Raw genomic sequence first — 110,812 nt, forward strand, 5'->3', positions numbered from 1 at the left:
CCTTCCGCGCCCAGCGAGCCGAAGACCTCGTCGGTCGAGATGTGGTGGAAGCGGAAGCCTTKCTTTCGAGCCTCCGGCAGCGCCCGGTAATGCCGCAGCGCCTCCTGCAGCAGCGTGAAAGTGCCGACGACATTCGTCTCGATGAAGGCCGCCGGCCCGTCGATCGAGCGGTCGACATGGCTCTCCGCCGCCAGATGCATCACGATGTCCGGCTGGAAATCGGCGAAGATCGCCTGCATCCGCTCACCGTCGCCGATATCCGCGTGCTCGAAACGATAGCGGTTGCTGCCCGCAACAGGAGCCAGCGAGGCCAGATTGCCGGCATAGGTCAGCTTGTCGACGACGCAGACCTCATGCCCGGTCTCACCGATCAGCTTCCGCACAACCGCCGAACCAATGAACCCGGCGCCGCCGGTGACGAGATAACGCAAGGGCACGCCGCAGAACTCCGAGAGGAAAAGCGATCAAGTTCCAAGTCGAGGCGGCAAAAAGCAGCCTCCTCTTAAGGAGTCAAGCGACCGGTTCCTTGCTGCCATCGTCGTGAAGGCGGGGCAGCGGCGTCACGATACGCTTTCATTTTTCGCCGTGGTCTTTCAAGCGTGGGATCTAGTCCAGGCAGCCTGAGGAGGCGCAGGACCGAGCCGTCCGGCTAACCCGTCGCGCAACCCCGCCCAGATCGGCGGCAGGCCTCCCGGAGCGCCTTTGAGCGCCATCAGTCCGATCTGCATCGCCAGCGCTGCGCAAGACTTGATCCGCCAAGAAAGCGGCACATGCGAGAGCCGGGCAACGGCGATCACGTTGCGCGCGTAGTAGTAATTTCGGATCGGAGCATGGCGCAGGATCTGGGCCTTGCCGAGTTCGTCTTCACTCACCGCCTCGCCCCAGCGATGCGGCATCGCGAGATCTCTGGCGATGTAGGATGCCCAGCCCTTGCTCCAGGCGCGAAAACCCCATTCGACGTCGATGCCGGCGATGAAGAAATCGTCCCGGAAGGGGCCGATATCCCGATAGGCCTCGACGCTGATCAGCGAACCCGAGGTCGGTGCAAAATCGACGCCCGCAAGACCGTCGCCTCTTGGCTGGCCGCGCCATTCATAACGGATCGGCTTGTAGAAACCCTCTCCCGGCGGAACGAGGCGGGGAGCCAGCACGGCGACCCTCTCTCCGGCCCGCTCCAGTTCCTGCATCCGGCCGGCGAGCGCTGCCAGTATCGCCGAGGTGGGCTCGCTATCCTGATCGAGCAGCAAGACATGCGTGAAGCCTTCTTCGGACGCGGCCTCCATCACGGCGTTGAGGCCTCGCCCCAGCCCGACATTGTCGGGGCTCGCGATCAGGCGCAAATCCGCCGGGGTCAGTGCAGCGGCAGCGTCGGGCTCCAAGGAACCGTTGGCAAAGGCGATGAAACGTGTCCCGCGCAGGCCATCGACCTGTAGGGCGAGCAACGCCGAAACCGGCCGGTACAACACCACGGCAGCACAACAGCGCCTGTCGGACGTTTGTGCTTTCGGCACTGCCATCATGTCATGCTCTCAGCTTTCCCGGTGGCTTTAGCGCTGCTTGCCGAGCTGATCAACCAATCCGAGGAAGACTCACGATGCCATCCGGTGCTGATCGTCGCTCTGCTCGCTCCTTGTTCCGGAACGGCTCAGGCCGGCGCCGTAGCCGGATTTGAGAAGCCTTGAAGGTTGGGCGTTTGCCGCGACCCTTTCGATGCCTCTGAAGTCATCTTTCCGGGAAAAATGTTGGCTCGTGATGCTACCGCCGCACGAGCCAATCGCATGCAATTCATGCCCGCCCGCTGCCGAGAACGGGCGGCCGAGCATCTTTTTATGTGGTGATCAGGCCACGTCGAAGCGATCGAGGTTCATCACCTTGGTCCAGGCCGCGACGAAGTCCTTCACGAACTTCTCCTTGGCATCGGCGCTGGCGTAGACCTCCGCCAGCGCGCGCAGGATCGAGTTCGAGCCGAAGACGAGGTCGGCGCGCGTGCCGGTCCACTTTGCTGCGCCGGTCTTGCGATCGGTGCCTTCGAACAAATCCTTGGCGTCAGAGATCGCCTTCCACTGCGTGCCCATGTCGAGCAGGTTGACGAAGAAGTCGTTCGTCAGCGCGCCCGGCCGATGGGTGAGAACGCCATGCGTGCCGCCATCGGCGTTGACGTTGATCGCTCGCAGGCCGCCGACCAGCACGGTGAGTTCCGGCGCGGTCAGGGTCAGCAACTGCGCCTTGTCGATCAGTGCCGCCTCAGCCGCCACCTTCGCACCTGCCTTCTGGTAGTTGCGGAAGCCGTCGGCCGCCGGCTCCATCACGTCGAAGGCATGGATATCGGTCTGCTCCTGCTTGGCATCGGTGCGGCCCGGCGTGAACGGCACCGTGATGTTGTGGCCGGCAGCCTTCGCCGCCTGCTCGACGCCGACATTGCCGGCGAGCACGATGAGGTCGGCCAGCGAGACCTTCTGGTCGCCGTCGGCTTCCTTGTTGAACTGGCGCCGGATACCGTCGAGGACCTCGACCACCTTGGCGAGCTGGGCCGGACGGTTGATCTCCCAGTCCTTCTGGGGGCTGAGGCGAACGCGCGCGCCGTTGGCGCCGCCGCGCTTGTCCCCGCCGCGGAAGGTCGAGGCCGAGGCCCAGGCGGTGCCGACCAGCTCGGAGACGGTGAGGCCCGAAGCCAGGATCTTCTCCTTGAGGGTGGCAATGTCCGCCTGGCCGACAAGCGGGTGATCGACGGCCGGCACGACGTCCTGCCAGATCAGCTCTTCCTTCGGCACTTCCGGGCCGAGATAGCGCGAGCGCGGGCCGAGATCGCGGTGGGTCAGCTTGAACCAGGCGCGGGCGAAAGCCTCGGCGAAGGCCTGCGGATTCTCCAGGAAGCGGCGCGAGATCTTCTCGTAGGCCGGGTCGAAGCGCAGCGACAGATCGGTCGTCAGCATCGTCGGCTTGTGCTTCTTCGACGGGTCATGGGCGTCTGGGATGACCGCCTCGGCGTCCTTCGCCTCCCACTGGATGGCGCCGGCCGGGCTGCGGGTCTGCACCCATTCGAACTTGAACAGGTTCTCGAAGAAGTGGTTGCTCCACTGCGCCGGCGTCTGCGTCCAGGTAACCTCGATGCCGCTGCCGATCGCGTCCGCGCCGTGGCCGGTGCCGTAGCTGCTGGCCCAGCCCAGCCCCTGCGCCTCGAGCTCCGCAGCCTCCGGCTCCGGCCCCTTGTAGGACTCCGCGGCGGCGCCGTGGGTCTTGCCGAAGGTGTGGCCGCCGCCGATCAGCGCCACGGTCTCCTCGTCGTTCATCGCCATCCGGGCGAAGGTCTCGCGGATGAAGTGGGCCGCGGAAATCGGATCGCCATTCGCGCCCGGGCCTTCCGGGTTGACATAGATCAGGCCCATTTCGGTGGCGCTGAGCGGCGCATCGAACTTGTCGAGCGGACGATGGGTCAGCCACGCCGTCTCGGCGCCCCAGTTCACGTCACGATCCGGCTCCCAGGTGTCCTCGCGGCCCGCGGCGAAGCCGAACGTGCGGAAGCCCATGGTCTCCAGCGCGACGTTGCCGGTCAGGATCATCAGGTCGGCCCAGGAGATCAGCTGGCCGTATTTCTGCTTGATCGGCCACAGCAGGCGCCGTGACTTGTCGATGTTCACATTGTCCGGCCAGCTATTGAGCGGAGCGAAGCGCTGCTGGCCACGGCCGCCGCCGCCACGGCCGTCGGCGAGGCGATAGGTGCCGGCGGCATGCCAGGACATGCGGACGAATTGCGGGCCATAGTTGCCGAAATCGGCGGGCCACCAGTCCTGCGAATCGGTCATCAGCTTGCGCAGGTCGTTCTTCAGCGCCTGGTAGTCGAGCTTCTTGAACGCCTCGCGGTAGTTGAAGGCCTGGTCCAGCGGGTCGGACTTCGACGAATGCTGGTTCAGGAGGTCGACAGGCAGCTGGCTCGGCCACCAGTCGCGGTTCTGTCGGCTGGCACCGCCGCCATGGGCGACGGGGCATTTGCCCGTGCTGTCCTCGGTCTTCGCGTTCATGTCTCTCTCCAGAGCTGGGCTTGGCGGAATATGTGATTTCGTCGACAGGCGAACCGATATCCAAGCGGGAATGCGGCGCCTGCCACAGTCAGCAAAGCGAACAAATGTCAGGCGACCGGCAAGTTCTCACCGGACGGGGCCCGAAGGCCCGGCTGATGGCAGGCGCAACATCATCGACCCCTGCGGTGCGCCACGGCCTCGGCATCTGCGATCCCCCCTTCGCTACCAGCGTCTTACCAAAGACGTCTCATTATATTAATTCGGATTTTCTGATCCAGATGATAAGCTTGGATTATGATGAACCTGACTTTCAAGCAGCTTCGCTACTTCGAGGCCTTGGAACGCCATCGCCATTTCGGCCGCGCCGCCGAGGCGTGCTCGATCTCGCAGCCGGCTCTTTCCATGCAGATCAAGGCATTGGAAGAGGAGCTCGGGACCGAGCTTTTGGAGAAGGGTACACGCCAAGTCCGCTTGACGACCTTCGGTGAAGAGATCGCTCTGCGCGCGAAGGATATCCTGCGCTCCCTCGATGAACTGGAACGCTACGCAGGCGCTTCGCAGGACGGGCTGGTGACACGGCTGCGCATCGGCGTCATCCCGACGGTCGCGCCCTATCTCTTGCCGAGCCTGATCGGCGAGCTAACCGATTTGCACGGCGGCCTCGATCTCCATATCCGCGAAACGTTGACGCCGCGACTCGTCGAGGAGCTGAACGACGGGCGTCTTGACATGGCGATCGTCGCCTTGCCGGTTTCGGAACCGTCCCTGACGGAAGTGGCGCTCTTCACGGAAAGCTTCGTCTTGGTGCGACCGAAGGAGGACGAAGGAAAGCCCGTCCCCGATGCTGACGCGCTGCGCGAAATGCGGCTTCTTCTGCTGGAAGAGGGACACTGCTTCCGCGAGCAGGCCTTGTCGTTCTGCAAGATCAAGCCGCGCTCGGCCCGGCCGCGCGACATGCTCGATGCGAGCTCTTTGACGACACTGGTGCAGATGGTCGATGCAGGCCTGGGCGTGACGCTGATACCGGAGATGGCGGTGGCCCTCGAAACGCGTTCGGCGGGGGTCTCGGTGGCAAAATTCAAAACGCCTCAACCGTCCCGAACCGTTGGCATGGTCTGGCGCAAGACGAGCCCGCTCGCGAAACAACTGCTTCAGATATCCGACAAGGTTCGTCGATCAGCCGGTATGTCCAGGGCAAATCCCTCGACGCACACGCATTCCTGAGGCTTGCCGAGCCCATTGCCCCAGCGCTTTCGAGACGTCCGCCCGCCTCAAGTGCGATGGCGATGCCCGGGCCAACACCGATGGGATCAATTGGTCCACCCCGAAGACATCGCCGCGAAGCAGCGTCAGGTCGGTGGGCTGGTCTTGCAGGGGCAGTCCTGGGATAGATCCGGACGAGCCCGCGAGCGGTTCAAGCCGGCCGCGCAATCGCGACTGGTCTGCCGGGCTAACCGCCGCGGCGGGCCCCGGGTTCGCCGATCTGGCGATTGCCTGCGAGCGGGGATCTCCTGCCAATCTCTTTGCGGTTACGTTCGAGCCGTTGTCGTTGCCGGGACCGGACTCTCGGAAACGGCTCGCAAGCATCGCACAGTATGAACGGGGTCGATCCGGACGTTGTCGGGCACGCCCTGAGCGCATTCCTCAATGAAGTCTCCGCAGCGAGGGCCGAAAGCGCAGCCGACCGGCGGCGCGGCCAAATCGGGCGGCGAGCCGGGAATAGCCTTCAGGCGCTCGTCCTTGCCGAGCGTGGCATGGGCCCGGGAGGCGAGCAGTCCGCGCGTATAGGGATGGGCTGGGTTGCGGATGACGCCCCGGCACGAGCCGCTCTCGACGATGCGTCCCGCATACATCACAGCGATCCGGTCTGCGACCTCGACCGCAACTCCGATATCATGCGTCACGAAGACGATGGCGAGGCCGAACTCCCGCTGCAACTCCCGCAGCAGCAGCAGGACCTGAATCTGCACGGTCGCGTCGAGGGCCGTCGTCGGCTCGTCGGCGAGCAGCACTTTCGGCCGGCAGGCGAGGGCGAGCGCGATCATGGCGCGCTGACGCATGCCGCCCGACATCTCATGCGGGAAATTGTCGAGCCGGCGCTCCGGCGAGGGGATGCGGACGCGCTCGAACAATTCGAGCCCGCGCTTGCGGCCCTCGGCGCGCGAGACGCCCTCATGGCGCATCACCGTCTCGGCGATCTGATCACCGATGCGATAGACCGGATCGAAGGCGAGGCCGGGATCTTGGAAGATCATCGAAACCGTCTTGCCGCGATAGGCGCGCAGGGCCGAGGGCGATAGGGCGAGCACGTCCTGCCCGTCGACAGCGACCGAGCCGCCAATCTTGGCGGATTTGGGATGGAGCCGCATCAGCGCCCGCAAGGTCACGCTTTTGCCGGAACCGGATTCGCCAAGCAGCGCGACAGTCTCCCCCGGTTTGAGCGAGAGATCGACGCCGCAAACGGCGCGGATCATGCCGCGGCCGGCCGCGAAATCGACGGTAAGATCCTTCGCTTCAACGATCGGGGCTGTGCTGGTCATGCGGCCGCGAGCCTCGGATGGCCAGAGGCGGGGTCGGCGAGATGGCAGGCCGCGAAATGCTGTGAGCTGGCCTCAGTCAGCTCGGGCTCCGCATGGCTGCAGAGCGCCGAAGCCATCTTGCAGCGCGGGTGGAAGCGGCAGCCGCTTGGCGGGTTGATCGGGTTCGGCGGGTCGCCGGCCAGCGGCGCTTCCTCAGTCAGGCTGTCGGGGTCCATCGACGGCATGGAAGAGAGCAAGGCGGCCGTATAGGGATGGCCCGGCTTCTCGAAGATCAGCTCGGATGGCCCGACTTCGGCGACCTTGCCGAGATACATCACCATGATCCGGTCGGACATGAAGCGCACGACGTTGAGGTCGTGGGTAATGAACATATAGGTCAGACCGAAATCGCGCTTGAGGTCGAGCAGGAGATTGAGAACCTGCGCCTCGACCGACTTGTCGAGCGCCGAGACCGCCTCATCGAGAATGAGCAGGCGCGGGTTCAGCGAGAGCGCGCGGGCGATATTGACGCGCTGGCGCTGGCCACCGGAGATCTCGTGCGGATAGCGCCCGGCGAAGCGGCGCGGCTCCAGCCCGACGCGATGGAGCAGGTCATGCGCCTTCGCGATCGATGCGGAAGCCGAGGCGCCATGGATGCGCGGGCCGAAGGCGACCGTGTCCTCGACCGTTAGCCGGGGGTTGAGCGAGGCGTAGCTGTCCTGGAAGACCATCTGGACCTGCCGGCGGAACGCCTTCAGGTCGAGCGCGGCGGAGCCGACCTTCTCGCCGTCGAAGAGAATGTCGCCAGCATCGGGCTTGACGATCTGCATGACGAGCCGGGCCGTGGTCGATTTGCCGCAGCCGGATTCGCCGACGATGCCGAGCGTCTCGCCCTTGGCGATGCTGAAGTCGACGCCGTCGACGGCGCGGACAGTGCCGCTCGGCCTGCCGAAGAGGCTACGCTTGCCGCCGAAGTGCTTGACCAGCCCGCGCACGTCGAGGAGCGGCGTGCCTGCGCCGCCGCGGTCGCGCGGATCGTTCGCCAAGCCGCTCATTGCCGCACCTCCATCGCGCCGCGCAGGCCGTCGGAGAACAGGTTGAAGGAAATCGAGGTGATGAAGATCATCATGCCCGGCAGCGCCGCGACCAGCGGCTGGCTGTAGATCGCGGTGCGCAAGGTGTTGAGCATCAGGCCCCATTCCGGCTCGGGCGGCTTCACGCCGAGGCCGAGGAAGGAGAGGCCGGAGGAGAGGATCATCGAGACGCTGATCAGGCCGGTCGCATAGACGAAGATCGGCCCCAGCACGTTGCCGAGCACATGGACACGCACGATGGTCAGCATGCCCGCCCCGGATATGCGGGCAGCCTCGACGAAGTCGCGGTTGCGTGTCTGGGTCGTGACCGACTCCGCGACGCGCGCGATCTGCGGCACGAAGACGACGGTCAGCGACACGATCGAGTTGAGGATGCCGGCGCCGAGCGCACCCGAAAGCGCGATCGCCAGCAGCACCGAAGGGAAGGCGAAGAACACGTCGATGACGCGCATCACCAGGGTGTTGATCCAGCCGCCAACATAGGCGGCGAAGATGCCGATCGAGGAGCCGAGGATGAAGGCGAGGATAACCGGCGTGACGCCCATGAAGAGCGAGAGCCGGCCGCCATAGATCAGCCGCGAGAGCAGATCGCGGCCGAGTTCGTCCGTGCCAAGCGGATAGCCCGTTGTGCCGATGGGCCGCAGCCGCCGCACCATCGAACCGCGGAACGGGTCGGCGGGCGCGATATAGGGCGCGAAGATCGCCGCAAGTATGATGAGCAGGATCACGGTGAGCGCCAGCATCGCGACGGGATCGCGTACCAGCCGGCGTCCCACGCTTGACCAGTAGCCCTCGCTCCTGACGGGGGTCATGACGGCGAGCGCTCCGGCATCGATTGCGCTCATGCTTTCAGCCTCGCTGGATGCGCGGGTCGAGCGTGGTCTGGAGCACGTCGACGATGAGGTTGAGGCCAACGAAGAACAGCGCCAGCACGAGGATGGTGCCTTGCAGCAGCGGCAGGTCGCGCTGGAAGATCGCAGTGTTGAGCAGGAAGCCGGTGCCGGGCCAGGCGAAGACGGTCTCGATCAGGATCGAGCCGCCGAGCAGGTAGCCGAGCTGCAGGCCCATTACAGCGAGCGCCGTCGGCGCGGCATTGCGCACGACATGCTTGAAAACATCCCACTCGCCCATGCCCTTGGCGCGCAGCGCCTGGACAAAATCCTGTGAGAGGATGTCGGCGACGAGCGCGCGCACGGTGCGCGCGATGATGCCCATCGGGATGGCCGACATCGTGATCGCCGGCAGGATGATGTACCGCAGATGCTCCCAGTCGAACGTCCAGGCTGTCGAGCCGCCTGGACCGGCACCCGTCGAGGGCAGCCAGCCCAGGATGGCGGAGAAGACGATCACCATCACCATGCCCAGCCAATAATGCGGCACGCTGACGCCGAGTATCGAGACCAGCGAGGCGAGCCGGTCGAGGACGCTGCCGCGGAAATAGCCAGCGACGAAGCCGAAGAAGGTGCCGAAGCCGAAGCCGATCAGCGTCGCCAGCGAGGCAAGGATCAGCGAGTTGCCGACGGCCCGACCGACCTCCGAAACAACCGGGCGGCCGGATGCGATCGAGGCCCCGAGATCGCCATGCAGCACCTTCCAGAGCCAGAGCGCGTATTGCACCGGCAGTGGCTTGTCGAAGCCATAGGCGGCGCGCATCTCGGCCTGCTGCGCGGCAGTGGCGTCGATCGGCATGATCGCCGTCAACGGATCGCCCGGCGCCAGGTGGACGAACATGAAGCAGACGATGCTGACGCCGAAGGCGACGGGCAGCACGTAGACGAGGCGCTTCAGGGCGTAGAGAAGCAAGGATCACCTCCCGGCGACGGGCGCAGCCGCGCGAGGCGGCCGCGCCACCGCGTTCTCACTTGTCCATCGTGATCGGCGAGAAGTCCTGGAACCAGTTCTGCGCCTGGACGAAGCCCTTCACCTTGGCGGTCATGGCGCGCGGGTTCACATCGTGCGTCACCATCAGGAAGAGCGCGTCGTCGACGTATTTCTCGTGGATCTTCTGCAGGATGCCGGTCTGCTCTTTCGGGTCGAAGGTGTTGCGCACCTGGTCGAAGAGCTTGTCCATCTCCGGGTCGCAGTAATAGCCCCAGTTGGTGCCGGCGGGCGGGGCGAGGTTGCACTGGAGATGGCGGATGAAGCCGGTGAACGGATCCTGGATGAAGTAGGTGTAGTTCATGCCGGTGCCGCCGCGCGAGCTCGCATCCTTGGCGCCAGCGCGCCAGATGTTGATGAGCTGGTTCCACTCGACCACCTCGAAATCGACCTTGATGCCGATATCGGCGAGATTCTGCTGCACCAGCTCGTTCATCGACAGCGGCTGCATCTGGCCGGAACCCGAGGGAGAGATCAGGATCTTGGTGACGAGCGGCTTCTCCGGTGTGTAGCCGGCCTCCTTCATCAGCTTCTTGGCCTCGTCCGGCTTGTATTCGAGCTTGAACGTGGGCTTGCCGAACCATTGATGTCCGGGCGGGTAAAAGCCCTCGGCCGGGATCATCATGCCCGCCAGCAGTTCCTTCATGCCCTCGCGGTCGACCGCCAGATTGGCCGCCTTGCGGATGCGGATGTCGTTCCAGGGGGAACCCTCGGCGCGCGACAGGTGCCAGGTCCAGTTGTGCGGATAGGCGTTGGTGACGATCTTGAAGCCGGCCGATATCAGCGATTTCGCCGCGTCCGGCGCAGGCGCCTCGATCCAATCGACCTGACCGGAGCGCAAGGCCGCGACGCGGGCATTGGCCTCCGGCAGCGGCAGCAGGATCATTTTGTCGAGCTTCGGCACGCGCGCCTTGTCCCAGTAGTCCGGGTTCGGAACCAGCTCGGCGCGCTCGCGCGGCACGAAGCTCGCGAGTTTCCACGGGCCAGTGCCGGAAGGTGACTTGGCGACGTTGTCCCAGCTCTTGCCCTGCTTCTCCCAGTTGGCCGGCGAGGACATCAGGATCCAGGCAAGCTGATAGGGCAGGGTCGCGTCGGGCGACTTGGTGGTGATTTTCAGCGTCAACGGGTCGATGGCGCGATAGGAGGCGACGGCGGGGATGCGCGACTTGCCCTGCGCAGACTGACGCTGGTCGAATTGCGGAGCGTCGTTCTTGAGCAGCTTGTCGAGATTCCAGACCACGGATTCGGCGGTGAAGGCTGAGCCGTCATGGAATTTCACGTCGGGGCGCAGCTTGAAGAGCCACTTGGTCTTGGTCGGGTCGGTGGGATCGAGCCCCCAGCTGAGCGCCAAGCCGGGCACGAGGTCGGAGGGCTTGGTCGCGCTCGACAGGTCCCAGTTGATGAGCGCGTCATAGACCGTATAGCCCATGAAACGCATGCCCTCGCCGCCATTGTCGGTCTGGCCGGTGGTCAGGGGAATGTCCGACGCCGTCATGCCGATCCGCAGCGTGCCTTGCGCCCAGGCGACACTGTGCAGGGTGGGCAGGATGGCGAGCACGAAAGCCGTCTTCAGAACAGATAGGCGCATAGAACTCTCCCGGTGGCATCGAGCCATCCGAGCAAGCACCGTGCCATCCGACATTTCTGCGCTGGCTCGCGTCGTAACGGTTCTGCGATTCCGCAATCGGGGATGTCGCGTTTCGGTTGGGGATGCCGGTCGTCGCCCTCTCTGATCGATCTTGGCGGGCCGGGGCAGCCCCAGAAGCACATGTGGTGCGGCAGGATACTGCGGCTGACGGCCGACGGCGCGCGCCGCCGTTACCGACCGAGGACGCCGACCGGATGGTATGCGCCCGGACCGTTCACCTGGACCGTCAATCCGGACGAGATCATCGCCGCCGCCGGGCGAGGGCGCCAGGCCCTGAGCTTGGTCCGCGAGGTGCGGGTTGCCGTGTGCAGCCGCTTGATCGAACGTGAGCTTCCGAACCACGGGCGAAGGAGGAAATGCCCTTTGCCGTGGTCCGGCCAGACGAGTGGTACCGCGCCGGCGCCCGGGCTGATGCGGCCCCTATTCCATCGCGGAAGTGAAACCCACACAAAGCCGCCGTAGTGCGACAACGTAGGGGTTGCGCGCCAAAAAGCTGGCTTCGCCAAAATAGATGGGAATTTCGGGCAGTTCCGGCAATTCGATCGCAGTGATCGTGGTCTCGTTGCCATCCATGCACCAGGCGGGAATGATCGCGTAGCCGAGACCGGCCTCGACGCAGCGTTTCACGCTTGAGCTGCCCGATGTCGAGATCGCGATCTCCATCTCGATGTCGTCCTGCTGCAGATAATCGATGGCGAGGTTGCGCAGAAGCTGGCCGGGCTCATAGGTGACGAAGGGGCGTCCCTGGACCCACTGCCTGATCTCCCCTCGCGGTGGCGTCCCCCATTCGCGCGGCAGAACGAGCGCCGGCCGATAAGTGCAGACAAGGTGCTGCGGCACATTGGGATCGCCGAAATAGCGCTCGGTAATGCACAGATCGAGGCTGCCGTCCCGGATCATCTCCGGCAGGGCGGTATCGCGCTCGAAGGCGATGATCTCGACCTGCGGGAAAAGCGCACGGAACTGCGCCAGGATCGGCGGCATCAGATAGAAGAAGATGGCCTGCGGCAGGCCAATCCGCAGCACCGGCCGCTCCTTCTGGAGCGTGCGGTCGAGCCGGGTCAGCACGGTATCGAGCTCCGGCAGCAACAGCTTGTAGAGGCTGCGCCCACGCGGCGTCAGGGTCACTGTCTTGGCGCCCTGCTCGGAGACGACGAGCCGTTCCGCCAGCAATTGCTCCAGCCGCCGCACATGGTTGGCGGCCGACTGGTAGCTCATGCCGAGCTTGCGCGCCGCGGCGGAATAGGAGCCGTCGCGCGCAACGATGAAGAATGTCTGGATGAGCGTCAGATTGGCTTCGCGCATGATCCCTTCCGGCGGACGGCCCGTCATTCCTTCCTACAACAGCGCGCCTTCCGCCACTTGCAAACAATGAGGCAAGTCGAAGCAGATCATTTGCATCGACCCGATGGGTGAAGCCGACGAGGTTCTCGGCATCGCATTACGGGACGAACCGCGCCGGCATGGCCTCCTCTTCATCCATTCATGTTGCCGTGGTCGGCGCCGGGATCGTGGGCGCAGCCGCCGCCCATTTCCTGGCCGCCACGGGCGCACGGGTGACACTGCTCGATGCTTCCGGGCCGTCGGCAGGAGCAACCGGCGCCTCGGATGGGGCGGTTTCGGTCGCCAGCAAACGTCCCGGCCCGATGATGGATCTCGCACGCCACGCCCGGGCCTTCTACGTCCGCAGCGAGCGGGATGGCCTGTTTCGCGGCCTGTTCCATTGCCGCTCGACTTTCCTCGTTGCACGAACGGCGATCGAGGCAGAGCTCGTCGCCGAACATGGCGCCGACCTCGCGGCGGCGGGCGAGCGCGTCGTCGAGATCAGCCGCCCGGTCCTGCTGAATCGCATTCCGGGCTTGGGGGGCAGCGTCTGCGCAGCGCTCGAAATTCCCGATGACGGGCATGCGCTGGGCTACGAGATCACCGAACGGCTCCTGCACAAGAGCCGCGTCAGCATCCGCCGCAATGCGCCAGTGTCCGAGATCGTCATGCGGGCCGGGCGCGTCGGCGGCGTCGCGATCCGGGACGAGCTGCTTGCAGCCGATGCGGTGCTCGTCGCCGCAGGCATCGGCTCGGCTCCGCTGCTCGGCCTCGGCGAGATTCTGATCCCGCGCAAGGGGCAGATGGTCGTCACCGACCGGGCCAGCGCGGCAGGCCCTGCGATCGATGGTCATCTGATGGCGGCTTCCTATCTCGCCGCGAAGCGCGGCATCGTTCGCGACAACGCCCATATCGGCTTGGTGATCGACCCGCTGATGACGGGCCAGTTCCTGATCGGCGGCAGCCGCGAAGACCATCGCAGCGACCACGCCACCGATGCGGTGACCATCGCGGCGATCCTGCGCGAGGCTCTGGATCTCTACCCCCCGCTCGCCGGTCGCCGCGTCCTGCGCAGCTTCGCCGGGGTGAGGACCGCTTCCCGCGACGGCTTGCCGATCGTCGGCCTACACCCGCATCGCGAAGGCGTCGTCATTGCGACTGGCTTCGAGGGCGACGGCATCTGCCTTGGGCCGTTCATGGGTGCTTGCGCTGCCCGCCTGCTGCTCGGCGAGAAGCCGGAAACCGACCTTTCCGCTCTGGCGCCGCAACGCTTCGCTCGCGTCGAGGCCCAGGCATGACCAGCCATTTCTTCTGGAACGGCGAGCCGGTGGCTTTCCAGCCGGGCGAGACGATCGCGGCAGCTCTGCTCCGGGCCGGCGTCGCCGATCTCGGCCAGTCCAACGATGCGCCCGGCGGGCGGGTGTTCTGCGGGATCGGCGCCTGCCAGGGCTGCGTCGTCGCGGTCGCGGGCGCGGCGCCGGTCGAAGCCTGCCTGACACTCGCAAGCGAAGGCCTGCGGCTCGGCGCGCTGCCCGCGATCGGAGCCGACCATGCATAAGGCCCCTATCCTCGTCGTGGGCGGCGGTCCGGCCGGCGCGAGTGCGGCTGCCACCATCGCGGAAGCCGGTCTGCCCGTCCTGCTGATCGAGCAGCGGGATCAGCTCGGCGGCGCCATCCATCGCCAGCCGGCTGCCGGCCAAGAAAGCCATGTCTGGCGGCCCGCTCGCCACCGCCGCAACTGGGCCGGGCTCATGGCGCGGCTCCAGGCCTCAGCCGGTCGCATCGAGACCCGGACGCAGACCGTCTTTCTCGGCGTCGACGGCGAAGGCCACTTTCTGTTCGACGATCGTCGTGCCGGCCGCGTTTTCGCGCGCCGCCCCCGTGGAGCGATCATCGCGGTCGGTGCCGTCGAGACGATCCGCCCGTTCCCGGGCTGGGAACTGCCCGGCGTCATGACGGCCGGCGGCGCGCAGGTGCTGCTCAAGGAAACCGGCCGTCCTCCGGAAGGCCCGATCCTGGTGGCCGGCAGCGGGCCGCTGCTGCCCGCCCTCGCAGCCCAGCTCGCCAAGGCCGGCAATCCGCCGGTCGCCGTGCTGGAGCGCGGCCGGCCGTGGCGCGCCCCTGAGGCTCTGGCCCGTCTCGCTGTGTCATGGGCGCCGATGGCCGAGGCTGCGGCCTATGCAGCGGCACTTGCCATCGGCCGTGTGCCCTATCGTTGCGGAGGCGTGGTGACACGGGCTGAGCCGGATGGCGAAGGTCTCAAGGTCGGCATCCGCGTCGGTGAGACGCAGCAAGTCCTGCGCGTGCGGCATCTGCTGATCCATGACGGCATCGAGCCGAACCGCACCGGCATTCCACTACCGGCCCCCGATGCGGCCGTGTCCATCCTGCTCGCTGGAGACGGGAGGGAAGCGCTGGGTGCGGATGCCGCGCTGCTCGACGGTCGACGCGCGGCGATGCAGGTGCTGGCCCGCCTCGGCCTCGCAGGCACAGACGCTTCGCGGGATGAGCACAGCCTGCAGCGTGCCCGGGGCTTTCAGGCCGCTCTTGCACGAGCGCTCCACAGCGAGCCGATCGCGCCTGCGCCCGAGACCGTGATCTGCCGCTGCGAAGGACGCAGCTATGCGGATCTGGCGGCCCTGCCAGACGACGCTTCGCCCCGCGAGGTCCGGCTGATGGGCCGTTTCGGGCTCGGCGCCTGCCAGGGCCGCTTCTGCGGCCCGATGATCGCGGCCCTGCGGGGCCGGCCATTGCCGGCCGCAACGCCACCGCGCTGGCCCTTGCGACCGGTTTCGGTCGCAGCGCTCGCCCGCCTGACAAACGATGAAACGGAGTGATCTGACCGTGACCATGTCCCTCGCCAAGCCCGCCCGGGCTATCGCTGCCTCCATGGTCGAGGTGACCAATCCGTTCGACGGCGGGCTCGTCGGCAGGGTCCGCCAGGCCGACGAGATCGCGGTGGCCGAGGCCCTGCGCCGGGCGCGCAAGGCGTGGTCCAGCTTCCGCTTCAGCACCCCCGCCGAACGCAAGGAGCTGCTTTATCGGCTTGCCGACCGCCTTGGGGACGAGGCCGAGGCGATGGCCCAGACGATCTGCGCGGAGGTCGGCAAGACAATCACCGAGGCGCGCAACGAGGTCCGCCGCGCCCGCAACACGCTCCGGCTGAGTGGCGACGCCGTCACCGTGCTGCATGGCGAGGTTCTGCCCACAGCCATCGTACCGGGTGCGCCGGACAAGCAGGCCGTCATCACACACGAGCCTGCCGGGGTCCTCGGTGCGATCACGCCGTTCAACTATCCACTCAACCTGCTCTGCCACAAACTCGGGCCTGCGATCGCGGCCGGGAACGCCATCGTCGCGAAACCTTCGCCGAAGGCGCCGCTCGCCGCGCAGCGTCTGGCCGAACTTGCCGAGGAAGCAGGCTTCCCTGCCGGTCTGTTCGGCATCGTCCATGGCGGCGCCGATGTCGCGGCGATGATCGCGAGCGGTGACATCGATCTGCTCAGCTTCACCGGCGGCCCCACGGCGGGCTTGGCGCTGAAGAACGCCTCCGGCCTCGTTCGCTGCCTGATGGAACTCGGCGGCAACGACCCGCTGATCGTCATGCCAGACGCCGATCTCGACCGTGCCGCCGAAGTCGCCATCGCGCACCGCTTCGAGATCGCCGGCCAGAGCTGCGCCGCGGTGAAGCGGCTCTATCTGCACGACGCCATCCGCGAGACGATGATCGAACGCATCGCGGCGCGGGTCGCGAAGGTCGCCACCGGCGATCCGGCCGATGCCGCGACCGTCATGGGCACCGTCATCGACGAGCCGGCAGCGGCCGAGGTCGAGCGGCGCGTGAAGCTTGCCGTTGCGGATGGCGCCCGGATCGTCGCCGGCGGAAGCCGCCAAGGCACATTGTTCGCGCCGACGCTGCTCGACGCCGTGTCGGCGCAGTCGGAGCTCGTCCGCTCCGAGACGTTCGGGCCGGTGCTCGCCGTGCGCCGCTTCGCCGATCCCGATGCGGTGATCGCCGAGATCAATGACGGCGCTTACGGGCTGCAGGCCGGGCTCTTCACGAACGACCATGCGCTCGTGAAGCGGGTCGCCCGCCGGCTCCGCGTCGGCGGCGTCATGATCAACGAGGGCCCGGACTTCCGCGCCGAGAATGTGCCGTTCGGCGGCATCAAGTCGAGCGGGCTGGGCCGTGAGGGCATCCACATGACCCTGCGCGAGATGAGCGAAACCAAGGTCGTCATCGACTGATGATGCAAGGAGCCAATGAGATGATCGATCCCGAACTGCGTCGCCGCCTGACCGGCGTCTTCACCGCGCTGGTCACGCCCTTCCGCGACGGAGCGCTCGATATTCCCGCGCTAGAGAAGCTCATCGCTGCGCAGATCGCGGCCGGTGTGTCCGGGCTCGTCCCGGTCGGCACCACGGGCGAGGCCGCAACGCTGAGCGAGGACGAGGCCGACACGGTCATCCGCACCACGGTGAAGGCCGCGGCCGGACGGGCCTTCGTCATGGCCGGCGCCGGCTCGAACGCGACGCGGCTTGCCGTCGACAAGGCCCGGCGCGCGGAGACGGCAGGTGCTGATGGCGTCCTGCTCGTGACGCCCTATTACAACAAGCCCTCGCAGGATGGGCTGTTCGACCACTTCTCCGCCATCGCCGGCGCCGTGAAGCTGCCGATCATGCTCTACAGCGTGCCGGGACGCACCGGCGTCGAGATCGCGCCTGCGACCGCAGCGCGGCTTGCGGCGGCTCATTCCAATGTCGTCGCCATCAAGGAGGCCGGGGGCAAGGCGGAGCGCATCACGGAGCTGCGACTGGCGCTAGGCGAGGATTTCATCATCCATTCGGGCGATGACGGCCTGACCTTGCCCTTCCTCGCGCTCGGCGCCGACGGCGTGACGAGCGTCGCGTCGAACCTGCTGCCCTCCGAAGTCGTGGCGCTGTGCAGGGCTTGGTCGGCGGGTAACCCGCGCGAGGCGCGCCGCATCCACGAGGCCTTGTTCGATCTGGTCGGCCATCTCTTCATCGAGAGCAACCCGGTCCCGATAAAAACCGCACTCGCACGGGCCGGCGCCATCGGACCGGAGTTGCGGGCGCCGCTCGCGGCTCTGCGCCCGGAAAGCCGCAAGGCGCTCGAAGCAAGCCTGCAATCGTTCGAGAGCCGAGCGAACATATAAGAAAACCGGTAGGACGACGGCTTACTCTCGCATTGTCCTCGGAAGTGCGTCGCCTAGGCTCTTGTCGTCCTAACCACCAGCGCAAGACCGAAAAACATCGGCAAGGGAACGGAGTGGAAAGCTCATGAAATCGATTATTCGCGCCATCTGCGCAGCCGGCCTGGGACTGCTGGCACTTCAAGCCTCGGCTCGGGCCGAGGACACCATCGACGCCATCCGCTCGCGCGGTGTGCTGCGCATTCCGGGGATCATCAACGAGGACCCCTACTTCAACAAGGACCCGCGGTCCGGCGAATGGCGCGGCTTCGCCATCGAGATGGCCCGCGACATCGCCAACACCCTCGGCGTCAAGCTGGAGGTCGTCGAGTCGAGCTGGCCGAACTCCATCCTCGACGTGCAGAGCGGCAAGGTCGATCTTGCGCTCGGTGTCACGGCGACCCCGCAGCGAGCCCTCTCCGTCGCCTTCTCGAACCCGACCTACTTCAACAGCTTCGTCATCGTCTCCCCGAAGCCGGAGCTGTCGAAGCTGAGCTGGGCCGAGCTCAACGATCCGAAATACACCTTCGCGGTCGACCTTGGCTCCTCGCAGGATCTGATCGCCCAGCAATATCTGCCCAAGGCCAAGATGCTGCGCTTCAAGTCCCGTGACGAGGCGATCGTGGCGGTGGTCGCCGGCAAGGCCGACGGTCTCGTCAACACCATGTTGAACGGCCTCGTCATGAGCAAGAAGGCGAGCGGCATCGGCAAGGTGATGGTGCCGTCTCCGGTTCTGTCCACACCCTCCGTGGTCGCCATGAACTGGAAGGCCGACGAGAAGTCGCGCGCCTTCATCTCGGCCTGGGCCGAATACAACCGCCGCATCGGCAACAACCAGACCTGGATCGTGAAGAGCCTCGCGCCCTTCGGCATCACGCTCGACGACATGCCCGAAGGCTTCGGCTTCGGCGGTTAAGGCAGGAGCAGCCCCCAGAGCAGGGCATTTGCGAAAACCGGCTCCGGCCTTTTCGCATCCTGCTCAGGGGCCGCTTTCACGAAAGGCTGGCATGACATGTACACGTGGAGCTTCGCCCCGATCCTGCAGGCGAGTGATCTGTTCCTCTGGGGAGCGTGGATCACCATCGTCTACACGGTGGCCTCCATCGCTATAGGGCTGGTCCTAGGGCTGCTCCTCTGCTTCGCGCGGCTGTCTGGTATCGGGCCGGTGAGCTGGCTGGCGCAGGGCTTCCAGGAGCTGTTCCGCTGCACGCCGTTGCTCGTGCAGCTCTTGTGGATCTATTACGCGCTGCCGTTGCTGCTCGGCTTCGATCTCGCCAACTGGGCGGCGGCGCTGATCACGCTCTCGCTCTATGCCGCAGCCTTCTATGCCGAAGTCTTTCGCGGCGGCATCGTCTCGATCGACAAGGGGCAGTCCGAGGCAGGCGCTGCGATCGGCATGTCGGGCTGGCAGGTGATGCGGCGCATCGTGCTGCCGCAGGCGGTCCGCCGGATGATGCCCGCCTTCATCAACCAGTCGGTGACGCAGTTCAAGAATACCTCGCTGATCTCCGTGATCTCCGTGGCCGAGCTCACCTACATGGCCAGCATCGTCAACGGGCAGACCTACCGCCCGCTGGAATCCTACACCGTCCTCGCGCTGCTCTATTTCGTGATCCTGTTCCCGATCACGAAGTTCGCCGACATCGTCGAGAGCCGGACGCGCGGCAGCCATTGAGCGAGAGCCATTCCATGAACTCCGTTCCCAAGCCTGCCGCCCGCGACACCGTCCTCGAAGCACGCGGCATCACCAAGCGCTTCGGCGCGCTCACCGTCCTTCATGGCATCGATCTCTCGCTCACCAGCGGTGAAGTCGTCTCGATCATCGGGCCCTCCGGCTCCGGCAAATCGACCTTCATTCGCTGCATGAACATGCTGGAGGTGCCGGACACCGGCGAGGTCCTGTTCCGCGGCCGCCGTGTCGGCCCGAAATTCCGCGGCACGGGCCAGCTTCTCGGCCTCGGCGAATTGCGGCGCCATGTCGGCATGGTGTTCCAGCACTTCAACCTGTTCCCGCACATGACGGTGCTGGAAAACGTGATCGAAGGCCCCATGACCGTCCAGCGCAAGCCGCGCGGCGAGGCCATCGACATCGCGATGGACTACATCGCCAAGGTCGGCCTGGCCGAGAAACGCGACGCGCGACCGGATCAGCTTTCGGGGGGACAGAAGCAGCGCGTGGCCATCGCCAGAGCGCTGGCGATGCAGCCGGACGCGCTGTTGCTCGACGAGATCACCAGCGCGCTCGATCCGGAACTCGTCGGAGAGGTTCTGGGCGTGGTGCGCAATCTTGCGGAACAGGGCATGACCATGGTCCTCGTCACGCATGAAATCTCGTTTGCGGCCGGTGTTTCCGATCGGGTCGTCTTCATGGAAGGCGGCCGCATCGCCGAGCAGGGCAGTCCCGACCGCATCCTGCACAACCCGGACAACGAGCGTCTCAAGACCTTCCTCGCGCGCTTCCATGGCTGATCGGCAGGCAAGCAACGCGCGGCCCTTCAAGGTCGTCATCGTCGGCGCCGGCCGGGTCGGCATCGCCCTGGCGCTGCTCCTGCGCGAGGCGTCGGAATTCGAGTTCGTGCTTGCTGACCCAACCGAGCCCGGCCGCGGGCGAGCCAAGGACCTTGCGCTGCCGCTGACGGAAGCGGATCCGGGCAACGCGGCGCAGCTCGACCGGGTCCTGGCCGGGGCCGACGCTGTCGTCGCGGCATTGCCCTCCTCGGCGACGCCGATGGTGGCCGCGGCCGCCCGGCGCAGCGGAAGCCACTATCTCGACCTCGGTGATGACGGAGCCGCGCTCGAAGCCGTCCAGCGCGAGGCCAGCGCCGCGGCCGGCTGCTTCGTCGCCCAATGCGGCATCTCGCCGGGGCTCGTCTCGGGCCTCGTTCTCGATCTCGCCTCGCGCTGTCCTGGCCTACCGGATATCGACGTCCGGATCGGCGCTCTGCCGCGAACGGCCACCGGGCGCCTGGGCTACGGGCTGGTCTGGGATGTCGACGCCACGCTGCGGGAATACACGCGCGCCTCGCTTGCGCTCGTCGACGGCCACGAGACCGGGCTGGCGCCGCTGTCCCGCTGCAGCCCCTTGCACCTCGGATCGCGCGACTATGAGGTCTTCGTCTCCGGAGCCATCCCGGGTACGCTTCGCGACCGCTTGGCCGGCAAGGTCGGAAATCTGATTTCACACACGATCCGCTACCCCGGGCATGCCGACCAGATGGCGTTTCTGCTCGACGAGTTGAAGCTGCGCGAGCGCGTCTATTTGCTGCGCAATCTCTTCCTCAACGCGCTGCCAGAGATCGCCGACGATCGCCTGCTGATCTCGATCACCGCGGCGTCTCGCTGCGCGGAAGGTGCACCCCACGAGCATTTTCTGCGCGAGGTCGAGCCGATGCGAATCGGCGATGTCTCGATCGGGGCCATGCGGCGCACGGCCGCCTCCCATGTCGCGGCGGTGCTCGATCTGCTGCGTCTCGGGCTGATCGGCCGCAGAGGGCTCCTCGCGCAAGAGGACATCCCTCTGGACCTCCTGCGCAAAAACCGGTTCCTCGCCTGGTTCTTCGAGACGCCTGGGGCTGCCTCCGGGCGTGTTGGGCAGGGAGTGCTTCCATGAACGGATCTGGCTTCATGCGGACGAGCGCAGTCGTGAACGATCTGAGCGTCGGGGTCCTGATGCTCGACACCCATTTCCAGCGTCTGCCGGGCGATATCGGCAACGGCCGGACCTGGCCGTTCCCCGTCCAGTTCCGCGTCGTGCGCGGCGCCGATCCGGCTGCCATCGTCCATGGTCGCCCGGAAGAGTTCCTCGAGCCCTTCATCGCAGCCGCCCTCGATCTCGTCGCTTGCGGCGTGCGCGGCATCACCACGAGCTGCGGTTTTCTGGCCTTGCTTCAAAGGGAGCTCGCCGACGCGCTGCCGGTTCCTGTCGCGACGAGCAGCCTGCTGCAGGCACCGCTGATCGAGGCGATGCTGCCCGGCGGGCAGCAGGTCGGCATCCTCACCTTCGCCGCGGAAGCCTTGACGACACGGCATCTGGCCGCCGTCGGAGTGCGCCCGGACACCCCCATCGAGGGGCTGCCTCCGGACAGCCTGTTCCGCCAGGTCTATGGCAATCGCGGCGGCGTGTCCGACATCTCACGGCTCGAGGAGGAAGTCGTGACAGCTGCCCGAGCGCTGGTCGCCCGCCATCCGAATGTCGGTGCGATCCTTTGCGAATGTACCAATCTTCCGCCGCATTCGGCGGCAATCGCCGCTGCAACAGGACGGCCGGTCTTCGACATCATCGGGTTCGTCGAATGGTTCGGGCATGCGATATCGCCGCCGAGCTTCCGATGAGATTTGGCGGGTCGCGCGGGCCAGCTCTCGGCCTCGAGTCAAGGACCTGAGCGATTGAGGCGCTCGTCGCAAGGCGGGACCAAGCATATTCCCTGGGCCAGATCAGGCCATCGATAGCGCCGCCAACGGCGTCAACCGCACTGGCGTGAACCTCCGCTTCAGACGGTGGTCCAATGTCCTGTGGCGCAAGGCGGTGCTGAGCATCGGAGTGTTGATCAATATCTCAGCGCTTTCGAGGGGCGATTAATTTTTGGGCGAATATCGCCGTATTGTATGCATGTTTCCGAGCACTAGCGGGCCGCGACCGGCTCACAGCGCGATGGATGGGCTCAGAAAGCTCGGCACGGTAACTGCATTGCCTCCTCCCGGACTGAAGCGTCCGGCGCCCAGCGGCGCCGGCTATCTCGGGAGAGCATCATGGCCATCACGCGTCGCGCCGCCATTGCCGGAGGCCTGTCAGCGCCATTCCTGATGACGGCACGTGCCAGCGCGCAATCGCCCAGCCGCAGCGAAACGCTCCTGCTGGTGCAGGAATACGGACCGAACAGCCTGGACATGCAGGGCATCGGCGCGTCGCAGCCGGTCAATGGCGTCGCGCTCAACTGCTACGACCGGCTGCTGCGCTTCAAGCCGGTGCCGATCCCCGGCGGCGGCGGCAATCAGGTCTCGATGAGCGAACTCGAAGGCGAGCTTGCGGAGAGCTGGCAGGTCGCCTCGGACGGCATGAGCTGCACCTTCAAATTGCGCGACGCCAAGTTCCACTCCGGTCGCCCCGTCACTGCCAAGGACGTGAAATGGTCGCTCGACCGCGCCGTCACCATTGGCGGCTTTGCGACCACGCAGATGAATGCCGGCTCGCTGGAGAAGCCGGAACAGTTCGTCGCGGTCGACGACAAGACCTTCCGCGTCGATTTCCTGCGCAAGGACAAGCTGACCATGCCGAACCTGGCGGTCACGATCCCCTTCGTCTTCGACTCGGAACTCGCCATCAAGAACAGCGGTGGCGACCCGCTCGCCAAGGAATGGCTGAAGAACAACGTCGCAGGCTCCGGCGCCTTCAAGGTCGAGAGCTGGAAGCCGGGCGTCGAGACGATCTATGTCCGCAACGACGACTGGGCCAGCGGCCCGCTGCCGAAGCTGCGCCGCATCATCGCGCGTGACATCGCCTCGCCATCGACCCGCCGTGCGCTGATCGAGCGCGGCGACGCCGACGTCTCCTACGGCCTGCCGCCGAAGGACTTCAAGGACCTGCTCGACGGCGGCAAGATCAATGTCGTCGGCGTGCCGATCCCCAACGGCGTCTGGGGGCTCTATCTCAACAGCCAGGTCGGCCCGTTCAAGGATGTCCGGCTGCGCCAGGCCGTCGCCTGGGTGTTGCCCTACGACAAGATGCTGCAGGCCTCGCTCTTCGGCCGCGGCGTCGACATGTCCGGCGGCCCCGAGACGCCGAAGCCGGCCTGGCCGACGCCTTTCGCCTACAAGACCAATGTCGAGAAGGCGAAGGCGCTGGTCGCGGCCGCCGGCGGCGGCTTCTCGACCACGCTGCAGTTCGACGCCGGCAACGCGACCGTGGCCGAGCCGATGTCCGTGCTGATCAAGGAGGCGCTCGGCGCCATCGGCATCGACGTGGAGATCACCAAGGTTCCGGGTGCCAACTTCCGCACCGAGATCGCCAAGAAGACCAATCCGATGACGCTGAACCGCTTCGCCGGCTGGCTCGATTACCCAGATTACTACCTGTTCTGGACGATGCACGGCAACAATTCGATCTTCAACATCGCCAACTACCAGAACCCGGAACTCGACAAGCTGATCGACGCCGCCCGCTTCACCACCGACAAGGCCGAATACGAGAAATTCGTGGTCGACTTCGTCAAGCTGGTCGAGCGGGAGGTCCCGATGATCCCGATCTCGCAGCCGACCCACGACGTCGCGATGCAGAAGTCGATCGGCGGCTACCAGTTCCAGCCCTGCCGCGAGCCGGACTTCCGCTACCTGACCAAGGGGTGAGGGGCGTTTTCACGAGCGGGTGCCATGCGCCTGCTCGTCATGCTCGGGCTCGACCCGAGCATCTCGATCAGGCGATTCTCGGGTCTGCGCTGCGCTCCGCCCGAGAATGACGCAAGCAACCTCGGGGGAACTGTACATGCTCGGCATGATCGCCGCCCGTTTGAAGACGACGATCCCTTCGGTGATCGGCGTCATCATCGTGACTTTTCTGCTGACGCGCGTGCTGCCCGGCGACACCGCCGCATATTTCGCCGGCCCGGCCGCCTCGAAGGAGGCGATCGCCGATATCCGCGGCAAGCTCGGGCTAGACCAGCCATTGCCTGTCCAGTTCGTCTCCTATGTCACGGCGCTGGTGAAGGGCGATCTCGGCACCTCGCTCACCACCGGCCAGCCGGTCACGGCCGATCTGGCGCAGCGCCTGCCGGCCTCGGCCGAGCTCACCCTGATCGGGTTGCTGATCTCGATGGCGATCGCCTTGCCGCTCGGCGTGCTGGCCGCGGTGCGGCAGGGCTCCTGGATCGACCATCTCTGCCGGATCGTCGCGACGGCTGGTGTCTCGCTGCCGGTGTTCTTCACCGGGCTGCTGCTGGTCTATGTCTTCTACTTCATCCTGGGTTGGGCGCCCGCGCCGCTCGGGCGGCTCGACGTCTTCTTCTCGGAGCCGCGGCGCGTCACCGGTTTCCTGCTGATCGACAGCCTGATCGCGCGCGATTTCGAGATCTTCCGGGCCGCTCTCTCTCAGCTTCTGCTGCCGGCGCTGACGCTCGCCATCTTCTCGCTCGCGCCGATCACCCGCATGACGCGCGCCTCGATGCTCGCCGTGCTCGTCGCCGATTTCGTGCGCACGGCCCGCGCCAGCGGCCTGTCCACGCGCAAGGTCATCGGCACCTACGCCTTCCGCAACGCCATGCTGCCGGTGGTCACCACGCTCGGCATGGTTTTCTCATTCCTGCTCGGTGCGAATGTCCTGGTCGAGAAGGTCTTCGCCTGGCCGGGCGTCGGCTCCTATGCAGTCGAGGCGCTGCTGGCCTCGGACTACGCGCCGATCCAGGGCTTCGTGCTGACCATGGCGATCCTCTACGTCGCGCTGAATCTGCTGATCGACATCCTCTATGGCGTCATCGACCCCCGTGTCCGGCTGGAGGGCTGAGTCATGAACGAGGTGAGCAAGATCGAGCCCGCCGAGCTGCGTTTCGAGGCTCCGCCCTCGACGTCGCTGCTGGCCCATGCCCGGCATATCGTCGCGGAAAACCCCGTCACCGGCTTCGCCTTCGGGCTGTTCGCGCTGATCCTGCTGGCGGCGATTTTCGGACCCTGGCTCGTGCCCTACGACCCGCTGGCCTCAAATACCAATGCGTCGCTGCAAGGGCCGAGCGCGGCGCACTGGTTCGGCACCGACCAGCTCGGCCGCGACATCTTCAGCCGTGTGGTGGCGGCGACACGGCTCGATTTCTCGATCGCAGTCGCCTCGGTCGCGCTCGTCTTTCTGCTCGGTGGGCTCGCCGGCGTCATGGCCGGTTTCTTCGGCGGCTGGGTCGACACGCTGGTCGGGCGCGTCGCCGACACGATCATGGCCTTCCCGCTCTTTGTCCTGGCTATGGGCATCGTCGCGGCGCTCGGCAACAGCGTGACCAACATCGTCATCGCCACCGCCATCATCAATTTCCCGCTTTATGCCCGCGTCGCCCGCGCCGAGGCGAATATCCGCCGCGAGGCCGGCTTCGTGCAGGCGGCCAGACTGTCCGGCAATTCGGAATGGCGCCTGCTGCTGACGCAGATCGTGCCCAACATCATGCCGATCATGGCCGTGCAGATGTCGCTCACCATGGGCTACGCCATCCTGAACGCGGCGGGGCTTTCCTTCATCGGCCTCGGTGTCCGGCCGCCGACGCCGGAATGGGGCATCATGGTCGCGGAAGGCGCGAGCTTCATCGTCTCCGGCGAGTGGTGGGTCGCCTTCTTCCCCGGGCTGGCGCTGATGACGGCGGTGTTCTGCTTCAACCTGCTCGGTGATGGCGTGCGCGATCTCGTCGATCCGCAGCGGAGGAGCTGACGATGAGCTCGCCGGCCCTTCTCGACATCCGCAACCTCACCATCGAGTTCGCCACCCGCCGCGGCACGGTCCAGGCGGTGAAGGCGATCGACATCAGCGTCGGCAAGGGCGAGACGGTCGCCATCGTCGGCGAATCCGGCTCCGGCAAATCCGTGACCTCCTACGCCGTGGTCCGCATCCTCGACCGCGCCGGCCGGGTGGCGGAGGGCTCGATTGCGTTCTCGGGGATAGACCTCGTCTCCGCGACCGAGGCGCAGATGCGCGACCTGCGCGGCCGCGAGATCTCGATGATCTTCCAGAATCCGCGCGCCGCGCTCAACCCGATCCGCAAGGTCGGCAAGCAGATCGAGGACGTGCTCCTCCAGCATGTCCAGGCGACGCGCGCGACCGCGCGGGAGAAGGCGATCGAGGCGCTGGAGAAGGTCAGGATCGCGCGCCCGGAAGAACGTTACGACGCCTATCCGTTCGAGCTCTCCGGTGGCATGTGCCAGCGCGTGGTCATCGCCTTGGCGCTGGCTTGCCAGCCGCAGCTCCTGATCGCCGATGAGCCGACGACCGGCCTCGACGTCACCACGCAGAAGGCGGTGATGGACCTGATCGTGGAACTGACGCGCGAGCGCGGCATGTCGACGATCCTGATCACCCACGATCTCGGCCTGGCCGCAGCCTATTGCGACAAGGTGGTGGTGATGGAGAAGGGCCGCGTCGTGGAGACGGCGAGCGCCGCCGACATCTTCCGCAACCCGCAGCATCCCTATACGCGCAAGCTGATGCAGGCGACGCCGCGTGTCGGAATGAGTCTGCGCGATCTCCTGCCGGACGATCAAGCCAAGCGCGCACCCTCCAGGCCGGCGGCCGCGCCGGCTGCCACGAAATCCCGGCCAACCTCGTCCGGTAAAGCGCCTCTTCTCGTCGTCGAGAACCTGATCAAGGAATATCCGCGCCCGACCAAGGGCGCCTTCCTCGCGAAGTTGATGGGCAGGGCCGAACCGGACAAGCCGGCCTTCCGCGCCGTCGATGGCATCGGCTTCGAAGTCAGGCGGGGTGAGACGCTCGGCCTTGTTGGTGAATCCGGCTGCGGGAAGTCGACGACCTCGATGATGGTCAACCGTCTGCTGGATCCGACCTCGGGGCGCATTGTCTTCGATGGGCACGATATCGGCAGTATTCCGGCGAGGCAGTTTGCCGCCTCGCCCTTCCGGCGGCGCATCCAGATGGTGTTTCAGGACCCGACGGACAGCCTGAACCCGCGCTTCACCGCCGAGCGCGCGATCGTCGATCCGATCCTGCGCATGGGCAAGATCCGCGGCCGCGCCGCCTTGCGGGCGCGCTGCGAGGAGTTGGCGCAGCTCGTGGGCCTGCCGGTCGAGCTGATCGACCGTTTTCCGCATCAGCTCTCGGGTGGGCAGAAGGCGCGCGTCGGCATCGCACGGGCGATCGCGCTCGACCCCGATCTCGTCATCCTCGACGAGCCGACCGCGGCGCTCGATGTCTCCGTGCAGGCGGTGGTGCTCAACCTGCTGGACGAGCTGAAGCAGCGGCTCGGCATGAGCTACATCTTCGTCTCGCACGATCTCAACGTCGTGCGCCTGCTCTGCGACCGGGTCATCGTGATGCGTACCGGGCAGATCGTCGAGCAGGGCACGGCTGAGGAAGTACTCGGTGCTCCCAAGGCGGAGTATACGAAGGAACTGCTCACCGCGATTCCGCATCCGCCGGCATAGACATCGCCACCAACACGTCACGTCGAAGCATCAGGGCCATGAAGATCAACGACCCCGCCGTTCTCGCCGAAGTCGAGGCTGCTTTCGCCGAATACGAGAAGGCGCTGACCACGAACGATGTCGAGGCGCTCGACCGGCTGTTCAGGAACGCTCCCGAGACCCTGCGTTATGGCGTCGGCGAGAACCTCTACGGCTACTCCGAGATCGCTGCGTTTAGGGCTGGGCGCTCGCCGGCCGGGCTGATGCGGACGCTGGAACGCACCTGGATCACCACTTATGGCGATGATTTCGCCACCGCCAACACGCTGTTCCGCCGCGAGAGCTTACCGGGCAAGGTCGGGCGCCAGAGTCAGAGCTGGGTCCGGTTTCCGGAAGGCTGGTGCGTCGTGGCTGCCCATGTCAGCGTCATTCCCGAATAGTGGCGGCTTGCTCACCCGCACCGAGAGCCTGCGCCTTCAACTTGCCGACGAGATCGTCTCCGGGTTGCTCGCGCCGGGTCAGGCGCTCGACGAGCAGGACCTGGCAGAACGTTTCGGCGTCTCGCGCACGCCGGTTCGCGAGGCGATCCGCCAGCTTTCCGCCTCCGGGCTGGTGCAGGTCCGCCCCCATCGGGGTGCGTTCGTTGCGCTGCCGACCCAGGATCAGCTTCATGACATGTTCGAGGCGATGGCCGAGCTGGAAGCGCTTTGCGCCGGGCTTTCCGCCCGCAACATGACGGCGGCCGAGCGCCATGCGCTGGAGGCGATCCACCAGGAGCTGCGCGGGCTGGTGCATCAGGGCGATCCGTTGCGTTACCACGAGTGCAACGAGACCTTTCACGGTGCGATCTACGCAGGCACCCATAACGGGTACCTGGCCGAAATGACCCTGATGACCCGCAAGCGCGTCGCGCCGTTCCGGCGAGCACAGTTCCGCACGACCGGCCGTCTGGCCGACTCGTGGCAGGAACACGACCTGATCGTCCAGGCGATCCTGCGCGGCGACAGGCAGGCTGCCGCCGAGGCGATGCGCGCCCATATCGGCTTCGTGCGCGACGCCTTCCGCAGCTATGCCGAGACGCGCTGACGACACCGCAACCTGTTCCCTCTCCCTATGCGGGAGAGGGCCAGGAGCGGGGCTCGCGACAATGGTCGTGAGCCGAACGCGAGATTGTCAGGACCTGCGCGACCCCTCATCCGGCCCTTCGGGTTGCCTTCTCCCGCAAGGGAAGAAGGAAACGGCGGCAGCCGCTCGCGGCGAAAGAGCAGCTAGCGCTTTCAAGGCACGCTCGACTGCGCCGCAACGAAGGCGCGCCAGCCGCCGAAATCGGTGACGTCCCGTGCGTCTTGCGTCGCCACCGCCTCGCACAGGAAGCCCTTGACCTGCGTGCCATCGGCCAGCGCCAGCGTGCCGATCCCGAGTGGTGCGGGAATTCCGGCGACGAAACGGCCGAACCCCTCCGGCGGCAGCGACCAGACCTCGAGGGCGATTGCCCCGCCGCCATCAGCGACGCGTACCAGACCCGGCCGCTTCGGCGGGCCGCCCGGCAAGGCGTAGAGGCGATAATCGGTGCTGGTCGCCGTCGCGCGGACGAAGCTGCCGCCCAGCGCCGTCAGCTCGCCATTCAGCGGCATGCCCGAAAGATGGGCGCCGACGACCGCGATCTCGATCTCGCCAGCTCTTGTTGAAGCTGGCCAGCCCGGCGCAATCGGCATGCGCAGGCCTGTGGCGCCGAGCGGCAGCCCGCCGGCGGCATGAAAGGCGCGCCCGAAACCGGCAAGAGCCGCATCCTTCCCTGCGGGCCCGATCAGCGTGACGCCTGCGGCCGTGCCGTCCGAAGCGAGGCTGACCGGCAATGCCAGCGCGCAAAGATCAAGCAGGTTCACGAAATTGGTGTAGCGGCCGAGCATGGAGTTCGCGCCGACCGGGTCCGCCGCCATCTCGGTCAGCGTCACCGGGCGCGGAGCGGTCGGCACCATCAGGGCGTCGACCGGCTTCATCACAGCCTTCGCCGCAAGCGTGAGCTCCGCCAGCCTGTAGCGCGCCGCGAAAGCCGCCGCGGCATCCGGCAGCGGCTTGCCGGCTATCACCTGTCGGATCACCGGCAGGATCGCTTCGGGATCGCTCTTATGGAGATCGCGGATCGCCAGCCAGCGTTCGGCCACCCAGGGGCCATCGTAGAGCAGCCGGGCGGCCTCATAGAAGGGAGCGAAGTCGATCTGGACGATCTCCGCCCCAAGCGCCGCCGCCCGTTCGAGCGCCGCGCAGTAGCTCGCCTCGGAAAGGCCATCTCCGGCGAAGTCGCGATCCGCCGGGCGTGGCACGCCGATGCGGATGGCGGGCGGAGCGGCACCGGGGCGGCCAATCGGTAGCGACCGCGAGAACGGGTCGGCCGCATCGGGCCCCGCCATGACACCGAGCACCGCCCAGGCATCCTCCACCGTCAGCGCGAAGACCGAGACGCAATCGAGCGTGCGGCAGGCCGGTACGACGCCGGCGCTCGGCACCAGCCCGACGCTCGGCTTCAGCCCGACGATGTTCTGCAATCCGGCGGGAACGCGCCCGGAGCCCGCCGTGTCCGTGCCGAGCGCAACCGGTACGATCCCTGCCGCGACCGCGCTCGCCGAACCGGAACTCGACCCGCCGGGGACGAGATCGGCGCGCAGCGCGTTGCGTGGTGTCCCATAGGGCGATCGCGTGCCGTTGAGACCGGTCGCGAACTGGTCGAGATTGGTCTTGCCGATGACGATCGCACCCTGTGCCCTCAGCCGCGCGACGGCGCTCGCATCCTGCGTCGGCGGATATGCGAAGGCCGGGCAGGCGGCTGTCGTCGGCAGGCCGGCGACGTCGATGTTGTCCTTCACCGCGATCGGGATGCCCCAGAGCTTGCGGCCGCGCGGTCCCTCCGCCTGCAGGCGCTCCGCTTCGGCTATGACCTCCGCTTCCGGACGCAGTGCGATGAACATGGCCGGATCGCCATGCGTCCGCCAGCGGGCATAGCAGCCCGCTACGGTCTCGCGAAGGCGTTGGGCTCCCGCCAGATGTGCGGCCAAAAGCTCGGTCAAGGTTTGCACGCGGCGCCCTCCCTCACGGTGCCCAAACGGCAGGCAGTTTCCACCTGCGTGTATGCAAGAGTTGTGCGCGCGACCGACGATGAGTTCCCCTGACGACCTGCAGGGGCCGAAAGCCGGCGATCATCTATGCTCGCAGCCCCGATCCCGGCGGGCATGCGCCTTGCAGAGTCTCCCGCATCTGTCGCCACGGGGAGCTGCCATGGGCCGTCTCGTCATTCCGGCTCAGCCTTCGCCCTTCGTGCTCGAAACGGCGCGAACCGCGCTGCTCATGATCGACATGCAGCGGGATTTCCTCGAACCCGGCGGCTTCGGCGAAATGCTCGGCAACGACGTCTCGCGGCTGCGCACCGCGATCGCGCCCTGCCGGGCCCTGCTCGACATCGCGCGAGAAGCCGGCCTCTTCGTCATCCACACGCGCGAGGGCCATCGCGCCGATCTCTCGGATGCGCCCTCGGCCAAGCTGGAGCGGTCGCCGCCGGACAAGCGGATTGGCGCCTGCGGCCCCATGGGCCGCATTCTGGTGCGCGGCGAGCCCGGCCACGACATCATTTCCGAACTCGCGCCGTTTCCCGGCGAACCTGTCATCGACAAACCCGGCAAAGGCGCCTTCTACCAGACCGACCTTGAGCTGATGCTGCGCAATCGCGGCGTCGCCTCCCTGATCGTCGCCGGGGTCACCACCGAGGTCTGCGTCCACACCACCATCCGCGAGGCGAACGACCGCGGCTATCGCTGCCTCGCGGCCGGCGATGCCTGCGCCTCCTATTTCCCGGAGTTCCATGAGGTTGGGCTGCGGATGATCGCGGCCCAGGGCGGCATCTTCGGCAGCGTCGCGACCCGTGCCGAGATCAGTGCGGCCTTCGTGAGCGCAGCTGATTGCAAGGAGGAAAAACCAGCATGAAGACGGGAGATACTCCACCGGGAGGCTTCGATCCCGCCCGGCACCTCGAAGTCATGGCACCGACGCTCGGCCTGACGATCAGCGAGGCGCAGAAGCCGGCTGTGCTGCAATTCCTCGCCATCGCCCACACCATGGCGCGGATCGTCGATACAGCCCCGCTGGCGGATGACAGCCTGGAGCTGGCGCCCAAATTCCGCCCCGGGCTGCCGGGAGACGGCCGATGAGCGACGCCTTCGCTCCGGCCCATGAGATCGCCCGCAGGATTCGGGGCGGGGAGGTCGCCGCCGAGGAGGTGGTGACTGCGGCGCTCGCACGCATCGCGAAGCTCGATCCGCACGTGAACGCTTTCACCGACGTCACGGCGACACGCGCCCTGGAGCAGGCGCGCGCAGCCGATCTCGCCCGCTTGCGCGGAGAGCCGCTCGGGCCGCTGGCGGGCGTGCCCTTCGCGGCCAAAAACCTGTTCGACATTGCCGGCCTGCCGACGCGCGCCGGCTCGAAGATCAACCGCGAGCGCTCTCCGGCGCAGCGTGACGCCGTGTTGGTCGAGCGCCTCGGCGCTGCCGGCGCGATCCTGCTCGGCGGCCTCAACATGGGCGAATACGCCTATGATTTCACCGGCGAGAATGCCCATGACGGCCCCTGCCGGAACCCCCATGACCTCGCCCGGATGGCTGGCGGTTCGTCTTCCGGCTCGGGCGCGGCGACAGCCGCCGGTTTCGTGCCGATCGCGCTCGGCTCCGATACCAACGGCTCGATCCGCGTTCCCGGATCGCTCTGCGGCGTGTTCGGGCTCAAGCCGACCTATGGGCGCCTGCCGCGCACGCGCTCCTTTCCCTTCTGCGACTCGCTCGACCATCTCGGGCCGTTGGCGCGGGACGCAACCGACCTCGCTCTCGCCTACGATCTGATGCAGGGTCCCGACGCAGGCGATCCTGCCTGCGCGCAGCGGCCGGTCGAGCCCGCGATGCCGCATCTGCATGATGGGGTCGCTGGACTGCGCGTCGCCGTTGCGGGCGGATACTTCGCGACCGACGGCATGCCGGACGCCGAAGCAGCTGTCGCCACGGTGGCGAAGGCGCTCGGCGCAAAGCCGGGACTCGATATCGAGGGCGCCGCGATCGCGCGCGCCGCCGCCTTCCTGATCACCAACGCGGAAAGCTCCGGTTTCCATCTGCCGCGCTTGCGAGAACGCGCCGAGGATTTCGATCCCGAGACGCGCGACCGTTTCCTGGCGGGCGCTCTGCTGCCGGCGGCGTGGTATGTTCAGGCGCAGCGCGCGCGCCGCTGGTTTCATGACGAGATGATGCGGCGCTTCGCTGACATCGATCTCATCGTCGCGCCGGCCACGCCGTGCCCCGCGCCGCTGATCGGCCAGAAGACCCTGGAGGTGAGGGGCGAAACACTTCCGCTGCGCCCGAGCCTCGGGCTGTTCACGCAACCGATCTCCTGTATCGGACTGCCTGTCGTGCTCGTGCCGGTCCAGGGCGGCGGGCTTCCGATCGGCGTCCAGCTCATCGCGCCACCTTGGCGAGAGGATATCTGCTTGAAAGCCGCCTATGCGCTCCAGGCCATGGGGGTATGCCGGGCCGCAAGCCCTGAGCATTGATGCTGCTGATGGGTATCTTCGCCATCAGAAGCCTCTTTCGGCGCGATCACCCGATTACCGGGCGCTGATCGCCGCACGGCTTGTGTCAATCACGGAGCGCTTTTCGGGTTTGGTTCAATCCTTTCCGCAAGAGCGGTCAACGGCAAGAGCAGGCGCTTGACCGAGGCGCTGCCTTGCCAGCGCGCAATCGCCGCTCGCGATTGCGCTCGTGGAAGAATGCGCTCTGCGCGCAGGGCGGCGGTCTCCAATCACCGTCACTTGTCCTCTGAAGCTGATGGCAAGACGGGCGGCGCGACACCCCTCTTGCTTCGCTCGGAGGATCGAGGAAAGGCCGGTTTTCACCGAATGGGCCTTGGTCCGGGACTTGCTAGCTGACGGAGAGCGGGCTCGAACCCGCTCCGCAAACAAGGGGACAACGACGTGAAAAAACTCATCGGCGCGGCGCTTGCCGCGGGCACCGTTCTCTGCGCGAGCGGAGCTTTCGCTCAGTCGCCTACGCTCGCTCAGGCCAAGAGCCGCGGCATCCTCCATTGCGGCTCCGGCACAGGTCTCGCGGGCTTCGGGATACCGGACGCTCAGGGCACTTGGTCCGGCCTCGATGTCGATGTCTGCCGTGCCGTCGCTTCGGCGATCTTCAACGACCCGACCAAGGTCAAGTTCATCCCGCTCTCCGCGAAGGACCGCTTCACCGCGCTGCAGTCGGGCGAGGTCGATCTGCTCTCGCGCACGACGACCTGGACAATCTCGCGCGACACCGCGCTCGGCCTGAACTTTGCCGGGGTGAACTACTATGACGGCCAGGGCTTCATGGTCCGCAAGAAGCTCGGCGTAAACTCGGCGCTGCAGCTCAGCGGCGCCTCGATCTGTACCCAGCAGGGTACCACGACCGAACTCAACCTGGCCGACTATTTCCGCGCCAATAAGATCAAATACGAGGTTGTCGCCTTCGCTAGCAACCAGGAGACGGTGAAGGCCTACGAATCCGGCCGCTGCGACGCCTTCACGACCGATGCTTCAGGCCTCTATGCCGAGCGCCTGGGCCTCGCCAATCCAGACGAGCACGTCGTTCTGCCGGACATCATCTCGAAGGAGCCGCTCGGCCCGGTCGTACGCCACGGCGACGATGTTTGGCTCGACATCGTGAAATGGACGCTATTCGCGATGGTCAACGCCGAAGAGCTCGGCATCACCAAGGCGAATGTCGACGAGATGCTGAAGTCCGAGAATCCGGAGATCAGGCGCTTCGTCGGGACCGAGGGCAAGTTCGGCGCGCCGATGGGCCTGACCGATGACTGGGCCTACCGGATCATCAAGCATGTCGGCAATTACGGCGAATCTTTCGAACGGAATGTGGGCCAGGGCTCGCTGCTCAAGATCGCCCGCGGGCAGAACGCGCTGTGGAACAAGGGCGGCCTGCAATACGCGCCGCCGATCCGATGACAATCCGGCGCTGCGCCGCAGCAAGCCGTGCAGCGCCATCGACGCCCCTATTTCTGTCGGTAAAGCAGATAACGTCCGGTGCGGCATGGCCGCCGGATCTCCCGCTCTAGCTGATGGACAGGCTCGCTGCGTGCCGGGTCCAGAGGGCCGGTGCTGCGGAGCGATCTCGCCGCGCCAGCAACTGGTCGAGAAGCCTGAGGCCGGCTGGCCAGCCGCCGTGACCGCTGGCGACGTTGATATGCCCCGCATCGCCCGCATCGATGAAGGCCGCATCCCACATGTTGGCGATGACGCGCGCGCGCTCGATGTTCATGTAGGGATCTGTCCGGCTCGCAACGACGATCGCCGGGAAGGCGAAGGGCCTGTCCGGAACCGGGCCGAAGGATGCGATGCCGCAGACCCGCGACGCGCGCTGTTCGGGATCGGCCGGAGCGGCGAGGAGCGCGCCACCGATGTCGAGCTCTGGATGGCGGGCAGCCAGATGGGCGATCAGTGTCGAGCCGAGGCTGTGACCGACCAGCACGGCGCCCGGCCGGCGTTCGACGTGGTGGCGTAGGGTCGCGAGCCAGGTTTCCAGCTCCGGCGCGTCCCAGTCGCCCTGCTGCACGCGCTCGGCGCCGTCGATTTCGCTTTCCCAGCGGCTCTGCCAATGCGCCGGCTCAGAGCCGTAGAGACCGGGGACGATGAGGACGGTCATGGGGAGTCTCCTATTCCTCCCCGATCATCCCGCCGTCCGGCTCGTTCGGTCAATGAAACGTGTTCGCAAATTTGGACTGTTTTAGAGGACGAACGACCTGTGTCTTTTCTCGTTGGAGAAGCTTGGCCCATTCTGCCGTCGTCTTAGGCAGTGGGCTCTAAATCCCGGCGCCAGCCTGGAGTTCGTCGTCCAACTGGCCGTAGACGCCACGCCAGTAAAGCAGCGCACCCTCGTCCTGGGCGTGCCTGATCGCCTTGATCCGGCCGATCAGGATGGTGTGCGAATGGCGCTCGAGCGCCTCTTCCGTCTCGCAATCGAGGACGGCGAGCGCGCCGTCGAGCGTGGGCGCGCCGGTGACGAGGCGGCCCCACCGGCCGTCCTCGAAGCGAGCTTCTCCCTTGAAGCCGCCGCGTCCCGCGAAGCGATCCGCAACGGACCGGTGGCGCGCCGCGAGGACGTTTATGGCGAAATGGCGGGAGGCCTCGATGGTCGGCCAGGCCGAAGCGCTCTTGTTCACGCAGACGATGACGGTCGGCGGCTCCGCGGACAGCGCGGTGAGGGAGGTTGCTGTCAGGCCCGCGCGCGTGCCGTGATGGGAGGCGGTCACGATACTCACCGCACCGGCCACGTTACGCATCACCGTCTTGAAGGCATCGGCCTCGATGTCATTGGCCGCGAGTGGAGCCACCTGGCGGTTCATGCGATCACCCATACGAACGCTGCGGCGGGTCGGCCGCAAAACCGTACTAGGGCAGGTTTCTAAATTTGTCTATCGACTGAGTAGACAATATCAGGCTGCGCTCGCGTCGCCCGGCTGCTCGCCGCGAGAACGGCGGACGAGGTCTGCGATGGTCGTGTTGTCGACGACGCTCGCCATCGCGTCCCGAACCTGGCTCATCACGGAGCGCACCGGGCAGACGTCGATGTCGCCGCAATCGCTGCAGGCTCTGAAGGAGGAGCGGCTGGCGCAGGAAAGCGGCGCGATTGGCCCTTCTAGAGCGCGAACCACGGCGCCGACCATGATTGCTCGTGCCGGCTTGGCCAGAGCATAGCCGCCGCCCGGACCCTTCTTGCTGCGCAGCATGCCGGCATTGCGCAGGTCGAGCAGGATCGCGTCGAGGAACTTCTTCGGGATGTTGTTCTTCTGCGCGATATCGGCGACCTGAGTCGTCTCACCGGCTTCCAGCTTGGCAAGATGCACCATGGCCTTGAGGCCGTATTTGCCCTTGTTGGTCAGCATAGGCATGCCCCGCCCAGAGAGAAGTATATTCTATCTATCAACATTGCGGCTACGCGCAAGATCGCGTTCTTCGAGCGGAAAACGAAGAAGATTTATTCTGTCGCTTTCTCATGGGCTGGGCCCGCCGCGATCATGTGCGACGGTCAGCCTTCGCTTGCGCCAGTGGGTGAACAACTCCGTTTCGGCGTGCATGGCGTGCGTTCTGGGCTGAAAGTAGGGTCGTGCCCGCACGACATGTCGACCGGTTGCCGGAGCATCGCCGGAATTCCGTCAGCCGAGACCGAAACGTTGCAACGACATCCATGAGCCCTTCAACGTTTCGGAAACTCCACGGGCCTGACCGGCACAGCGAAGGAGTACCCCGGGCTTGTGTCGCCACGCTTCACCGGCGTGGTTTGCTGCCGGTGTCGCGCAAGAATTTCCCTCTGCGGATACTGCGACGTTTCAAGCCTTTCGAGTTGGATTGCGGCAAGATAAAAATCTACTGAATTAATGGTCTAATATTGACCTCGATCAGAGATCGGCCGCAACAATGAGCTGTTGGCACTCTCGAAAGGCGAGTGCCAAGAGGCTTCACGCTTGCCCATGGAGATCGCAATGGCATTTCGGCCGCTTCACGACCGTGTCGTGATCCACCGCCTAGACGGCGAGGAGAAGACGAAGGGCGGTATCATCATTCCCGATACCGCGAAGGAAAAGCCTCGGGAGGGCGAGGTCGTCGCCGTCGGTCCCGGCGCCCGCGATGAGAGCGGCAAGCTCGTGCCGCTCGACGTCAAGAAGGGCGATCGTGTCCTGTTCGGCAAGTGGTCTGGCACCGAAGTCAAGATCGACGGCCGGGACCTCCTGATCGCCAAGGAATCCGACATCCTGGGCGTCATCGGCTGACGCTGCGCAATTCAGTTCCAAGGAGAGCAGCATGGCTGCCAAAGATGTGAAGTTTTCCGCCGATGCGCGCGAGCGCCTCCTGCGCGGTGTCGATATCCTCGCCAATGCTGTCAAGGTCACGCTGGGTCCGAAGGGCCGCAACGTCGTGATCGAGAAGTCTTTCGGCGCGCCCCGCATTACCAAGGATGGTGTGAGCGTCGCCAAGGAGATCGAGCTCGCCGACAGGTTCGAGAATCTCGGCGCGCAGCTGCTGCGCGAAGTCGCTTCGAAGACGAACGATCTGGCCGGCGACGGCACCACCACCGCGACCGTGCTTGCCCAATCGATCGTCCGCGAGGGTTCGAAGGCCGTGGCCGCCGGCTTCAACCCGCAGGATCTGAAGCGCGGCATCGACCTTGCCGTGATCGAAGCGGTCAAGGATCTGGAGAAGCGCGCCACCAAGGTCGGCAAAGCCGATGATATCGCGCAGGTCGGCACGATCTCGGCCAATGGCGACGCCTCGATTGGCGCAATCATTTCCGAAGCTGTGCAGCGTGTCGGCAAGGAGGGCGTGATCACGGTCGAGGAGGCGAAGAGCCTCGAGACGGAGCTCGATGTCGTCGAGGGGTTGCAGTTCGACCGGGGCTATCTCTCGCCCTATTTCGTGACCAATGCCGAGAAGCTGCTCGTCGAGTTCGACGACCCCTACATCCTCATCCATGAGAAGAAGCTGTCCTCGTTGCAGTCTCTGCTGCCGATCCTCGAGGCGGTGGTGCAGACCGGCAAGCCGCTGCTGATCATCGCCGAGGATATCGAGGGCGAGGCGCTGGCCACGCTCGTCGTCAACAAGCTGCGCGGAGGCCTCAAGGTCGCGGCCGTGAAGGCGCCCGGCTTCGGCGATCGCCGCAAGGCGCTGCTGGAGGATATCGCCATCCTGACGGCTGGCGAGACGATTTCGGAAGATCTCGGCATCAAGCTGGAAAACGTGACGATCGCCCAGCTCGGCCGCGCCAAGAAGGTCCGAATCGACAAGGAAAACACCACCGTCGTCGACGGCGCCGGCAAGAAGAAGGCGATCGAGGCGCGTGTCGCGCAGATCAAGGCGCAGATCGAGGAGACGACCTCCGATTACGATCGCGAGAAGCTGCAGGAGCGGCTGGCCAAGCTTGCTGGCGGCGTTGCTGTGATCCGCGTCGGCGGTGCGACCGAGATCGACGTGAAGGAGAAGAAGGATCGCGTCGACGACGCGCTCAACGCCACCCGCGCGGCCGTCGCCGAGGGAATCGTTCCGGGCGGCGGTGTGGCTCTCCTGCGCGCGAAGGCCGCCGTCGCCAAGCTGAAGAGCGATAACGACGATGTCACCGCGGGCATCCAGATCGTCCTGAAGGCTCTGGAGGCGCCGATCCGCCAGATCGTCGAGAACGCCGGCGTCGAGGGCGCCGTCGTCGTCGGCAAGCTGCTGGAAGCGAAGTCGCCGACCTATGGCTACAACGCCCAGACCGAAGAATATGTCGATCTGATCGAGGCCGGCATCGTCGACCCGGTCAAGGTGGTCCGCACGGCCCTGCAGGACGCAGCTTCCGTCGCAGGTCTGCTCGTCACCACCGAGGCCCTGATCACCGAGGCGCCCAAGGACAAGGTGCCCGCGCCGGGGCTGCCGCCGGGAGGCGGGCTCGACTTCTGAAGTCAGCCTCGGACTTCAGTCAGGCCTTGATCGGGTGACGCGCGGCCTCCGTCGCGCGTCACCTTCGCTGGCTTCGTGCCGGTCGCTTTTCAGTGATGAAGCCCGCCGCGAAGTCACGCGAGCGGCCAGTTTTCGCGAGTGCTGCATGGTTCGCAAATCGGTCGATATCGCTGTCCTGGGCCTGGGCGCCATGGGCTCCGCTGCCCTGTTCCAGCTGGCAACCCGAGGAGCGGATGTTCTCGGGATCGATCAGTTCAGCCCGCCTCATCAATTGGGTTCGAGCCACGGCGAAACGCGGATCACGCGCCTTGCCGTCGCGGAAGGGAAGGAACTGGTGCCGCTGGTGCGGCGATCCCATGAAATCTGGCAGGAGCTGGAAGCCCGTACCGGCGAGGGCCTGTTCGGCCAGGTCGGATTTCTGGCGGTTTCCGGCAGCGGGCCGGGCCAGGGTTCTGCGGACTATGTCGACCGCGTCACCGCGGTTGCGCAAGGGGAGGGGATTCACCACGAAGTCATCGACGCCGCCGAAGCGCGGCGCCGTTATCCCTGGCTCAATGCGGGCGACGGCGATCGCGTCTATTTCGAACCGGAAGGCGGCTTCTTGCGGCCCGAGCACTGTGTCTCCGCGCAACTGCGTCTCGCTTCCGCCGCCGGCGCGAAGCTGATGCTCGACACCCCTGTCCGGGCGATTGTTGCGCAAGGCGATCACATCGAGCTTCGGACTGACAACCAAACGATCCTTGCCGGCCGTGTCGTGGTGAGCGCGGGAGCCTGGGCGAGCAAGCTGTTAGGCCCGGGCTTCAACGCCCTGCTGCGCCCTACGCGGGAAATCCTGCACTGGTACGGTCTGGACTCCGCGGCATCGCCCCAATGGACGGACGCACCGGTTTTTATCTGGGCCACAGGTGCGCGGCAGGGCTTCTACGGTTTTCCGGCCATCGACGGGACGGTGAAGGTCGCGCATGGGGAGAAGAATGTCTTCGTCGACCCCGACCGTTTCGATCGTTCGAGCGACGAGGCTGAATCGCGAGATTTCTACGCCAAGGCGATCGAAGGGCGGCTGAATGGCCTGCGCGCCGATAACTCGCGTCGCAAGACCTGCCTTTATACGGTCTCGCCCGATGGTGGTTTCGTCATCGACGAATGGCCCGAAAGCGAGCGCGTCCTCGTCGTCTCTCCCTGTTCCGGGCACGGCTTCAAGCACTCGGCTGGGATCGGCGAGGCCGTGAGCCAGCGCATTCTGGATGGCGCGAGCCGCATCGACCTGTCGGCTTTCCGGCTCGGACGGTTCGAGGCCCGCAACAACGGCTTCTGACTTTTACGCCAGACACCGCTGGCTGGGGCAGCCTCAGCTTTCGAGGAAGGCGGCCACCTGCGGATGGGCCCGCAGTGCAGCGACGTCCTCCGGCGTGGGCAGGACGGGCCGGTCGCGTACGGAATCGACCAGGCACAGAAAGCCGAGCGGCGCGTCGGTCGCCGCACGGAATTGGTGCCAGGTCCAGGCGGGTATCGTGACCAGGTCCAACTCACCGATATCGTCCACCTGCGTGCCGACGAGGCAACGGCCGTGTCCGCGCAGAACCATCACGCCATGGACATGGCCGTGGCGTTCCAGCGTGGTGTGGCCGCCGGCGGCGACCTCGAAATAGCGCAGTTCGCCGGCGAGGTCCGCGTGCGAGAACAGTGTCTGCCGGGAGACGTTGAGGAACGGCGCCGTCGCATCCTGCTTGTAGGCGAGACGGTCGACCCCTTGCCAACCGAAATCGTCCTGCCAGCGACGCAGCGTGGCGGACTGGGGCGAGATCTGCTCAGGCATGGGCTTCTGCTTTGGCATGGCTGCGTACCTGATCGACGAATGCGGCCGTCGCCTGGCTGAGACGCCCGCGTTCGGCCAGAAGGTTCCCGCCGATCAGCAGCATCACCTCATCCCCGTAGAAGTCGAGGATTTCCGGCACGCGGGCAAGGCTCAATCCTCCGGCCGGCACTGGCAGTGCCGCTATGAGATCCCCAGAAGGCGCGAGGGCCGCTGCGCTGATCTGCCGGCACGTTTCGGGCGAGCACCCGAAGCGACCGCCGAAATTCGGAAAGATCACGGCATCCAACCCGACGAGCCGCCAGAGCTTCGCCAGGAAGGCTGGCGCGATGCGCGCAGCACCCGCCAGGCTGGGATGCGCCAAAAAGGCGATGTCGTCGTGGTCGCGGATGAGCTGCTGGACATTGGAAAGGCCGAGGATTGCCGGTGCGACCATCGCGGTGTCGAGCCCTTCCTCGCGCAGGATGCGCAGTTGATCGCGGACTGCATCGAGGCTGCCGGACAGGCTTGGCACATAGCGCGTCGGATGGCCTGTCGAGGCGGTAGCTCGGCGCACCGCGCCGGCGCAAGCTGCAACGCGCAGGTGAAACGGGCTGAAGTCTTGCTGGGCCAGGCCGTGGTCGTCCTTGACGTAGTCGATGCCACCCAGTGCGAAGGCGTGGGCAAGTTCCGCCAATTCCTCCGGAGGCAATCCCTGCGGCTTGAGCGCCGACGCGGTGAGTGCCCGCGCTCCGGCGTTCACGCGCGCGCGCAGTCCCGGGAGGCCGGCATGGGGGCCGTTGCCGAGCTGCCGCTTCAGTAAGGCGGGCAGGTCAGCATCCACCAATGTCAGGTCATCGTGCAGAGACGAGTTGCCGAACAGCATGTTTAAAAGCTGCCCGGCATCCGCGCCGATGGTGGCCGCCGAGAGCTGGATGCGGATGGCGTGCAGATCGGGACTCAAGGCCTCGACAGCTTCGACACGGCCGAGGATATCCGCGAGGATCCCGCTCTGGCCGACAGCCTCGGGCGGCATTTCGATGCTTTGCTCGATGGCGACCGCGCGCGCACGGGCTGCAACATCCTCAGCCTTGCCGCGCAGATGATAGGTGACTTCGATCCAGCTCATCGTCCGCTCGTCTTCTGCCGCAGTCGCGAGAGAGGAGTTTGTGGCGACGGTATGTTGCGGTCAAACAAACATTATTTTAAATGACGAAAATCAAAAGGATTAATATTCTAAAATAATACGACAGTATGAACCAAATATCTTTTGGGATTGATTAATATTGGCTTTCTCGGTTGGGGTGCGGAGGCTGATTTAGACAATCGTCATGCCGGACGGATCGGAACGGGATTGGGAAATCTCAACATCGCATGGGCAGATATTCGTCAGGACGTGGGATGAGGTCGGAAATCGCGCTGCTCCCATTGTTCTGTTCGACGGCCAGATGGACAGCGCACAGTCGTGGGGAGACTTCCCGTGGCGCTTGTCGCGCTCGACGGGGCATATGGTCGTGGCCTTCGACAGGCTGGGACCCGGGCGTTCTGGTCCCTTCCTTGAGGTCCCGTCGGCCGATTTCTGGGAGCGGGAGGTGCAGGCCGCCACCCTGCTGATCGGCGATCATCTCGGTTTCAGAAGCTTCATTGCCTGTGGTCACAATCTGGGTGGAGCGATTGCCGTCGATACGGCGGCTCGGCGCGGGAACGCGTGTCTCGGTCTGATCACGATCGGGGGTTGGGCTCACCTGAATGACGGCATCCGCCGCGGCATTCTTCAGGCCGGGAGACCCGGTCCAGAGCGGGACGAAGCGGCTGCTCCCGCTGGCCTTGATCCAGGCGGGACCGCGTACGGGAGCCTGGATGCGTGGGCTAGCTCGCCAACGTTTGATGTCTTGATCGATGAGGCGCTGTCAAAACTCCGCTGCCCAGTCCTTGCCGTGCATGGCGAGCTGGACGAGGTTTGCTCGCTTGAGCATGCGAGGCGGATCGCATTCGGGAGAGGGTGCGTCGGCGTCATCCCTGGTGCAGGCGCTTCACCGCATAAAGAAAAGGAAGGCGACGTCCTCGCCGCGATCCGGGACTTTCTGGCGCTAAGCGTGTTCCCTCTGCCGATCCATTGAAGTCGAGGATTCTTCCGCCGCGAGTAGCTGGGGGGCATCGGCAAGCTCGGGAATTTCCGAGAAACCGGAAGCTACAGCCGCGGAACCGCTTCGAGGAGGCGGCGCGTATAGGCGTGCTGCGGGGCGCTGAACACATCCTCGGCCGGGCCGGTCTCGACGATCACGCCGTCCTTCATCACCGCGATGCGGTCGCTCATGTGTCGGATCACGCCGAGGTCATGGGAGATGAAGAGCATGGCCAGCCCGAGACGGTGCTGAAGCGCGATCAGCAGATCGAGGACCTGCGCCTGCGTCGTGACGTCGAGCGCGGAAACGGGTTCGTCGCAAATCAGCAGATCGGGCTCGCTGGCCAGGGCCTGCGCGATCGAGACGCGTTGCCGCTGGCCTCCCGACAATGTCGTCGGCCGCCGGCTGAGGATATCCGGGGGAAGATTGACCAGCCTAACCAGCTCCTGCACGCGCGCGGCCCGTTCGCCCGGGCCGAGGTTGGTGTGGAGGCGCAGCGGCTGCTCGATGATCCGCTGGACTGTGTAGCGCGGGTCGAAGGAGCTCAGCGGATCCTGGACGATCGTCTGGATATGCCGGCGCAAAGGCCGCCGCAGGCGTTCGGATAGCTGGCTCCAGGGGAGACCGCGGAAGAGGACGTCGCCCTCGTCGGGGCTGCGCAGCGCGAGCGCGACCTTGCCGATCGTCGTCTTGCCGGAGCCCGACTCCCCGACGATGCCGAGGGTTTCGCCCCGGTGGACTTCAAGCGAGACGCCGTTCGCCGCGTGGGTCACGCCGCGATCCGGGCGGGCGAAGCGGACTGTAATGTCATGCATCGCAAGGGTCGGTTCCCGTCGGTCGGGCTGCGCCTTCACCGGCCGCAGGCCCTGCGTGGACAGCCAGCGGCCTCGCGTCGCTGCGCTCGGCACGGCCGACAGCAGGCGTTGCGTGTACGCATGACGCGGGTTTCGCAGCACCTCCCGCGCCGGGCCGGTTTCGACCAGCTCACCGTTCTGCATCACGGCGATCCTGTCGGCGAGCTGCGCGGCGACCGCCAGATCATGCGTGATGAGCAGGATGCCGTGTCCGGCCTTGGCGAGCCCTCCGAATACGCCGAGAATCTGCTGCTGGACGGTGACATCCAGTGCGGTGGTCGGTTCGTCGGCGATGAGCAGGCGAGGGCGGGCGGCCAGCGCCGAGGCGATGAGCGCTCGCTGCCGCAGCCCGCCGGAGAGTTCGTGAGGATATTGCGCGGCGCGCGTCGCCGGATCGGGAATGCCGACGCGGGCGAGCAGGGTTTCGACCTCCTTGCCGATCTCGCTTCGCGGGACCAGCGCGTGGGTCAGAATCGGCTCGCCGACCTCCCGGCCGACCGTGCGAAGGGGATCGAGGGAGACGAGAGCGTCCTGCAGGACGAAACCGATCTCCCGGCCTCGGATCTTCGCCCACTGCCGCTCCGAGAGATCGGCCAGCGCGACGGTTTCGCCGTCATGGCCCGAGAGGCGCAGCGTGTCGGCGCGCAGCTGCGCCCCCGGTCCCGCCAGGCCGACGAGTGCGCGCGCGGTCACCGACTTTCCCGAGCCGGATTCGCCGACGATCGCAAGGATTTCGCCCGAGCCGACGGCAAAGGAGATGCCGCGCACGACCTCCCTCGGCCCGTGCCTCCCCAGGAAGGTGATGCGCAGGCCGTGGACCTCGATGATGGGCGGTCGATAGGTCGGCGCTGCTGCGGCCAGGTCTTGCCGGCCCATGAGCTGGACGTTCATGGCAGGTCTCCCTGTGATAGCAGGAGCTGCAGGCGACGCCCGAGGATCGTGATCGCGATGACGGAGGCTGCGACGACGGTTGCCGGCAGGAAGCTGATCCAGGGCGCGGTATCGAGGAAGTTGCGGCCATCGGCCAGAAGCGCACCCCATTCGGCGGCGGGGGGCACCACGCCAAGGCCGATGAAGCTCAGGGCCGAGGCCGACAGCACGGCGTTGCCGACGCCGATGGTCGCGAGGACGACGAGCGGCCTGATGGCATTCGGAATAACATGGCGGGCGATGATCGTCGGGGTCGGTTCGCCGAGCGCCACGGCATGCTCGACATAGCCGGACTGCCAGACCCGGAGCACCTGCGAGCGCACCAGCCGCGCATAGCCTGCGATGCTGGAAAGCCCCACGGCCAGCAAGGTGTTCGTCGGACCGCGGCCGAGCACGGCGATGATCAGCAGCGCGAGCAGGATCTCGGGGAAGGCGAGCAGGATATCGATCAGCCGCACCAGCACGCGTTGCAAGCCAGGCGGCGCGAGCCCGGCCGCCGTGCCGAGCAGAACGCCTCCGGCGCAGCCGATCAGCGTCGCGCCGATGCCGATCCCCAGGGACATCGAGGTCCCGTGGACGACGCGGGTGAAGACGTCCCGGCCGAGCTGGTCGGTTCCGAACCAGTGGGCGAGGCCGGGCGGCAGCAGGATCGCGTCGGTATCGACCGCATCGGGCGCCAGCGGCGTGAACCAGTGCGGTGCGCCGGCCGCTGCCAGCAGGAGCAGGGCGAAGGCGAGCGGAATGAGCAGCCCCGGCGCACGCCACGGGTTCCCGGCACGGTTGCCGCTTCGGGTGCGCGCGACGATGTCGAGAACCTCGCTCATCGTGCCGCCCTCCGCAGCCGTGGATCGATCAGCAGGTAGAGCGCGTCGACGATGAGGTTGATCAGCACCGAGACGAGCGCCGACAGCATGACCAGTCCGAGCAGGAGGGGCATGTCGCGCGTCTTGATCGCCTGCAAGGTGATCTGGCCGATGCCGGACCGTCCGAACACGGTCTCGGTCAGGATCGAGCCGGCCAGAACGCCGGCGAAGAGCGTGCCGGTCAGCGTCGAGACCGCGAGCGCGGCATGGCGCAGCGCATGGCGCAGGCGCAGCTGCGTTTCGCTGACGCCGCGTGTCCGGACGGTCAGGGCGAAGGGCTGCAGCAGTGCTTCTTCCAGCCCGTCGCGCAGGACCTGGGTCAGCAGCGCCGCGAGCGGCAGGCTGAGGGCGATGGCGGGCAGAACCAGCGCGTGGATGCCGTCTCCGCCGATGATCGGAAACCAGCCGAGATAGAAGCTGAACACCGTCAGCAGCAGAAGGCCGACCCAATAGACCGGCGTGCTCAGCACGGCGAGCTCCAGACCGGCGAGAGCGGTTCGCAGTCCCCTGCGCCGCCCGGCCGTGGCCAGCGCGTTGACGAAGGCGAGGCCGAGAGCCAGCACCATCGCCGTCCCCGCGAGCTGGAGAGTCGGCCCGGCGGCTTCGCGGATGACATCGATGACCGGCTGCCGATACTGATAGCTCTGGCCGAAATCGCCGAGCAGGGCCTGGCCGATATAGCGCGCATATTGCACCGCCAGGGGCTGATCGAGCCCGAATTGCCGGATCAGCGCCTCCCGCTCGGCGGCATCGACGATGTTCTCGCCCCCGGTGAGAACCGCGACGGGGTCGCCGGGGATCGCCTTGACCGCGATGAAGGTGATCGTGGCCGCGCCCCAGAGCACGGCGACGATCACTCCAAGGCGCCTCAGCCCGATGGGCAGGGCCTTACGGAGCCAGCCAGGCATCGTAGAAATTCGGTTTCGCGTTGGTCGCCCAGCTGATGCCTTGCAGCTTTCTGGAGGCGCCGAGCTGATAGGCGGCGACATAGAGTGGCACGGCATAGGCCTGTCCGATGATCTCGGCCTGCGCCTGGCCGTAGAGGCGCTGGCGCTCGTCGCCGGCAGCGCCGATTGCCTTCGTCAGGATGTCGTCGAGGCTCTTCGCGCGGGCATAGTTGGCGCCGTTCGGCGGGATATAGCCGGAATGGAAGACGGTCCGCAGGATGTCCGGCTCGGCCCGCACATAATATAGAGAGGTGAGATCGTAGTCGTTTGCGCCCGTGCGGGCCGTGTAGCCGCCGGCATCGACCGGGTCGAGCTGCAGGTCGAAGCCCGCCTTCTTGACCGAGAACTGGATGGCCTGGGCCAGCGTCAGGTCCGAGGCGCCCCAGGCGGCGGCGTCATAGACGAAGCGGACGGTGAGCCGCTCCCCGCCTTTCGCGCGAATGCCTTCGGCATCCCTGGTGCTCCAGCCGGCTTCGTCGAGCAGCTTGGCTGCCTTCTGCGGATCGAAGCCCCAGCCCGCAGCGATCTTCGGATCGTAGTAGAGTGTTGAAGGACCAAGGATATTGTCGGCCGCCTTCAGGCTGCCGAAGAAGGCGGCCTTGACCGCGGACGGCGCATCCACGGCGCTCTGGAAGGCCTGGCGGACCCTGACATCGGCGAAAGGCCCGCGGCTGGTGTTGAGGAACAGGGCGCGGTTCACGCCGGGGTTCTCCCGCGTCACGACCTGGAGGCGACTATCCGCCTGGACGGTGCGGAAATTGGCTGGCGGAACCTCGTCGATCGCCTGTGCCTGCCCGCTGCTGAGCGCGCCGAGGCGAACGGAGGACTCGGGCAGATACCGGAACACCAGGGCATCGAGATGGGCCGGCCCCTGATGCGCCGCGTAGCCGGGCCCCCAATTGTAGTCGCCGCGCTTCGTCAGCCGGCTGCCGCTGCCTTTGGTAAAGCTCTCGAGCAGGAAGGGGCCGGAGCCGACGACGGTATTGGTCGTGCTCTTGGCATTGCGCAGGTAGGTCGGGGACTGGATGCCGAGATAGGGCAGGCTGAGCCCCTGCAGGAGCGGGGCGAATGACTGCTTGTAGGCAATGACGAGGGTCGCGGGATCCCGGGCGGTGATGCTGTCCACCGGTCCCAGCAGCGATTTCGCATAGCTCGACGTCGTCTTGGGGTCGAGGATGCGGTCGAAATTGAACTTCACCGCTTCGGCATCGACAGAGGTGCCGTCGCTGAAGGTCACGCCGCGCCGCAGATGGAAGGTATAGACGGTATTGTCTGCGTTCACCTCCCAGCGCTCCGCCAGCCACGGCGTGAAGCGATTGTCTTCGGCCTGGCCGACGAGGGAGTCGACGAGATTGCGGGTGATCAGCGCCGTGATGGAGTTGCCCGTGATCGAGGGGTCGATGATCGCGGTGTCGCTCGCCAGGCCGACGGTCAACGTGCCGCCAGCGGCAGGCTTGCCAGCGGGCTGGTTGTCGGCGGCGAGCACCGGGCCGCCCGCCGCGAGCAGGGCAAGGGCGGCGGCCGCCGCAAGCACCTGATGTCCGCGCCCCTGGACAACTGCATGAAGCGATGGTCGCCACATGCGACGTGCAGTGCGGATTTCGGCCTGGATCATCGTAAAGCCTTCAAATGAAAAGCGATCATCGGCGCAGGCCAGCGATGGCCGCGACGTTGAGCCCTTTACGCGTTAGAAATCGATGCTCGATCGAGCTATGCCGACGAGGTCGGCGATCTACTTCCTGCTGCGGCGCGTTTCGCCGGTGCGCGTCCAGTGCAGAAACGCAGACAGGCGCAGCAGAGCGTGAACGATGAAATTGAAGAGAACAATCATGGGCTTTCCTCAAGCAAAGGAGCCCACGGCTATGCGCGTGGTGCTTTTAGCATTGGTGACGCGGTGCAAGCTGCTCCAACAAATCCCGCGACCGTCTTGGCCTGAACCGCGACGATGTCAGTAATAATCGTGTGATGTGGCCACGACGTCAATCGAATGTCTTTTCAAATACATTCGACCATGAGCAAAAATCCGCTTTGGCAGGCCTCTCGGAAGGAGTGTTCGATCTCCGTGGCATTCCTCTTGCAGCTCCGTGGAACGGGCGGGTCTGGCCCGTTCCACAAAAGGACGTCAGGCGCTGCGGGCTATGGAAGGGGCCGCGGAAGCCGATGCCAGGGGCGGCAGTTCCAGATTGGAGCGGAAGTCGTCGCCGACATAGTCGGTGTCGATCAGTGCGCGGCGGCGCAGCTCGGGCAGAAGGCCGTTGAGCAGGAGGTCTTCCTGATCGGGATTGCCGAGACCGTGAAGGGTGAGAACATCGAGCACGCCCGCGCGGAAGCGCTCCTCGATCGCATCGGCCAGCTGCTCGGGCGTTCCAGCGACGGACCAATGGCCGGTCTCCTGCGCCTCGATGATGAGCTCGCGCAGCGTCAGGCCCTGCTTCGCGTAGCGGCTGAAGATCTCGACGCGGCCGCGGCGCCGGTTGGTGCTGGTGACCTCCGGCAGCAGGCTGTCCGGCAGGGGCTTGTCCAGCGGCAGCCCGGACAGGTCGATATCGCCGCCGAGCATGTCGGCGAGCTTGAGGCGCCCGAGCTCGTAGTCGATGCGCTCATGCTTTTCCTTCAGGCGCAGGGCGACATCCGTATCGGACTCCCCGATCACCGAATGGAACGAGTTCATGACGAAGGGCAGGTTGTCGCCGCGCCCGAAACTCTTGGCCCGACGACGCAGCTCGGTCACGAAGGCGATCGCGCCTTCCAGCTTCGGCTGCGAGGTGTAGACTACCTCGGCATAGCGCGCGCCGACGCTGATGCCTGCTTCGGATTGACCGGCCTGGAACTGCACCGGCCGCCCCTGCGGCAGCGGCGGCACGTTGAGCGGCCCCTGGACGGTGAAATGCCGGCCCCGATAGTCGACGCGATGGAATTTGGCCGGGTCGAGCGCGAGCGCGCCTGAAGCCTTGCGCGTCACGGCGTCCCTCTCATTCGCATCGTACAGCGCATTCACGACCTCGATGAATTCTGCGGCGCGGGCATAGCGCTCCTCCGGGCTGAGCAGCGCCTCGCCGAAATTCTCCTCGCCGACCGAGGAGGTCACCGCATTCCAGGCGGCGCGGCCGCCGCTGGCATGGTCGAGCGTGCCGATCAGGCGGGCCAGATTGTAGGGATGGTGAAAGGTGGTCGAAACCGTCGCGACGAGGCCGATGTGTGACGTCACCTGGCTCAGCGCCGCGAGTGCGATGAGCGGGTCCTGTGCGCCTGCGGTGCCGGCGAGGCCGGCGGGGTCGATCTGCAGCAGGTCGGCCGTGAAGAGCCCGGTGATCTTCTCGGCCTCGGCCCGGCGCGCGAATGCGGCGGCTCGCTTGGCTCCGGTTGCCGGATCGGCATCGTTCGAGGCTGCGATGACGTTGGAGGCGCCCATCAGGGTCTTGAGGCGGCGGCGCGGGGCGGAGGACATGGAAGCTTCCTTCTCTCGGATCGTTGGTTCGGCTATCGGTGGCGCCGGACGATGGCTCCCGCGGCGATGGCCCGGTTGCGCTGCTCAGGGCAGAGTGGGCACGGCGCCGAGCAGAGCGCGCGTCTAGCTGTGGGCCGGCACGGCTGCCGACAGAGCCGCTGCTTCCACTCCGCCCAGAAACGTCCTTCTCGTACGATGATGCCAACCCCTTCTGGCTGTCTCAGGCGGCGAGGGAGGTTCGGGCCGCGGCCGCGAGCAGCTGGATGGTCGTCAGGCGCCGGGCGCCTTCGGTGACGGGGCAGTCGACCATGAACTCGTCGATGCCGAACGCCCGGTGCAGCCGCTGCAGCTCGGCATGGACCTGCGCCGGCACGCCGCGCAGCAGGAGCGAGCCGCGCTCCTCGATGCGGTACTCCCGCGAGCCGGTCTGCCGGACATATTCGAGAGCCTGTTCCCGGCTGGTGACGTTGACGCCCTGGCCGTTCTCGATGTCGACGCGGAAACGGCGCGCATCGGGCGCCAGGCTCCGGGCCAGCTCCTCCGTCTCCGCGATGACGACGCCTACGGCGAGGAGCGCGGAAGTGCCGCCGGCATCGCGATAGGCCGACAAGGCTTCGCCGATGGCGGCCTCCTCGCCGTGGATATGGCCGGGATAGACGAAGCTCCAGCCGAGGCTCGCCGCGAGCCGCGCGCTTTCGATGCTCGCACCGAGCAGGAAGCGTTCGGCGGGCTCCGCCGGCGCCGGAAAGGCGGCGAGCTGGTTGCCGGCGTCGCTGCCGTCGTGATGTTCGCGAAGGAAGCGGTCGAGTTCGACCAGCTGCGCGTCGAAATCCGGCTTGCGGGCCGGGTCGTAGGCCCCCTGCAATGCATGGGTCGACAATGGCATGCCGCCCGGCGCCTTGCCGATGCCGATGTCGACGCGCCCGGGCGCCAGCGCGGCCAGCAGGTTGAAGTTCTCGGCCACCTTGTAGGCGCTGTAGTGCTGGAGCATCACCCCGCCGGAGCCGATCCTGATGCGGTTCGTGCGGGCGAGCAGGAAGCTGATCAGCACCTCTGGAGACGAGCTCGCCAGCTTCGCCGCGTTGTGATGCTCGGCCACCCAGAAGCGCGCAAAACCCAGCTCCTCCGCGGCTTTTGCGAGCGAGAGCGTCCTTGCAAGCGCGTCGCCGGCAGCCTCGTTCACTTGCAGGGGGCTCTTGTCGAGAAAGCTCAGTTTGTAGGGCATCCGTCCTCGCCAGCGGCATTGACAGTCGATGATGTTCTAATAGTCTATAGAAATAATATATTGCCTGATCAAGCGGCAGTGGGCATGGGCTCGCTGTGGCGATTTCGGAGAATGTTATGGCTGACCTTTTCGTGCGGTCGTCGCCTCTCGACCCGGCCGCGGAGCCGCTGCTGGAGGGGCTGATCTCGGAATATGACGGACGATATGGCGTGGCGAGCCGCCCCGGTGGCGCCCGCTCGGAGATCTTGCGCTACCCCGCCGAAGCTTTCGCGCCGCCGCTCGGTGCCTTTCTGCTTTTGCAGCGTGACGGCGAAACGATCGCGGGTGGGGCGTTCATGAGCCACGACGACGAGACGGCGGAGTTCAAGCGCATCTGGACGCGCCCGGATTTGCGCCGCCAGGGGCTCGCTAGACAGGTTGTGCTGGCACTTGAGGAAAGTGCCGGCGAGCTCGGCTACACGCGGGCATATCTGACCACCGGTTTCCTGCAGCCAGAAGCGTCGGCGTTGTACATCGCCCTCGGCTATCGACCGCTTTTCGATACGGCCGTCGACCCCACCCTCTACCGCTCCCTGCCTTTCGAGAAGCATATCGGCAGGAGGGCAGGGCAGGTCGGCACCTATCCGGTCCATGCGCCCGCCGCGTCATTCGAGGAAGCGACGAAGCGGGTCGCCGCGATCAAGGCCGAGCACGAGGCGAAGGTGTCCTCGCGGCTCGCGAGCTATCGGGCTTCGGCGGCCTAGGCACGCACCGGATCGGAATGTGACGATGACGCAGAAATCTCCCCTGTTGCTCGGTCTCGGATTGGATGCGGGCGGCCATCGCAACGGAGACGAACCCGATTGGCGCGACTTCTGGAGCAGCCTCGTCGCGAGGCTTGATGGCGTCGCAGCGTTCGTGACCCTGGAGGACGGCTTTGCCGATCCCGGCCAGGACGGGCTCGACGCGATCCTTCTGGCCAATTGGCTGGCGCCCCGAAGCCGCGAGATCGGTCTCATCGCCGGGGCGCCGATAAGCTTCGTCGAGCCCTTCCACGTCTCGACGGCGATTGCCACGCTCGACTATGTCAGCGGTGGCTGGGCCGGACTTCTGGCCCAGCGCCTCGACCAGAAGCGTAGCCGCGAGGCCACCCGCGCGATCGGAGAGCTGAAGGGCTTTCCAACGGTCGAACAGCGGTCTCTCGACCGCGACGCGCTGGATGCCGTCGATGTCGTCAGGCGTCTCTGGGACAGCTGGGAGGACGATGCGGTCATCCGCGACACGCAGAGCCAACGCTTCGTCGATGGCGAGAAGCTTCACTATATCGATTTCCAAGGCGCAGATTTCCGCGTGCTGGGACCGTCGATCACGCCGAGGCCTCCCCAGGGCCAGCCCATCGTCGCAGTCAGCTGGGTGGCCGAAACGGATCTGGCCTTCGCGCGCGCCGCCGATGTGGTTTTCGTGCCGGCCAACGGCGATTTTGCAGAAACGCTCGCGAAGCTTAGCGGCGGTACATCGGGGAAGGGGCCAGTCGTCATCGCCGATCTGCGTATCGGCCCGGATGGAAGTACCGCCGAGGATTTGATCGCCGCGGCCGGGATCGCCGCCGCCGATGGCGCCCCAGGTGTCCGCCTGGTCCTGTCCGATCCTCGCACGCAGATCGACCGCGTCACCGGCACGCTGGTGCCCGCTCTTCGCGCTGCAGGGCTGGTCGCGCCACCTGCGGGCGGGAACCTGCGCAGCCGCTTTGGCCTGCCGGCCGCGCGCAATCGCTACGCCGCGGCAGCCTGAGCTCGGAGGAATGCCATGACCAGGAAGCAGATCATCCTCGGGGCGCAGTTCCCCGGGGTCAATAATTTCACGGTGTGGAGCGATCCGGCCGCCGGCAGCCAAATCGAATTCTCGTCCTTCCGGCACTTCGCCGAGACGGTCGAGCGCGGCAAGTTCGACTTCATTTTTCTCGCCGAAGGGCTGAGGGTCCGGGAGCAGAAGGGGCGCTTCCACGAACTGGATGTCGTCGGCCGCCCAAACACGCTGGCTATCCTCACTGCGTTGGCTTCGATCACCGACCATGTCGGGCTGATCGGGACGCTGACCACGACATTCAACGAGCCTTATCCGCTCGCACGTCAGCTCGCGACGCTCGATATCCTGTCCGGTGGGCGGGCCGGCTGGAACGTCGTGACGTCGCCAGGTGCCTTCACCGGGGCGAACTTCCGTCGCGGCGATCATTTGCCGTTTCGCGAGCGCTACGAGCGCGCGCGGGACTTCCTTGAAACCGCGCGCTCGATCTGGAGAGGCGGCGACTTCTACGCTCGCACGCCTCACTTCGATATCGCGGGACGCACCGGCACCGGTCCGTTGCCGCAAGGCGCTCCGGTCATCGCGCAGGCCGGCGATTCCGACGAGGGCAGGGAGCTGGCTGCGGGCCATGCCGACCTCATCTATTCGCGCCACGGCACGCTTGAGGAGGGAAAGGCCTTCTATGCGGATGTGAAGCAAAGGCTCGCCAAACATGGCCGCAGCCGCGACGCCCTGAAGATACTGCCGGGTGCCAACTTCGTTCTGGGCGATACGCTGGAAGACGCTCTGGAAAAGCAGAAGACCATACGACTGCAGCAGGTGAGCCCGAAGAACGCCATCGTTTTCCTCGAGCAGGTCTGGAATCGCGACCTCTCGGCCTATGATCCGGACGGTCCTCTGCCCGACGTGGATCCCGACGTCGCGGTCGAGCAACTCGCCCAGGGGCGTGCGGCGCGCTACGATAACCGGTTGGAGACTGCGCGGGCCTGGCGTGATCTGGCCGAGCAGGAAAAGCTCAGCATCCGCGAACTCATCATCAAGGTGACCGGCCGCAAGCAATTCGTCGGGACGCCTGCCCAGGTCGCCGAGGAGATCGATCGCTACGTTCAGGAGGATGCGGCGGACGGGTTCGTGTTCGCGCCCCATCTCACGCCGGGCGGCTTCGACGAATTCGTCGAGAAGGTCATTCCGATCCTGCAGGAGCGCAAGGTCTTCCGGCGGGATTATGCCTCCTCCACGCTCCGCGGAAACCTCGCTCTTCCCGAGGCGTGGCAGCCGGTCGCCAAGGCAGTGTAGCGGGCGCCCCGCCGCTTCCGGCGCCGCTCAGAGCGGCGCCGGAACTGCCTGCGTTATCGGTTGCTCATCGCGAAGCAGCGGCAAGAGCTGCGAGCCCTGGCGCTCGATCTCGGCGAGATAGGGCGTGTCGGACAGAATGAACTTGGTGATCCCGAGATCGCGATACTTCTTCAGCGACTGGGCGACGTCCGCGGCCGAGCCGACAAGCCAGGTCGTCCCCGCGCCGCCTCCGCCGAATTTGCCCGGCGCGGTGTAGAGATTGTCGTCGAGCACCTCGCCGCGCTGATGCAGGTCGAGCAGACGTTGCTGGCCGACGGCCACCGCGCGCTGATGGTCATTCCAGCCTGCGCCCCGGCTTTTGGCCATCGCCGCGACCTTGGCCTCCGCGTCGGCCCAGGCTTGCTCCGTCGTGTCGCGGACGAGCGTCGTGATGCGCAGCCCGAACTGCAGCGGTGGAAGCTCCCGGCCGAGCCGATGGCCGACCGATTTGAGACGTCCGATCCGCAGCGCGATCTCGGCGAGCGGCTCGCCCCAGAAGAGCTGGACATCGGCATCGGTCGCGGCGACGCGCTCAGCCGCTTCCGACGCGCCGCCGAAATAGAGCTTGGGATGCGCCCTGCCTTCCCGAGGCTGCACTCTGGGTACGACGGTCGAGTTCGTGACCGAAAAATACTGCCCGCGAAAACTGACGGCTTCCTCGGTCCAGAGCTTGCGAACCAGCTGCATGAACTCCCTGGTCCGGGCGTAGCGCTGTGACTGATCGCCTTCCTCGTCTCCGTATGCGGCGAGGTCGTCCTGTCCCGATACGATATTGATCCGCACGCGACCTCCGCTCAGATGGTCGAGCGTCGCCGCGGCCGAGGCCAGATTGGCGGGCCGCCAATAACCCGGGCGGATCGCAATCAGCGGTTCGAACGTCTTCGTTCGTGCGGCCAGAGAGGTCGCGACGGTAAAGGTATCGGGCCGCCCCCAGCCCGTCCCGATAAGGGCGCCTTTCCACCCGAACCGTTCCAGCGCGAGCGCATGGCTGGTCAGGGTATCGAGGCTGTTGTGGTCGCGGGTGGCGGAATCGCCACGATGACCGGGCTTAACATCGTTTGGGATGTACCAGAGAAATTCGCAGGATTCCGTCATGGGGTCCGTCTATCGATATCTATTTCCATTCAGGCAAATCGCCTCTGTAAAAATTTTTACTCCGATAACAACAGAATTAATGTTTTGAATTGTGATAATAACGAAGAATATGTTCTCTGATATCTGGTCGTCTGTGGGTTTTTCCTCTCTTGTCGCCGCTTTTATTTTCGGAGCCATCTGCTGATGGCGGAAGGTTCATGCATCGGTCACGGGCAAGTGTCAGGGCGCCGGCCAGATTCATCTTCGAAGGGAGAGCCTGCACGAGAGCGTTCGACGGCATTGTCGCGTGACGGTGCCGCTTCTGCCTGGGCATAAGGTGGTCGTTTTGGCTGGTCGTTGCCAATAGAATTACCGATTTCATTCGGTGTAATATTGAGTGAATGTGCCACCTCTGAGGAGTGAATAAAGGTATATTTATCTCTCCGGGGCGAAGGGTACTGATATATCGTCATAAAGCTTGTCGATTTTGGCATAGATATTTGATTTTCAATACTTTTTTGAAATGCGTTTCTCTTGACCCCTTGCGCGCCGAAGCGGCATCGTCTGCCGCGGTAACTGCGGCACGGCGAGGCTGTCCGCAGGCTTTACGAGCGAGGTCCGCGATGTCCGCAAACGCCCGCCAGCTGACGCTGAATCTGTTCATCTATCCAGGCGGTCACCACGAGGCCGCCTGGCGCTATCCCGCTTCCGAGCCGAAGCGCGTGCTCGACATCACCTATTATCAGGAGCTCGCGCGCCGGGCCGAGGCCGCCAGGTTCGACGCAATTTTCTTTGCGGACGGTCCTTCGCTGCCAGAGAACGTTCGGTACTCGTCGCGGGTGCGCTTCGAACCCCTGACATGGTTGTCCGCCATCGCGGCAGTGACCGAGAGGATCGGGCTGATCGCAACCTCCTCGACGACCTATAACGAGCCCTACAATCTCGCCCGGCTCTTCGCCTCGCTCGATCATCTCTCCAACGGGCGTGCCGGCTGGAACATCGTCACGACCAGCGATGCCGGCGCCGCGCAGAATTTCGGCTTGCCCGAGCACCCGCCACATGGCGAGCGTTATGAGAAGGCGCGCGAATTCCTCGATGTCGTCAGCAAGCTCTGGGACAGCTGGGAGGATGAGGCCTTCGTCGCCGATCCAGAGAGCGGCGTCTTCGCGGATGGGGACAAGGTCCATCGGATCGATCATGTCGGCCGGCATTATCGGGTGAGGGGGCCGCTCAACGTCTCGCGGTCGCCACAGGGCCGGCCGGTCTATGTGCAGGCCGGTTCCTCGGAAGACGGTCGTTCCTTCGCTGCCCAGTTCGCCGAAGCGATCTTCACCGCGCATCAGACGCTGGCCAGCGCGCAGGAATTCTACCGGGATATCAAGGCGCGCGCCGTCGCGCTCGGCCGCCGGCCGGAGCATATCCGGGTCCTGCCCGGCATCAGCCCCTTCCTCGGCTCGACGCAGGCCGAAGCCGAGAGGCTGGAGGATGAGATCAACGAACTCATCCAGCCGGCGGCTTCGCTCGAGCAGCTCAAGCGCATGATCGGCCTCGACCTGACCGGCTTCGATCTCGACGGCCCGTTCCCGCGGCACCTCGTCGACACGAGCGGGCCGAAAGGCGTCGCCAGCCGCTTCCAGCTCATCGTCGACATCGTCGACCGCGAGAGCCCGACCATTCGCCAGCTCATTCGCCGCCTCGCCGGCGGGCGCGGGCATCGCGTGGTGGTCGGGACGCCGGACCATGTCGCCGACGAGATCCAGACATGGTTCGAGCAGGACGCCGCGGACGGCTTCAACGTGATGCCGCCCTATCTCACCGGAGGTTTCGACACGTTCGTCTCCGAGGTGGTTCCGATCCTGCGAAAACGCGGCCTGTTCCGGCAGGAGTATTCCGGCTCGACGCTGCGCGAACACTATGGCCTGCCGCGCCCGGAGAGCGTCTTCGCAGCGGATCAGCGCCAGAGCGCTTGAGCCGTCACTGCGGACCAAGGGACAAAAGGCCCGGATGCACTGGCATCCGGGCCTTGCTGTTTCTCGGATGGGTTCGCTTGGCCCGTCAGGCCGCAGGCTCCGCGCGACGAGGGGAGGGGGAAAGCCCTCAGGCGACCCGGCGCAGATCGGCATCGGTGACGCCGAGGCTGCGCAGCAGTTTCGTGCGGACCTCGGCGAAGCGCACCTCGCGGGCCGCATGCTCTTCCGGGAGCGCGATCGGCTGATCGATGATGAAGCGGCCCTGATCCAGGACGAGCACGCGCTGTGCGAGGTGGATGGCCTCGTCGACATCATGCGTGACGAGCAGCACGGCCGGGCGGTGCCTCGCGACGAGATCGAGCAGCAGGGCCTGCATGCGCAGCCGCGTCAGCGCGTCGAGCGCGCCGAAGGGCTCGTCGAGCAGCAGCAGATCCGGTGAGCGCACCAGCGAGCGGGCCAGCGCCGCGCGTTGCTGCTCGCCGCCGGAGAGCTGGGTGGGCCAGGCTTCGACCCGCTGGGTCAGCCCGACCTCTTCAAGCGCAGCCAGCGCGCGCTCGCGCGGCCGCTCGCCCTTCAGGCCGAGCTCGACATTGTCGAGGACACGTTTCCAAGGCAGCAGCCGCGCATCCTGAAAGACGACGGACACGGCGTCCGGCGTGTCGTAGGTGCCTTCGCCGGGTACGCCGTGGTCGAGACCGGCTAGCGCGCGCAGGAACGTGCTCTTGCCCGAACCGGAGCGCCCGAGAAGGGCAACGGACTCGCCGCGCCCGATGGTCAGGTCGACGCGGTCGAGGATGGTGCGCGTGCCGTAGCGGCGGGTCAGGCCGCGCACGTCGACGACGGGGCGAGCGATCAGTCCGCGAGGATCTTGCGCCACGGAAGGGCCTTTCGCGTGATAAGGCGCACGAGCCAGTCGGAGCTCAGCCCCAGGGCGGCGTAGACTGCGAGGCACAGGATAATGACCTCCGTCTGCCCATAGGTGCGCGCGAGGTTGATCATGTAGCCGAGGCCGCTCGTGGCGTTGACCTGCTCGACGACGACCAGTGCAAGCCAGGAATAGGTCACGCCGAAGCGGAGCCCGAGCAGGAAGCCGGGCAGGGCGGCGGGCAGCACGACGTGGCGCAGGAACTGCCAGTTGCTCAGGTCAAGCGTCTCTGCCAGCTCGATGTAGCGCGCATCCGTCGAGCGCAGCCCGTCATGGGTCTGGATGTAGATCGGCGCGAAGGTGATCAGCGCGATCGTCAGGATCTTCATCGGCTCGCCGATGCCGAACCAGAGCATCAGCAGCGGGATCAGGGCAAGTGCCGGAATTGCGCGCTTGATCTGGATCGGGCCGTCGACGAGGTATTCGCCGATGCGGCTCAACCCGGCTACGATACCAAGCGAAGCGCCAGCGACGATGCCCCAGAAAAGCCCCCAGAAGGAACGTTGAAACGAGGTCCAGAGGTTCTCCTGCAAGCGCCCGTCGGCGATGAGCTCATAGCCGGTCGTCACGACGGTCCAGGGCGGCGAGAGGATGCGGTCGTCGATCGCGCCGGTGGCACTCCCGGCGCTCCAGAGCACCAGCAGCAGCACGGGCCCGAGCGCGGGACCAAAGCGCCAGGCCGGCCCCGGTCCAAGCTTGCGCTTGCGCCTCGCCCCGTGGCCGGTGGAACCGGCATCGTGCGACCGACCGAGGACGCGGAAGAGCAAAGGGCGCGGCCGGGCCGAGCGGAGAGCGCTGCCTTCGATCGAGAGGTCCGCCATCGTACTACTCCCCGTCGCGGTAGGCTTTGCCGGCGACCGTCTCGAAACGGCGGTCGAACAGAGTTCCGGCCTTGAACGGCGGCTTTTTCAGCTCCTCCGCAAGCAGGTCGACGGTTTCCTGCAGGCGTTCGGTGGCGGCGACCCAGTCGAGCGGAACGTCAGGGCTGCCGTTCGACTGGACCAGGAAGCGACCGGCGTCTTCCTTGAGGCCCTGGTCCTTGACGTAGTAGCCCTTGATCCACTCGTCCGGATGCGTCTCGATCCATTTCGTCGCGCGGCCCCACGCCGCGACATAGGCGCGGATCGCCGCCGCCTTGTCGGCATCCTCCAGCGATGTCTTGGCAACGTAGAGGAAGGACGGATCGTCGCGCAGTGCATGCGCCAGAACCTTCGCGCCGTCGCGCTCATAGTTCTGGGCGAAGCGCTGCTTGTTCGCCTCGGCGATCGGCGCGGCATCGACGAGCTTGCTGGCGAGCGCGTTGACATAGGTGTCGCCGACGCTCGGCAGTTCGATCAGGTTGACGTCGCTTCGTTCGAGCTTGAGCTTCTTCAGCACGCGCAGGACGAGGGCGCCCTGGGCCTGACCGGGGCTGAAGGCAATCTTGCGGCCCTTGAGCTCCTCGAGCCTCGCGATACCGGAGCCGGGAGCGGTTGCGATGACGTAGATCGGGTTGGCCACCGGATCCAGCCTGTATTTCGTCGCCACGATCCGCGTCTCGAGCCCGGTCCAGCGGGCATGGATCGGCGGGATGTCCGCGACAGAGCCGACATCGAGCGCCTTCGCCCGGAAGGCCTCGATGGTCTGCGGGCCGCCGGAGATGTTGGCCCATTCGACTTTGAACGGCAGCTTCGCGAGTTCGCCTGACAGCGTCAGCGCGACACGCGTCTGCGGGTCGCCGATCACGAGCTTGGTTCCCGGCGCGATGGCCTCCGGAATCGGCGCATCGTCAGCGAGCGGCGCGGCGCTCGCCATCGGAGAGAAGGCGATTACGGCCAGGACGGCTGCAACGGCGCGATTGATGGGGCGCAGTGCCATGTTTCGGCTTTCGGATACGGAAATGACAGCCATGAGCATGTGCACTACGGGGGTATTAGTCTATAGAATTGATATTCTAATATGCCGGCGCATGGGAATGGTTTGGGCCGCGGCCGAGCCGCCGGAAGGAACGGCTTTCCTGCTTCCGGGGCGTCAGAAGAGCCCAGGTTAGGGAGCGGCGCCCCTTTGAGTGCGTGGGCCCTGGCAGTCAGCGCCTTCGTAGCCTGCCGGATTGTGCGAGGAGAGCGTACGGGCGTTGCGTCAATAGCGGCCGAGATTCTGGCGAAGTGTCGGGGCGGAGGCGCCCCCGACATCGAACAGGGCCGTCGCCGAGCGCAGCGCGAACTCGTCGACGATCACTTTCGTCTTGGCCGCGGTGACGGCCGCCTGATGGGAAAGCGCGGCTAGCTTCTTATCGGCCGGATCGATGGCGAGCACCGCGGCGACGGCGTCGATCGCGCCACTTACGGGGGGCGTCCGGCGCTCGAAATAATCGATCGATTTGAAAATCTTGAACGCCGTCGGAGGTTCAAGAAAGATTGTGGTAGCGGGAGAGGGACTTGAACCCCCGACACGCGGATTATGATTCCGCTGCTCTAACCAGCTGAGCTACCCCGCCACGGACATCGTAGCCGGCTGGGCCGGCTCGTCGTCGAGGCGCGGTATATGCGCCGCGACATGGTCGCGTCAAGCCTTGGATCGCGAGTTATCAGCAGAAGCGAGCTTGCGCAGGCGGACGACCTTGAAATAGCCGCGCCCGACATGGACGGTTTCGTAGCGGCCCGTCGCCTTCGCCCAGTCCGTCAGACGGCTGACCTTGAAGTCGGAACTCCAGCCGACCGCCTTCGACAGGGGAGCAACGGCGCTCCAGAACGGCGCGAGGAGGCCGCCGTCATCGACGAGGCGGCTCGAGATGATGATCTCGCCGCCCGGCTTCAGGACGCGGTCCATCTCGGTCAGCGCCTGATCGGGATCGGGCACGAGGGTGATGACGAATTGCGCGGTCACGGCATCGAAGCGCTCGTCGCCGAAGCCGAGGCGGCAGGCATCCATCACCATCAGCCCGTGGACATGCCGCAGATTCTGGCTCGCGACCTTGCGATGCGCCACCTTGAGCATGTCGAGCGAGAGATCCGCGCCGAGGACGCGCGTTTCCGGCGTGAAATACGACAGGGTGAGGCCGGTGCCGACACCGATTTCCAGGATGTCCGAACCGCAGGCACAGGCCGCGGCGACCGCCTCGCGCTGCGGGCGTGCCAGCATGCGCTGATAGATCCGGTCGTAGAACTTGGCCCAGGTCGCATAGACGCGCTTCTGGGTGTCGAGATGGTCTGTCACCGGCATGGTAGGAAATCCGAGCGGAAAGGCGGGAGCCTGTCAGGACAGGGCGAGCGCCGCGGGCGCGGCGGTGGCCGGGATGGCGAGAGGCCGGCGCAGGATGGTGCCGCCGCCGAGCACGCGAGAGCCCGGGCCGGCATTGGCGTAGATCACGCAGGCCTGGCCGGGCGACACGCCTTCCTCGTCACCGGCAAGCTCGATGCGCAGGCCCTCCGCATCGCGGAAGAGGCGGGCTTCGCGCGGCGCGCGGGTCGAGCGGACGCGCACCGCGACGTCGAGACCTTCCGGTGGCAGAGCATCGAGCGTGGTTTCGCCGAGCCAGTTGAGATCGCGCAGCCGGACCTCGCGCACGCTCAGCGCCTCGCGCGGGCCGACGATGACGCGCGCGGTGTCGGCATCGAGACGCAGCACATAGAGCGGCTCGGCCGCGCTGAGCCGCAAGCCCTTGCGCTGGCCGACGGTGTAGTGGAGCACGCCCTCATGGTGGCCGAGGACACGCCCGTCGAGGTGGACGATGTCGCCGGGCCGGGCGGCGCCGGGTTTCAGCCTCTCGATGACATCGGCATAGCGGCCGTTCGGCACGAAGCAGATGTCCTGGCTGTCGGGTTTGTCGGCGATGGCGAGGCCGAGCTCGGCGGCGAGCGCGCGGGTCTGGGTCTTGTCGATATGGCCGAGCGGGAAGCGCAGCAGGTCGAGTTGCTGCTGCGTCGTCGCGTAGAGGAAGTAGCTCTGGTCCCTGCTGGCGTCGGCGGCGCGGAACAGGCCGCGATGGCCATTGCCGAGGTCGCGGCTGACGACATAGTGGCCCGTTGCCAGCGCGTCGGCGCCGAGCTCCTTGGCGAGATCGAGCAGGTCGCGGAACTTGACGGTGCGGTTGCACTCCACGCAGGGGATCGGCGTCTCGCCAGCGAGATAGCTCTCGGCGAAGCGCTCGATGACGGCGTCGCGGAAGCGGCTTTCGTAGTCGAGGACGTAATGCGGGATGCCGATCGCCTCGGCGACGCGGCGCGCGTCATGGATGTCCTGCCCGGCGCAACAGGCGCCGGCGCGGTGGACGGCGGCGCCGTGATCGTAGAGCTGAAGCGTGACGCCGATGACGTCATAGCCCTCGCGCTTGAGCAGGGCGGCGACCACCGAGGAGTCGACGCCGCCCGACATCGCTGCGACGACGCGCGTGGCCGCGGGCGGCTTGGCGATGTCGAGAGAGTTGCGGGGTGTGGTCATCGTCTGCGGAGGCGTCCGTGGCTCGAAACTGCGATCTTTGCGCGTCTGCGGGCTCTATACCGGCTTTGGCCGCATGCTGCCAGCAGGATCGGCAAATCCTGCCGGCTTGCGGTCCCTGCATCGGCGTTTCTTGCCGTCGGCGGTTGCTATCATCGCGCTAACATATTGATTCCGAAGTACTTTGGTCTGGCGTGCAACTTGCTGGTGGCGGGCGGGTGTGTTGTTGCCCACACCGTGGAACCGTTCATGTCGATCCAGCCCGTCTTCAGCAATCAGCGAGCTCCCGAGGCTCCCGCTTCGCGCCGTCGCGCCGAGGGCGGGGAGGGAGAGGCCTTTACTCTGCCCGAGCTGCAGGACGAGAGCGACGCCGGGGCGGAAAAGGGCACGAGCACCAAGACAACCGACAAGACCGGTGCGGTCGAAGAGGCGGTTGCTGTGGCTGCGGCCTCCCAGGCCGAGAAGATTTCGGCGACGGCGACCGGAAAGGGCGAGCTTGCCGTGAAGCCGGGCGATGTCGTTGCCAAGCCGTCCAAGCCCCAGCAGGCGGGAACGCAGGCGGATGCTCCCGCCACCGGGATCGATTTCCTGATCGCGATGGCGGCTGCGCAGGCCGAAGCCGCCGCGGTTCAGGGCGGTGAGGGAAAGCCGAAGGCGGATGGCCAGGCGAAACCCACCGAAGACGAGCAGAAGCCGACCAAAGCCAAGACGGACGATGGCTCGGCCGACGCGGCAAACCCAGTGCCCGGTGCGGATCAGATCAAAGCCGTTGCAGAGCCGCCTCATCCCGTCGCGATAGCGACGCTTGTATTGCCGGTTCCGGCCTCCGCTGCCGGAGGAGGCGCGCCGCAGTCTGCGAATGCATCTGCGATCGTCGTGGGTGACGGAGCGAAGCCGCAGGCGCTTCCGCTTCCCGGCTTTGCCAAGGCTGACGCGAATTCGGCGAAGGCCGCCGAAACGGTCGCGGCCGAGGATGCGGCGCCGGTGGACGGCAAGGCACCGCCGACGGCAGGCCATGTCGCCGAGATCAAGGGCACGGAAGAGAAGGCGCCTGTTGGCGCGGCCTCCAAGGCTGACGGAGCGCCGCCTGCGGCGGATCCGAAGCTGTTAGACAGCTTGCAGCAGGCGCTCGGCCCTCTCGATCTCTCGACCATGCTGCAGCAGGCGTCCGGCAAGCCGGCCCATGACCGCCTTGTCCAGCCATTCGATCCGAACCTGGCGGCGAACGGAGCCACGCCTGCTCAAGGTCAGGGCGTCGCGAGCGGCCAGCCGACGCCGGTCCATATGGTGCCGATCGAGATCGGCATGCGCGCGATGTCGGGTTCAAGGCAGTTCGACATTCGCCTCGATCCGGACGAGCTCGGACGGGTCGACGTCAATCTGTCGATTTCCGACAAGGGCGAGGTCAGCGCCAGACTGGTCGTCGACCGGGTCGAAACCCTGCATCTCCTGCAACGCGACGCCCGCACGCTGGAGCGCGCCTTCGAGCAGGCGGGTCTGAAGCCGTCGGACGGCGGCGTCGATATCAGCCTGCGCGATCCCTCCGATCAGTCGGCCTTCCGTCAGAACCGCCAGCATGACGAGGCGCCGCAACGTCCGCGTGTGCCGCAAGGCAATGAGCGGACCGACGAGGCTGCCCTTTCCACCGATCCCGCCCCGCAGCGCCGCCTCGTGCGGCTCGGCGGCGTCGATCTCAGCATCTGACCAAGGACAAGAGCCATGGCTGTTTCCGGGACAAGCGGCACGTCCGGCACATCGACCACCAGCAACAGCACGGTCACCGGCGGCACGACCGGGATCGCGAACAACTTCGACCAGTTCCTGACGCTGCTGACGACGCAGCTCAAGAACCAGTCGCCGCTCGATCCGCTCGACACCAACCAGTTCACGGCCCAGCTCGTTCAGTTCGCCGGCGTCGAGCAGCAGCTCAAGACCAATGAGACGCTGAGTTCGCTGCTCAGCCTGAACGCGGCCGGCACGGCGACCAATGCGGTCGGCTTCATCGGCGCCAAGATCACGGCCGATGGCGCCACCACAAGGCTGATCGACGGCAAGGCCGAGTGGAAGGTCAACATGGCTTCGGCGGGAACCGCGAACGTCACGATCAAGGATTCGAAGGGCAACGTCGTCCAGACCGCGACCAAGACGCTGGTCGCCGGTGACCAGTCCTATAGCTGGGACGGCACGACCTCGATCGGCTCCAAGGCGCCGGATGGCGAGTACACCATCACGATCGATGCGAAGAACGTGGCGGGTGAGTCCGTTACGGCCAAGACGCAGATCAGCGGTATCGTCGACGGCGTCGACTTCACCTCTTCGATCCCGATGCTGAAGATCGGCTCGATCAGCGTGCCGATCGACAAGGTGAAGAGCGTGGTGCGCAGCGAATGAGCCGGGGCGAATCAATCGTGGAGATACCGCACGATCGTTTTAGCCAATTTTTAAAGCCGGCCTACTATGCTGCCCTCAGTAGCTCTGTTGAGTTGTGTGAGAGTACCATGACCGAGCCATTGCGACCGCGGGTGAAGTACGTGATCGGACCGGACGGAAGTCCGCTGACGATCGCGGACCTTCCGCCGATGAATACAAGGCGCTGGGTCATCCGGCGGAAGGCAGAGGTGGTGGCCGCAGTGCGCGGCGGCCTGCTCAGCCTTGAGGAAGCCTGTCAGCGCTACACGTTGACGGTTGATGAGTTCCTGAGCTGGCAGATGTCGATCGACCAGCATGGCCTCGCTGGACTGCGGACGACCCGGATCCAGCACTACCGTCAGTAAGCCGCGGATAATTTCGTTTGTATTCAATGGCGTCGGTCCGGTCAGGACCGGCGCCTTTCGCGTTTGCGCGGCATGTCCGCATCGAAAGTTTAACAGCCCACTCCGAAAAATTAACGGACCGCTAACCATGCACTGGGAAAAACTTGCCTAGTGGGCCGGGGCGAGTGCGTCGCCCCTTCGATTCTGTGGAGCGGATGGCGGCGTGAACGGCCTGATCGAGCAATTCGCCAAATTCGGCGCGGCGCGGCTGGCGGCCATGCTGGCAGTGACGCTGGCGCTTGTCGGCTTCTTCGGCTTCGTGATGCTGAAGATGTCCCAGCCGGCGATGAGCGTGCTGTTCACGGATCTCTCCGGCCAGGATGTCAGCGCGATCCTCAAGGATCTCGACACGCGCGGCATCAAATACGAGCTGCGCGGCGACGGCCAGACCGTGCTCGTGCCCAAGGTCGACGTGCCGCGCTTGCGGCTCGACCTGGCCGGCAAGGGCATCCCGGCCGGCGGCGGCGTGGGCTACGAGATCTTCGACAAGGGCGACGCCTTCTCCTCGACCAGCTTCGTCCAGAACATCAACCATCTGCGTGCGCTCGAAGGCGAGCTCTCCCGCTCGATCCGCTCTATCAGCCGGGTGCAGGCGGCGCGCGTGCATCTCGTGATCCCCGAGCGGCGGCTGTTCGAGCGCGACCGCGAGCCGCCGCGAGCCTCGATCGCGCTCAAGCTCGCCGGTGACCTGGATGCCGCGCAGGTCCGCGCCGTGCGCCACCTCGTCGCCTCGGCCGTCGACGGGCTGAAGCCCGAGCGCGTCTCGATCGTCGACGAGCGTGGCCGCCTGCTCGCCGATGGCGCGCAGAGCGACCAGGGCCTGATCGGCCTCGGCATCGAGGAGCGCCAGACCGCGATCGAGAAGCGCATCAAGTCGCAGGTCGAGGATATCGTCGCCAGCGTCGTCGGCTACGGCCGGGCGCGCGTGCAGGTTTCCGCGGCGCTCGACACCAATCGCGTCGAGAGCCGCTCCGAAAGCTTCGACCCGGAAAGCCGTGTCCTGCGCTCCAGCCAGAACCGCACTGAGGCATCGACGACGAACGAGGGCGGCAACGGCGCGGTCACGGTCGGCAACGAGCTGCCCGGTGCCCAGCAGACGCAAGGCGCGCAACAGGCCCAGCGCGAGAATTCCTCGAAGAACGAGGAGGTGGCCAACTACGAGATCTCGCGCACGACCCGCACCGAGGTGCTGGAAGGCGGACGGGTCAAGAAGCTCTCGGTCGCCGTTCTCATCGATGGCAACTACAGCCGCAGCCCGGCCGGCGAGCTTTCCTATCAGCCGCGCAACGCTGAGGAGCTCGAGCGTATCGGCGAGCTGGTGCGGACCGCCGTCGGTTTCGATCAGGGCCGCGGCGACAAGGTCGAAGTGGTCAACCTGCGCTTCGCCGAGGCGCCCCCGCCGCCGAACGACCTGACCGAGCAGACGCTGATGCAGCAGCTGCTATCCTTCTCCCGGGAGGATCTCGTCCGCTTCGCCGAGCTCGGCGTGATCTCGCTGCTGACGCTGATCGTGCTGATGACCGTGGTGCGGCCGCTGCTGAAGCAGGTGCTGGCTTCCGACAACAGCAATGTCCGCGCGATCCCGTCCTTCATGCGCAATGGTGCGGTGCTGGCCGGGCCGGATGCGGCGACGGGCGATCCGGCCGGTGCTTCCGGCCGTGCCCTTGCCACGGTCGGGCCCAATGGGGAGGTGCTGCAGGCCGAGGTCGAGATGCCGTCCGAGCGAATGCTCGCCGTCGCGCAGGTCAAGGGACAGCTCAAGGCGCAGTCGGTGGAAAAGATCGGGGCGCTGGTCGCGCAGAACCCGGCCGACTCGGTCGCGGTGCTGCGCAGCTGGATCCACGAGAAAGTCCCGGCGTGACGGGGCGCTGAACCATGGCCGAGAACCGATCCATCGCAACGCGCGGCACTTCCCTCGATGACGCCATCGAGGGCGGCGGCTTCGGCGTGACAACGGTCGCCGAGATGAGCGGCCCGCAGCGCGCCGCCGTCATCCTGCTGGTGCTGGGCGAGGATCACGGCCGCGCCATCTGGCAGCAGTTCGACGACGACGAGATCCGGATCATCACGCGCGCCATGGCCGAGCTCGGCACTGTCGATGCGGACGAGGTCGAGCGCCTGATGCTCGATTTCGTCGGCAAGCTCTCGAGCGCCGGCGCCATCACGGGCTCCTTCGACCGCACGATCTCGCTGCTCGAGAAGATCCTGCCGACGGATCAGGTGGCGCTGATCATGGAGGAGATCCGGGGGCCTGCCGGCCGCAACATGTGGCAGAAGCTCGGCAACATCGACGCGGTGGTGCTCGCGAATTTCCTCAAGAACGAATACCCGCAGACGATCGCCGTGATCCTGTCGAAAATCCGGCCCGACCATTCCGCGAACGTGCTGCGCAACCTGCCGAACGACCTGTCGATCGAGGTGGTCGGTCGCATGCTGCGGCTCGAATCGGTGCAGAAGGAGGCACTCGATCACATCGAGAACACCTTGCGGACCGAGTTCGTTTCGACGCTGACCCAGACGCGCCGGCGCGATCCGCATGAGATGATGGCCGAGATCTTCAACGGTTTCGACCGGCAGACGGAGATCCGCTTCCTCTCGGCGCTCGACGCTTCGAACCAGGAATCGGCCGAGCGCATCCGGGCGCTCATGTTCACCTTCGAGGATCTGGGCAAGCTCGACCCTGCCGGGCTGCAAACGCTGATGCGCCAGGCCGACAAGGACACGCTGGCGCGCGCGTTGAAGGGGGCGAGCCAATCGATGCGCGACTTCTTCTACGGCGCCATGTCGCAGCGCGCCGCGAAGAACATGCAGGACGACATGGAAGGTCTGGGGCCGCTGCGGCTCAAGGAGGTCGACGAGGCCCAGACCAAGCTGGTCCAGCTGACGAAGGATCTGGCGGAGAAGGGCGAGATCATCCTGTCCAAGGGCAATGCCGACGACGAACTGGTGTATTGAAATGACTTCCGCGACGAAATTCCTGTTCGGGACGGATTTCCGCGAAGGCGGCCGCAAGGCGGCCGGCGAAGCCGATCTCGCTGCGGCGCGGGCCGAGGGGTTCCGCGCGGGGCAGGAGCAGGCGCATCGGGAGGCGCAGACCCAGCTCGCCGGCCTGACCGGGCAGCTCGCCCGCTCCGCTGAGCGGCTCTTCGCACAGGAAGCGGCGCGGGCCGCGGCGATCGAGGAGCATGCGGCGCATGTCGCGCTTGTGACGGCGAAGGCTCTGGCGGGCGCTGCCCTGGCGGAGAAGCCGATGGCGGCGCTGGCGGGAGCCGTGCGCGAATGCCTGAACCATGCCCGGACGGCGCCGCATCTCGTCCTGCGCGTCAATGAGGCGATGGTCGAGCAGGCGGAGGAACTGACCCGCAAGCTCGCGGCCGAGCACGGCTTTGCCGGAAAGCTGATCGTGCTCGGACAAGCCGACATCGCGCCCGGCGACGGGCGCATCGAATGGGCCGAGGGCGGTTTCGTCCTCGACAGCCAGCAGCTTTCGGCTCTGGTCGAACAGGCGGTTGCCCGCGTGTTCGGCCATGACCAGGCGCAACCATGAAAGTCTGAGCCATGAGCCAGGAGCGTGACCTCAACCTGCCGCCGCTGAACCAGGCCGACCTGTCCTTCGACCAGAACCAGGCCTCTGTCGCGCGGTCGGGCCCTGTCCCGGTCAAGACGGCCGAAGATCTGGAACAGGTCTTCGACGTGCCGGTCACGGTCTCGGCCGTGCTCGGTTCCTCGAAGGTCGCGGTGGGCGACCTTCTCCAGATCGTGCCGGGCGCGGTTCTGGAACTCGACCGGCGCGTCGGCGAGGCGATCGACATCTTCGTCAACGAGCGGCTGGTGGCACGCGGCGAAGTCGTCGTCGTCGAGGACCGGCTCGGCGTGACCATGACCGAAATCATCAAGGCGGACCGGTGAGAGCCGGCCCCGTCATCGTGACCAAGAACAGAAGGACCTGAGCCATGCGCCTCATCATCGCCGGCGGTCTCAAGGGACAGATCATCGCCGCGGCCAAGATCGCGATGTCGCACGGAGCGGCCGTGACCCACACCGAAGGGCTCGACCAGACGCTCGCAGTGCTGCGCGCCAAGGGCGCCGACCTGCTCATGATCGACGTCGTGCAGCCGATCGCGGCCTATGTCGCCGCGTTGGAGGCCGAGCGCATCCGCACGCCGATCATCGCCTGCGGCACCTCGACGGATGCGCGCGCGGCCGTCGCGGCGATCCAGGCCGGCGCACGCGAATATGTTCCGCTGCCGCCCGATCCGGAGCTGATCGCCGCGGTGCTGGAAGCGGTCGCGGCCGACCAGACCAGCCTGATCTGGCGTGACCCGGCGATGGAGCGTGTCGTCCAGCTCGCCTCGCAGATCGCGCGTTCGGAAGCGCCGGTCCTCGTCACCGGCGAGAGCGGCACCGGCAAGGAGGTGATCGCGCGCCATCTGCATCAGAAGTCGGGGCGGAAGGACCGGGCTTTCGTCGCGGTCAACTGCGCGGCCATCCCCGACAACCTGCTCGAATCCGAGCTGTTCGGCCATGAGAAGGGCGCCTTCACCGGCGCCATCGCCCGGCGCATCGGCAAGTTCGAGGAGGCCAATGGCGGCACGCTGCTGCTCGACGAGATCTCCGAGATGGATGTGCGCCTGCAGGCCAAGTTGCTGCGCGCCCTGCAGGAGAGGATGATCGATCGCGTCGGCGGCACGCAGCCGGTCAAGGTCGATATCCGCATCATCGCCACGTCCAACCGCAACCTCGCCGATGCGGTGCGCGACGGCCTGTTTCGCGAGGATCTGCTCTATCGCCTGAATGTGGTGCATCTGCGCCTGCCGGCGCTGCGCGAACGGCCGGGCGACGTCCTGGCGCTGGCCGAGCATTTCGCGAAGAAATATGCGGAGCTCAACGGCTTGCCGCCCCGGCCGATCGCCGCCGATGCGCGCAAGCTGCTGCTCGCCAATGCCTGGCGCGGCAACGTCCGCGAACTGGAAAACACGATGCACCGGGCGGTGCTGCTGGCGAGCGGGCCGGAGATCGCCGCCAATGCCGTGATGACGCCGGAAGGCGAGGTCCTTTCTTCGGCGCCTGCGCGTGATCCGGCCGCGCGGGCGGCGCAGACTGCGGAAGCGATGACCCGGTCGCTGGTGGGGAACACCGTCGCGGATGTCGAGCGCGAGCTGATCCTCGATACGCTCGACCATTGCCTCGGCAACCGCACGCATGCGGCCAAGATCCTGGGGATCTCGATCCGCACCCTGCGCAACAAGCTCAGCGAATATACCTCCGCCGGCATCACCGTGGCGGAGCCGGGTCAGACGCGCATCAGCGCGGCCTGACCCGTAAGCGGCGGCTTATCAGTAGTAGCGCCGGCGATAGTAGCGCGGCCTGGCGTAATAGCGGGGCCGATAGTAGTAGCGCGGCCGGGCATAATAGCGCGGTCGGGCATAGTAGCGCGGGCGGCGATAATAATAGTACTGGCTGAACTCGGCGTCGGTCTTGTCCAGCGCCTCCTTCATTTCGGCCGGGACCGCCTCATCGCCCTGGGCGGGCTCGGCTTCCGGCTTCAGGGCCGGCTTCGGCTGGGCCGCTTCTGCGGCGGCGATGCCGCCCATGCCGGCGGCGGCAAAGCCCCCAACCAGCGTCATCAGGAATGAGCGTCTGTCCACAATGACCTCCAGGCTGCTGTCACCACATCTTACCGAGCATTCTTAGAGCCGGAATGCCGGTCACGAGTAATGCATTTAAATGATGCTTTGTTCCATTGGGCCCGCTTTCCGGCGCTATGGTTACGCGGGCAGCGCGATCAGTCCACCGCGTTGAGCGGGCGCGCGACGCTTTCGAGCGGCTGACATTCGGCCCGAATGGCGAAGCGGGCTGCGATCACGGCTGCCCCAAGCATCAGCGCCGCGCCGAGCAGATAGCCGGCGAAGACGCTGCCGCGCGAGCCGGTGTCGATCAGGATGCCGAAGAGCCAGGGGCCGGCGATGCCGCCAGCGCCGGTGCCGACCGCGTAGAACACGGCGATGGCGAGCGCGCGCATCTCGACCGGGAAGGTCTCCGAAACCGTGAGATAGGCCGAGCTCGCCGCGGCGGAGGCGAAGAAGAAGACGACGCTCCAGCACAAGGTAAGCTGCGAGGCGGTGAGCACGTCCTTCCAGAAGAGATAGCCGGTGCCTGTCAGCAGCAGCGCGGACAGGGCATAGGTCGCTGCGATCATCACGCGCCGGCCGATCGTGTCGAACAGCCGGCCGATCAGCAACGGCCCGAGGAAGTTGCCGGCCGCGAAGGGCAGGATGAACCAGCCGATCTGCTGGGAAGGTACGCTGTAGAAATCGGTCAGGATCAGCGCATAGGTGAAGAAGATGGCGTTGTAGAAGAAGGCCTGCGACAGCATGAGCGAAAGGCCGACGAGCGCCCGCTCGCGATGGACCACGAAGAGCGCGTGGAACACCTCGCCGAGCGGCGTCTTAGCCCGCGGCCGCAGCCGGGTACGCATCAGAACTTCCCTTGCCGGTGCGACGAAGCCGGCGCGGCGCTCGATATCGGCAACGATGGCGGCGGCGCGCTCCGGATGGCCGTGGCTGATCAGCCAGCGCGGGCTCTCCGGAATCCAGTGCCGCAGGATCAGGATGACGAGGCCCAGTGCGGCGCCGATGAAGAAGGCGAGGCGCCAGCCATATTCCGGGTTGATCCGGGCCGGGTCGAGCAGGACGATGGCGCCGAGCGCACCCAGTACCGCGCCAAGCCAGAACGAGCCGTTGATGACGAGGTCGGTCCAGCCGCGCACACGCGCCGGGATGAGCTCCTGAATGGTGGAGTTGATCGCTGTGTATTCTCCGCCGATGCCCATGCCGGTCAGGAAACGGAAGGCGATGAAGCTCGCGACGTTCCAGGAAAGGGCGGTCGCGGCCGTGGCGGAGAGATAGACGAGGACCGTAATCGTGAAGAGCTTCTTGCGACCGAGACGGTCCGTCAGCCAGCCGAAGAAGACGGCACCGAGCACCGCGCCGGCAATGTAGGCTGCGCCCGCAAGGCCGATCTCCGTGTTGGTGAATCCGAGGACCGGGCTTTCTTTCAGTGCCCCCGAAACGGAGCCCGCGAGCGTGACCTCGAGCCCGTCGAGAATCCAGGTAATGCCGAGCCCAACGACGACGAGCGTGTGGAAGCGTGACCAGGGAAGCCGGTCGAGACGGGCGGGAACATCGGTCTCGACGATGGGGCGTTCCGCTCCCTGCGGTTGAGCATGCTGCACGGGTTGTCCCCGACGAATGAACGGCGCTCTTGCGGCGCTTTGAGATGGGCAAGTGCCGGCGGGGGAGAGCTGCCGGTGCGTGAATGACGTCGCGTGACATCGGCGAGCCGGTGCGCGTTGGCTCGAGACGCAAACGATCCGTGTCCGCGAAGGTTCCGGTGAAGCATTCAGGGACAGGTGCCTGAAGCCTGGCTTAACCATTCATTCACCATGAACCCGGCAAGAATTGCCGGGTTGCGCTCCGCTTCGGAGCGCTGGCCGGCCATGGGCGGGCATAGGGCGGGCGGAGCGGTCGATGACCGATGTGACGGCGGGGCAGGGAAGAGGGTTCAGCATTCCTGATCGCGGCGCGATGGGAAAGCTGCTCAATCGGCCGGACCTGTTCCTTGCGATCGGCGTCATGGGCATCCTGGTGGTGCTCATCTTCCCGATGCCGGCGGTGCTGCTCGACCTGATGCTGGCGCTCTCGATCATCCTGTCGGTGCTCGTGCTGATGACCGCGCTCTTCATCGAGGAGCCGCTGGAGTTCTCCGCCTTTCCGACCGTGCTGCTGATCGTCACCATGTTCCGGCTGGCGCTGAACCTGGCCTCGACGCGCCTCATCCTCGCGCACGGCCACGAGGGCACTTCGGCGGCGGGCCACGTCATCGAAGCCTTCGCCGGCTTCGTGATGAGCGGCAATTTCGTGATCGGGGTGATCGTCTTCGCCATCCTGATCATCGTGAATTTCGTCGTCATCACCAAGGGTTCGGGCCGCATCGCCGAGGTCGCGGCCCGCTTCACCCTCGACGCCATGCCCGGCAAGCAGATGGCGATCGATGCCGATCTCTCGGCCGGCCTGATCGACCAGGAGACGGCCAAGGTCCGCCGCAAGGCGCTGGAGGACGAATCCTCCTTCTTCGGCTCGATGGACGGCGCTTCGAAATTCGTGCGCGGCGACGCCATCGCCGGTCTGCTGATCACCTTCATCAACGTGCTCGGCGGCATCATCATCGGCGTGGCGCAGCAGGGGCTGAGCTTCGGCGACGCCGCGCACAACTACACCCAGCTCACGGTCGGCGACGGTCTCGTCAGCCAGATCCCGGCGCTGATCGTCTCGACCGCGGCGGGCCTGCTGGTCTCGAAGGCGGGCGTGCGCGGCGCCGCCGACAAGGCGCTCGGCAAGCAGCTCTCCGGCTATCCCAAGGCGCTCGGCATGTCGGCGGCGGTGATGCTGCTGATCGCGTTGCTGCCCGGCATCCCCATGCTGCCCTTCCTGCTGCTGGCGGGTGGCGCGGGCTTCCTCGCCCGCCGCTTCGGCCAAGCCGCCAAGGCGCGCGAGGCCGAGCAGGCGCTCGCCGGCACGGCGCAGTCCGGCACGGCGCTGGCGGCCGACGGCTCGCCGCGCGAGGAGACGCTGAACGACCTGCTCAAGATGGATGAGCTCAAGATCGAGATCGGCTACGGGCTCTTGCCGCTGGTCAATGCTGCGGGCGGGCAGGACAGGCTGACCGACCAGGTGCGGGCGCTGCGCCGGCAGCTCGCGGCCGAGCTCGGCTTCGTCATGCCGGCGGTTCGCATCGTCGACAACGTCCAGCTCGAGGCGAACCACTACTACATCAAGATCAAGGAGATCGATGCCGGCCATGGCATCGTCTATGCCGGCCAGTATATGGCGATGGATCCGATGGGCGGCTCGGTGAACCTGCCCGGCCACAACGTTCTGGAGCCGACTTTCGGGCTGCCGGCGACCTGGATCGACGGCGCGCTGCAGGACGAGGCGCAATTGCGCGGCTACACGGTCGTCGACGCAGCCACCGTGATCTCGACGCATCTGACGGAAGTGCTGAAGTCGAACATGCCGGAACTGCTCTCTCATGGTGAGGTGCAGAAGCTGCTGCGCGAGCTGCCGAAGGACCATGCCGACCTCGTCAAGGAGATCGTGCCGAGCCAGATTTCGACCACCGGCATCCAGCGGGTGCTCCAGCTGCTGCTCTCCGAGCGCATCTCGATCCGCGACCTGCCGACCATCATCGAAGGGATCGCCGAAGTCTCGGCCAGCGTCCGGAGCCCGCGCGACATGGCCGAGCATGTCCGCGCCCGGCTGGCGCGCCAGATCTGCGCCCAGTTCTCAAATCAGCACGGCGTGCTGCCGATCATCACGCTGTCGCCGGCCTGGGAGGGCGTTTTCGCCGAGTCCGTCATCGGCCAGGGCGAGGACAGGCACCTCGCCATGCAGCCCTCGCGACTGCAGGAGTTCGTGCATCACGTCCGCGACAAGTTCGAGGACGCTGCGCGCATCGGCGAGATGCCCGCGCTCGTCACCTCCGCCATGGCGCGGCCCTTCGCGCGCCAGATCATCGAGCGCTTCCGGCGCGAGACGCCGGTGCTGTCGCAGGCGGAGATCCATCCGCGGGTGCGGCTGAAGACTGTCGGCAGCGTCTGACGGCCTTGGAGATCGTTCAGCCGCCTCGGCGAGCCCTCATCCTTCGAGACGCGATCCTCCGGATCGCTCCTCAGGATGAGAGCTGACAATTCGGTCGAGCCCGGACGCCGCGCCTCCGCTTTCCACGGGGGGCCGATGCCTGCGGCGCAATGGTCAGCGCCATAAGCTGCGGCTAAGCGAAGGCGATGTCGCGCAACGCCGCCCTCTTCGCCGTCATGTGTCTCGTCTGGGGGCTGACCTGGCTGCCGGTCAAGGTCGGGGCATCGCATGTGCCGCCGGTCTTCCTGGCGGCGGCGCGCTTCACCATTGCCGGGCTCCTGATGCTGCTCTGGGCCGGGCGCGATGTGCCGAAGGTGCCGCGCGACGCCTGGCCGCGATTGATCGGCACGGCGCTGCTGCTCAACACCGGCAACTACACCCTGCTGTTCTGGGGCACGGCGCATGCGCCGAGCGGGCTCGCTGCCATCGTCAATTTCGCGACGATCCCGATCTTCACCTTGCTGGCGAGCCGCGCCTTCGAGGGCGAGCGCATCGACGGGCGCAAGCTCGCGGCGATCGGGCTCGGCACGGTCGGCCTCGGCTTCCTGTTCGCGACGCGCGCGCTCGGCGGGCTGTCAGTGGCGCAGGGCGATCCGTTCGAGGCTTGGGGGCTTGCAGCCGTGGCCGCCGGAACCTTGCTCTACTGCGTCGGTGCCGTGCTGGCGCGCCCGATCGCGGGATCGATGCCGACGCTGACGCTCGCCGGCTGGCAGACATTGATCGGTGGCATCGGGCTCACGGCGGTCTCGCTCAGCCTCGAGCGGGTTGGCTATGCCGATCTGGCGATGCTGGTGCAGTGGCCGGTTCTGCCCGCCGTCGTGTTCCTCGTCATTGGCGGCTCGCTGATGGGCTTCACCATCTATATGCGGCTCCTGCGTGACTGGGGCGCGTTCAGGGCCGGTCTCTACGCCTTCATCAGCCCGGCGATCGCCGTCGCGGTCGGCGTCGTGGCCTTGCACGAGCCTTTCGGCTGGTCGGAGGCAACCGGCGCGCTGTTGATGTTCGGAGCCGCCGCGATTGCGCTCAAGCGGCCATCGGCCAAGCCTGCCAAGGCCTGATCGGCCGCCACGCTCAGGGCGGCGGGGCGATACGGGTGCTGCGCTTGAGCTGCGCGCGCTCGAAGGCCAGCACGATCGGCAGCGAGAACACCAGCGGCAGGATGAGATAGAACAGCCGCCAGATCAGCAGCGCGGCGAAGACCGCCGGCGCCGGCACGCCTGGCATGACGGCAAGGAAGACCGCCTCCATCACGCCGACGCCGCCCGGAACCTGGCTGAGCAGCCCGGCCGAGAAGGAGAGCAGGAAGGCGCCGAGCACGATCAGGAAGCCGGGATTGCCCTGTTCCGGCAGCGCGAAATAGATGATGCCGGCCGCGCCTGCCAGCTCGAGCGGGGCGGCGAGGTATTGCCTGAAGACGATCGGCAGGCGCGGATAGATGATCTCGAACTTGCCGATCTTCAGCGGCCTGAAGCGCAGCCAGGAGCCGATCGTGTAGAGCGCGACGAAGGCGAGCATGCCGACGCCGATCATGCGCGCGGTGCCGTCGCTGATCGCGAACCATTTCGACATCCGCTCCAGCGGATGCAGGATTTGCGGTTCGTAGAGCAGCACGAGACCCATCAGGAAGATCGTGCCGAAGGCGAAGGTGAAGGAGCAGAGCGCGACGAGAACGGCCACCTCGGCGGCCGTGAGGCCCTTCGCCGTATAGGCCCGGTAGCGCACCATGCCGCCCGAGAAGACCGAGGCGCCGATATTGTGCGAGAGAGCGTAGGTCACGAAGGAGCAGAGCGAGATATAGAACCAGGAGATGCCCTTCTCCTTGCCGAGATGGATCAGGGCGATCCGGTCGTACCAGGCGAGGGCGGCGTAGGCGACGAGCGTCGCGAGCGCGGCGTGGAAGAAGGCCTCGGGCGGGATGACCGCGATCTTGTGGCCGATGCGCTGGGAGATGATCTTGATGCTCTGCCAGAGGCTGGCGTCTGCGAGCAGCGCTTCGATCGCGGCGTCGGAGCCGGCTTCGGCCTTGAGCTTGCCCCAGAGAAGTTCAACCGACCAGACCACCGCGACGAGCCCGATGATCGGCCAGAGGTAGTCGAGATAACGTTTCATACAGGCCGCGGGGGTGGGAATTGGTGACGGATGGCGGGGCGGCCCACGTCGTCACCGCTGCGGCGCGAACCTGTCGTTCTCTGTGCCAGCGTGTGGGGGCAAGGGCAAGCGTCCGAAGACGCCTGCCCCCGCGCCGGGCTGGGTTATTTGCCGTTCTTCTTCAGCCAGTCCTGCATCATCGCGACCTCCTTCTCCTGGTCGCGGATGACGCTCTCGGCAAGTTTGCGGATCTCCGGGTCCTTGCCGTGGGCCAGCACGATGCGCGCCATGTCGATCGCGCCCTGATGGTGCGGGATCATGCCGCGGACGAAATCGGCATCGGCATCGCCGGAATAGGGGATGTCCATGTCCTTATGCATCTTCGCGTTGGCCTCCCTATAGGCCTTGGTCGATGCATTCTCGGTTGCCGTCTTGGCTGCGGGAGCACCGTGGTTGTGCTGCTGCTGCGCCTGCGCGGCGTTGCCGAGCGTGCCGGCTGCGAGAATGGCTGCCAGTGCGATGGCGGTACGATTCATCAGTCTTGTCCTTGATCGATGGAAAATGCGGATCGCGCCGGAAAGCGGCGTCATGATCCGCGGGAATCTCAGCTCAGATCGACAGGGATCGCGGCGGGCGCTCTGCCGGCTCGATGGACAGGCCCCGGGAGAGCATCACGATCGACGGATGAGTGGGCGACCAGGCGATCATGACCGGCAGCGAGGGGGCTGCCGGCGCCTGCGCGATCAGGCCGCAGCCGATGATGCAGCAAAGGGGCGCAGTGGAAGCCGGATGCTCTGCCGGCATGGACTCGTGACACGGAGCAGGGGCGTCGGTCCGTTCGCCGGCACCCGGCCGCGCGGCCGCGCCGTGTTGCGACGATGCGGGCATCGGCATGCGCATCGCCGACGCCGCCAGCGTAATATGCGGCAGCACCGCGAAGCACATCACCAGCAGCGCGAACAGCCAGCCGGCGCCGCGGCCGCGGTGTGGCCGGCGCCTCATTCCGTTGGTGATGTCACGCGGGGCATGCGTCATTACGCGATGATCTTTCGGACCGGATCATGTCATGATCGCGGCGAAGATTCACTCTTTCGAGCTCGATCTGCCTTCCATGTCCCAGAGCCTGACCATCACCCTGACCGGAACGACCGACCTGCCGCCCGGCAAGGTCGCGGCGATCGTGACATCGCTGGAGATGTTCGAACGACCGCCGGAGCGGGCCGATCCGCCGGGAACCGAGGGGTTCTCGCTCGACCCTATCGAGCGCTCCGACATCGATCGCTATCTGCGCATCTATCGTCAGCTTGGCGAACGCTGGATGTGGTTCAGCCGGTTGGTCGCGCCGCGCGCGGAGCTCGAACCGATCTTCTCGGATCCGGCCGTCGCGATCTATGCAGCCTGCTTCGACGGGCAGGATGTCGGCCTGCTCGAGCTGGACTTCCGCGTCCCGGGGGAGGGGGAGCTCGCCTTCTTCGGGCTCGATGAGCCCGTCGTCGGGAAGGGGGCCGGCCGCTGGCTGATGAACCGGGCGCTGGAACTGGCCTGGACGAGGCCGATCTCGCGCTTCTGGGTGCATACCTGCACGCTCGATCACCCGGCGGCGCTCGGCTTCTATCGGCGCTCGGGCTTCACGGTGTTCAAGCGCGGGATCGAGGTCGACGACGACCCGCGCCTGACGGGCAAGCTGCGCCGCGACGCCGTTGCGCACCATCCCGTCATTGCATGAGAAAAGGGCGGCGTCCGGAAGACGCCGCCCTCTCACTGAAACTCCTGGAAATTCTTGCAGCGGGTCAGGCGCGAGAGCGCAGCCCGATCGCGTCCATCGTCGCCTGATCGCGTGCGGCTTCAGCGGCGCGCTCGGTGGCGCGTTCGCGATCATCGAGAATCTCGACCTTCTTCATGTCCTCGAAGGCTTCCTGCAGCTCGGCCTTGGCCTCGTCGAGCTGGCCCTTCAGATTGTCGGCCGACTGGCGCAGGTTGTCGCGCCGACCCAGAGCCGCCTTGGCATAGGTCGGGTAGGCGAAGTGAGACGAGTCGGTGATGCCGGCGCGGGCTTCCTCGGCCTGGATTTCCCGATCGAGATCGTTCGCCATCCTGTGGAAGTCGGCGATCATCATCTCGATCTGGCTAACCCGGCGACGTTTCTCGTCCACCTGAAAGCGCTTCAACCGCAGAAGGGTCTCTCGCGACTTCATGTCGTTTCCAACTCCTGATTACGCATTGACCTCTGCCGACCCCTCGGCGCGGGTCTGAACTCCATCCGCGAGACGTGCCGCAGCATGGCGCAAGGAGGTTGACCTTTCCTTACCGAGACGGGCTGCTTTTTCTGCATGCTCAAGCCGCGTCCCGGCTCCTGCCGCAGCCTGTCGCGATGATCTACTCACTGAGCCAGCGGCCGTTCGGCCCGTTATCAGCGGATTTCCTGACTTGGCTGCCTTTCCTCGTTTCGGCGGGCACGGCCCCCTGCTTTTCGGCCTCGCCCTCACGCGCATCATCGGCTGGGGCTCGACCTTCTATTCGCCTTCGGTGCTGGTCGGCGCGCTTGACCGCGATCTCGGCCTCAATGCCGAGATCGTTTTCGGAGGTATCACCATTCTGCTGATCACAGGCGCGCTGGTCGCCCCGGCGATCGGCCGTCATCTCGATCGGGAAGGCACGCGCCGCTCGATGTGCGTCGGCGCTGTCATCTGCGCGCTCGGCCTTGCCGTTCTCGCCACCGCACAGGGGCCGGTCAGCTACCTCGCGAGCTGGTTCGTCATCGGGCTGGGACATGCGATGTCGCTCGCCAATGTCGGCAACGTCGCGATCGCGCAGCTGATGGGCGAGCGGACCCGTCGCGTCATCGGATTGATGATGCTGGTGACGGGGCTTGCCTCCAGCGTGTTCTGGCCGTTGACCGCGGTTCTGATGGGGGCTTTCGGCTGGCGCATCACCGTGCTCGTCTTCGCGGCGATGCAGATCGTGATCGTGCTGCCGATCTATGCCGCGGTGCCCCGCTTACGGCCCGTGCAGCCGGCGGCGAAGGTGGCCGGGGCTCCCTCTGCGGGCGAGGATGGGCGCGTTCCCTCCTCTTCCCGCAAGGCTGCCTTCTGGCTCGTCGCGCTTGCCTTCTCGGCGAGCGGGCTGGTGTCCTGGGGGCTGCCGCTGCACCTGATCACCTTGTTCCAGGAGGCGGGGCTGACGCAGGGGGAGGCCGTCTGGATCGCGACGTTGAGCGGGCCGGCGACGATCGCGGCGCGCGCCATCGATGCTACGGTCGGCGAGCGCCTGCCGGCGGAGAAGACCGCGCTGCTCGGCCTGCTGCTGGGGCCAGCGCTGTGCCTGGTGCTGCCCTTCGTTCCGATGACGATCGGTGCGGCGGCGGGTTTCGTCATGCTGTTCAGCGCTGCGCTCGGCGTGATTTCGGTGGCGCGGGCTACGCTGCCGCTCGCCCTGTTCGGCCGCAACGGCTTCGCCGCCATGCTGGGCAAGCTCACCGTGCCGCAGAATATGGCCTTCGCCGCCGCGCCGCTGCTTTTCGCGGTGATGGTCGAGCGGCTCGGTGCCGACCTGACGCTGATCGTTTCCGCCGCGATCCAGGCGGTGGGGTTCGCCGCGATGTTCGCTCTGGTGAGGATGATGGCGCGGGCCTGAAACGTTTCAGACGCCCGCCAGCAGGGCCAGGATGGCGAGGGCCGCCGGCAGAGCCTGGATGTAGAGGATCTTGCGGCTTGCGGTGGCCGCGCCGAAGAGGCCGGCGACGACGACGCAAGCCAGAAAGAACAGCTTGATCGCGAAGCCCGCGGCGCCGAGCCAGAGCCCCCAGGCCAGGCCGGCCACGAGGAAGCCGTTATAGAGCCCCTGATTGGCCGCCAGCACCTTGGAGCGCGCCGCGAATTCGGGCGTCAGTCCGAAAGCCTTGTGGCCGTGCGGCGTATCCCACAGCCACATCTCCAGAATGACGATGTAGATGTGGATGAGGGCAACGAGGCCAATCAGAGCCGAGGCGATCATCGATGGGGCATCCCGTGGAGAGGCTGAGCCGGAGTCACAGGCTGCCGCTGATGATCGCGTGGAGGCGCTGATAGCATTCGGGCAGCGGTGTCGCGTCGTCCTTCGACTGCTTGAGGAAGGCTTCGAGTGCCGGGTGCAGGCGGATCGCCTCGTCGACCTCCGCGGACGCGCCCTGGCGATAGGCGCCGAGCCGGATCAACTCCTCCATGTCGGCATAGGTCGCAAGCGTGGCGCGGGCCTTCTGCACGACCGGGTAATAGGCAGGATCGCAGGAGCGCGGCATGGTTCGCGAGACCGATTTCAGGATGTTGACGGCCGGGTAGCGGCCGCGCTCGGCGATGGAGCGCTCCATGACGATATGGCCGTCGAGGATGCCGCGCACCGCGTCCGCGACCGGCTCGTCATGGTCGCCGCCGTCGACCAGCACGGTGAAGAGCCCGGTGATCGCGCCGTCCTCGGTGCCGGGGCCGGCGCGTTCCAGCAGTCGTGGCAGCTCGGCGAAGACGGTCGGGGTGTAGCCCTTGGTCGTTGGTGGCTCGCCTGCCGCCAGGCCGATCTCGCGCATCGCCATGGCGAAGCGGGTCACCGAATCCATCAGGCACATCACCTGCAGGCCGCGATCGCGGAAATACTCGGCCAGCGTCAGCGTGGTCAGCGCCGCCTGCTTGCGCATCAGCGCAGGTTCGTCCGACGTGGCGACGACGACGATCGAGCGGGCGAGCCCCTGCGGTCCGAGATCCTCCTGCAGGAACTCCTGCACCTCGCGGCCACGCTCCCCGACGAGGCCGATGATGTTGACGTCGGCCTGGGCGTAGCGGGCCAGCATCGAGAGCAGGACGGACTTGCCGACGCCGGACCCGGCGAAGATGCCCATGCGCTGGCCGATGCAGCAGGTCAGGAAGGTGTTGAGGGCGCGGACGCCGAGGTCGAGCGGCCCGCCGACGCGGCGCCGCTTATGGGCAGGCGGTGGATCGTTGCGGAAGGCATAGAGCGTATCGCCCTGCGGCAGCGGCGGGCCGCCGTCGACCGGGCGGCCGAGCGCGTCGACGACGCGGCCGAGCCAGGCGGGTGTCGGGCGCAGGCCGGGCTGAGCGCGGTCGACATGGACCGGGCAGCCGCGGCGCACGCCGTCGAGCCCGCCGAAGGGCATCACCAGCGCCTTCTCGCCCGAGAAGCCGACGACCTCGCAGGGAACGCGGGTGTCTGCTGCGATCTCGATGCCGACACGGCCGCCCAGGCTCATCGCGCTGATCGGTCCGGCTACCTCGACGAGCAGGCCGCGCACGCCGATGACGCGGCCATAGATGCTCACCCCCTCGATGTGCTCGATGGCGGAGGCGAGGGCCGAGAGACGGTCGTGGCCGTGCGAGGGGGAATTCATGATGCGATGACGTCCTTGCCAGTCGGCGAGGAGGAGCGGGATATTCGGCAGATCGCCCCTGTGGATGATTTGGTAAGGGTTCCTAACAAATTGCGCTCATTTACCAGCCGTTAAGCTCTGTGATTAAGACTGCAGATCGAGGCTGCCGCGTGTCGCAGGGCCGTTTGGCCCCGTTTCTCGAAGCATCCCTCCGCGAAAGGGCGTTTTCGCGGGTGAGAGTTCACCGATCCGTGTCAAATTCGACTCACCTCGACAAGGATCGTTCACTTTCTCCGAGGAAGCGCTTGCGCTCGGGAATCACGGTTTGTTAACCAGTTTCTCTGTAGCGTGTCGCGTGGCGTTTCATCGGGCAAGTGCGTCGTCGTCAAGGGCCGAGAAGGTCCGGGCGTAAGCAACGGTCAACCTGCCCTGCGGGCGAAATTGGGGACGTGGACATGCGGGTTCTGCTGATCGAGGACGATAGCGCGACCGCTCAAAGCATCGAGCTCATGCTCAAATCCGAGAGCTTCAACGTCTACACGACGGATCTCGGCGAAGAGGGCGTCGATCTCGGCAAACTCTACGACTACGACATCATCCTGCTCGACCTGAATCTGCCCGACATGTCGGGCTACGAGGTTCTGCGCAGCCTGCGCGTCGCCAAGGTCAAGACTCCGATCCTGATCCTCTCCGGCCTCGCCGGCATCGAGGACAAGGTGAAGGGCCTCGGCTTCGGCGCCGACGACTATCTCACCAAGCCGTTCCACAAGGACGAGCTGGTCGCCCGCATCCACGCGATCGTGCGGCGCTCGAAGGGCCATGCCCAGTCGGTCATCACGACCGGCGACCTTGTCGTCAATCTCGACACCAAGACGGTCGAGGTCGATGCGGCCCGGGTGCATCTGACCGGCAAGGAATACCAGATGCTGGAGCTGCTCTCGCTCCGCAAGGGCACGACGCTCACCAAGGAGATGTTTCTCAACCATCTCTATGGCGGGATGGACGAGCCAGAGCTCAAGATCATCGACGTGTTCATCTGCAAGCTGCGCAAGAAGCTGGCGAACGCGTCGGACGGCAAGAACTACATCGAGACCGTCTGGGGCCGTGGCTATGTGCTGCGCGAGCCCTCCGAAGTCGACGAGCGCATCCCGGCCTGACGCATCCTGTCGCCCGGTCCGTCATCGGGCCGTCACGAAGCGACGGCATACAAGTTTTGACCTGATCGTCGGATGTACACGACAGGTCGACGGGACCCCGCCGCGAGGCGGGGTTTTTGTTTTGGCCTACCGTCGATGGTGACGATGTTGCGGTCGTCCGGCGCTCAGGCGCGCCAGCTCGCAAGCGGTCGCGCAGAGGTGCGGTTGCCGAGCGGCGCGGCGGCGTGCGGCTGCGGAGCGAGGGCGGCCTGGCGGTAAAGGCCCCGATGCTCGGGGTCGCAGGTCAGCCTGGTGGCAAGTCCGAGAACCGTTTCCGCGGCGCCGAGCACGAAAGCTCCGTCAGGGGCGAGGCGCGGGGTCAGCAATTCCAGCACCTTCACCTTCGTCGGCACGTCGAAATAGATCAGCACGTTGCGGCAGAAGATCACGTCAAACCGGCCGAAATGATCGTTCCGCTCCAGCAAATTGTGGTGGCGGAAATCGACCATTCCGCGCAGCCGCTCCGAGATCTGCCATTTGTCGCCGCGCTGCTCGAAATGCTTCAGCAGCATCTGGATCGGCAGGCCGCGCTGCATCTCGAACTGGCTGTAGATGCCCGAGCGGGCCTTCTCGAGAATCTCCGACGAGATATCCGTGCCGATGATCTCGACCTTCCAGCCGGCAAGGCGGTCGGCGAGGTCGTGGATGATCATGGCCAGCGAATAGGCCTCCTGGCCGCTCGACACGGCGGCGCACCAGATGCGCAGCGAGCGGGTGGCAGCGTTCGCCGCCATGCGCTCGGGCAGGATCACGTCGCGGAACAGGTCGAACGGCGTGCGGTCGCGGAAGAAGAGCGTCTCGTTCGTCGTCATCGCATCGACGACGACATTTTCCAGCGTGCGATCGCGGCCGAGCCGCAACTGGCCGATCAGCGTCGCGATATCGGCGATGCCGCGCCGGCGGCACAGGATGCTCAGGCGGCTTTCCGCCAGATACTGCTTGTCGGCGGTCAGCGACAGGCCCGAGCGCTGCTGCAACAGCAGCCGCAGGAATGCGAAATCGGTCTCGGTCATGCCGGCTGCACCCCGCGCACGAGGCAGCGGACGGAGGCGCCGATCTCGTCGAGCGCGATCACGGTGCTGGCATGGCGCGCACGGACAACCGAGCCCGGCATGCCCCAGATCGTGCTGCTCGGCTCGTCCTGGGCCAGAACCGCCGCTCCGGCTTTGCGCAGGGCACCGGCACCTTCTGTGCCGTCGCTGCCCATTCCGGTGAGAACGAGGCCCATCGTCGCCGCGCCGAGATGGCGGGCAGCATCGTTGAACAGCACGTCGACGGCGGGCCGGCAGAAGTTGACCGGCGCCTCGTCGCCGATCCGTGCGACGATGTGGCCGAGCCGGCGGTCGATGCCCAGATGGCGGCCTCCGGGTGCGACGTAGACGGTTCCGCGCACCAGGCGTTCGCCGTCGAAGGGTTCTCGTGCCGGAACGCCGATATGGCTCGCGATCTGCTCGGCGAACGACGCCGTGAACAGCGGCGGCATGTGCTGGACGACCAGCGTCGTCAGGTCGTGAAGGCCTTCGCCGATATCGAAGAGCACCTTGGCGACAGCGCGCGGCCCGCCGGTCGAGGCGCCGATCACGAGGTAGCGCGGCATCACCGAAACCAGGGGGCGAAGATTGACGGGGCCGCCATGTGGCAGATCGACGATGTCGACCTCCGGCGGCAACGAGCCCGGTCGCGCCGCCGTATGGGCGATGTTGCCGAGCTTGAGCAGAAACTCGCTGCGGAAATCGAGGGACAGCGTCATGCCGGCGCGGCTGTCAGGCTTCGAGACGACGTCCATCGCGCCCTTGGTCATGCATTCGAGCGCGATGCGGGTGTTGCGCTCGTTCAGCGTGGCGGCGAGCAGGACACCGGTATTGGGGCTTTCCTTGAGGATCTGCGGCAGTGCGGCTGCCCCGCCGACGCCCGGCATGTCGAGATCGAGCACCATGACGTCCGGCTTGTAGCGGGTCGCATGGGCGACCGCGGTCTCTCCGTCCCCGGCCACCGCCACGACGTGAAAATGGCCGGCTTCCCCCAGCCRGCGGGCGAAAAGCCCGCGGACGATGACGGAATCGTCGGCAATCACGACCGTCTTGTGCCGGGTCGGCGGAGCCGGAAGGGGGCGGGACGCCATCATGCTCATGCTGCTTGCTGGATCGGCGATGCCGAGCGACGGAGATCGGGCATCCAAACCGGCGCCGGACTGCTCAGAGCAGACCGACCTGATGGAATTTCGACGCCACGATTTCCTTGTCGAAGGGCTTCATGATGTACTCGTCGGCGCCCGCGTGCATGGCGCGCGCGATATGGGCGATGTCGTTCTCCGTGGTGCAGAAGACGACCTTCGGCCGCTTGCCGCCCGGCATCTGGCGCAGCGTGCGCAGGAACTCGTAGCCGTCCATGATCGGCATGTTCCAGTCGAGCAGTACGGCGTCCGGCATCTCGCCCTTGCACGCATCGATGGCGCGCGCACCATCCTCGGCTTCGGCGATGCGGAACTGCAGGCCTTCCAGGATTCGGCGTGCGACCTTGCGGATCACCGCTGAGTCATCGACGACGAGGCAATATTTCATGGTCTGTCTCCAAAACTCTGTGGCCGCGCTTCAGGCCGCGGCGGGAAGATCAAGATCGAGGACAGCATCGAGATCGAGTATGACGAGGAGTTCGTCGGCGAGCCGGTGAACGCCGGTCGCCAACGCGGTCCAGACGCGATCGAGATGAACGGGCAGCGGCTCGAAGGTGGAACGGTCCAGCCGGATCACCTCGCCGACGGCGTCGACGATCAGGGCGTAGGCCTCGCCGCGATGGTCGATGCCGATCGCCGTCAGCTCGCCTTGCCGCTGTGCATCCGGAACCGTCCGGCCGAGCCGCTTGCGCAGGCAGATCGCGGTAACGATGCGCCCACGCAGATTCAGCAGGCCGACGATCTCGCTCGGGGCGCGGGGCACGAGCGTGATGCGGTCGGTGATGAAGACATCCTGTACGCGCCCGATCGGCAGCCCGAGCAACTGCTCGCCGATCCGGATCGTCACGTAGTCGAGCGAATCGCCGAAACCGGCGGAGGCCGCCTGCCGCGCCTTGTCGGGTCCGGGAAGGGTCATGCTGCTTGCCTCATATCCGCACCGCCGGCGTTCAGCTCGCTCAGCAGGGCCCGGCGATCGAATTTCGCAACGATATCGTCGAGACCGGCCTGTACGGCGCGCATGTGCAGATCGGGGGTCGCGCAGGTGGTGAGGCCGAGGATGCGCAGGCGCTCGCTTCCGGCCCGCGCGCGCAGTGTAGCGGCGAAGGCGAAGGCCGCTTCGATCTGCCGATCGAGATCGAGCAGGACGATGCCGAACGGCTCGTCGGCTGCGGAGGGATCGAGGTCGAAATCGGCTGCCATGGTGATGGTGTGGCCGGACGCCTTCAGGATCGGGCTCAGCATTTCCCGCAGGAAATCCGACGGCTCGATCAGCAGGACACGGGCGGAGGGCGCTGAGCTGCGCCGCACGGCAAACCAGCCGGGCTCGTTCAGAGGCAGGTAATGGGCGAGATCGACGATATCGGTGGCACGGCCCCGGATCATGGCCGAGCCGATCACGCCGCGTTCGCCGCTCGCGGCCATTTCGAGATCGAAACTGTCCTCGACGATGTCGACGATGGCTTCGACCGCAAGCGCGACGGTCAGATCGCCGTCCGAGACGATGACCAGTGGCTGGATGCCCTTGCTGCGCAGCTGCGTTTCCGCGAGTGGCGTGACGGGCACAAGGCGTCCGCGATAGTGCAGCAAAGTGCGGCCGCCGCCGCGCTGGAACTGGTCGGCATCGACCTCCTCGAGCCGCGTCACCAACGACAGAGGCAGCGCCTGGAGGCTGCCGGCTCCGGTCCGGAAGACGAGCATCGTCGTCTTCTCGCTCGCTTGCTCATGGGCGGGTGCGGCATGCTGCTTCGCTTCCACCTCGCCCGACAGGGCCGCGCCGACCAGGCTGGCGACGCCGTTGGGGTCGACGATCAGCACGACGGCTCCGTCGCCGAGGATGGTATTGCCGGAGAAGAGCGGGATGTGGCGCAGCTTGCTCGACATCGGCTTCACCACGATTTCCTCGGTGTGGAAGACGCTGTCGACGAGGATTCCGAATTGTCGCTCCCCGATCTGGGTGATGACGATGAAGCCTTCACCTTCCGCGGCCTTGGGCGCGCCCATCAGCTCGGGAAGCGAAATGATCGGCAGCAGGCGTCCGCGCAGTCGCAGGACCGGGGCGCCGTTGATCTCCTCGATGCGGTTGTCGTCGCCCGCCTTCACCCGGACGAGCTCGCGCACCGCGATCTGGGGGATCGCGTAGCGGTCATTGCCCGCCACAACGATCAGGGCGGAGATGATTGCGAGCGTCAGCGGGATCTTGATGGTGATGGTGGTGCCGAGGCCGGGACGGCTGGCGACGTCGATCATCCCGCCGATCGAATCGACGTTGGCCTTGACCACGTCCATTCCGACGCCGCGGCCGGAAACCGCCGTCACGTTATCCGCCGTCGAGAAGCCGGGCAGGAAGATGAAGCGGCTGATCTGGGCGTCGCCGAGCTTCTCGATCTCGGCTTCGGTCGCAAGGCCCCGGGCGATGGCCTTGTTCCGGATGCGTCCGACATCGAGCCCGCGTCCGTCATCCGCGATCGAGATCGTGACGGAGCCGCCCTCATGGTAGGCGGAAAGCCGGATCGTGCCCTGTTCGGGCTTCCCGGCTGCCCGGCGCTCCGCCGGAAGCTCGATCGCATGGTCGGCGCAGTTGCGGACCATGTGGATGAGCGGGTCCTTGATCAGGTCGAGGATCTGCCGGTCGAGCTCGGTTTCCGCACCATCGGTCACGAGTTCGATGCGCTTGCCGAGTTCGGCGCTGAGGTCGCGCACGATGCGCGGCAGCTTCGACCAGGCGTTGCCGATCGGCTGCATGCGCGTCTTCATCACGCCGTCCTGCAGCTCGGCGGTGATCAGCGAGAGGCGCTGCAGCGGTGCCTTGAGCTTGGCGTCCTCCTGCTGGCGGGAGACGTCGAGGAGCTGGTTGCGTGTCAGAACGAGCTCGGAGACCATGGTCATCAGATGCTCGATCGTGTCGACATTGACACGCAGGGTCGCGGGGCCGCCGGTTCGCGAGGACGAAGGGACATCTTCGGAAGGTGCGGGACTTTCGCCGCTCTCGATGCGGCCGTTGCGGTCCCGCTGCGGCTCTGGCGCGCTGCGAAAGACGATGTCGTCAGTCGCGGCCGTGGCGTCGGTCTGGCCGTGCCGGGCGAGATAGGCGGCGACGGGATCGACCGGCTGGTCGACCGGGTGCGCGTGGTTGAGTTCGCCCTTGGCTCGCTCTGCCAGAGCCTGCAGCTCGCGGATCAGCGTCTCGTCGTCGCCCTCCGGCTCCAGCCCTTTCTCGGCCAGCTCGGCGAGTATGTCCTTGATGCGGTCGATGGTTTCGAGGATGGCGGTGACGGCGGTGGGCTTCACCGTTGCGCCGTCACGGAACTGCCCGATCACTGACTCGGCCGCGTGGGTGAGAGCCTCGAGCCGCGGCAGGCCGATGAAGCCGCAGGTTCCCTTTACGGTGTGAACAAGCCTGAAGATGTTGCGCAGGATGTCCCGGTCGTTCGGGTCCTGCTCGAAGCGGACGAGCTCCCGATCGACCGTATCGAGGTTCTCGCCGGTCTCGGTCAGGAACTCTTGCAGCAACTCGTCCATGCAGGAACATCACTCAACGCGAAACCCTCCAGGAACCAAAGCACGAGAAGGGTTTATGATCGGTTGAGATCGCCCTTCGACTGATTTCGGTTTCAGGCCGCCTTGGCTGCCTTGATGGTCACGGTCTCCCCGTCGATCGCGACGGAAACCTCCATCCCGGCAGCGCGTGCCACCATGCCGGTGTAGACCGGCTGGACGGCATGGGCGTCGATCGTCCCGCCCGGCGCATTGCCGGCGAGCAGATCCTCGACATGGGCGGGGATGCGGGCATGTGAGCCCGTGGCTTTGATCTCGAAGCTGCCCTGTTCCCCCTCGACGCTGGCCCGCGAGATCAGCTTGCCGCCGCGCGGCACGGCCTGCGCGGCGATGACCAGCAGGTTCAGCAGCAGCTTGACCTGATTCTTCGGCAGCAGGGCGCGCGGCGCCTCCCAGTCGAGCGAAAGCTTCTCGTCGTTCAGGAAGCCGTTGGCGACGTTTCCGGCATCGCCGAGATCGATCATTGCGCCGGCCGAGCCGGCCGCGCCGAAGGCGAGGCGCGCGAACTGCAGGCGGGCCGAGGCGTTGCGGGCGCTCTTCTTGATCAGCTCCAGCGCAAAATCGCGCATCGACGGATCATCTTCCTCGAGAACCTCCAGCGCGTTGACAATCGCACCGACCGGGCTGATCACGTCATGGCAGACGCGGCTGCAGAGAAGAGCGGCCAGGTCGAGCGAGTCGAGCGAGATGGCGGTCATGGGGGCGAAATCCTGGGATGGCGATGCGCCGAGGGTAGGGCGGCAATGCCGCCAGATATGCTGCCATCTTGGTTTTCATGTGGTTAATCGCCATATATCGGGCCAATGTTCGAAGGAAGGGCCGCCATGATCGGCCGTGACGATCCCCGCCTGCGCGATTGCGACGGGCTGGGGCGCAAGCTCGCGGAAGCTGCCAGAATCAGTGCGACGGTCCTGCTGGCGAAGCGGGCGGCGCGCGATGTGACGCTCAAGCAGGACGGCTCGCCGGTCTGCTCGGCGGATCTGGCTGCCGATCACGCAGCGAAGGATGCGCTTGCTCGCCTGTGCCCGGGATTTCCCGTCATCAGCGAGGAAACGGTCGACAGCGTCGCGCCTGGCGAGGTTTTCATCTTGCTCGATCCGCTGGACGGCACGCGCGAGTTCCTGGCCGGCGGCGACAGCTACTGCGTCGCGATTGCGGTGATCCGTGACGGCAGGCCGATCGCGGGCGCGATTGCCGCTCCTGCCATCGGCCGCCTCTGGTTCGCCGGCGAGCACGCCTATGTGCAGGATTTCGCGGCCGACGGAACCGTGCACGGGGAAGCGCGCCGCGCGGCTGTACGCGCTTTGCCCAGCGACGGGCCGGTGGCGTTGGTCAGTCGCTTTCACGGCGATGGCCGCAGCGACGGCATTGCCGCGTCGATGTGCTGCAACAAGGGCATCCCGGTCTCGTCGGCCGTGAAGTTCGGGATGATCGCTTCGGGCGAGGCGGATCTCCATGTCCGCTGTGGCCAGACCATGGAGTGGGATATCGCAGCCGGCGACGCCATTCTCTCGGCGGCGGGCGGAGTGGTGCTGACGCTTGACGGCGCCTTGCCGCATTACGGCGTGAGCGAACGGCAGTTCCGCAATCCGCCTTTCGTGGCGGCGTCGAGCGAGGCGCTGGCGCGGCGTGCCATCGCCGGCGATACCGGTTGCTGAGAGCTCTCAGCGGGCGACGACGCGCAGCACCGATTTCCAGCGATCTTCGGCTTGGGCCAGGAGCGCCGCGTCCTGCAGGAAACGCTGGCGGTTTTCCGCCGAGCGGAACAGGAACAGCCGCGAGCCGATGATCGCGTATTGGCCGGGGTCGCTGTCGACGGCGACGCCATTGGCAACGCCCGTCGGGTCGAAGCCGGCGAAAGCGGGCGCGTAGATGCCCGGTGCATCGCGGAAAGCCTCGAGATTGGCCTGTGAGGCGAAGCGCCAGACCACACCCTCGTGGATGAGCTCGTGCTCGGGGAGGCCGGCCGAAGGCCTGCTGCCGAAGCGATAGGACACCGGGTCAAAGCCATTGATGGCCAGGCCGGTGCGCAGGTCGCGCTGCATCACTTCGCCCAGCGAAGGCAGGGAAGGCAGCCCGGTCGGCAGTCCCGGTGCTCCCGACGAAGCCGGAAGAACCGGCTCGGCTGACGTGGTGTTGGCAGATGTCACGGAGACGGCAAGGAAGAGAAGGGCAACGCCGGTGCAGGTCGCGCTGCAGCGTTGCCTTGTTGCGGCCTTCATCCCGGCAAATCCTCGCAATCCCGCAATCCAGGGCCGCTCGGCTCTCCGGAATTTTCACGCCTTGGATAGATTTACGGCGTATCAAACTGGTTACCGAATTGATTCGTATTCGCTAGGCGTTGCTTTTTCGACGCCTGCGCGAACGGCGGACAGCCCAGAATCGGCCCGCCGTCTGGCCTGCATCGCACGCGTCCGGAACAGGTTGCCCCGCAACCGGATCCGGCGTCGCGAGGCCGGGCGATCAAACCGTTCTGGCGTCCGGCTTCGCCGGACTCACTGTCCGGAGATCTAGCATATGAACCAGACCCGCCGCAGTCTCATCAAGGGCGGTCTCGCCGTAGCCGGAACGGGCCTCACCGGCCTGTCCGCCCCGGCGTTCGCACAGAACTACAACGAGCAGCGCTCCTTCTCGCAGAACGAGCTGGTCTCGTCGGGCCACAAGTTCTTCGGCAACGTGTCGCGCGGTCTCGCGCTCACCATCGAGGAGGCCGTGCGGCGCTGGGGTGAGCCCAATGGCTACGTGCTCGGCCAGGAAGCCGCCGGCGCCTTTGTCGGCGGGCTGCGCTTCGGCGAGGGCCAGCTCTACACCCGCAATGCCGGCGACCGCAGGGTGTTCTGGCAGGGGCCTTCGATCGGCTTCGACTTCGGTGGCGAAGGCGCGCGCACGATGATGCTGGTCTATAACCTGCCGGCGGTGGATGCGCTCTACCAGCGCTTCGCCGGCGTCGACGGCTCGGCCTATTTCATCGGCGGCTTCGGTTTCACCGCCATGACGGCTGAGGGCATCACCGTCGTGCCGATCCGCACCGGCGTCGGCTGGCGGCTCGGCGTCAATCTCGGCTACCTCAAGTTCACGCCGCAGGCGACGTGGAATCCGTTCTAGCCTCCCGACCTCGAGCGGGTGACTAGAACTGGCCTTGGCGGCGCGGGCGTGGCAGATTCGGCCATAGCCTGTGTCCACGCCTCGTTCGGGAGTGCTGGGTCTTGATCGAAGCCGCCATGCTGTTCGCGCTCGGCTTCCTTTGTGCGGCGCTGCTCGCGCTGGCCGCGGTGCCGGCGCTCGCCCGGCGTGCCGATCGGCTGGCGCGCAAGCGGGCCGAGGCAGCCTTCCCGCTCTCGCTGGGAGAGATCGCAGCCGACCGTGACCATCTGCGCGCCGAATTCGCCCTGCGCATGCGTTCCGTCGAGCAGGAGGCCGAGCGTGGCTTTGCCGCCAAGGCCGGGGCGATGCAGGAGCTCGGCCGCCGGGACATGACGATCGGCCGGCTGGAGCGCGAGCGCAGCGAGCGCGACACGCGGATTGCAGAACTGGAAAGCGTACTCGCGACGACCCGGGCCGAGCTCGGCGACACGCGAAGAACCCTCGAACAAGAACAGGCGGGCCATGGCGAAACGGCCGCGGCGCTGGAGAAGCGGCTCGCCGATCTGGCGAGCCTGGAGCAGAACCTGGCGGAGACACGGCAGGCTCTGACCGGCACCGGCGCCGATCTGAGTATGCGCGACGGCGAGCTCGCGCGGGAGCGCGAGACGCTCGGAAGGATCGAGAAGCTCCTTGCCGAACGCGAGACGGAATTGGCGGCGATCCGCGACGAGCATGAGAAGCTGCGCGTGGCGCTGGTAGAGGACCGCACCCGGATCATGGTTCTCCAGGGCAAGCGCGACGAGCTTGCCGGGAGACTGGCGGGCGTCGAGGATCGGCTGGCCCGCAGCGAGGCGTCGTTGAAAGCGATGACGGGCGAGCGTGACGGCGAACAGATTCGCGCCGGCGCTTTCTCCGCCCGGGCCGAGCAGGCCGAGGCTGGGCTGGCGGCAGCCGATGCGCGCGCCAGCGCGGCCGCCGTCGAGGCGCAGCAGCTCGGCGCACGGCTGGAGCAGACGAGGTCCGACCATGAAGCCTTGCAGGGCAGGGCGGATGGCCTTGAACAGGCCCTGGTGGTCGCGAAGGACGAGCTGGCCGATCTGCGCCAGCGCAAACAGGAAGAGATAACCGCCTTGCAGGACAGCCAGCGCGAACGAGAAGGTCAGATCGAGCTTCTGCACGCCGAGCTTCAGACGCTGGAAGGCGCGCTCAGCCAGGCCCGCGAAGACCGGAGCCAGCTTCTGGGCGAAATGTCGAATCTGCGCAAAGCGGCATCGGGCGCACAGTCGAATGCGGCCTTGCGCGAGGAGATCGTCCGGCTGGCCGACCGCTTGATGAGTCTTTCGCCGAAACGCGAGGCTGCTGAGTAGCGCTGCACATACCGCACCCATTCGTGTGGTCCGGATCGCTTCGAAAAGCGATTTCCTCTTTTCAGCCCGATGCTTTAGGAAGGCCGCGCCTCCTGGCGCGCCGACCTCACCCGAATGGTTTTGAATCGTGACGGACAGCCAAATCGATCTTCTGTGCCTGGGCGAGCCGCTCGGCGAGTTCAACGCCACCCGGGCCGAGACCGGGGCCTTCCTGTTCGGGCATGGCGGCGACACCTCGAATTGTGCGGTTGCGGCGGCCCGGCAGGGCATGTCGGTCGGCTATCTCGGGGCGCTCGGCGACGACAGCGCGGGCCATTCGATCCGGGCGTTGTGGAAGCGCGAGGGTGTCAACGACGCCCATGTCGCGACGCATCCGACGGCGCCGACGGGCCTCTACTTCGTCGATCACGGCCCGTCCGGCCATGTCTTCTCCTATCTGCGGGCCGGTTCGGCCGCGAGCCTCTATGGCCCGCGCGACCTGCCGCGCGATCTCATCCGCTCGGCCCGCATCATCCAGGCCTCCGGCATCAGCCAGGCCATTTCGGCCGGGGCCTGCGACGCCGTGTTCGAGGCCTTCGAGACGGCCCGCAAGGCCGGCGTGCTGACCGCCTACGACACCAATCTGCGCCTTAAGCTCTGGCCGCTGACCCGCGCGCGGGCGATCATCCACGCCGCTTGCGCCATGGCCGACATCGTCTTGCCCGGGCTTGACGACGCGACGCAGCTGACCGGGCTCAACAACCCCGACGCCATTGTCGATTTCTATCTCGGCCTCGGCGCGCGGGTCGTGGCGCTGACGCTCGGCCATGAGGGGTCACTCGTCGCGACACCGGTCCGGCGCGAGCGCTTCCGTCCGATCAAGGTCGATGCCATCGACGCGACCGGGGCAGGCGATTGCTATGACGGCGCCTTCCTCGCGGAATATCTGCGCACGGGCGATGCCTTCGCGGCGGGCGCCTATGCCAATGTCGCCGCGGCGCTGTCGACGCAAGGATATGGTGCCGTTGCGCCCCTGCCGCATCGGGCCGAGGTCGAAGCACGCATCATTGCCGAGGCCAAGAGCTGATGACCGTTCCGATCCTGAAGCGCGCGGGCGATCTGCTCGCCCGCTACGATGTGCTGATCAGCGATGTCTGGGGCGTCGTCCATGACGGGCTCTGGGCGCTGGAGCCGGCCTGCGAGGCATTGATCGCCTTCCGCGAGCACGGCGGAACGGTTGCGCTGCTCTCCAACGCTCCCGGACCGTCCGAGCAGGTGGCCGGGCTGCTCGACACCAAGCGCGTGCCGCGCGAGGCCTGGAACCGGCTCGTCACGTCCGGCGATGTCACGCGGGCGCTGATCGCGGAGAGCCATCACAAGCGCGTCTACCATATCGGCTGGCAGAGCGACCGGGCCGTTTTCGCCGGGCTCGATGTCGAGCTGGTTGGCGAGGAACAGGCCGACATCGTCGTGGCGACCGAACTCAACGATTACCGCAACGAGACGCCGGAACAGTACCGGCCGCTGCTTGAGGGCTTCGCCCGGCGCGGCCTGCCTTTCATCTGCGGCAATCCCGATCTCGTCGTGCATGTCGGCGAGGATCTGCTGCCCTGCGCCGGTTCGCTTGCGACGATCTACGAGGAGCTGGGTGGCACGGTCGCCTGGGCCGGCAAGCCTTATCGCCCGGCCTATGACCTCGCGCTCGCAGCCGCCGCCGAGGCGCGCGGCGGCCGCACTGTCGAGCCCGGCAAGGTTCTGGTGATCGGCGACGCCGTCAGGACCGATCTCGCCGGCGCACGGCTGATGGGCTTCGACAGCCTGTTCATCGCCGGCGGCATCCATCGCGACGAGACGATGCACGGCGGCGAGGTCGACCCTTCCGGGCTCGCCAGGGTGCTGGACGGGCTGCCGGTCCGGCCGATCGCGGCGATGGGCGCTCTGGCCTGAGCAGCCCGCCACGGCTCAGTGGGCGTCCCCCGCGCGTGCGTCGCGCAGCGTCGTCAGCGTGACGACGATGCAGAAGAGCATGCCGACGATCGAGAGGATCGCCGCCGCGCGGAAGCCGAGCATGAAAGCCTCGCTCGCCTGCGCCAGCATCGGCGCGGCCTGATCGGGCGCGAGCCCGGCTGCGAAGGCCAGAGCGCCGCCCAATGTCGAGCGCGCCGGAGCCAGCGCTTCCGGGCTGAAGCCGGGCACGACGAGATCCGCCATGCGGTTGCGATAGAGCGCGGCGCCGAGGCTGCCGAGCACGGCGATGCCGAGCGCTCCGCCGAGCTCGACGCTGGTTTCCGACATGGCCGAAGCAGCACCCGTGCGTTCCGGTGGGGCCGAGCCGACGACGATGCCCGTCGTCAGCGTGATCACCGGCGTGAAGCCGATCGAGAACACCACCGAGGCGGCGACGATCTGCACGAGGCTCGGGGCAAAGACGAGCCAGACGAAGCCGAGCGCCGAGACCGCCATGCCGCCCGCCATGAGCGTCGCTGGTGCGAAGCGCCCGACGAGGCTCGGCGTCACGAAGGAGGCGAGCGTGAAGGCGATGGCCGAGGGCAAGGACCAGAGGCCGGCCTGCAGCGGCGTCAGTCCGGCGACGAGCTGAAAATACTGCGCCAGGAAGACGAAGCTGCCGAACATGAACAGGATGCCGGCGAGGTTGATCGCCAACGCTGCCCGGAAGGCCGGGATGCGGAACATGGCGAGATCGATCATCGGGTCGGCAAGACGGGCCTGTCGCCGCAGGAAGAGCAGTACAAAGCCGAGCCCGGCGATGATTGATGCGGCAGCCTGCCAGTCGAAGCCATCCGCCGCCCAGTGCTTGATGCCGTAGACAAGCCCGAGCACCGCCGCGAGCGAGAGCAGGGCGCTGAGGATATCGATGCGGCCGGCGTTCGGCGCGCGATATTCAGGCAGCAGAATCGGGCCGATGGCGAGCAGCAGCAGCATCGGTGGCACGGCGATCAGGAAGGCAGAGCCCCACCAGAAATACTCGATCAGGAAGCCGCCGACGACAGGCCCGATGATGGCGCCGACCGAGAAGCTCGCGATCCACATCGAGATCGCGAAGGTGCGTTCCTTCTCGTCGGTGAACATCACGGTGATCAGCGAGAGCGTCGAGGGAGCGAGCGTCGCCCCGGCGATGCCAAGGACGGCGCGCATGCCGATCAGCATCTCGGCGCTGTTGGAGAAGGCAGCGACGGTTGAAGCCACTCCGAAGAAGGCGGCGCCGATCATCAGCAACCGCCTGCGCCCGATGCGGTCCCCGAGCGTGCCCATGGTCATCAGGAAGCCGGCGACCATGAAGCCGTAGATGTCGATGATCCACAGCAGCTGGCTCGCGCTCGGCTTCAGGTCGCGGGTCAGCGTCGGTACGGCGAGGTTCAGCACCGTCAGATCCATCGAATAGATCATGCAGGGCAGGGCGATCGCGAGCAGGCCAAGCCATTCGCGGCGTGTCGCCTTTCCTTCATCCTGGCCCAAAACGGGTGCCGACGTCATAATTCACTCGCAGTCTCTGGTATCCGGACCAGCCATTTCTCATGAGAGTGCGGCCGAATCTGGCAGGAGAGGGCGGCAGCGGTCCCTGCGCCCGATGGTGCGTTATCCCTGCCGGGTTACCGTGAGATTGCGCAACCGCGCGAGGATGTCCTCGTAGAGACCGTCGATCGGGCGGAACACGAAACGCACCGTGGATTTCCCCGGCGGGACGACGACGGCCCGGAAAAGCACGTTGGCACGAAGCAGCTCCGCCGGCCGATCGTCGACCTCCACCCGCCACCAATGGTGCCAGACATCGTTGAGGACGAGATAGCCGCCGCGGGGCGCATCGACGGCGAGCGTCACCGTGGTCGTGCCGTAGTCGCGGATTGCGACCGTGGCCGGCCCGATCGCGCCCGTGGCAAGCGGCGGCGGATCGCGGTCGAGCAGGACGGTTCGGCGGGGATCGAAGCCGGCCGGCCATTGACCGCTCGTCAGGATGGCGTCGAAATCGGCCTTCTGCGCCTCGGTGACGAGCAGGACACGCGGCAGGGCGCGCGGGTTCTCGTAGATATAGGCATCCTTGGTACGGGCGATCTGGCGGAGGTCCCCTGGTTTCAGCCGCTTGTCGATCTGCTCGACCGGCACGCCGGTCGCGATGAAGCGCAGGCCCAGCATGTCGGCCAGCAGGGAGCGATAGCCAGGCATCAGGGCAGAGAAGGTGCGCTGATCGGGCAGCGCGACATGGTCGCCGGCGCCGGTCGCCTTGCTGTAGAGGCCGAGCCGCAGCGGGTTGTAGCCGAGCGTGTTGTCGAGCTCGTGGACGAGGCTGGCATTGGGCCAGTGGAAGTCGATGGCGGCGAGCTCGATGCGGTCACGCCGGTCGGGCGCGGCGGTGCGCGCGGTTTCGCGCTTGAGAAGCGCGATGGTCTCGTTCGTGCTGTTCTTGCGCAGCACGTCATACATCTGTGGCGGCAGGGCGGTGGATTCACTCGGGCCGTTATTGGCCGAAAGGTCCACAACGAGCGTTACAGCCAGGACGATGGTGGCCGCGAGCGCCGAGCCGCGCTGGGCCAGGCCGCGCGCGGCGACGATGCTTCCAAGCGAGAGCATGCCGCAGAGGAGCGCAACGACAAGCGGCGAGACGGCGACCGGGATGCGCCCGACCGTCCAGGCGAGCCAGAGGGCGACAGCGAGCGCTCCGGCGAAGATGAGCGCTTCCAGGGCGATCTGCCAGCGCCGCGCCTTCGGCGCCGTGCCGGTCATGACGAGATGGGTCAGGTAGCCGCCGAGGATGGCGAGCAGGGCGCCGAGGATGAAGAGCGCGTCGGCTGGGCGGCGGTAGAAGCTGACGCCCGGCAACTCGAACAGCAGCCGGAAGGCGGGGGTGTAGCGGCCGAGCGCATAGAGCAGGACGATCAGCGCCGCGCCACTGAGCGCGACGATTTCGCGCCGCCAGAGCGCACCGCGGACGAGGCCGATGGTGATGATCAGCCCCATCGGCAGCAAGCCGAGATAAAGCTCGCTCATATTGCGGGCGAGAAAGAGCCCGAGCGGGCCGAAGCGGGCCTCCCAGGCCGGGCTCGGCGCACCCCAGAAATCCGCGAGCGGCCCGGCCGCGCCGTAGAGATTGGCGATCAGGCCGGTGAGCAATGCGGCTGGGTGCAGCGAGCCCTTGCCGGCTTCGACGAAATCGATCGCGGGACGGTTCGATTCCTGCGCGATGAAGGCGGTCAGCAGGATGGGGATGGTGGCGACCAGAATGGCGCCGAGCGCGCCGGCAAGCAGCGGCAGCAGGCTCGCACGGAAGGCGCGCCAGGGGTTGCGCGCCATCAGGATGGCGGCGATGACCAGCCCGGCGAGGACGTAGACGCCGATCAGCGCGACCTGGTCGCGGCCGAGCACCATGAAGCCCGAGACCACCCCGGCGGCGAAGCCGTAGCCGATCGAGCCGCGCTCGAGCGCGCGCGAGAGCAGAAACAGGGTGACGGCGAAATAGCCGAGGCTCAGCACCTGCCCGACATGCTGGATTCGCCAGGCGGCCGCGGCGCCGAAGGCGAAGGAGAGGGCCGCGACGACGGCGCCGGCGGGATGCCAGCCGCGGTCGCGGAAGATCAGGACGATCGCCAGCGCGCCGACGAGCAGCGTGCCGAGCACCGCGCCGTCGCTCCAGCGGAAATCGGGCGCGGGATTGAGCGCGGCGATCAGGGCGAAGGAAGGCGAGAAGATCAGCGACTGCGGATCGGCGACCTGCGGCGAGCCGGAGAAGACGTAAGGCGTCCAGAACGGAGAGAGCCCGCGATGCCAGCTATCGGCGAGGAACTGAAGCTGGGGGTGGAAATGGGCCTTGGCGTCCCAGGGGATGGTGACGGCGCCTGAGAGCCAGGGCCAGGACAAGGCCAGCCAGCACAGGAAGACGATGCAGAACACGCTGGCGAGTGGCCAGCGTGTCGGATGGCTTTCGGTCGATATCGTTTCGGGCACGGGCATTAGCCTGGCCTGACCGCAATCGGAAACGCCGTCAATCGGTCGGCGCGGCGCGCGCCATCAGCGCGTCCATGTCGATGAAATGGCCGGCGCGGTCGCGCTTCGAGGCGAGGTAGCGGACGTTGTGGGCGTTCGGGCGGCCCAGCACGCGCTGGCTGGCGGCAACCTCGAGACCCGCGGCCTGAATTGCGCCGATCTTCTGCGGATTGTTCGTGAGCGCCACGACGCTGGAGACGCCGAGTTGCTTCAGCATGGTCGCCGCGAAATCGAAATGGCGCTGGTCGAGGTCGAAGCCGAGCACCTCGTCGGCATCATAGGTGTCCCAGCCCTGGCTCTGCAGCTTGTAGGCCCGCATCTTGTTGGAGATGCCGTTGCCGCGGCCTTCCTGGTCGAGATAGAGCAGGATGCCGCCGCTGTTCTCCGCCATCCATTGCACGGTCTCGCGCAGCTGGTCGCCGCAATCGCATTTCAGCGAACCGAAGAGATCGCCGGTCAGGCAGGCGGAGTGGAGGCGCACCGGAACGGCCGCCTGCAGATCGGGCTTGCCGACGATGATCGCAACCTGATCGCGCAGTCCCTCGCCACCGCGGAAGACCACGAACTCGGTCTCCGGCGCCCCTTCGAGCGGCACGGGCGCGCGGCCGACGATCTTCAGCGAAGCAGCCTGCTCAGCGCGATAGCCGTTGACCGCATCGACCGTGACCTCGACCAGCGGCTCGCCGGCGATGTCGGCGGCGTTGACCGGCGCCACGATGACCGCGGGCAGGACGAGGGACAGGCGGGCCAGTTCCAGCGCGGCCTCGTCGAGCCCGGAGGCGGGCGCGATCGGCGCGTCCATCCGCGCATCGATCTTGAGGGCAAGCGTCTCGATGCGGCCGAGATCGATCGTGGGCAGGGCAAAAATACCGCTTTCGCTGCGCCCCTTGGCACCCAGGCGGCGCAGCCGGGCGCCGCTCAGGACAAGATGGCCACAGCCATGCGCGAGCTCATTGAGACCTTGCACGAGCCTCTCTTCGGCCAGCTCAGCAGACAGGGCGAGCGCGTTTCGATCACCGTCCCGCAGCAGGACAGGGCGGCCGGCACGAAACTCGGCGATTGCCCGGTCCACCTTCACGAGAGCAGTTTCGAGGGAGGGGCCGAAGAGCGTACGCGACTCAGGCATCGGGAAGTCCGTCAGATTGGGCCGGCAAACGGCCGAGGAGCGTCAGAGGCACCATCACGGAACGATATAGGGGTTCTTGATCCGCCCTTCCAGCAACGTTCCCGTCAGGGCACGGTTCCATGGCGCGCAAGCGCTCAGGAACCAAGAACGGGAACCTGACCAGAGCAGCGTCGTATAGGCTGGTGAGCTTGAACGTGGGATGAATGCTTTCCCTAGCGGCAACGCCCGGAGAAGAACGATCGATGTCGAAGGAGATTGCGCCCGGCGAGCGCTACAGCGCGACAGCCCGCAGCCTGCACTGGATCACCGTGATCGCCGTTTTCGTGATGATCCCGGTCGGGGTGACGATGAGCTATCGCGGTAACGTCCTGCACCTCTGGGACGGGCTGACCAACGGCCTTTACAGCGCTCATAAATTGACCGGATTCCTGCTGCTGTGGCTGACGGCGGGGCGGCTGATCTACCGTCTTCTGCATGGCGCGCCTGCGGACGAGCCGACGCTGGAATGGTGGCAGAAGGCCGGCTCGCACCTCGCCCACTGGCTGCTTTACGGGCTGCTCCTCGTCGTGCCGCTGCTGGGCTGGACCGGCGTTTCGCTGTTTCCGGCGCTGAGGGTGTTCGACCTGTTCAACCTGCCGGCGCTGACGCAGCCGAATGAGGCGGCGGCCCACCGGGTGCTCGGCATCCACGGCAAGCTTGCATTGACGCTCGGCGCTCTTGCAGTTCTGCATATCGCGGCGGTGCTCTATCACCGCTTCATCCGCAAGGATGGCGTCCTGCGCCGGATGTGGCCGGGGACCGGCTAGCTCGCCCCGTGTCGCCCGGACACGGGATGGCGATCCAGCTCCCTGTCGAGGTGGAGCCTCAGACCGGGCGTGCCCAAAGGTCCTGATGGCCTATCCGCGCGGACCCGGCTTCCCGGCGCGCGGCCAGCCAGGCCTCGACGGTCGCTGGGTCGACCCGCCCGGTTTCGCGCACGGCCTCCGCGATGCCCTCGGCCAGGGCTCCGCGCAGATCGGCGCGAGCGCCGTCGATCAGCCAGCTGCTGTCGCCCATCGAGACCGCGAAGCCGGTCTTGCGGAACGCCTCGGCCATGATCTCGCAGGCCTCTGGGCCGGCGGAGGGGCCGAAGCCCTTGTCGCCACGCTGGTGGTCAACGAAGGCGGCGTGGATGCCGGTATCGGCGGGGTGCTCCGGCTGCCAGCCCTCGCGGCCGTCATAGGTCAGCACGGCATAGAGCGGCAGGCGCTGGCTCGCGAGCGCGGCGACAAAGCGCTCGATCCAGCGCCGCGAGGTGAGGTCGAAGAGAGCCGCTGCCGTCACGAGGTCTGGCCGCCAGCCCAGCACCCAGTCGAGGTCCTTGTCGAGATCGACCCGGCGGGTATCCACGCTGATCAGCTTTTCGCCCTTGGCGAGGACGAGTTCCTCGCCCTGCTCGCGGGCTTCGTCGGCCCAATGGGTCAGGCGGCTGCGCGCATGGGCGAGCAGATCGGCATCGTGATCCACAAGCGTCCAGTGCTGATGGTCGGGCAGGGCGGCGTAGGAGGCACGCAGATTCGAGCCGCCGCCGCAGCCGAGATCGAGGACCGAGAGCGAAGATTTGTCGGAGAAATATGCGCCGACCGTAGCAAGAACCTGCGGATTGCGCGCCGCATGATCGGCAGGCTCGCGCAAGGCGAGCCATTCCGGAGAGAAACCAGCCATCACCCCACCTCCCGGCTGCCGTCTCTGTGGCAGGCCCGCGCGACGATGCGAGCGGTGTCCTGCCAGCGTGGCAAGGCGCCGGCCCCTGCCCATGCGGCGTCGGCACGTTGCCGGCGCTCAGCCGGCGCATCAATCAGCCTCGCGAGGGCCTTGGCAAGTGCCACAACGTCGCCGGGCGGCACTTTGAGAGCCGCATCGGCCGGCAAGGCATCAGCGCCCGCGCCGCTCAGGCTACAGACGATCGGCAACCCGCGCGCGAGGGCCTCCGTCAACACCATGCCGTAGCCCTCGTAGAGCGAGGGCATGACGAAAAGATCAGCACCGTCATAAAGTTCACCGAGGTTTTCCGGCCGCACGGCGCCGGCAAGCAAGATACGGTCCGTCAGCCCGGCCGAGCGGATCTGGGCGTCGATCGCGGCGGCGGTTCCTGGCGCGTAGTCGGGCGAGCCGGCGATGGTGAGATACCAGTCGCGATCGGCGATCCGCCTGAGCGCCTCGATCAGGACATCATAGCCCTTGCGCGGAATCAGGGAGCCGACTGCGAGCAACTGCAGCGGCTGATCGCTACGGCTGCCGGTCGCTCGCGGTGCGCGATCGACACCGGGAACGGCGACGAAAATGCGGTTCTCGGGAACGCCGAACTCCGCGCTCAAAACCGTCGCGGTGGCCGGACTCGTCACCGCGACGGAGCGAACATGGCTGAGAGCGGCGCGTTCGCTCGCGCGCAGCGCCATCGCCTGGGCGGCTTCGAGGCCCGTTTCGAGCGCGAGCGGGTGGTGGACAAGCGCGACGAGCCGGTCGGCGAAGCGTGCGGCGAGTGCTTCGGGAAAGGCGCCGAAGGCGAGGCCGTCGACCAGCAGGATGTCATCCGGTGCTGTCGCAGCCAGCAGCCGTTCCGTCGCGGCGAGGTCGGCTTCCGTGGGGAAGGGAAAGCTGCCCGGCAAGGCCAGATGCCGGGCCTCGATACCCATCTCGCGCCATTCCCGCAGCAATCGCCGGTCGTAGCCATAGCCGCCGGTCGGCAGGTCGATGTCGCCGGGGATGGCGAAGATGATGGCGCTCACGCCACAGAGCCCTCGTAGCTGGCGCGCGCGAGGTCGGTCTCATGGAGCGTGACGCGGATCTTCGCCAGGCCGGCGCCATCGGCGCCGAGCGCGCCGGATTTCGCGGCGGCGGCCATGGCATCGAAGATGTGCTTGCAGAGGAATTCGGTGGTGGTCAGGACCCCGGCGAATTGCGGGAGGGCGTCGAGGTTCTGGTAGTTGAGCGGCTTCAGGGTCTTGCCGAGCACGTCGAGTGCGGCGCCGATGTCGACGACCACATTTTGCCGGTTCAGCGCCTCACGGAAGAAGGCGACGTCGACCACGAAGGTCGCGCCATGCATGTTCTGCGCGGGACCGAAGAAGGGATCGGGCAGCGAGTGGCCGATCATGATGCGGTCGCGGACTTCGACGGAAAACATGTGATCTCCTCGAGAAACGCCCGAAGCTGGGCGCGGTCACGACCGCGCTTCATAGCAAATCGCGGCGGTCAGACCAGCGGCGCCGGGCGCGAGCAGGTCCGGAATGCGCTGCGGCGCATCACGGAAGGCGATCTCCTCTGTAATCAGCGCGTCGAGCCGGTCATCGGCGAGGAGCGCCATGGCGGCTTCCGCCCGTCGCGCATGATCCCAGCGTGCGCGATGCGAGGCGGCGACCATGCCGACCTGGGAGGAGACGAGCTGGAGACGGCGCGCATGGAAGGCGCAACCCAGGGTCGCCGGTATCGTTCCCTCGCCATACCAACTCATTTCGACGATGCGCGCCTCGGTCCCGGCAGCGGCCACGGCCGTGGCGAGGCCGGAGGCCGTCGCGCTGGTGTGGAAGACGAGATCGGCGTCCCGCGGGGCGGCATCGGGTGTGGCAAAGGAAAATCCCAGCTTGCGTGCCAGCTCGGCGCGGCCGGGCTCGATATCGACCAGCGTCACTTCGGTTCCCGGAAGGCGGCCGGCGAGCCAGGCGACGAGCAGGCCGAGGACGCCGCCGCCCACCACGACGATCCGGTCTGCCGGGCCGGAGCCGGCGTCCCAATGGGCGTTCAGGGCGGTTTCCATATTGGCGGCGAGGATGGCGCGCCGTGGTGGAACGCTGTCCGGAACCAGTATCAGGCTGCCGCGCGTCGCGATGAAGCGGTCCTGATGCGGGTGCAGGCAGAAGACGATGCGGCCGAGCAGGTCATGAGGGCCGGCATCGACGCGGCCGACGGCGCAGTATCCGTACTTGACCGGGAAGGGGAAGCTGCCCTCCTGAAAGGGTGCGCGCATGCGCTCATGCTCGGAAGGCGGAACGCGGCCTTCGAATATGAGGCGCTCGGTGCCGCGGCTGAGGCCGCTCCACAGCGTCGTGACGAGGCAATCCTCGGGGCCCGGCACCGGCAGAGCCACGTCATTCAGCTTGCATTCACGGGGGGCTGTATACCAAAGCGCGAGGGCCTTGGCCCTTGCGTCAATCGTGGTTGCAGGCTTTAGCTCCCGCGCCATCGCGTCTGCCCTCCGTCCGAGCCTGTCTGCCCCCATGACAGAGACTGCCACGAACCAGCGTCCCGGTCCGACCACGTTCCAGCGGGTGGCGCAAGAGGTCGAAGCGCTCGGCCTGACGCCGGCCGGCCTGCAGGACGCAGCCGCTCTTCGGCGGCGGCGTCTTCTCGTCCTCCTGCTGAACCTCGCGACACTGGCCCTGTTGCTGGCTGGGCTTGCTCGGGTCCTGGGGGCGGGTGGCTGGACCGCTGCGGATGTGGTGATCTTCGTCGCCTTCCTCTTCGGGGCCCCCTGGACCGTGCTCGGCTTCTGGAACGCGGCAATCGGGCTTTGGCTGCTCCATGGTCGCAAGGATGGTCTTGCCGAGGTCGCGCCCTTCGCCGCGGCCGGCGAGCGGGCGAGGCCGCTCACGCTGCGTACGGCCGTGCTGATGACGCTGCGAAATGAGGATCCGGCGCGCGCCTTCCGCCGTCTCAAGGTGGTCAAGGAGAGCCTCGATGCGACGGGAGAGGGCGTCTGGTTCGACTATTTCGTGCTGTCGGACACCAGTGACACGACGGTTGCCGCCGCCGAGGAGGCCCTGGCAGCCGCCTGGGCGCAGGAGATCGGCGAGCCGGCCCGCCTGACCTATCGCCGCCGCACCGACAATGCCGGCTTCAAGGCCGGCAATCTCCGCGATTTCTGCGAGCGCTGGGGCGAGCGCTACGAGCTGATGCTGCCGCTCGACGCGGACAGCGTCATGGCTGCTGAGACGATCCTCGGCATGGCCCGAATGATGCAGGCGCATCCGAACCTCGGAATCCTGCAAAGTCTGGTGGTCGGAATGCCCAGCCGCTCCGCTTTCGCCCGCATCTTCCAGTTCGGCATGCGCAACGGCATGCGGCCCTATACGATGGGTTCGGCCTGGTGGGGCGGGGATTGCGGGCCGTTCTGGGGGCATAACGCGCTGGTGCGGATCGCGCCGTTCCGCGACCACTGCCATCTGCCGGTCCTGCCGGGCGGACCACCTCTGGGCGGGGCGGTGATGAGCCACGACCAGGTCGAGGCGACGCTGATGCGCCGCGCCGGCTACGAGGTCCGCGTGCTGCCGGTCGAGGGCGGAAGCTGGGAGGAGAATCCGCCAACCATGCTGGAATTCGCCAAGCGCGACCTGCGCTGGTGCCTCGGCAATCTGCAGTATCTCAAGCTGCTCGACCTGCCCGGTCTCAAGCCGATGAGCCGGTTCCAGCTCGTCTGGGCGATCCTGATGTTTCTCGGTCTGCCGGCCTGGACGCTGATGATCGCGCTTCTGCCGCTGAAGGCAGTAGAGGACCAGGCGATCTCCGATTATCCGGCAGTGCTGGCCGCCTGCCTCTATGTCTCGTTCCTGGCGATGTATCTTTCGCCCAAGCTCGCGGGTTTCGCCGATATCCTGCTGACGCGGGGCGGCGTGCGGCGCTATGGCGGCGCGGCGCGTTTCCTGTTCTCGGCGCTGATCGAGGTCGTGTTCGCCTTCTTGCAGGGCGCCGTCTCGAGTTTCCGCACCACGTTGTTCATGATCGGTCTCGCCTTCGGCAAAGCCCGGATCGGCTGGAATGGGCAGGCGCGCGATGCCCATGCCCTGTCCTTCGCCACCGCCTTTGCGGGCTTGTGGCCGCATCTGCTGTTCGGGGTCTATCTCTTCGTCACGCTCGGCGCGCTCGCGCCTCTGGTGCTGATCTGGTCGCTGCCCTTGACGGCGGGCTATCTGCTGGCGATCCCTTTCGCGATGCTGACCGCATGGCCGGCAGCCGGCGCCTGGCTCGCCCGCCATGGGCTTTGCGGCATCCCCGAGGATTTCGACATGCCGCCGGTGTTGGCCGCCATTCGCGACGGGGAAGGCGCATGAACGCCACCGCCTATCCGAAGGGAACGGTGAAGGCACTTTCGCGCAGCTTGCGCATCTATCATGGCAACAAGGAGCGCAACGCGGCGATGGACCGGCTCTACGGGGCCTTTCTGCGCCCCGGCGATCTCGCCTTCGACATCGGCGCCCATGTCGGCGACCGGATTTCCTCGTTCCGCAGGCTCGGCGCGCGTGTCGTGGCGCTGGAGCCGCAGCCGGGACCGGCTCGTGTCATCCGCCTGATCCACCGCCGCGACCCGATGGTGACGCTGATCGCGGCGGCTTGCGGCGATCACGAGGGCTCGATCGCCCTCAGGATCAACAGCGCGAACCCGACGGTCTCGACGGCCTCGGCCGCCTTCATCGGTGCTGCGGCCGGTGCGCGGGGCTGGGAGGGGCAGGTCTGGGACCATGAGATCAGCGTGCCCTGCACCACGCTCGACCGGCTGATCCTGCGTCACGGGCTGCCCAAGCTTCTCAAGATCGATGTCGAGGGCTTTGAGGCGCATGTGCTGGCGGGGCTGACCAAGGCGGTGCCGGTGATCTCCTTCGAGTTCACGACGATCCAGCGCGAAGTTGCCGAAGCCTGCCTCGCCGTGCTGGAGACGCTCGGCCCCTATCGCTTCAACGTCGCGATCGGCGAGAGCCAGAGGCTCGAACTCGCCGAGCCCGCGACCGCAGACGCCATGGGCGATTATCTGCGCGGCTTGCCTCACGCGGCCAATTCGGGCGACGTCTACGCCATTCTTCAGAACTGAGATCGAGACCTCATGACGTTTTCGCGCCTTCGCGCCGCCGCCTTCGTCGCGATCCTCGCCTGCTTCGCCGGCCCCGCCCAGGCGGCCGGCGACGTTGCCATCGAGGTGAGGAACGAATCCGAGCCCGTGCTCTGCGCCGAGAAGGACAACGTCACGATCAAGGCAATTTCACCCGATGTCCGGCGCTTCCAGATCGAAGCGGCGCATCCGGCCTATATCGCCGGACTGGTGCGCGACAACTGGGATGCCGACTGGGCGAATTGCGACATGAAGGGCGATCCGTCCTTTGCGCCGCCGAGCCCGCCGCGCCGCACCACCTTCTGGGAAACGATCGATTACTGGCTGGTCGGCTACACCTTCCCGACGTTCTGGCGCCCGGCCGACACAACCTTCCGCGTCGGCGACCGGGTGGAGAAGGGGCTGCATCTCGTCCAGCTCTGGAAGCTCGGCAAGGACAAGTCCTACGAGGTGCTGGTCGTCTATCCGCAGGACGGCTACTGGCGCGCCCGGCCGTTGCCGCCGGAGCATCTCGGCTTCTCCTCCTACGGTTCCTCCTTCCTGTTCGGGCCGATCGAGCAGGATGGGCGCCCGGTGGTGAACATCCGGGAGATCGAGTTCGATCCGAAGACCCTGACATTCAAGCTGAATTTCAAGGACGGGTCCGCCGGCAGCCTGAGACTCGACAGCGTCGACGAGAACCGGATGGTACTCGATGCCGTGCTCGACAAGCCGGTGACGGGTGGCAGGGCCTTCGTTGCGCTGCGCTCCATGTACGTGACCGAGTTCAACAACGATGTCGCCCGCATCGCAGTGCGCGAGCCGGGCGCCAAGGGCTGGCGCGAGGAGGCTCTGATGCCGTTCCAGGGCGGCAAGGCAACCGACATCTGGATGGGGCGCACCACCCACTCGCGTCACAATACCTCCTCGCCCGACATGGTCTTCCGGCATTTTTCGGCCGATCCGAACCCGCCCCCGAAGCCGGACAAGAAGTAGCGGCCGAGCGGCCGCACCGGAACGCATCCCCTCCCTGCCGCGTTTGGTCATGACGCGGCGGCCTCAGCGCGCTAGCTTGCCGTGATTGCTACCGCTTAGCCCGCAGAGACCTTCATGCCGCGTTTTGCCGCCAACCTTTCGATGATGTTCACCGAATGGGATTTTCTCGACCGTTTCAGGGCGGCCGAGGAAGCCGGCTTCGAGGCCGTGGAATTCCTGTTCCCCTACGAGCATACCCCCGAGCAGATCGGGCTCGCGCTGACGGGTGGGGAGCTGGAGCAGGCGCTGTTCAACCTGCCGCCGGGCGATTTCGCCAAGGGCGAGCGCGGCATTGCAGCGCTGGCAGGGCGCGAAGACGAGTTCAAGGCCTCGGTCGACAAGGCGCTGAGCTATGTTCACGAGACCGGCGTCAAGCGCCTGCACATGATGGCGGGGCTCGCCGATCCCCAGGATCCTGCCGCGCAGAAGACCTATCGCGCCTCGCTCGCCTATGCCGCCGACAAGCTGGCGGAGCACGGCATCGACCTCCTGCTCGAGCCGATCAACGGCAAGGACATGCCGGGATATTTCCTGAACGACTTCGATCAGGCGGCGGCCTATGTCCGCGAATCCGGCCGGACGAACGTCCGGCTGCAATTCGACATGTATCATTGCGAGCTGATCCATGGCGACGTCTCGGCCAAGCTCAAGGCGCTCTATCCGCTCGTCGGCCATGTCCAGATCGCCCGCGCCAATGGCCGCCACGAGCCCGACGCCTCTGGGCCGGACTATCCGACGCTCTTCGCCGAGCTCGATGCGCTGGGCTATGACGGCTTCGTCGGCTGCGAATACCGGCCGGAGCGCGGTACGCTCGAGGGCCTCGGCTGGTTCGCGCCCTGGCGGAAGCCTCTCTGATGCGCCCCCCGTCGATATCCTATCCGGTGCTGGTCGCCGATATCGGCGGTACGAACTGCCGGATGTCGCTGGTCCCCGATCCGGACAGCCCGCACCAGCCGTTGGCACGGATCGGCACCGGCAGCTACCCGACTGCGGAGGCCGCATTTTCCGACGTGCTCGCGGAGGTTTCGGAGAAGCCGCGTTCGGCCGTGCTCGCCGTCGCCGGGCCGCTCGACGGCCGGCAGGCGCAATTGACCAATGCGGTCTGGAATCTCGACGGGCCTCGGATCGCGGCTGCTCTCAAACTGACGCAGGGCCTGCTGGTCAACGATTTCGAGGCCCTCGCGGCTTCGCTTGCCGTCCTGGGCCCGCAGGATGTCGCCACGTTGATCGAGGGAGACCCGGAGCCGGAAGGCGTGCGGCTGGTGCTGGGGCCGGGCACCGGCTTCGGGGCCGCGGCGCTGCTGACGCACGGCGAACGCGGTATGCTGATCCCGACCGAATCCGGCCATATCGGCATCGGTCCGGAGGATCAGACCGAGCAGCGGATATGGCCGGCGCTGAGCGAGGGGGTGCCGCGGTTGACGGTCGAGCATCTCCTCAGCGGCGACGGGCTTGTGCGCCTGCACAGGGCGGTGGCGCGGACCTCCGGCATGCTGGAGGCGGAGGTGAGCGCCGCCGATGT

105 protein-coding genes and 1 tRNA gene (1 of these 106 cut by a window edge) are annotated in these 110,812 nt (G+C 66.4%); 55 read left to right on the forward strand and 51 right to left on the reverse strand.

All coding sequences use genetic code 11. From position 1 onward, the window contains the following. The 3 genes from AC1DNE_RS00005 to katG all read right to left on the reverse strand — a co-directional run. Positions 1–437 (reverse strand): GDP-mannose 4,6-dehydratase (locus AC1DNE_RS00005; RefSeq protein ID WP_476840864.1); only part of this gene is annotated, 437 nt, incomplete at its 3' end. 156 nt (positions 438–593) lie between these two features. Continuing rightward, a complete protein-coding gene (locus tag AC1DNE_RS00010; RefSeq protein ID WP_476840865.1) occupies positions 594–1,517 on the reverse strand; it encodes a glycosyltransferase family protein in 924 nt (307 codons plus the stop codon). A 321-nt stretch (positions 1,518–1,838) separates the two neighbouring features. Beyond that, positions 1,839–4,019 carry a catalase/peroxidase HPI gene (katG, locus tag AC1DNE_RS00015; protein WP_476764979.1) on the reverse strand — a complete coding sequence of 727 codons (2,181 nt, stop codon included), beginning with the start codon at positions 4,017–4,019 and terminating at the stop codon, positions 1,839–1,841. 294 nt (positions 4,020–4,313) lie between these two features. Here katG and AC1DNE_RS00020 point away from each other — a divergent pair, with 294 nt between their 5' ends. Beyond that, positions 4,314–5,243, forward strand: coding sequence for a hydrogen peroxide-inducible genes activator (locus AC1DNE_RS00020; RefSeq protein WP_441470016.1), 930 nt, complete (start codon positions 4,314–4,316; stop codon positions 5,241–5,243). A gap of 305 nt (positions 5,244–5,548) precedes the next feature. Here AC1DNE_RS00020 and AC1DNE_RS00025 read toward each other — a convergent pair whose 3' ends face one another. The 6 genes from AC1DNE_RS00025 to AC1DNE_RS00050 form a co-directional block, all read right to left on the reverse strand. Further along, the gene (locus AC1DNE_RS00025; RefSeq protein ID WP_441470015.1) at positions 5,549–6,559 is read right to left on the reverse strand and encodes an ABC transporter ATP-binding protein; all 1,011 of its coding nucleotides are present in this window, start codon (positions 6,557–6,559) and stop codon (positions 5,549–5,551) included. Further along, a complete protein-coding gene (locus AC1DNE_RS00030; protein ID WP_441470014.1) occupies positions 6,556–7,593 on the reverse strand; it encodes an ABC transporter ATP-binding protein in 1,038 nt (345 codons plus the stop codon). The genes AC1DNE_RS00025 and AC1DNE_RS00030 overlap by 4 nt, the downstream gene beginning before the upstream one ends. Beyond that, complete coding sequence (locus AC1DNE_RS00035) at positions 7,590–8,477, reverse strand: ABC transporter permease (protein ID WP_476764980.1); 888 nt, start codon at positions 8,475–8,477, stop codon at positions 7,590–7,592. Before AC1DNE_RS00035 ends, AC1DNE_RS00030 begins: the two co-directional genes overlap by 4 nt. Before the next feature lie 4 nt (positions 8,478–8,481). Then, complete coding sequence (locus AC1DNE_RS00040; protein WP_476840866.1) at positions 8,482–9,435, reverse strand: ABC transporter permease; 954 nt, start codon at positions 9,433–9,435, stop codon at positions 8,482–8,484. Positions 9,436–9,490: 55 nt separating this feature from the next. Further along, a complete protein-coding gene (locus AC1DNE_RS00045) occupies positions 9,491–11,098 on the reverse strand; it encodes an ABC transporter substrate-binding protein (RefSeq protein ID WP_441470011.1) in 1,608 nt (535 codons plus the stop codon). Positions 11,099–11,578: 480 nt separating this feature from the next. Continuing rightward, positions 11,579–12,463, reverse strand: coding sequence for a LysR family transcriptional regulator (locus AC1DNE_RS00050; RefSeq protein WP_441470010.1), 885 nt, complete (start codon positions 12,461–12,463; stop codon positions 11,579–11,581). Between the two features lie 158 nt (positions 12,464–12,621). Between AC1DNE_RS00050 and AC1DNE_RS00055 the strand changes: the two genes are divergently transcribed. From AC1DNE_RS00055 to AC1DNE_RS00130, 16 genes are all read left to right on the forward strand, one after another. Continuing rightward, positions 12,622–13,779 carry an NAD(P)/FAD-dependent oxidoreductase gene (locus AC1DNE_RS00055; RefSeq protein WP_441470009.1) on the forward strand — a complete coding sequence of 386 codons (1,158 nt, stop codon included), beginning with the start codon at positions 12,622–12,624 and terminating at the stop codon, positions 13,777–13,779. Beyond that, on the forward strand, positions 13,776–14,039 hold the full coding sequence (locus AC1DNE_RS00060; protein WP_441470008.1) for a 2Fe-2S iron-sulfur cluster-binding protein: 264 nt from the start codon (positions 13,776–13,778) through the stop codon (positions 14,037–14,039). The genes AC1DNE_RS00055 and AC1DNE_RS00060 overlap by 4 nt, the downstream gene beginning before the upstream one ends. Beyond that, positions 14,032–15,318, forward strand: a complete 1,287-nt coding sequence (locus tag AC1DNE_RS00065; RefSeq protein WP_441470007.1) for an FAD-dependent oxidoreductase — start codon at positions 14,032–14,034, stop codon at positions 15,316–15,318. Before AC1DNE_RS00060 ends, AC1DNE_RS00065 begins: the two co-directional genes overlap by 8 nt. Positions 15,319–15,331: 13 nt before the next feature. Next, positions 15,332–16,729, forward strand: a complete 1,398-nt coding sequence (locus tag AC1DNE_RS00070) for an aldehyde dehydrogenase family protein (RefSeq protein WP_441470041.1) — start codon at positions 15,332–15,334, stop codon at positions 16,727–16,729. Between the two features lie 20 nt (positions 16,730–16,749). Then, positions 16,750–17,658: a 4-hydroxy-tetrahydrodipicolinate synthase gene (gene dapA, locus AC1DNE_RS00075; RefSeq protein ID WP_441470006.1), complete on the forward strand. Its 909-nt coding sequence runs from the start codon at positions 16,750–16,752 to the stop codon at positions 17,656–17,658. A 124-nt stretch (positions 17,659–17,782) separates the two neighbouring features. Continuing rightward, a complete protein-coding gene (locus tag AC1DNE_RS00080) occupies positions 17,783–18,610 on the forward strand; it encodes a transporter substrate-binding domain-containing protein (RefSeq protein WP_441470005.1) in 828 nt (275 codons plus the stop codon). Positions 18,611–18,706: 96 nt separating this feature from the next. After that, on the forward strand, positions 18,707–19,369 hold the full coding sequence (locus tag AC1DNE_RS00085; protein ID WP_441470004.1) for an amino acid ABC transporter permease: 663 nt from the start codon (positions 18,707–18,709) through the stop codon (positions 19,367–19,369). A gap of 14 nt (positions 19,370–19,383) precedes the next feature. Next, entirely contained in the window at positions 19,384–20,163 is a 780-nt protein-coding gene (locus tag AC1DNE_RS00090) for an amino acid ABC transporter ATP-binding protein (RefSeq protein ID WP_441470003.1), read from the forward strand. After that, positions 20,156–21,304, forward strand: a complete 1,149-nt coding sequence (locus AC1DNE_RS00095) for a saccharopine dehydrogenase family protein (RefSeq protein ID WP_441470002.1) — start codon at positions 20,156–20,158, stop codon at positions 21,302–21,304. Before AC1DNE_RS00090 ends, AC1DNE_RS00095 begins: the two co-directional genes overlap by 8 nt. Then, on the forward strand, positions 21,301–22,026 hold the full coding sequence (locus AC1DNE_RS00100) for an aspartate/glutamate racemase family protein (protein ID WP_441470001.1): 726 nt from the start codon (positions 21,301–21,303) through the stop codon (positions 22,024–22,026). The genes AC1DNE_RS00095 and AC1DNE_RS00100 overlap by 4 nt, the downstream gene beginning before the upstream one ends. A 417-nt stretch (positions 22,027–22,443) precedes the next feature. Continuing rightward, positions 22,444–24,036 carry an ABC transporter substrate-binding protein gene (locus AC1DNE_RS00105; protein WP_441470000.1) on the forward strand — a complete coding sequence of 531 codons (1,593 nt, stop codon included), beginning with the start codon at positions 22,444–22,446 and terminating at the stop codon, positions 24,034–24,036. Between the two features lie 136 nt (positions 24,037–24,172). After that, positions 24,173–25,186, forward strand: a complete 1,014-nt coding sequence (locus AC1DNE_RS00110) for an ABC transporter permease (RefSeq protein WP_476764982.1) — start codon at positions 24,173–24,175, stop codon at positions 25,184–25,186. A gap of 3 nt (positions 25,187–25,189) precedes the next feature. Beyond that, the gene (locus AC1DNE_RS00115) at positions 25,190–26,089 is read left to right on the forward strand and encodes an ABC transporter permease (RefSeq protein ID WP_441469998.1); all 900 of its coding nucleotides are present in this window, start codon (positions 25,190–25,192) and stop codon (positions 26,087–26,089) included. A 2-nt stretch (positions 26,090–26,091) separates the two neighbouring features. After that, the gene (locus AC1DNE_RS00120) at positions 26,092–27,813 is read left to right on the forward strand and encodes a dipeptide ABC transporter ATP-binding protein (RefSeq protein ID WP_441469997.1); all 1,722 of its coding nucleotides are present in this window, start codon (positions 26,092–26,094) and stop codon (positions 27,811–27,813) included. Between the two features lie 38 nt (positions 27,814–27,851). Continuing rightward, a complete protein-coding gene (gene hpxZ / locus AC1DNE_RS00125) occupies positions 27,852–28,232 on the forward strand; it encodes an oxalurate catabolism protein HpxZ (protein ID WP_441469996.1) in 381 nt (126 codons plus the stop codon). Next, on the forward strand, positions 28,210–28,878 hold the full coding sequence (locus AC1DNE_RS00130) for a GntR family transcriptional regulator (RefSeq protein ID WP_441469995.1): 669 nt from the start codon (positions 28,210–28,212) through the stop codon (positions 28,876–28,878). Before hpxZ ends, AC1DNE_RS00130 begins: the two co-directional genes overlap by 23 nt. 191 nt (positions 28,879–29,069) lie before the next feature. Here the strand turns inward: AC1DNE_RS00130 and atzF are convergent, their stop codons facing one another. After that, positions 29,070–30,866, reverse strand: a complete 1,797-nt coding sequence (gene atzF, locus AC1DNE_RS00135; protein WP_441469994.1) for an allophanate hydrolase — start codon at positions 30,864–30,866, stop codon at positions 29,070–29,072. 199 nt (positions 30,867–31,065) lie between these two features. Here atzF and AC1DNE_RS00140 point away from each other — a divergent pair, with 199 nt between their 5' ends. The 4 genes from AC1DNE_RS00140 (at position 31,066) to AC1DNE_RS00155 (ending at position 34,816) form a co-directional block, all read left to right on the forward strand. Then, positions 31,066–31,767 (forward strand): cysteine hydrolase family protein, encoded by a 702-nt coding sequence (locus AC1DNE_RS00140; protein WP_441469993.1) that lies wholly within the window; start codon positions 31,066–31,068, stop codon positions 31,765–31,767. Beyond that, positions 31,764–31,991, forward strand: coding sequence for a DUF4089 domain-containing protein (locus AC1DNE_RS00145; protein ID WP_441469992.1), 228 nt, complete (start codon positions 31,764–31,766; stop codon positions 31,989–31,991). The genes AC1DNE_RS00140 and AC1DNE_RS00145 overlap by 4 nt, the downstream gene beginning before the upstream one ends. Then, a complete protein-coding gene (locus AC1DNE_RS00150) occupies positions 31,988–33,376 on the forward strand; it encodes an AtzE family amidohydrolase (protein ID WP_441469991.1) in 1,389 nt (462 codons plus the stop codon). The genes AC1DNE_RS00145 and AC1DNE_RS00150 overlap by 4 nt, the downstream gene beginning before the upstream one ends. A gap of 432 nt (positions 33,377–33,808) precedes the next feature. Continuing rightward, positions 33,809–34,816, forward strand: a complete 1,008-nt coding sequence (locus AC1DNE_RS00155; RefSeq protein ID WP_441470040.1) for an amino acid ABC transporter substrate-binding protein — start codon at positions 33,809–33,811, stop codon at positions 34,814–34,816. 106 nt (positions 34,817–34,922) lie between these two features. On the opposite strand, the gene AC1DNE_RS00160 is transcribed toward AC1DNE_RS00155, so the two are convergent. From AC1DNE_RS00160 to AC1DNE_RS00170, 3 genes are all read right to left on the reverse strand, one after another. Further along, a complete protein-coding gene (locus AC1DNE_RS00160) occupies positions 34,923–35,513 on the reverse strand; it encodes an RBBP9/YdeN family alpha/beta hydrolase (RefSeq protein WP_441469990.1) in 591 nt (196 codons plus the stop codon). 157 nt (positions 35,514–35,670) lie between these two features. Further along, positions 35,671–36,213, reverse strand: coding sequence for a flavin reductase family protein (locus tag AC1DNE_RS00165; protein WP_441469989.1), 543 nt, complete (start codon positions 36,211–36,213; stop codon positions 35,671–35,673). Positions 36,214–36,303: 90 nt separating this feature from the next. Beyond that, a complete protein-coding gene (locus tag AC1DNE_RS00170) occupies positions 36,304–36,753 on the reverse strand; it encodes an RrF2 family transcriptional regulator (protein ID WP_441469988.1) in 450 nt (149 codons plus the stop codon). A gap of 597 nt (positions 36,754–37,350) precedes the next feature. Here AC1DNE_RS00170 and groES point away from each other — a divergent pair. The 3 genes from groES to solA all read left to right on the forward strand — a co-directional run bounded on the left by groES (position 37,351) and on the right by solA (position 40,616). Continuing rightward, positions 37,351–37,638, forward strand: a complete 288-nt coding sequence (gene groES, locus AC1DNE_RS00175; RefSeq protein WP_441469987.1) for a co-chaperone GroES — start codon at positions 37,351–37,353, stop codon at positions 37,636–37,638. Between the two features lie 31 nt (positions 37,639–37,669). Further along, on the forward strand, positions 37,670–39,301 hold the full coding sequence (gene groL / locus AC1DNE_RS00180) for a chaperonin GroEL (protein WP_441469986.1): 1,632 nt from the start codon (positions 37,670–37,672) through the stop codon (positions 39,299–39,301). A gap of 145 nt (positions 39,302–39,446) precedes the next feature. Then, a complete protein-coding gene (gene solA / locus AC1DNE_RS00185; RefSeq protein ID WP_476764985.1) occupies positions 39,447–40,616 on the forward strand; it encodes an N-methyl-L-tryptophan oxidase in 1,170 nt (389 codons plus the stop codon). 33 nt (positions 40,617–40,649) lie between these two features. Here the strand turns inward: solA and AC1DNE_RS00190 are convergent, their stop codons facing one another. Together AC1DNE_RS00190 and AC1DNE_RS00195 are read right to left on the reverse strand one after the other, a co-directional pair. Beyond that, complete coding sequence (locus AC1DNE_RS00190) at positions 40,650–41,117, reverse strand: cupin domain-containing protein (protein ID WP_441469984.1); 468 nt, start codon at positions 41,115–41,117, stop codon at positions 40,650–40,652. Next, a complete protein-coding gene (locus tag AC1DNE_RS00195; protein ID WP_476764986.1) occupies positions 41,110–41,979 on the reverse strand; it encodes a RuBisCO large subunit C-terminal-like domain-containing protein in 870 nt (289 codons plus the stop codon). Before AC1DNE_RS00195 ends, AC1DNE_RS00190 begins: the two co-directional genes overlap by 8 nt. Positions 41,980–42,039: 60 nt before the next feature. Here AC1DNE_RS00195 and AC1DNE_RS00200 point away from each other — a divergent pair, with 60 nt between their 5' ends. After that, positions 42,040–42,306: a hypothetical protein gene (locus AC1DNE_RS00200; RefSeq protein WP_441469982.1), complete on the forward strand. Its 267-nt coding sequence runs from the start codon at positions 42,040–42,042 to the stop codon at positions 42,304–42,306. A gap of 118 nt (positions 42,307–42,424) precedes the next feature. Continuing rightward, positions 42,425–43,213, forward strand: a complete 789-nt coding sequence (locus AC1DNE_RS00205; RefSeq protein ID WP_441469981.1) for an alpha/beta fold hydrolase — start codon at positions 42,425–42,427, stop codon at positions 43,211–43,213. A gap of 71 nt (positions 43,214–43,284) precedes the next feature. Here the strand turns inward: AC1DNE_RS00205 and AC1DNE_RS00210 are convergent, their stop codons facing one another. Genes AC1DNE_RS00210 through AC1DNE_RS00225 form a run of 4 tightly spaced genes read right to left on the reverse strand, consistent with a single transcriptional unit; the run spans position 43,285 to position 48,347 of the window. Continuing rightward, on the reverse strand, positions 43,285–44,964 hold the full coding sequence (locus AC1DNE_RS00210) for a dipeptide ABC transporter ATP-binding protein (protein WP_441469980.1): 1,680 nt from the start codon (positions 44,962–44,964) through the stop codon (positions 43,285–43,287). Further along, entirely contained in the window at positions 44,961–45,827 is an 867-nt protein-coding gene (locus AC1DNE_RS00215) for an ABC transporter permease (RefSeq protein ID WP_441469979.1), read from the reverse strand. The genes AC1DNE_RS00210 and AC1DNE_RS00215 overlap by 4 nt, the downstream gene beginning before the upstream one ends. Further along, complete coding sequence (locus tag AC1DNE_RS00220) at positions 45,824–46,774, reverse strand: ABC transporter permease (RefSeq protein ID WP_441469978.1); 951 nt, start codon at positions 46,772–46,774, stop codon at positions 45,824–45,826. Before AC1DNE_RS00220 ends, AC1DNE_RS00215 begins: the two co-directional genes overlap by 4 nt. Continuing rightward, complete coding sequence (locus tag AC1DNE_RS00225) at positions 46,755–48,347, reverse strand: ABC transporter substrate-binding protein (RefSeq protein ID WP_441469977.1); 1,593 nt, start codon at positions 48,345–48,347, stop codon at positions 46,755–46,757. Before AC1DNE_RS00225 ends, AC1DNE_RS00220 begins: the two co-directional genes overlap by 20 nt. Positions 48,348–48,614: 267 nt before the next feature. Here AC1DNE_RS00225 and AC1DNE_RS00230 point away from each other — a divergent pair, with 267 nt between their 5' ends. Further along, positions 48,615–48,749, forward strand: a complete 135-nt coding sequence (locus tag AC1DNE_RS00230) for a hypothetical protein (RefSeq protein ID WP_476764987.1) — start codon at positions 48,615–48,617, stop codon at positions 48,747–48,749. A gap of 186 nt (positions 48,750–48,935) precedes the next feature. On the opposite strand, the gene AC1DNE_RS00235 is transcribed toward AC1DNE_RS00230, so the two are convergent. After that, on the reverse strand, positions 48,936–50,261 hold the full coding sequence (locus tag AC1DNE_RS00235; protein ID WP_476764988.1) for an NtaA/DmoA family FMN-dependent monooxygenase: 1,326 nt from the start codon (positions 50,259–50,261) through the stop codon (positions 48,936–48,938). A gap of 220 nt (positions 50,262–50,481) precedes the next feature. Next, on the reverse strand, positions 50,482–51,486 hold the full coding sequence (locus AC1DNE_RS00240; RefSeq protein ID WP_476840867.1) for an MsnO8 family LLM class oxidoreductase: 1,005 nt from the start codon (positions 51,484–51,486) through the stop codon (positions 50,482–50,484). 116 nt (positions 51,487–51,602) lie between these two features. On the opposite strand from AC1DNE_RS00240, the gene AC1DNE_RS00245 reads away from it, so the two are divergent. Genes AC1DNE_RS00245 through AC1DNE_RS00255 form a run of 3 tightly spaced genes read left to right on the forward strand, consistent with a single transcriptional unit; the run spans position 51,603 to position 54,564 of the window. After that, on the forward strand, positions 51,603–52,229 hold the full coding sequence (locus AC1DNE_RS00245) for a GNAT family N-acetyltransferase (RefSeq protein ID WP_476808679.1): 627 nt from the start codon (positions 51,603–51,605) through the stop codon (positions 52,227–52,229). A gap of 25 nt (positions 52,230–52,254) precedes the next feature. Continuing rightward, on the forward strand, positions 52,255–53,256 hold the full coding sequence (locus AC1DNE_RS00250) for an LLM class flavin-dependent oxidoreductase (protein WP_476764991.1): 1,002 nt from the start codon (positions 52,255–52,257) through the stop codon (positions 53,254–53,256). Between the two features lie 15 nt (positions 53,257–53,271). Then, on the forward strand, positions 53,272–54,564 hold the full coding sequence (locus AC1DNE_RS00255) for an LLM class flavin-dependent oxidoreductase (RefSeq protein WP_476840868.1): 1,293 nt from the start codon (positions 53,272–53,274) through the stop codon (positions 54,562–54,564). Between the two features lie 27 nt (positions 54,565–54,591). Here the strand turns inward: AC1DNE_RS00255 and AC1DNE_RS00260 are convergent, their stop codons facing one another. Further along, entirely contained in the window at positions 54,592–55,698 is a 1,107-nt protein-coding gene (locus AC1DNE_RS00260; RefSeq protein WP_476764993.1) for an LLM class flavin-dependent oxidoreductase, read from the reverse strand. A 602-nt stretch (positions 55,699–56,300) separates the two neighbouring features. Between AC1DNE_RS00260 and AC1DNE_RS00265 the strand changes: the two genes are divergently transcribed. Continuing rightward, a complete protein-coding gene (locus tag AC1DNE_RS00265; protein WP_476764994.1) occupies positions 56,301–57,647 on the forward strand; it encodes an LLM class flavin-dependent oxidoreductase in 1,347 nt (448 codons plus the stop codon). Positions 57,648–57,774: 127 nt separating this feature from the next. Here AC1DNE_RS00265 and AC1DNE_RS00270 read toward each other — a convergent pair whose 3' ends face one another. From AC1DNE_RS00270 to mnmA, 7 genes are all read right to left on the reverse strand, one after another. Next, a complete protein-coding gene (locus AC1DNE_RS00270; RefSeq protein WP_476764995.1) occupies positions 57,775–58,524 on the reverse strand; it encodes an ABC transporter ATP-binding protein in 750 nt (249 codons plus the stop codon). Then, entirely contained in the window at positions 58,500–59,393 is an 894-nt protein-coding gene (locus AC1DNE_RS00275) for an ABC transporter permease (RefSeq protein ID WP_476764996.1), read from the reverse strand. Before AC1DNE_RS00275 ends, AC1DNE_RS00270 begins: the two co-directional genes overlap by 25 nt. Before the next feature lie 4 nt (positions 59,394–59,397). Continuing rightward, positions 59,398–60,429, reverse strand: coding sequence for an ABC transporter substrate-binding protein (locus tag AC1DNE_RS00280; protein ID WP_476764997.1), 1,032 nt, complete (start codon positions 60,427–60,429; stop codon positions 59,398–59,400). A 261-nt stretch (positions 60,430–60,690) separates the two neighbouring features. Further along, the gene (locus AC1DNE_RS00285) at positions 60,691–60,867 is read right to left on the reverse strand and encodes a hypothetical protein (protein ID WP_476764998.1); all 177 of its coding nucleotides are present in this window, start codon (positions 60,865–60,867) and stop codon (positions 60,691–60,693) included. Positions 60,868–60,971: 104 nt separating this feature from the next. After that, positions 60,972–61,048, reverse strand: a tRNA-Met gene (locus AC1DNE_RS00290). Positions 61,049–61,116: 68 nt separating this feature from the next. Then, positions 61,117–61,773: a class I SAM-dependent methyltransferase gene (locus AC1DNE_RS00295; RefSeq protein WP_441469964.1), complete on the reverse strand. Its 657-nt coding sequence runs from the start codon at positions 61,771–61,773 to the stop codon at positions 61,117–61,119. A gap of 33 nt (positions 61,774–61,806) precedes the next feature. Continuing rightward, positions 61,807–62,991, reverse strand: a complete 1,185-nt coding sequence (mnmA, locus tag AC1DNE_RS00300; RefSeq protein WP_476840869.1) for a tRNA 2-thiouridine(34) synthase MnmA — start codon at positions 62,989–62,991, stop codon at positions 61,807–61,809. Between the two features lie 246 nt (positions 62,992–63,237). Here mnmA and AC1DNE_RS00305 point away from each other — a divergent pair, with 246 nt between their 5' ends. The 8 genes from AC1DNE_RS00305 to flbD all read left to right on the forward strand — a co-directional run bounded on the left by AC1DNE_RS00305 (position 63,238) and on the right by flbD (position 71,119). Continuing rightward, a complete protein-coding gene (locus tag AC1DNE_RS00305) occupies positions 63,238–64,692 on the forward strand; it encodes a flagellar hook-length control protein FliK (protein WP_476765000.1) in 1,455 nt (484 codons plus the stop codon). 15 nt (positions 64,693–64,707) lie between these two features. Further along, entirely contained in the window at positions 64,708–65,379 is a 672-nt protein-coding gene (locus tag AC1DNE_RS00310) for a flagellar hook assembly protein FlgD (protein WP_441469961.1), read from the forward strand. Positions 65,380–65,486: 107 nt separating this feature from the next. Further along, positions 65,487–65,762, forward strand: a complete 276-nt coding sequence (gene sciP, locus AC1DNE_RS00315) for a CtrA inhibitor SciP (protein ID WP_038359348.1) — start codon at positions 65,487–65,489, stop codon at positions 65,760–65,762. Positions 65,763–65,964: 202 nt separating this feature from the next. Continuing rightward, positions 65,965–67,662: a flagellar basal-body MS-ring/collar protein FliF gene (gene fliF / locus AC1DNE_RS00320; RefSeq protein WP_476765001.1), complete on the forward strand. Its 1,698-nt coding sequence runs from the start codon at positions 65,965–65,967 to the stop codon at positions 67,660–67,662. A 14-nt stretch (positions 67,663–67,676) separates the two neighbouring features. Next, a complete protein-coding gene (gene fliG / locus AC1DNE_RS00325) occupies positions 67,677–68,756 on the forward strand; it encodes a flagellar motor switch protein FliG (protein ID WP_441469959.1) in 1,080 nt (359 codons plus the stop codon). 1 nt (position 68,757) lies between these two features. Further along, positions 68,758–69,348 carry a FliH/SctL family protein gene (locus AC1DNE_RS00330; protein ID WP_441469958.1) on the forward strand — a complete coding sequence of 197 codons (591 nt, stop codon included), beginning with the start codon at positions 68,758–68,760 and terminating at the stop codon, positions 69,346–69,348. Positions 69,349–69,359: 11 nt separating this feature from the next. After that, positions 69,360–69,710, forward strand: coding sequence for a flagellar motor switch protein FliN (fliN, locus tag AC1DNE_RS00335; RefSeq protein ID WP_441469957.1), 351 nt, complete (start codon positions 69,360–69,362; stop codon positions 69,708–69,710). Between the two features lie 44 nt (positions 69,711–69,754). Then, complete coding sequence (gene flbD / locus AC1DNE_RS00340) at positions 69,755–71,119, forward strand: sigma-54-dependent transcriptional regulator FlbD (protein ID WP_441469956.1); 1,365 nt, start codon at positions 69,755–69,757, stop codon at positions 71,117–71,119. A gap of 18 nt (positions 71,120–71,137) precedes the next feature. On the opposite strand, the gene AC1DNE_RS00345 is transcribed toward flbD, so the two are convergent. Together AC1DNE_RS00345 and AC1DNE_RS00350 are read right to left on the reverse strand one after the other, a co-directional pair. Further along, positions 71,138–71,449: a hypothetical protein gene (locus tag AC1DNE_RS00345; protein ID WP_441469955.1), complete on the reverse strand. Its 312-nt coding sequence runs from the start codon at positions 71,447–71,449 to the stop codon at positions 71,138–71,140. A gap of 137 nt (positions 71,450–71,586) precedes the next feature. Further along, entirely contained in the window at positions 71,587–73,035 is a 1,449-nt protein-coding gene (locus tag AC1DNE_RS00350) for an MFS transporter (RefSeq protein WP_441469954.1), read from the reverse strand. A 352-nt stretch (positions 73,036–73,387) separates the two neighbouring features. Between AC1DNE_RS00350 and flhA the strand changes: the two genes are divergently transcribed. Both flhA and AC1DNE_RS00360 read left to right on the forward strand, forming a co-directional pair. Continuing rightward, entirely contained in the window at positions 73,388–75,460 is a 2,073-nt protein-coding gene (gene flhA / locus AC1DNE_RS00355; RefSeq protein ID WP_476765101.1) for a flagellar biosynthesis protein FlhA, read from the forward strand. A gap of 185 nt (positions 75,461–75,645) precedes the next feature. After that, complete coding sequence (locus tag AC1DNE_RS00360; protein ID WP_441469953.1) at positions 75,646–76,557, forward strand: DMT family transporter; 912 nt, start codon at positions 75,646–75,648, stop codon at positions 76,555–76,557. 13 nt (positions 76,558–76,570) lie between these two features. Here the strand turns inward: AC1DNE_RS00360 and AC1DNE_RS00365 are convergent, their stop codons facing one another. The 3 genes from AC1DNE_RS00365 to AC1DNE_RS00375 form a co-directional block, all read right to left on the reverse strand. Further along, positions 76,571–77,608, reverse strand: a complete 1,038-nt coding sequence (locus AC1DNE_RS00365) for a lysylphosphatidylglycerol synthase transmembrane domain-containing protein (protein ID WP_441469952.1) — start codon at positions 77,606–77,608, stop codon at positions 76,571–76,573. A 143-nt stretch (positions 77,609–77,751) separates the two neighbouring features. Next, entirely contained in the window at positions 77,752–78,123 is a 372-nt protein-coding gene (gene copM / locus AC1DNE_RS00370) for a CopM family metallochaperone (protein ID WP_441469951.1), read from the reverse strand. A gap of 73 nt (positions 78,124–78,196) precedes the next feature. Beyond that, positions 78,197–78,622, reverse strand: coding sequence for a hypothetical protein (locus AC1DNE_RS00375; RefSeq protein ID WP_441469950.1), 426 nt, complete (start codon positions 78,620–78,622; stop codon positions 78,197–78,199). A 31-nt stretch (positions 78,623–78,653) separates the two neighbouring features. Between AC1DNE_RS00375 and AC1DNE_RS00380 the strand changes: the two genes are divergently transcribed. Continuing rightward, the gene (locus tag AC1DNE_RS00380) at positions 78,654–79,313 is read left to right on the forward strand and encodes a GNAT family N-acetyltransferase (protein ID WP_441469949.1); all 660 of its coding nucleotides are present in this window, start codon (positions 78,654–78,656) and stop codon (positions 79,311–79,313) included. 64 nt (positions 79,314–79,377) lie between these two features. Here the strand turns inward: AC1DNE_RS00380 and fliJ are convergent, their stop codons facing one another. Beyond that, positions 79,378–79,782, reverse strand: a complete 405-nt coding sequence (fliJ, locus tag AC1DNE_RS00385; RefSeq protein WP_441469948.1) for a flagellar export protein FliJ — start codon at positions 79,780–79,782, stop codon at positions 79,378–79,380. 232 nt (positions 79,783–80,014) lie between these two features. Here fliJ and AC1DNE_RS00390 point away from each other — a divergent pair, with 232 nt between their 5' ends. Continuing rightward, positions 80,015–81,220, forward strand: coding sequence for an MFS transporter (locus AC1DNE_RS00390; protein ID WP_476765002.1), 1,206 nt, complete (start codon positions 80,015–80,017; stop codon positions 81,218–81,220). A gap of 6 nt (positions 81,221–81,226) precedes the next feature. Here AC1DNE_RS00390 and AC1DNE_RS00395 read toward each other — a convergent pair whose 3' ends face one another. Both AC1DNE_RS00395 and fliI read right to left on the reverse strand, forming a co-directional pair. Next, entirely contained in the window at positions 81,227–81,580 is a 354-nt protein-coding gene (locus tag AC1DNE_RS00395; RefSeq protein ID WP_441469946.1) for a DUF1304 domain-containing protein, read from the reverse strand. 34 nt (positions 81,581–81,614) lie between these two features. Continuing rightward, the gene (gene fliI, locus AC1DNE_RS00400; protein WP_441469945.1) at positions 81,615–82,961 is read right to left on the reverse strand and encodes a flagellar protein export ATPase FliI; all 1,347 of its coding nucleotides are present in this window, start codon (positions 82,959–82,961) and stop codon (positions 81,615–81,617) included. Positions 82,962–83,395: 434 nt separating this feature from the next. On the opposite strand from fliI, the gene ctrA reads away from it, so the two are divergent. Further along, positions 83,396–84,097, forward strand: coding sequence for a response regulator transcription factor CtrA (gene ctrA, locus AC1DNE_RS00405; protein ID WP_265055836.1), 702 nt, complete (start codon positions 83,396–83,398; stop codon positions 84,095–84,097). A gap of 164 nt (positions 84,098–84,261) precedes the next feature. Here the strand turns inward: ctrA and AC1DNE_RS00410 are convergent, their stop codons facing one another. The 6 genes from AC1DNE_RS00410 to chpT all read right to left on the reverse strand — a co-directional run bounded on the left by AC1DNE_RS00410 (position 84,262) and on the right by chpT (position 90,562). Further along, positions 84,262–85,149, reverse strand: coding sequence for a CheR family methyltransferase (locus tag AC1DNE_RS00410; protein WP_476765005.1), 888 nt, complete (start codon positions 85,147–85,149; stop codon positions 84,262–84,264). Beyond that, on the reverse strand, positions 85,146–86,258 hold the full coding sequence (gene cheB / locus AC1DNE_RS00415) for a chemotaxis-specific protein-glutamate methyltransferase CheB (RefSeq protein ID WP_476840870.1): 1,113 nt from the start codon (positions 86,256–86,258) through the stop codon (positions 85,146–85,148). The genes AC1DNE_RS00410 and cheB overlap by 4 nt, the downstream gene beginning before the upstream one ends. A gap of 73 nt (positions 86,259–86,331) precedes the next feature. Beyond that, positions 86,332–86,697 carry a response regulator gene (locus tag AC1DNE_RS00420; RefSeq protein WP_038359309.1) on the reverse strand — a complete coding sequence of 122 codons (366 nt, stop codon included), beginning with the start codon at positions 86,695–86,697 and terminating at the stop codon, positions 86,332–86,334. A gap of 30 nt (positions 86,698–86,727) precedes the next feature. Then, positions 86,728–87,225 carry a chemotaxis protein CheW gene (locus AC1DNE_RS00425; protein WP_476765007.1) on the reverse strand — a complete coding sequence of 166 codons (498 nt, stop codon included), beginning with the start codon at positions 87,223–87,225 and terminating at the stop codon, positions 86,728–86,730. Beyond that, positions 87,222–89,828, reverse strand: a complete 2,607-nt coding sequence (locus tag AC1DNE_RS00430; protein ID WP_476765008.1) for a hybrid sensor histidine kinase/response regulator — start codon at positions 89,826–89,828, stop codon at positions 87,222–87,224. The genes AC1DNE_RS00425 and AC1DNE_RS00430 overlap by 4 nt, the downstream gene beginning before the upstream one ends. A 92-nt stretch (positions 89,829–89,920) precedes the next feature. Beyond that, positions 89,921–90,562: a histidine phosphotransferase ChpT gene (chpT, locus tag AC1DNE_RS00435; RefSeq protein ID WP_441469940.1), complete on the reverse strand. Its 642-nt coding sequence runs from the start codon at positions 90,560–90,562 to the stop codon at positions 89,921–89,923. A 126-nt stretch (positions 90,563–90,688) separates the two neighbouring features. On the opposite strand from chpT, the gene AC1DNE_RS00440 reads away from it, so the two are divergent. Next, positions 90,689–91,522 (forward strand): 3'(2'),5'-bisphosphate nucleotidase CysQ family protein, encoded by an 834-nt coding sequence (locus tag AC1DNE_RS00440; protein ID WP_441469939.1) that lies wholly within the window; start codon positions 90,689–90,691, stop codon positions 91,520–91,522. A 6-nt stretch (positions 91,523–91,528) separates the two neighbouring features. Here AC1DNE_RS00440 and AC1DNE_RS00445 read toward each other — a convergent pair whose 3' ends face one another. Continuing rightward, a complete protein-coding gene (locus AC1DNE_RS00445; RefSeq protein ID WP_441469938.1) occupies positions 91,529–91,909 on the reverse strand; it encodes a YHS domain-containing (seleno)protein in 381 nt (126 codons plus the stop codon). 472 nt (positions 91,910–92,381) lie between these two features. Here AC1DNE_RS00445 and AC1DNE_RS00450 point away from each other — a divergent pair, with 472 nt between their 5' ends. The 4 genes from AC1DNE_RS00450 to AC1DNE_RS00465 all read left to right on the forward strand — a co-directional run bounded on the left by AC1DNE_RS00450 (position 92,382) and on the right by AC1DNE_RS00465 (position 96,241). After that, a complete protein-coding gene (locus tag AC1DNE_RS00450) occupies positions 92,382–92,969 on the forward strand; it encodes a DUF1134 domain-containing protein (protein ID WP_441469937.1) in 588 nt (195 codons plus the stop codon). A gap of 101 nt (positions 92,970–93,070) precedes the next feature. Further along, complete coding sequence (locus AC1DNE_RS00455; protein WP_441469936.1) at positions 93,071–94,315, forward strand: coiled-coil domain-containing protein; 1,245 nt, start codon at positions 93,071–93,073, stop codon at positions 94,313–94,315. Positions 94,316–94,442: 127 nt separating this feature from the next. Further along, on the forward strand, positions 94,443–95,381 hold the full coding sequence (locus AC1DNE_RS00460; RefSeq protein WP_441469935.1) for a sugar kinase: 939 nt from the start codon (positions 94,443–94,445) through the stop codon (positions 95,379–95,381). Beyond that, positions 95,381–96,241, forward strand: a complete 861-nt coding sequence (locus AC1DNE_RS00465; protein ID WP_441469934.1) for a TIGR01459 family HAD-type hydrolase — start codon at positions 95,381–95,383, stop codon at positions 96,239–96,241. Before AC1DNE_RS00460 ends, AC1DNE_RS00465 begins: the two co-directional genes overlap by 1 nt. A 15-nt stretch (positions 96,242–96,256) precedes the next feature. Here AC1DNE_RS00465 and AC1DNE_RS00470 read toward each other — a convergent pair whose 3' ends face one another. The 3 genes from AC1DNE_RS00470 to ribA form a co-directional block, all read right to left on the reverse strand. Beyond that, the gene (locus AC1DNE_RS00470; RefSeq protein ID WP_441469933.1) at positions 96,257–97,789 is read right to left on the reverse strand and encodes an MFS transporter; all 1,533 of its coding nucleotides are present in this window, start codon (positions 97,787–97,789) and stop codon (positions 96,257–96,259) included. Between the two features lie 102 nt (positions 97,790–97,891). Then, positions 97,892–100,252, reverse strand: a complete 2,361-nt coding sequence (locus tag AC1DNE_RS00475) for a hypothetical protein (RefSeq protein ID WP_476765009.1) — start codon at positions 100,250–100,252, stop codon at positions 97,892–97,894. 37 nt (positions 100,253–100,289) lie between these two features. Continuing rightward, positions 100,290–101,417: a GTP cyclohydrolase II RibA gene (gene ribA / locus AC1DNE_RS00480; protein WP_476765010.1), complete on the reverse strand. Its 1,128-nt coding sequence runs from the start codon at positions 101,415–101,417 to the stop codon at positions 100,290–100,292. A gap of 242 nt (positions 101,418–101,659) precedes the next feature. On the opposite strand from ribA, the gene AC1DNE_RS00485 reads away from it, so the two are divergent. Next, positions 101,660–102,223 (forward strand): cytochrome b, encoded by a 564-nt coding sequence (locus AC1DNE_RS00485; protein ID WP_441469930.1) that lies wholly within the window; start codon positions 101,660–101,662, stop codon positions 102,221–102,223. 58 nt (positions 102,224–102,281) lie between these two features. On the opposite strand, the gene AC1DNE_RS00490 is transcribed toward AC1DNE_RS00485, so the two are convergent. From AC1DNE_RS00490 to AC1DNE_RS00505, 4 genes are read right to left on the reverse strand one after another with little or no spacing between them, the layout of a single operon-like run. Beyond that, the gene (locus AC1DNE_RS00490; protein ID WP_476840871.1) at positions 102,282–103,121 is read right to left on the reverse strand and encodes a class I SAM-dependent methyltransferase; all 840 of its coding nucleotides are present in this window, start codon (positions 103,119–103,121) and stop codon (positions 102,282–102,284) included. Beyond that, on the reverse strand, positions 103,121–104,185 hold the full coding sequence (locus AC1DNE_RS00495) for a glycosyltransferase family 4 protein (protein ID WP_476765012.1): 1,065 nt from the start codon (positions 104,183–104,185) through the stop codon (positions 103,121–103,123). The genes AC1DNE_RS00490 and AC1DNE_RS00495 overlap by 1 nt, the downstream gene beginning before the upstream one ends. Continuing rightward, positions 104,182–104,583 carry a 6-pyruvoyl trahydropterin synthase family protein gene (locus AC1DNE_RS00500; RefSeq protein WP_476765013.1) on the reverse strand — a complete coding sequence of 134 codons (402 nt, stop codon included), beginning with the start codon at positions 104,581–104,583 and terminating at the stop codon, positions 104,182–104,184. Before AC1DNE_RS00500 ends, AC1DNE_RS00495 begins: the two co-directional genes overlap by 4 nt. Before the next feature lie 36 nt (positions 104,584–104,619). After that, positions 104,620–105,543: a zinc-dependent alcohol dehydrogenase gene (locus AC1DNE_RS00505; protein WP_476765014.1), complete on the reverse strand. Its 924-nt coding sequence runs from the start codon at positions 105,541–105,543 to the stop codon at positions 104,620–104,622. Positions 105,544–105,673: 130 nt separating this feature from the next. Between AC1DNE_RS00505 and mdoH the strand changes: the two genes are divergently transcribed. From mdoH to AC1DNE_RS00530, 5 genes are all read left to right on the forward strand, one after another. Beyond that, positions 105,674–107,503 carry a glucans biosynthesis glucosyltransferase MdoH gene (mdoH, locus tag AC1DNE_RS00510; protein ID WP_441469925.1) on the forward strand — a complete coding sequence of 610 codons (1,830 nt, stop codon included), beginning with the start codon at positions 105,674–105,676 and terminating at the stop codon, positions 107,501–107,503. Next, positions 107,500–108,258, forward strand: a complete 759-nt coding sequence (locus AC1DNE_RS00515; RefSeq protein WP_441469924.1) for an FkbM family methyltransferase — start codon at positions 107,500–107,502, stop codon at positions 108,256–108,258. The genes mdoH and AC1DNE_RS00515 overlap by 4 nt, the downstream gene beginning before the upstream one ends. 12 nt (positions 108,259–108,270) lie before the next feature. After that, entirely contained in the window at positions 108,271–109,251 is a 981-nt protein-coding gene (locus tag AC1DNE_RS00520) for a hypothetical protein (protein ID WP_476840872.1), read from the forward strand. Positions 109,252–109,365: 114 nt separating this feature from the next. Beyond that, positions 109,366–110,145, forward strand: a complete 780-nt coding sequence (gene otnI / locus AC1DNE_RS00525; protein ID WP_476765016.1) for a 2-oxo-tetronate isomerase — start codon at positions 109,366–109,368, stop codon at positions 110,143–110,145. Then, a protein-coding gene (locus AC1DNE_RS00530; RefSeq protein WP_476765017.1) for a glucokinase crosses the window boundary here: on the forward strand, positions 110,145–110,812 show its 5' portion. The gene runs 337 nt beyond the window's last position; the window shows 668 of its 1,005 coding nt (coding positions 1–668); the start codon lies at positions 110,145–110,147; the stop codon falls past the right edge of the window. The genes otnI and AC1DNE_RS00530 overlap by 1 nt, the downstream gene beginning before the upstream one ends.

The organism is Allobosea sp. 05L423 (genome assembly GCF_056397745.1).

What these genes read in the sequence shown, in the direction of transcription:
- AC1DNE_RS00260 (WP_476764993.1), bottom strand. Translation starts at nt 55,698, where the DNA reads ATGACGGAATCCTGCGAATTTCTCTGGTACATCCCAAACGATGTTAAG.
- AC1DNE_RS00010 (WP_476840865.1), bottom strand. Translation starts at nt 1,517, where the DNA reads ATGGCAGTGCCGAAAGCACAAACGTCCGACAGGCGCTGTTGTGCTGCC.
- AC1DNE_RS00360 (WP_441469953.1), top strand. Translation starts at nt 75,646, where the DNA reads ATGTCGCGCAACGCCGCCCTCTTCGCCGTCATGTGTCTCGTCTGGGGG.
- AC1DNE_RS00170 (WP_441469988.1), bottom strand. Translation starts at nt 36,753, where the DNA reads ATGCTGACCAACAAGGGCAAATACGGCCTCAAGGCCATGGTGCATCTT.
- AC1DNE_RS00305 (WP_476765000.1), top strand. Translation starts at nt 63,238, where the DNA reads ATGTCGATCCAGCCCGTCTTCAGCAATCAGCGAGCTCCCGAGGCTCCC.
- ctrA (WP_265055836.1), top strand. Translation starts at nt 83,396, where the DNA reads ATGCGGGTTCTGCTGATCGAGGACGATAGCGCGACCGCTCAAAGCATC.
- AC1DNE_RS00115 (WP_441469998.1), top strand. Translation starts at nt 25,190, where the DNA reads ATGAACGAGGTGAGCAAGATCGAGCCCGCCGAGCTGCGTTTCGAGGCT.
- AC1DNE_RS00100 (WP_441470001.1), top strand. Translation starts at nt 21,301, where the DNA reads ATGAACGGATCTGGCTTCATGCGGACGAGCGCAGTCGTGAACGATCTG.
- AC1DNE_RS00245 (WP_476808679.1), top strand. Translation starts at nt 51,603, where the DNA reads ATGGCTGACCTTTTCGTGCGGTCGTCGCCTCTCGACCCGGCCGCGGAG.
- AC1DNE_RS00380 (WP_441469949.1), top strand. Translation starts at nt 78,654, where the DNA reads ATGATCGCGGCGAAGATTCACTCTTTCGAGCTCGATCTGCCTTCCATG.
- AC1DNE_RS00445 (WP_441469938.1), bottom strand. Translation starts at nt 91,909, where the DNA reads ATGCAGCGCGACCTGCGCACCGGCCTGGCCATCAATGGCTTTGACCCG.
- AC1DNE_RS00160 (WP_441469990.1), bottom strand. Translation starts at nt 35,513, where the DNA reads ATGACCGTCCTCATCGTCCCCGGTCTCTACGGCTCTGAGCCGGCGCAT.
- AC1DNE_RS00215 (WP_441469979.1), bottom strand. Translation starts at nt 45,827, where the DNA reads ATGAGCGAGGTTCTCGACATCGTCGCGCGCACCCGAAGCGGCAACCGT.
- dapA (WP_441470006.1), top strand. Translation starts at nt 16,750, where the DNA reads ATGATCGATCCCGAACTGCGTCGCCGCCTGACCGGCGTCTTCACCGCG.
- sciP (WP_038359348.1), top strand. Translation starts at nt 65,487, where the DNA reads ATGACCGAGCCATTGCGACCGCGGGTGAAGTACGTGATCGGACCGGAC.
- AC1DNE_RS00275 (WP_476764996.1), bottom strand. Translation starts at nt 59,393, where the DNA reads ATGGCGGACCTCTCGATCGAAGGCAGCGCTCTCCGCTCGGCCCGGCCG.
- AC1DNE_RS00465 (WP_441469934.1), top strand. Translation starts at nt 95,381, where the DNA reads ATGACCGTTCCGATCCTGAAGCGCGCGGGCGATCTGCTCGCCCGCTAC.
- AC1DNE_RS00295 (WP_441469964.1), bottom strand. Translation starts at nt 61,773, where the DNA reads ATGCCGGTGACAGACCATCTCGACACCCAGAAGCGCGTCTATGCGACC.
- fliG (WP_441469959.1), top strand. Translation starts at nt 67,677, where the DNA reads ATGGCCGAGAACCGATCCATCGCAACGCGCGGCACTTCCCTCGATGAC.
- AC1DNE_RS00205 (WP_441469981.1), top strand. Translation starts at nt 42,425, where the DNA reads ATGCCGGACGGATCGGAACGGGATTGGGAAATCTCAACATCGCATGGG.
- AC1DNE_RS00425 (WP_476765007.1), bottom strand. Translation starts at nt 87,225, where the DNA reads ATGACCCTTCCCGGACCCGACAAGGCGCGGCAGGCGGCCTCCGCCGGT.
- AC1DNE_RS00140 (WP_441469993.1), top strand. Translation starts at nt 31,066, where the DNA reads ATGGGCCGTCTCGTCATTCCGGCTCAGCCTTCGCCCTTCGTGCTCGAA.
- AC1DNE_RS00065 (WP_441470007.1), top strand. Translation starts at nt 14,032, where the DNA reads ATGCATAAGGCCCCTATCCTCGTCGTGGGCGGCGGTCCGGCCGGCGCG.
- solA (WP_476764985.1), top strand. Translation starts at nt 39,447, where the DNA reads ATGGTTCGCAAATCGGTCGATATCGCTGTCCTGGGCCTGGGCGCCATG.
- AC1DNE_RS00240 (WP_476840867.1), bottom strand. Translation starts at nt 51,486, where the DNA reads ATGCCCTACAAACTGAGCTTTCTCGACAAGAGCCCCCTGCAAGTGAAC.
- AC1DNE_RS00250 (WP_476764991.1), top strand. Translation starts at nt 52,255, where the DNA reads ATGACGCAGAAATCTCCCCTGTTGCTCGGTCTCGGATTGGATGCGGGC.
- AC1DNE_RS00440 (WP_441469939.1), top strand. Translation starts at nt 90,689, where the DNA reads ATGATCGGCCGTGACGATCCCCGCCTGCGCGATTGCGACGGGCTGGGG.
- AC1DNE_RS00210 (WP_441469980.1), bottom strand. Translation starts at nt 44,964, where the DNA reads ATGAACGTCCAGCTCATGGGCCGGCAAGACCTGGCCGCAGCAGCGCCG.
- AC1DNE_RS00265 (WP_476764994.1), top strand. Translation starts at nt 56,301, where the DNA reads ATGTCCGCAAACGCCCGCCAGCTGACGCTGAATCTGTTCATCTATCCA.
- AC1DNE_RS00085 (WP_441470004.1), top strand. Translation starts at nt 18,707, where the DNA reads ATGTACACGTGGAGCTTCGCCCCGATCCTGCAGGCGAGTGATCTGTTC.
- otnI (WP_476765016.1), top strand. Translation starts at nt 109,366, where the DNA reads ATGCCGCGTTTTGCCGCCAACCTTTCGATGATGTTCACCGAATGGGAT.
- copM (WP_441469951.1), bottom strand. Translation starts at nt 78,123, where the DNA reads ATGAATCGTACCGCCATCGCACTGGCAGCCATTCTCGCAGCCGGCACG.
- fliI (WP_441469945.1), bottom strand. Translation starts at nt 82,961, where the DNA reads ATGAATTCCCCCTCGCACGGCCACGACCGTCTCTCGGCCCTCGCCTCC.
- AC1DNE_RS00395 (WP_441469946.1), bottom strand. Translation starts at nt 81,580, where the DNA reads ATGATCGCCTCGGCTCTGATTGGCCTCGTTGCCCTCATCCACATCTAC.
- AC1DNE_RS00070 (WP_441470041.1), top strand. Translation starts at nt 15,332, where the DNA reads ATGTCCCTCGCCAAGCCCGCCCGGGCTATCGCTGCCTCCATGGTCGAG.
- AC1DNE_RS00430 (WP_476765008.1), bottom strand. Translation starts at nt 89,828, where the DNA reads ATGGACGAGTTGCTGCAAGAGTTCCTGACCGAGACCGGCGAGAACCTC.
- AC1DNE_RS00055 (WP_441470009.1), top strand. Translation starts at nt 12,622, where the DNA reads ATGGCCTCCTCTTCATCCATTCATGTTGCCGTGGTCGGCGCCGGGATC.
- AC1DNE_RS00190 (WP_441469984.1), bottom strand. Translation starts at nt 41,117, where the DNA reads ATGCCTGAGCAGATCTCGCCCCAGTCCGCCACGCTGCGTCGCTGGCAG.
- AC1DNE_RS00310 (WP_441469961.1), top strand. Translation starts at nt 64,708, where the DNA reads ATGGCTGTTTCCGGGACAAGCGGCACGTCCGGCACATCGACCACCAGC.
- AC1DNE_RS00035 (WP_476764980.1), bottom strand. Translation starts at nt 8,477, where the DNA reads ATGAGCGCAATCGATGCCGGAGCGCTCGCCGTCATGACCCCCGTCAGG.
- AC1DNE_RS00105 (WP_441470000.1), top strand. Translation starts at nt 22,444, where the DNA reads ATGGCCATCACGCGTCGCGCCGCCATTGCCGGAGGCCTGTCAGCGCCA.
- fliN (WP_441469957.1), top strand. Translation starts at nt 69,360, where the DNA reads ATGAGCCAGGAGCGTGACCTCAACCTGCCGCCGCTGAACCAGGCCGAC.
- AC1DNE_RS00060 (WP_441470008.1), top strand. Translation starts at nt 13,776, where the DNA reads ATGACCAGCCATTTCTTCTGGAACGGCGAGCCGGTGGCTTTCCAGCCG.
- AC1DNE_RS00045 (WP_441470011.1), bottom strand. Translation starts at nt 11,098, where the DNA reads ATGCGCCTATCTGTTCTGAAGACGGCTTTCGTGCTCGCCATCCTGCCC.
- AC1DNE_RS00470 (WP_441469933.1), bottom strand. Translation starts at nt 97,789, where the DNA reads ATGACGTCGGCACCCGTTTTGGGCCAGGATGAAGGAAAGGCGACACGC.
- AC1DNE_RS00235 (WP_476764988.1), bottom strand. Translation starts at nt 50,261, where the DNA reads ATGTCCTCCGCCCCGCGCCGCCGCCTCAAGACCCTGATGGGCGCCTCC.
- AC1DNE_RS00375 (WP_441469950.1), bottom strand. Translation starts at nt 78,622, where the DNA reads ATGACGCATGCCCCGCGTGACATCACCAACGGAATGAGGCGCCGGCCA.
- katG (WP_476764979.1), bottom strand. Translation starts at nt 4,019, where the DNA reads ATGAACGCGAAGACCGAGGACAGCACGGGCAAATGCCCCGTCGCCCAT.
- AC1DNE_RS00130 (WP_441469995.1), top strand. Translation starts at nt 28,210, where the DNA reads ATGTCAGCGTCATTCCCGAATAGTGGCGGCTTGCTCACCCGCACCGAG.
- chpT (WP_441469940.1), bottom strand. Translation starts at nt 90,562, where the DNA reads ATGACCGCCATCTCGCTCGACTCGCTCGACCTGGCCGCTCTTCTCTGC.
- ribA (WP_476765010.1), bottom strand. Translation starts at nt 101,417, where the DNA reads ATGCCTGAGTCGCGTACGCTCTTCGGCCCCTCCCTCGAAACTGCTCTC.
- AC1DNE_RS00195 (WP_476764986.1), bottom strand. Translation starts at nt 41,979, where the DNA reads ATGCTGTTCGGCAACTCGTCTCTGCACGATGACCTGACATTGGTGGAT.
- AC1DNE_RS00095 (WP_441470002.1), top strand. Translation starts at nt 20,156, where the DNA reads ATGGCTGATCGGCAGGCAAGCAACGCGCGGCCCTTCAAGGTCGTCATC.
- AC1DNE_RS00165 (WP_441469989.1), bottom strand. Translation starts at nt 36,213, where the DNA reads ATGAACCGCCAGGTGGCTCCACTCGCGGCCAATGACATCGAGGCCGAT.
- AC1DNE_RS00330 (WP_441469958.1), top strand. Translation starts at nt 68,758, where the DNA reads ATGACTTCCGCGACGAAATTCCTGTTCGGGACGGATTTCCGCGAAGGC.
- AC1DNE_RS00110 (WP_476764982.1), top strand. Translation starts at nt 24,173, where the DNA reads ATGCTCGGCATGATCGCCGCCCGTTTGAAGACGACGATCCCTTCGGTG.
- AC1DNE_RS00025 (WP_441470015.1), bottom strand. Translation starts at nt 6,559, where the DNA reads ATGACCAGCACAGCCCCGATCGTTGAAGCGAAGGATCTTACCGTCGAT.
- groL (WP_441469986.1), top strand. Translation starts at nt 37,670, where the DNA reads ATGGCTGCCAAAGATGTGAAGTTTTCCGCCGATGCGCGCGAGCGCCTC.
- AC1DNE_RS00410 (WP_476765005.1), bottom strand. Translation starts at nt 85,149, where the DNA reads ATGACCGAGACCGATTTCGCATTCCTGCGGCTGCTGTTGCAGCAGCGC.
- AC1DNE_RS00030 (WP_441470014.1), bottom strand. Translation starts at nt 7,593, where the DNA reads ATGAGCGGCTTGGCGAACGATCCGCGCGACCGCGGCGGCGCAGGCACG.
- groES (WP_441469987.1), top strand. Translation starts at nt 37,351, where the DNA reads ATGGCATTTCGGCCGCTTCACGACCGTGTCGTGATCCACCGCCTAGAC.
- AC1DNE_RS00120 (WP_441469997.1), top strand. Translation starts at nt 26,092, where the DNA reads ATGAGCTCGCCGGCCCTTCTCGACATCCGCAACCTCACCATCGAGTTC.
- flbD (WP_441469956.1), top strand. Translation starts at nt 69,755, where the DNA reads ATGCGCCTCATCATCGCCGGCGGTCTCAAGGGACAGATCATCGCCGCG.
- AC1DNE_RS00280 (WP_476764997.1), bottom strand. Translation starts at nt 60,429, where the DNA reads ATGGCACTGCGCCCCATCAATCGCGCCGTTGCAGCCGTCCTGGCCGTA.
- AC1DNE_RS00500 (WP_476765013.1), bottom strand. Translation starts at nt 104,583, where the DNA reads ATGTTTTCCGTCGAAGTCCGCGACCGCATCATGATCGGCCACTCGCTG.
- AC1DNE_RS00485 (WP_441469930.1), top strand. Translation starts at nt 101,660, where the DNA reads ATGTCGAAGGAGATTGCGCCCGGCGAGCGCTACAGCGCGACAGCCCGC.
- mnmA (WP_476840869.1), bottom strand. Translation starts at nt 62,991, where the DNA reads ATGACCACACCCCGCAACTCTCTCGACATCGCCAAGCCGCCCGCGGCC.
- AC1DNE_RS00515 (WP_441469924.1), top strand. Translation starts at nt 107,500, where the DNA reads ATGAACGCCACCGCCTATCCGAAGGGAACGGTGAAGGCACTTTCGCGC.
- flhA (WP_476765101.1), top strand. Translation starts at nt 73,388, where the DNA reads ATGGGAAAGCTGCTCAATCGGCCGGACCTGTTCCTTGCGATCGGCGTC.
- AC1DNE_RS00490 (WP_476840871.1), bottom strand. Translation starts at nt 103,121, where the DNA reads ATGGCTGGTTTCTCTCCGGAATGGCTCGCCTTGCGCGAGCCTGCCGAT.
- mdoH (WP_441469925.1), top strand. Translation starts at nt 105,674, where the DNA reads ATGACAGAGACTGCCACGAACCAGCGTCCCGGTCCGACCACGTTCCAG.
- AC1DNE_RS00420 (WP_038359309.1), bottom strand. Translation starts at nt 86,697, where the DNA reads ATGAAATATTGCCTCGTCGTCGATGACTCAGCGGTGATCCGCAAGGTC.
- AC1DNE_RS00020 (WP_441470016.1), top strand. Translation starts at nt 4,314, where the DNA reads ATGATGAACCTGACTTTCAAGCAGCTTCGCTACTTCGAGGCCTTGGAA.
- AC1DNE_RS00145 (WP_441469992.1), top strand. Translation starts at nt 31,764, where the DNA reads ATGAAGACGGGAGATACTCCACCGGGAGGCTTCGATCCCGCCCGGCAC.
- AC1DNE_RS00090 (WP_441470003.1), top strand. Translation starts at nt 19,384, where the DNA reads ATGAACTCCGTTCCCAAGCCTGCCGCCCGCGACACCGTCCTCGAAGCA.
- AC1DNE_RS00365 (WP_441469952.1), bottom strand. Translation starts at nt 77,608, where the DNA reads ATGAAACGTTATCTCGACTACCTCTGGCCGATCATCGGGCTCGTCGCG.
- hpxZ (WP_441469996.1), top strand. Translation starts at nt 27,852, where the DNA reads ATGAAGATCAACGACCCCGCCGTTCTCGCCGAAGTCGAGGCTGCTTTC.
- AC1DNE_RS00450 (WP_441469937.1), top strand. Translation starts at nt 92,382, where the DNA reads ATGAACCAGACCCGCCGCAGTCTCATCAAGGGCGGTCTCGCCGTAGCC.
- AC1DNE_RS00050 (WP_441470010.1), bottom strand. Translation starts at nt 12,463, where the DNA reads ATGCGCGAAGCCAATCTGACGCTCATCCAGACATTCTTCATCGTTGCG.
- fliJ (WP_441469948.1), bottom strand. Translation starts at nt 79,782, where the DNA reads ATGAAGTCGCGAGAGACCCTTCTGCGGTTGAAGCGCTTTCAGGTGGAC.
- AC1DNE_RS00150 (WP_441469991.1), top strand. Translation starts at nt 31,988, where the DNA reads ATGAGCGACGCCTTCGCTCCGGCCCATGAGATCGCCCGCAGGATTCGG.
- AC1DNE_RS00520 (WP_476840872.1), top strand. Translation starts at nt 108,271, where the DNA reads ATGACGTTTTCGCGCCTTCGCGCCGCCGCCTTCGTCGCGATCCTCGCC.
- AC1DNE_RS00255 (WP_476840868.1), top strand. Translation starts at nt 53,272, where the DNA reads ATGACCAGGAAGCAGATCATCCTCGGGGCGCAGTTCCCCGGGGTCAAT.
- AC1DNE_RS00080 (WP_441470005.1), top strand. Translation starts at nt 17,783, where the DNA reads ATGAAATCGATTATTCGCGCCATCTGCGCAGCCGGCCTGGGACTGCTG.
- AC1DNE_RS00220 (WP_441469978.1), bottom strand. Translation starts at nt 46,774, where the DNA reads ATGCCTGGCTGGCTCCGTAAGGCCCTGCCCATCGGGCTGAGGCGCCTT.